The 99,065-nt window shown below is 71.4% G+C and carries 84 protein-coding genes and 3 pseudogenes; 29 read left to right on the forward strand and 58 right to left on the reverse strand.

The genetic code is table 11. The annotated features are described in order from the left end of the window. Window positions 1-11: 11 nt before the first annotated feature. Both A6A06_RS06840 and A6A06_RS06845 read left to right on the forward strand, forming a co-directional pair. The gene (locus A6A06_RS06840) at window positions 12-1,172 is read left to right on the forward strand and encodes a hypothetical protein (RefSeq protein ID WP_079193849.1); all 1,161 of its coding nucleotides are present in this window, start codon (window positions 12-14) and stop codon (window positions 1,170-1,172) included. A 23-nt stretch (window positions 1,173-1,195) separates the two neighbouring features. Beyond that, window positions 1,196-1,636 (forward strand): hypothetical protein, encoded by a 441-nt coding sequence (locus A6A06_RS06845; protein ID WP_073760087.1) that lies wholly within the window; start codon window positions 1,196-1,198, stop codon window positions 1,634-1,636. 205 nt (window positions 1,637-1,841) lie between these two features. Here the strand turns inward: A6A06_RS06845 and A6A06_RS06850 are convergent, their stop codons facing one another. Then, window positions 1,842-3,341: a hypothetical protein gene (locus A6A06_RS06850; protein ID WP_073760089.1), complete on the reverse strand. Its 1,500-nt coding sequence runs from the start codon at window positions 3,339-3,341 to the stop codon at window positions 1,842-1,844. A gap of 263 nt (window positions 3,342-3,604) precedes the next feature. On the opposite strand from A6A06_RS06850, the gene A6A06_RS06855 reads away from it, so the two are divergent. Then, a complete protein-coding gene (locus tag A6A06_RS06855) occupies window positions 3,605-5,470 on the forward strand; it encodes an endonuclease/exonuclease/phosphatase family protein (RefSeq protein WP_338015855.1) in 1,866 nt (621 codons plus the stop codon). A gap of 185 nt (window positions 5,471-5,655) precedes the next feature. Then, window positions 5,656-6,510 (forward strand): 4-hydroxy-tetrahydrodipicolinate synthase, encoded by an 855-nt coding sequence (gene dapA / locus A6A06_RS06860; RefSeq protein WP_242440613.1) that lies wholly within the window; start codon window positions 5,656-5,658, stop codon window positions 6,508-6,510. On the opposite strand, the gene A6A06_RS06865 is transcribed toward dapA, so the two are convergent. From A6A06_RS06865 to A6A06_RS06885, 6 genes are all read right to left on the reverse strand, one after another. Next, window positions 6,467-7,291 carry an EI24 domain-containing protein gene (locus A6A06_RS06865; RefSeq protein ID WP_073760093.1) on the reverse strand — a complete coding sequence of 275 codons (825 nt, stop codon included), beginning with the start codon at window positions 7,289-7,291 and terminating at the stop codon, window positions 6,467-6,469. The genes dapA and A6A06_RS06865 overlap by 44 nt on opposite strands. A gap of 112 nt (window positions 7,292-7,403) precedes the next feature. Beyond that, window positions 7,404-8,117 carry a hypothetical protein gene (locus A6A06_RS06870; protein ID WP_073760095.1) on the reverse strand — a complete coding sequence of 238 codons (714 nt, stop codon included), beginning with the start codon at window positions 8,115-8,117 and terminating at the stop codon, window positions 7,404-7,406. Then, window positions 8,114-8,269: a hypothetical protein gene (locus A6A06_RS41480; RefSeq protein WP_199930733.1), complete on the reverse strand. Its 156-nt coding sequence runs from the start codon at window positions 8,267-8,269 to the stop codon at window positions 8,114-8,116. The genes A6A06_RS06870 and A6A06_RS41480 overlap by 4 nt, the downstream gene beginning before the upstream one ends. Window positions 8,270-8,528: 259 nt before the next feature. Beyond that, window positions 8,529-9,518, reverse strand: coding sequence for a 2,3,4,5-tetrahydropyridine-2,6-dicarboxylate N-succinyltransferase (dapD, locus tag A6A06_RS06875; protein WP_073760097.1), 990 nt, complete (start codon window positions 9,516-9,518; stop codon window positions 8,529-8,531). A 271-nt stretch (window positions 9,519-9,789) separates the two neighbouring features. Continuing rightward, window positions 9,790-10,329, reverse strand: a complete 540-nt coding sequence (locus A6A06_RS06880; protein ID WP_073760099.1) for a TetR/AcrR family transcriptional regulator — start codon at window positions 10,327-10,329, stop codon at window positions 9,790-9,792. Beyond that, complete coding sequence (locus A6A06_RS06885; protein ID WP_073760101.1) at window positions 10,329-10,649, reverse strand: DMT family transporter; 321 nt, start codon at window positions 10,647-10,649, stop codon at window positions 10,329-10,331. The genes A6A06_RS06880 and A6A06_RS06885 overlap by 1 nt, the downstream gene beginning before the upstream one ends. A 107-nt stretch (window positions 10,650-10,756) precedes the next feature. On the opposite strand from A6A06_RS06885, the gene A6A06_RS06890 reads away from it, so the two are divergent. Beyond that, the gene (locus tag A6A06_RS06890) at window positions 10,757-11,563 is read left to right on the forward strand and encodes an SDR family oxidoreductase (RefSeq protein WP_073760103.1); all 807 of its coding nucleotides are present in this window, start codon (window positions 10,757-10,759) and stop codon (window positions 11,561-11,563) included. Between the two features lie 2 nt (window positions 11,564-11,565). Here A6A06_RS06890 and A6A06_RS06895 read toward each other — a convergent pair whose 3' ends face one another. Further along, complete coding sequence (locus A6A06_RS06895) at window positions 11,566-12,894, reverse strand: tetratricopeptide repeat protein (RefSeq protein ID WP_242440607.1); 1,329 nt, start codon at window positions 12,892-12,894, stop codon at window positions 11,566-11,568. Window positions 12,895-13,005: 111 nt separating this feature from the next. Here A6A06_RS06895 and A6A06_RS06900 point away from each other — a divergent pair, with 111 nt between their 5' ends. From A6A06_RS06900 to A6A06_RS06915, 4 genes are all read left to right on the forward strand, one after another. Continuing rightward, window positions 13,006-13,206 (forward strand): hypothetical protein, encoded by a 201-nt coding sequence (locus A6A06_RS06900; protein WP_073760105.1) that lies wholly within the window; start codon window positions 13,006-13,008, stop codon window positions 13,204-13,206. Between the two features lie 88 nt (window positions 13,207-13,294). Beyond that, window positions 13,295-13,738 (forward strand): glycine-rich domain-containing protein, encoded by a 444-nt coding sequence (locus tag A6A06_RS06905; RefSeq protein WP_073760139.1) that lies wholly within the window; start codon window positions 13,295-13,297, stop codon window positions 13,736-13,738. A gap of 173 nt (window positions 13,739-13,911) precedes the next feature. Beyond that, on the forward strand, window positions 13,912-14,667 hold the full coding sequence (locus tag A6A06_RS06910; protein WP_242440608.1) for a protein kinase: 756 nt from the start codon (window positions 13,912-13,914) through the stop codon (window positions 14,665-14,667). 41 nt (window positions 14,668-14,708) lie between these two features. Beyond that, window positions 14,709-14,933, forward strand: a complete 225-nt coding sequence (locus tag A6A06_RS06915; RefSeq protein WP_073760143.1) for a hypothetical protein — start codon at window positions 14,709-14,711, stop codon at window positions 14,931-14,933. Between the two features lie 87 nt (window positions 14,934-15,020). Here the strand turns inward: A6A06_RS06915 and A6A06_RS06920 are convergent, their stop codons facing one another. Genes A6A06_RS06920 through A6A06_RS06955 form a run of 8 tightly spaced genes read right to left on the reverse strand, consistent with a single transcriptional unit; the run spans window position 15,021 to window position 21,687 of the window. Beyond that, window positions 15,021-15,353 (reverse strand): metal-sulfur cluster assembly factor, encoded by a 333-nt coding sequence (locus A6A06_RS06920; protein ID WP_073760145.1) that lies wholly within the window; start codon window positions 15,351-15,353, stop codon window positions 15,021-15,023. Beyond that, window positions 15,350-15,808 carry a Fe-S cluster assembly sulfur transfer protein SufU gene (gene sufU / locus A6A06_RS06925; protein ID WP_003983960.1) on the reverse strand — a complete coding sequence of 153 codons (459 nt, stop codon included), beginning with the start codon at window positions 15,806-15,808 and terminating at the stop codon, window positions 15,350-15,352. The genes A6A06_RS06920 and sufU overlap by 4 nt, the downstream gene beginning before the upstream one ends. Before the next feature lie 20 nt (window positions 15,809-15,828). After that, window positions 15,829-17,085, reverse strand: coding sequence for a cysteine desulfurase (locus A6A06_RS06930; RefSeq protein WP_073760147.1), 1,257 nt, complete (start codon window positions 17,083-17,085; stop codon window positions 15,829-15,831). Continuing rightward, on the reverse strand, window positions 17,082-17,846 hold the full coding sequence (gene sufC / locus A6A06_RS06935; RefSeq protein WP_073760149.1) for a Fe-S cluster assembly ATPase SufC: 765 nt from the start codon (window positions 17,844-17,846) through the stop codon (window positions 17,082-17,084). The genes A6A06_RS06930 and sufC overlap by 4 nt, the downstream gene beginning before the upstream one ends. 6 nt (window positions 17,847-17,852) lie before the next feature. Continuing rightward, on the reverse strand, window positions 17,853-18,188 hold the full coding sequence (locus tag A6A06_RS06940; protein ID WP_073760151.1) for a non-heme iron oxygenase ferredoxin subunit: 336 nt from the start codon (window positions 18,186-18,188) through the stop codon (window positions 17,853-17,855). Beyond that, window positions 18,185-19,369, reverse strand: a complete 1,185-nt coding sequence (gene sufD / locus A6A06_RS06945) for a Fe-S cluster assembly protein SufD (protein WP_073760152.1) — start codon at window positions 19,367-19,369, stop codon at window positions 18,185-18,187. Before sufD ends, A6A06_RS06940 begins: the two co-directional genes overlap by 4 nt. A gap of 54 nt (window positions 19,370-19,423) precedes the next feature. Beyond that, entirely contained in the window at window positions 19,424-20,845 is a 1,422-nt protein-coding gene (sufB, locus tag A6A06_RS06950; protein WP_073760154.1) for a Fe-S cluster assembly protein SufB, read from the reverse strand. After that, the gene (locus A6A06_RS06955) at window positions 20,842-21,687 is read right to left on the reverse strand and encodes a helix-turn-helix transcriptional regulator (protein WP_073760156.1); all 846 of its coding nucleotides are present in this window, start codon (window positions 21,685-21,687) and stop codon (window positions 20,842-20,844) included. The genes sufB and A6A06_RS06955 overlap by 4 nt, the downstream gene beginning before the upstream one ends. A gap of 305 nt (window positions 21,688-21,992) precedes the next feature. On the opposite strand from A6A06_RS06955, the gene A6A06_RS06960 reads away from it, so the two are divergent. The 3 genes from A6A06_RS06960 to A6A06_RS06975 all read left to right on the forward strand — a co-directional run bounded on the left by A6A06_RS06960 (window position 21,993) and on the right by A6A06_RS06975 (window position 24,972). Beyond that, complete coding sequence (locus tag A6A06_RS06960) at window positions 21,993-22,955, forward strand: ABC transporter ATP-binding protein (protein ID WP_073760158.1); 963 nt, start codon at window positions 21,993-21,995, stop codon at window positions 22,953-22,955. Beyond that, window positions 22,952-23,758 carry an ABC transporter permease gene (locus A6A06_RS06965; RefSeq protein ID WP_073760160.1) on the forward strand — a complete coding sequence of 269 codons (807 nt, stop codon included), beginning with the start codon at window positions 22,952-22,954 and terminating at the stop codon, window positions 23,756-23,758. The genes A6A06_RS06960 and A6A06_RS06965 overlap by 4 nt, the downstream gene beginning before the upstream one ends. 173 nt (window positions 23,759-23,931) lie before the next feature. Next, a complete protein-coding gene (locus A6A06_RS06975; protein ID WP_073760162.1) occupies window positions 23,932-24,972 on the forward strand; it encodes a COX15/CtaA family protein in 1,041 nt (346 codons plus the stop codon). On the opposite strand, the gene A6A06_RS06980 is transcribed toward A6A06_RS06975, so the two are convergent. The 3 genes from A6A06_RS06980 to A6A06_RS06990 form a co-directional block, all read right to left on the reverse strand. Next, complete coding sequence (locus A6A06_RS06980; RefSeq protein ID WP_073760165.1) at window positions 24,936-25,991, reverse strand: amidohydrolase; 1,056 nt, start codon at window positions 25,989-25,991, stop codon at window positions 24,936-24,938. The two genes, A6A06_RS06975 and A6A06_RS06980, sit on opposite strands and share 37 nt — an antisense overlap. A 203-nt stretch (window positions 25,992-26,194) precedes the next feature. Then, on the reverse strand, window positions 26,195-26,566 hold the full coding sequence (locus tag A6A06_RS06985; RefSeq protein WP_073760167.1) for a hypothetical protein: 372 nt from the start codon (window positions 26,564-26,566) through the stop codon (window positions 26,195-26,197). A gap of 110 nt (window positions 26,567-26,676) precedes the next feature. Further along, window positions 26,677-27,627, reverse strand: a complete 951-nt coding sequence (locus A6A06_RS06990; protein ID WP_073760169.1) for a heme o synthase — start codon at window positions 27,625-27,627, stop codon at window positions 26,677-26,679. Between the two features lie 520 nt (window positions 27,628-28,147). Between A6A06_RS06990 and tkt the strand changes: the two genes are divergently transcribed. The 5 genes from tkt to pgl are packed head-to-tail and all read left to right on the forward strand — an operon-like array spanning window position 28,148 to window position 34,804. Further along, a complete protein-coding gene (gene tkt / locus A6A06_RS06995; protein WP_073760170.1) occupies window positions 28,148-30,226 on the forward strand; it encodes a transketolase in 2,079 nt (692 codons plus the stop codon). Window positions 30,227-30,261: 35 nt separating this feature from the next. Beyond that, window positions 30,262-31,380, forward strand: a complete 1,119-nt coding sequence (gene tal, locus A6A06_RS07000; protein ID WP_073760171.1) for a transaldolase — start codon at window positions 30,262-30,264, stop codon at window positions 31,378-31,380. Between the two features lie 6 nt (window positions 31,381-31,386). Continuing rightward, on the forward strand, window positions 31,387-32,910 hold the full coding sequence (zwf, locus tag A6A06_RS07005) for a glucose-6-phosphate dehydrogenase (protein ID WP_073760172.1): 1,524 nt from the start codon (window positions 31,387-31,389) through the stop codon (window positions 32,908-32,910). Next, window positions 32,907-34,025 (forward strand): glucose-6-phosphate dehydrogenase assembly protein OpcA, encoded by a 1,119-nt coding sequence (opcA, locus tag A6A06_RS07010; RefSeq protein ID WP_073760173.1) that lies wholly within the window; start codon window positions 32,907-32,909, stop codon window positions 34,023-34,025. Before zwf ends, opcA begins: the two co-directional genes overlap by 4 nt. After that, window positions 34,022-34,804, forward strand: a complete 783-nt coding sequence (gene pgl, locus A6A06_RS07015) for a 6-phosphogluconolactonase (RefSeq protein ID WP_073760174.1) — start codon at window positions 34,022-34,024, stop codon at window positions 34,802-34,804. Before opcA ends, pgl begins: the two co-directional genes overlap by 4 nt. A gap of 867 nt (window positions 34,805-35,671) precedes the next feature. On the opposite strand, the gene A6A06_RS07020 is transcribed toward pgl, so the two are convergent. From A6A06_RS07020 to A6A06_RS07095, 16 genes and pseudogenes are all read right to left on the reverse strand, one after another. Next, window positions 35,672-35,932: a hypothetical protein gene (locus A6A06_RS07020; protein ID WP_073760175.1), complete on the reverse strand. Its 261-nt coding sequence runs from the start codon at window positions 35,930-35,932 to the stop codon at window positions 35,672-35,674. Next, complete coding sequence (gene pgi / locus A6A06_RS07025) at window positions 35,932-37,584, reverse strand: glucose-6-phosphate isomerase (protein WP_073760257.1); 1,653 nt, start codon at window positions 37,582-37,584, stop codon at window positions 35,932-35,934. The genes A6A06_RS07020 and pgi overlap by 1 nt, the downstream gene beginning before the upstream one ends. A gap of 216 nt (window positions 37,585-37,800) precedes the next feature. Then, window positions 37,801-38,136 carry an RNA polymerase-binding protein RbpA gene (locus A6A06_RS07030; protein WP_003986538.1) on the reverse strand — a complete coding sequence of 112 codons (336 nt, stop codon included), beginning with the start codon at window positions 38,134-38,136 and terminating at the stop codon, window positions 37,801-37,803. A gap of 158 nt (window positions 38,137-38,294) precedes the next feature. Then, on the reverse strand, window positions 38,295-38,531 hold the full coding sequence (secG, locus tag A6A06_RS07035) for a preprotein translocase subunit SecG (RefSeq protein ID WP_003986537.1): 237 nt from the start codon (window positions 38,529-38,531) through the stop codon (window positions 38,295-38,297). 133 nt (window positions 38,532-38,664) lie between these two features. After that, window positions 38,665-39,441, reverse strand: coding sequence for a triose-phosphate isomerase (gene tpiA / locus A6A06_RS42565; protein ID WP_073760176.1), 777 nt, complete (start codon window positions 39,439-39,441; stop codon window positions 38,665-38,667). Between the two features lie 6 nt (window positions 39,442-39,447). Further along, window positions 39,448-40,659, reverse strand: a complete 1,212-nt coding sequence (locus tag A6A06_RS42570) for a phosphoglycerate kinase (RefSeq protein WP_073760177.1) — start codon at window positions 40,657-40,659, stop codon at window positions 39,448-39,450. Window positions 40,660-40,773: 114 nt separating this feature from the next. Further along, complete coding sequence (gene gap, locus A6A06_RS07050) at window positions 40,774-41,778, reverse strand: type I glyceraldehyde-3-phosphate dehydrogenase (protein WP_073760178.1); 1,005 nt, start codon at window positions 41,776-41,778, stop codon at window positions 40,774-40,776. Window positions 41,779-41,948: 170 nt separating this feature from the next. Further along, window positions 41,949-44,906, reverse strand: a complete 2,958-nt coding sequence (locus A6A06_RS07055; RefSeq protein WP_073760179.1) for a M14 family metallopeptidase — start codon at window positions 44,904-44,906, stop codon at window positions 41,949-41,951. Between the two features lie 154 nt (window positions 44,907-45,060). Further along, window positions 45,061-45,504 (reverse strand): hypothetical protein, encoded by a 444-nt coding sequence (locus A6A06_RS42575; protein ID WP_073760180.1) that lies wholly within the window; start codon window positions 45,502-45,504, stop codon window positions 45,061-45,063. Between the two features lie 130 nt (window positions 45,505-45,634). Then, window positions 45,635-45,772 (reverse strand): annotated as a pseudogene (locus tag A6A06_RS43875) (GNAT family N-acetyltransferase); the annotation flags it as partial. Between the two features lie 1,119 nt (window positions 45,773-46,891). Further along, window positions 46,892-47,881, reverse strand: a complete 990-nt coding sequence (gene whiA / locus A6A06_RS07070; RefSeq protein ID WP_003987139.1) for a DNA-binding protein WhiA — start codon at window positions 47,879-47,881, stop codon at window positions 46,892-46,894. After that, window positions 47,872-48,936, reverse strand: a complete 1,065-nt coding sequence (locus tag A6A06_RS07075; RefSeq protein ID WP_073760181.1) for a gluconeogenesis factor YvcK family protein — start codon at window positions 48,934-48,936, stop codon at window positions 47,872-47,874. Before A6A06_RS07075 ends, whiA begins: the two co-directional genes overlap by 10 nt. Then, a complete protein-coding gene (gene rapZ, locus A6A06_RS07080) occupies window positions 48,933-49,838 on the reverse strand; it encodes an RNase adapter RapZ (protein WP_073760259.1) in 906 nt (301 codons plus the stop codon). Before rapZ ends, A6A06_RS07075 begins: the two co-directional genes overlap by 4 nt. Window positions 49,839-49,921: 83 nt before the next feature. Next, the gene (uvrC, locus tag A6A06_RS07085) at window positions 49,922-52,099 is read right to left on the reverse strand and encodes an excinuclease ABC subunit UvrC (RefSeq protein WP_073760182.1); all 2,178 of its coding nucleotides are present in this window, start codon (window positions 52,097-52,099) and stop codon (window positions 49,922-49,924) included. Between the two features lie 187 nt (window positions 52,100-52,286). Next, window positions 52,287-53,195: a hypothetical protein gene (locus tag A6A06_RS07090; protein ID WP_073760183.1), complete on the reverse strand. Its 909-nt coding sequence runs from the start codon at window positions 53,193-53,195 to the stop codon at window positions 52,287-52,289. A 4-nt stretch (window positions 53,196-53,199) separates the two neighbouring features. Next, the gene (locus tag A6A06_RS07095; RefSeq protein ID WP_073760261.1) at window positions 53,200-53,850 is read right to left on the reverse strand and encodes a papain-like cysteine protease family protein; all 651 of its coding nucleotides are present in this window, start codon (window positions 53,848-53,850) and stop codon (window positions 53,200-53,202) included. Between the two features lie 403 nt (window positions 53,851-54,253). On the opposite strand from A6A06_RS07095, the gene A6A06_RS07100 reads away from it, so the two are divergent. Then, window positions 54,254-55,132, forward strand: a complete 879-nt coding sequence (locus tag A6A06_RS07100) for a hypothetical protein (RefSeq protein ID WP_242440616.1) — start codon at window positions 54,254-54,256, stop codon at window positions 55,130-55,132. Between the two features lie 56 nt (window positions 55,133-55,188). Here A6A06_RS07100 and A6A06_RS07105 read toward each other — a convergent pair whose 3' ends face one another. The 6 genes from A6A06_RS07105 to A6A06_RS07130 all read right to left on the reverse strand — a co-directional run bounded on the left by A6A06_RS07105 (window position 55,189) and on the right by A6A06_RS07130 (window position 60,491). Continuing rightward, window positions 55,189-55,575, reverse strand: coding sequence for an MTH1187 family thiamine-binding protein (locus tag A6A06_RS07105; protein WP_073760185.1), 387 nt, complete (start codon window positions 55,573-55,575; stop codon window positions 55,189-55,191). 48 nt (window positions 55,576-55,623) lie between these two features. Then, window positions 55,624-56,781, reverse strand: a complete 1,158-nt coding sequence (locus tag A6A06_RS07110) for an MAB_1171c family putative transporter (protein WP_073760186.1) — start codon at window positions 56,779-56,781, stop codon at window positions 55,624-55,626. Next, window positions 56,766-57,299 carry a hypothetical protein gene (locus A6A06_RS07115; RefSeq protein WP_073760187.1) on the reverse strand — a complete coding sequence of 178 codons (534 nt, stop codon included), beginning with the start codon at window positions 57,297-57,299 and terminating at the stop codon, window positions 56,766-56,768. Before A6A06_RS07115 ends, A6A06_RS07110 begins: the two co-directional genes overlap by 16 nt. Window positions 57,300-57,534: 235 nt before the next feature. Beyond that, window positions 57,535-57,945, reverse strand: a complete 411-nt coding sequence (locus A6A06_RS07120) for a Rieske (2Fe-2S) protein (RefSeq protein WP_073760188.1) — start codon at window positions 57,943-57,945, stop codon at window positions 57,535-57,537. 35 nt (window positions 57,946-57,980) lie between these two features. After that, entirely contained in the window at window positions 57,981-59,429 is a 1,449-nt protein-coding gene (locus A6A06_RS07125) for a sugar porter family MFS transporter (protein ID WP_073760189.1), read from the reverse strand. 6 nt (window positions 59,430-59,435) lie between these two features. Then, window positions 59,436-60,491, reverse strand: coding sequence for a zinc-dependent alcohol dehydrogenase family protein (locus A6A06_RS07130; protein ID WP_073760190.1), 1,056 nt, complete (start codon window positions 60,489-60,491; stop codon window positions 59,436-59,438). Between the two features lie 180 nt (window positions 60,492-60,671). Between A6A06_RS07130 and A6A06_RS07135 the strand changes: the two genes are divergently transcribed. Both A6A06_RS07135 and A6A06_RS07140 read left to right on the forward strand, forming a co-directional pair. Further along, window positions 60,672-61,679, forward strand: coding sequence for a LacI family DNA-binding transcriptional regulator (locus A6A06_RS07135; protein ID WP_073760191.1), 1,008 nt, complete (start codon window positions 60,672-60,674; stop codon window positions 61,677-61,679). A gap of 43 nt (window positions 61,680-61,722) precedes the next feature. Next, window positions 61,723-62,667, forward strand: a complete 945-nt coding sequence (locus A6A06_RS07140; RefSeq protein ID WP_073760192.1) for a carbohydrate kinase family protein — start codon at window positions 61,723-61,725, stop codon at window positions 62,665-62,667. A gap of 219 nt (window positions 62,668-62,886) precedes the next feature. Here A6A06_RS07140 and uvrA read toward each other — a convergent pair whose 3' ends face one another. Together uvrA and A6A06_RS07150 are read right to left on the reverse strand one after the other, a co-directional pair. Continuing rightward, entirely contained in the window at window positions 62,887-65,982 is a 3,096-nt protein-coding gene (gene uvrA, locus A6A06_RS07145; RefSeq protein WP_073760193.1) for an excinuclease ABC subunit UvrA, read from the reverse strand. A 555-nt stretch (window positions 65,983-66,537) separates the two neighbouring features. Further along, complete coding sequence (locus A6A06_RS07150; RefSeq protein WP_073760194.1) at window positions 66,538-67,239, reverse strand: TetR/AcrR family transcriptional regulator; 702 nt, start codon at window positions 67,237-67,239, stop codon at window positions 66,538-66,540. Between the two features lie 48 nt (window positions 67,240-67,287). Here A6A06_RS07150 and A6A06_RS07155 point away from each other — a divergent pair, with 48 nt between their 5' ends. The 3 genes from A6A06_RS07155 to A6A06_RS07165 all read left to right on the forward strand — a co-directional run bounded on the left by A6A06_RS07155 (window position 67,288) and on the right by A6A06_RS07165 (window position 70,826). Next, the gene (locus tag A6A06_RS07155; protein WP_274535871.1) at window positions 67,288-69,195 is read left to right on the forward strand and encodes an FAD-dependent oxidoreductase; all 1,908 of its coding nucleotides are present in this window, start codon (window positions 67,288-67,290) and stop codon (window positions 69,193-69,195) included. A gap of 194 nt (window positions 69,196-69,389) precedes the next feature. Next, entirely contained in the window at window positions 69,390-70,160 is a 771-nt protein-coding gene (locus tag A6A06_RS07160; RefSeq protein ID WP_073760195.1) for a maleylpyruvate isomerase family mycothiol-dependent enzyme, read from the forward strand. Window positions 70,161-70,169: 9 nt separating this feature from the next. Further along, window positions 70,170-70,826, forward strand: coding sequence for an MBL fold metallo-hydrolase (locus tag A6A06_RS07165; RefSeq protein WP_073760196.1), 657 nt, complete (start codon window positions 70,170-70,172; stop codon window positions 70,824-70,826). A 160-nt stretch (window positions 70,827-70,986) separates the two neighbouring features. On the opposite strand, the gene A6A06_RS07170 is transcribed toward A6A06_RS07165, so the two are convergent. The 5 genes from A6A06_RS07170 to uvrB all read right to left on the reverse strand — a co-directional run bounded on the left by A6A06_RS07170 (window position 70,987) and on the right by uvrB (window position 78,639). After that, on the reverse strand, window positions 70,987-71,445 hold the full coding sequence (locus A6A06_RS07170; RefSeq protein ID WP_073760197.1) for a lamin tail domain-containing protein: 459 nt from the start codon (window positions 71,443-71,445) through the stop codon (window positions 70,987-70,989). Window positions 71,446-71,713: 268 nt separating this feature from the next. Further along, window positions 71,714-72,736: a TerC family protein gene (locus A6A06_RS07175; protein ID WP_073760199.1), complete on the reverse strand. Its 1,023-nt coding sequence runs from the start codon at window positions 72,734-72,736 to the stop codon at window positions 71,714-71,716. A 426-nt stretch (window positions 72,737-73,162) separates the two neighbouring features. Next, window positions 73,163-75,382, reverse strand: a complete 2,220-nt coding sequence (locus tag A6A06_RS07180; protein ID WP_073760201.1) for a TerD family protein — start codon at window positions 75,380-75,382, stop codon at window positions 73,163-73,165. A gap of 57 nt (window positions 75,383-75,439) precedes the next feature. Beyond that, window positions 75,440-76,018 carry a TerD family protein gene (locus A6A06_RS07185; protein WP_073760203.1) on the reverse strand — a complete coding sequence of 193 codons (579 nt, stop codon included), beginning with the start codon at window positions 76,016-76,018 and terminating at the stop codon, window positions 75,440-75,442. A 485-nt stretch (window positions 76,019-76,503) separates the two neighbouring features. Further along, window positions 76,504-78,639 carry an excinuclease ABC subunit UvrB gene (uvrB, locus tag A6A06_RS07195; protein ID WP_073760207.1) on the reverse strand — a complete coding sequence of 712 codons (2,136 nt, stop codon included), beginning with the start codon at window positions 78,637-78,639 and terminating at the stop codon, window positions 76,504-76,506. Window positions 78,640-79,123: 484 nt separating this feature from the next. Here uvrB and A6A06_RS07200 point away from each other — a divergent pair, with 484 nt between their 5' ends. The 3 genes from A6A06_RS07200 (at window position 79,124) to A6A06_RS07210 (ending at window position 81,334) form a co-directional block, all read left to right on the forward strand. Further along, window positions 79,124-80,014: a glycerophosphodiester phosphodiesterase gene (locus A6A06_RS07200; RefSeq protein WP_073760209.1), complete on the forward strand. Its 891-nt coding sequence runs from the start codon at window positions 79,124-79,126 to the stop codon at window positions 80,012-80,014. Window positions 80,015-80,112: 98 nt separating this feature from the next. After that, on the forward strand, window positions 80,113-80,673 hold the full coding sequence (locus tag A6A06_RS07205) for a methylated-DNA--[protein]-cysteine S-methyltransferase (RefSeq protein WP_242440617.1): 561 nt from the start codon (window positions 80,113-80,115) through the stop codon (window positions 80,671-80,673). Between the two features lie 118 nt (window positions 80,674-80,791). Then, on the forward strand, window positions 80,792-81,334 hold the full coding sequence (locus A6A06_RS07210; protein ID WP_073760211.1) for a DUF1697 domain-containing protein: 543 nt from the start codon (window positions 80,792-80,794) through the stop codon (window positions 81,332-81,334). Between the two features lie 52 nt (window positions 81,335-81,386). Here A6A06_RS07210 and A6A06_RS07215 read toward each other — a convergent pair whose 3' ends face one another. Both A6A06_RS07215 and A6A06_RS07220 read right to left on the reverse strand, forming a co-directional pair. Continuing rightward, window positions 81,387-82,019: a DUF1349 domain-containing protein gene (locus A6A06_RS07215; protein WP_242440609.1), complete on the reverse strand. Its 633-nt coding sequence runs from the start codon at window positions 82,017-82,019 to the stop codon at window positions 81,387-81,389. 277 nt (window positions 82,020-82,296) lie between these two features. Beyond that, complete coding sequence (locus tag A6A06_RS07220) at window positions 82,297-82,935, reverse strand: uridine kinase (RefSeq protein ID WP_073760215.1); 639 nt, start codon at window positions 82,933-82,935, stop codon at window positions 82,297-82,299. A gap of 542 nt (window positions 82,936-83,477) precedes the next feature. Between A6A06_RS07220 and A6A06_RS07225 the strand changes: the two genes are divergently transcribed. Beyond that, the gene (locus A6A06_RS07225) at window positions 83,478-84,893 is read left to right on the forward strand and encodes a hypothetical protein (RefSeq protein WP_338015859.1); all 1,416 of its coding nucleotides are present in this window, start codon (window positions 83,478-83,480) and stop codon (window positions 84,891-84,893) included. Here A6A06_RS07225 and A6A06_RS07230 read toward each other — a convergent pair. From A6A06_RS07230 to A6A06_RS07250, 5 genes are all read right to left on the reverse strand, one after another. Then, window positions 84,877-87,402: a tetratricopeptide repeat protein gene (locus A6A06_RS07230; protein ID WP_199930735.1), complete on the reverse strand. Its 2,526-nt coding sequence runs from the start codon at window positions 87,400-87,402 to the stop codon at window positions 84,877-84,879. The genes A6A06_RS07225 and A6A06_RS07230 overlap by 17 nt on opposite strands. A gap of 139 nt (window positions 87,403-87,541) precedes the next feature. Beyond that, window positions 87,542-88,009 carry a hypothetical protein gene (locus tag A6A06_RS07235; RefSeq protein WP_073760219.1) on the reverse strand — a complete coding sequence of 156 codons (468 nt, stop codon included), beginning with the start codon at window positions 88,007-88,009 and terminating at the stop codon, window positions 87,542-87,544. 180 nt (window positions 88,010-88,189) lie between these two features. Beyond that, window positions 88,190-90,229, reverse strand: coding sequence for a helicase-associated domain-containing protein (locus A6A06_RS07240; RefSeq protein WP_079193850.1), 2,040 nt, complete (start codon window positions 90,227-90,229; stop codon window positions 88,190-88,192). A gap of 14 nt (window positions 90,230-90,243) precedes the next feature. Beyond that, window positions 90,244-91,926 (reverse strand): SWIM zinc finger family protein, encoded by a 1,683-nt coding sequence (locus A6A06_RS07245; protein WP_079193851.1) that lies wholly within the window; start codon window positions 91,924-91,926, stop codon window positions 90,244-90,246. Next, window positions 91,923-94,802, reverse strand: a complete 2,880-nt coding sequence (locus A6A06_RS07250; protein WP_338015860.1) for a DEAD/DEAH box helicase — start codon at window positions 94,800-94,802, stop codon at window positions 91,923-91,925. Before A6A06_RS07250 ends, A6A06_RS07245 begins: the two co-directional genes overlap by 4 nt. 664 nt (window positions 94,803-95,466) lie before the next feature. Between A6A06_RS07250 and A6A06_RS07255 the strand changes: the two genes are divergently transcribed. Together A6A06_RS07255 and A6A06_RS43695 are read left to right on the forward strand one after the other, a co-directional pair. Continuing rightward, window positions 95,467-97,005, forward strand: coding sequence for a UvrD-helicase domain-containing protein (locus A6A06_RS07255; RefSeq protein ID WP_073760225.1), 1,539 nt, complete (start codon window positions 95,467-95,469; stop codon window positions 97,003-97,005). 235 nt (window positions 97,006-97,240) lie between these two features. Next, window positions 97,241-97,663, forward strand: coding sequence for a DUF6343 family protein (locus A6A06_RS43695; protein WP_338015861.1), 423 nt, complete (start codon window positions 97,241-97,243; stop codon window positions 97,661-97,663). Window positions 97,664-97,745: 82 nt separating this feature from the next. Here the strand turns inward: A6A06_RS43695 and A6A06_RS07265 are convergent, their stop codons facing one another. From A6A06_RS07265 to A6A06_RS41490, 3 genes and pseudogenes are all read right to left on the reverse strand, one after another. Next, window positions 97,746-98,129: a tetratricopeptide repeat protein gene (locus A6A06_RS07265; protein ID WP_073760269.1), complete on the reverse strand. Its 384-nt coding sequence runs from the start codon at window positions 98,127-98,129 to the stop codon at window positions 97,746-97,748. A 320-nt stretch (window positions 98,130-98,449) separates the two neighbouring features. Beyond that, window positions 98,450-98,780: pseudogene (locus A6A06_RS07270) on the reverse strand (cupin domain-containing protein); the annotation flags it as partial. A gap of 134 nt (window positions 98,781-98,914) precedes the next feature. Next, window positions 98,915-99,065 (reverse strand): annotated as a pseudogene (locus A6A06_RS41490) (bifunctional DNA primase/polymerase); the annotation flags it as partial.

The raw sequence follows: 99,065 nt of genomic DNA on the forward strand, positions 1-99,065 counted from the left end.
GGTGGTCTGGTGTGAACCAGCCCGAGATGATGCGCGGACCCACCGGCGGTCAGGTCAGTGACACCTCCCGCCAACAGGCACTTTCCGACTTCATGCACCCGCAGAACCCGACCGCGAACGTCGTCGGCTTCGGGCACGGCGTGAAGTGGACCAACGGCGAGCCCACGGGCGAGGAAGCCGTCCTGGTCTTCGTCACGCAGAAGCTGCCGGAGTCGATGCTCCCCGAACGGGACGTGATCCCGCGGGAGATGGACGACGGTACCCCGACCGACGTCCTGGCCGTGGGCCACATCTCCGCGCAGGCCCAGCAGCGCGTACCGGGCGGGCAGAGCCGGTCGATGATGGGGCAGGAGCAGAGCCTCGGCGGCAACGGCGGCCGGATGAGCGCGCTCGCCCAGCCGCTGCTCGAAGAGCTGAGCCAGCTCGGCAGCGCCCTGGAGCCGCAACTCCTCAAGCGCCGGATGCGCCCCTGCCCGGCCGGCTTCTCCGTCGGCAACGTGCAGGTCACCGCGGGCACGCTGGGCAGCGTGGTGTACGACTTCCTGCCCGGCGCGCAGACCAACCCGCCGGCGCCCGGCCTCGGCGTACCCGGCAAGTTCTACATCCTGAGCAACAACCACGTCCTGGCGGACTCCAACCGGGCGCCGCTGGGCAGCTCCGTGCTGCAGCCGGGCAAGTTCGACGGCGGTACGGACCCCGCGGACCGGATCGGCACGCTGGACCGCTTCATCTCGATCCAGTTCGCTCCGCAGATCCCGCTGACCCAGCACAACAACGTGGTGGACGCGGCGCTGGCGAAGGTCGAGTTCGAGGACGCCACCCGGCAGCAGTACTTCAGCGGCGCGCCGCGCGCGTGGCGCCGCAAGTCGGCGGTGGCGGTGGGCGACCTGGTCAAGAAGACCGGCCGGACCACCAACATCAGCTTCGGGCGGATCGTCTCCACCGACGCGACGGTCGACGTCAACTACGGCACGGCCGGCACGGCGCGCTTCAAGGACCAGATCATGACCACGAACATCTCGGCGGGCGGCGACTCCGGTTCGCTGGTCACCTCGCTGGACAACGTCGCGGTCGGTCTGCTCTTCGCGGGCTCCTCGACGGTCACCATCGTCAACCACATCGAGACCGTCCGCACGCTGCTGCGCGTCGAGGTCGCCGAGCAGCTGGCCTGACCCACCGAGCCTGAGGGAGAGCCATGACAAGCGCAGCGCAGAAGAAGAAGGGGCCGGGCCACGAGCACCAGTTCGTCAATGCCCAGGGCTCCGAGGTCAAGACCCGTGACGAGGCGTTCGCCGTACAGCGCGACGTCTCCGCCGAGGCCCTTCAGGTCACCCAGAAGATGGCGCTGCACAACCAGGCGCTCACCTTCGACATGGAGGTCAACTACAACCCGAACACCAACGTGATCACGGGCGGCCGGATCACCTCCGGCATCTGCGGCGCCCCGTGGGACATCACCGGCGGCTCGATCGGCTCCTCGCTGCGGATCGACGCCAAGCGTCCGGGGACCGGCGGCAACTGCGCCACGACGGTCACCATCATCGGCCAGTTCCAGGTCCCGCTGTCCTACCGCGGCACCTACGGGTTCAACGGCCAGTCCACGTCGTTCAACCACACGACGCAGCTGGTGTGCTGACGGCGCACCGCCGCGGAACACGCCGGCGGGCGGCGGGAGCACCGAAGTGCTCCGGCCGCCCGCCGGTCACGTGGAGCGGGGACGTCCGGTGCGCGAGCCCGCACGCCCGGCGTGCGAGCGCGCGCGTCCAGTACGCACGTACGGACACCCGGCGCCCATGTACGGACACCCGGCGCGCACGCCCGCGCGTCCCCTACGCGAGCGCTCAGCTCCCCTGCCGCGACCGCGCCTTGAAGGCGGCCTTACGGGCCTCCTTCGCGGCCTTCTTGTCCGGGTGGAGGCGGCCCATGGCCTCCAGTACGTCGGCGGCCGCCGGGTGGTCCACCCGCCAGGCCGCGTCGAAGAAGCCGTTGTGCTGGCCGACCACGCCCTCGACGAGGCCGCGCAGCTCGGCCGCGCTCTCCTCGTCGGCCTCGGCGGCGCCGAGCTGCGCGGCGATGGTGTCCACGGTCAGCCAGAAGATCATGTCCTGGGTCGGCTCGGGGATGTCGGCGGCGCCGTGCTCGGCGAGCCACACCCGGGCCAGACCGCCCAGCTCCCGGTCGTCGAGCACCTCGCGCAGCGCGGGCTCGGCCTCCGGCCCGGCCAGCGACAGCGTCTGCTGGCAGGCCAGCCGGCGCAGCGGACCGCTCTCGTCGTTGCCGCGGGCGGCGGAGAGCAGGTCACGGGCGGCGTCGGCGGGCGCGCGGGCGGCGAGCCACTGCTCGGACTCGGCCTGTGCCAGGGGCTCCGGGTAGCCGGGCAGGGCGTCCAGGAGGACGTCGGCGCCCTTGTCGGTGAGGTCGCCGACGGCCGGGGCGTCGACGCCCGCGTCCAGCATCCGGGTGCGTACGGCGTAGATGCCCAGCGGGGTGAGGCGGACCATCCCGTAGCGGGAGACGTCCTCGTCCTTCAGGGGCTCGGCGGCCCGGACCGTCGCGCCGTCCTCGTCCAGCTCCTCGATGAGCGCCTCGTCCACCGGCTGGTAGGCGACCAGTCCGATCGGCTCCAGCACCCGGAACTGGTCGTCGAGCCGCATCATCGCCTCGGAGACCTCTTCGAGGATGTCGTCGGTCGGCTCGTCCATGTCGTCCGGCACGATCATGGAGGCGGCGAGCGCGGGCAGCGGCACGGCCTGCCCGGGGTCGTCGTTCAGGGCGGTGAGCAGGTAGAGGTTGCCGAGGATGCCGTCCAGCAGCTCGGCCTCCTCCTCCGGGTTCCAGTCGATCGCGTCCAGGTCCAGTTCGCCGCCCTCGGCGATCTGGTCGGCGATGTCGGAGAGGTCGGGCGCCACGGCGTCGGCCAGTACGGTCTCCATGCCGCCGAGCCAGATGTCGAGGATGTCCTGCGGGCTGCCGGAGGTCAGCAGCGGCAGCTCCTCGCCGGGGGCGGCGGTGCCGGCCTGGGCGTCGTCGGGCCGGTCGGCGCCCTCTTCGGCGGTCTCCTCGCTCTCGTCGATCTCCACCAGGCCGGTGTCGACCGCGAGCTGCCAGGCCTCGGCGACGTACGCGTCGGCGTCCTCGTCCCCGGCCAGGCCGAGGTGCTCGACGGCGGTGGCCACCTGCTCCTGGAGGAGCTCGCCGCCGACTCCGACGGGGACGCCGGGCTCGGCCCAGCGGGCCAGCTGCGCGGCCCGTGCGAAGAGCGGTGCGCTCAGCGCGTCCCGCGCCAGCTCCGCGTCGGAGTGCAGCCGCACCGGCGGCAGGGTCGGGCGGTCTGCGGACATCTCGGGTTCAGCTCCTCGTGCGGACTACGGCTCGTGCGAAGGCCCAGCGTAGACGGAATTCCGTGCATCTCGGGCGGTTCACCTTGGTTTCCGTTCCCGTACACCCGGCGAGCCTTGACAACTGCCGTGACCACACAAGAGATTGACGCGCGTAGAGACTGCCGGACCGTTTCCGCTCCGCTGCGCTCGCGCCTTCTCCGACGCTGTTCCCCACCCTCTTGACGCTGTTCCCCACCCCCTCGCCCGCCTTCCGGAGGCCCGCCGTGTCCGCGCACATACCGCCGCACGCACCGATCCGTACGCCCCGCCGCCGCGCGCTGCGCAGGTCCGCCACGCTGACCGCGGTGGTCGCCGCCGCGCTGACCGGCGGGCTGCTCGCCGTACCGCAGACCGCCTCGGCCGCGGTCACCCGTATCCACGACATCCAGGGCACGACCCGCGTCTCGCCGTTCGCGGGCAAACAGGTCGCCGACGTGCCCGGCACGGTCACGGCGGTACGGGCCTTCGGCGCGGCCCGCGGCTTCTGGGTGCAGGACCCGCAGCCGGACCGCGACCCGGCCACCAGCGAGGCGGTCTTCGTCTTCACCGGCAAGCAGACGCCGAAGGTCGCCGTCGGCGATTCCGTACGGGTCTCCGGCACGGTCAGCGAGTACTACCCGGGCGGCGAGCGGGCCGGACTGCAGTCCGTCACCGAGATCACCGACGCCGCCTGGACCGTGGCGTCCTCCGGCAACCCGCTCCCGGCCGCCTTCAAGCTCAATGCCGCGAGCGTGCCGGACCGGTACGCCCCGTCGGCGGGCGGCAAGAGCATCGAGGGCCTGCCGCTGCGCCCCCGCTCGTACGCCCTGGACCGCTACGAGTCGCTGGAGGGCATGCGGGCCTCGCTCACGGACGCCTCCGTCGTCGGCCCGACCACCACGCACAACGAGCTGTGGGCGACCGCCGAGCCCCGCCACGGCCGCACCGTGCGCGGCGGCGCGCTCTACGGCTCGTACCAGGACCCCAACCCCGGCCGCGTCAAGATCACGTCGCTCGTCCCCTTCGCCCAGCGGCCCTTCCCGGTCGCCGACACCGGCGACCGGCTGACCGGCACCACCGCGGGCCCGCTGGACTACGACAACTTCGGCGGGTACGGAATCGCCGCCACCGAACTGGGCACGCTCGACGACCGCGGCCCGGCCCGCGAGACCACCCGCGAGCAGACCGCCGACGAGCTGGCCGTGGCCACGTACAACGTCGAGAACCTCTCCCCGAAGACGCCGCCCGCCAAGTTCGCCCGGCTGGCCGAGGCGCTGGTGAAGAACCTGGCCTCGCCGGACATCGTGGCGCTGGAGGAGGTGCAGGACGACAACGGCCCCACCGACGACGGAACCGTTTCCGCGGCCGCGACGCTCCAGCGGCTCACCGACGCCGTCAAGGCGGCCGGCGGCCCCTCCTACGCGTGGCGGCAGATCGACCCGGCGAACAACCAGGACGGCGGCCAGCCCGGCGGCAACATCCGGACCGCGTTCCTCTACAACCCGGCCCGGGTCTCGTTCACGGACGTCGCCGGAGGTGACGCCACCACCCCGGTCAAGGTGACCGGCTCCCCCGGAAAGCCGCGCCTCTCCGCCTCGCCGGGCCGCATCGACCCCGGAAACGCCGCCTGGGCCAACAGCCGCAAGCCGCTGGCCGGCCAGTTCTGCTTCCGGGGCCGCCCGGTCTTCGTCGTCGCCAACCACTTCAACTCCAAGGGCGGCGACCAGGGCCTCGACAGCCGCTTCCAGCCCCCGGCCCGTACGTCGGAGACCCAGCGCGTCCAGCAGGCCGAGGCGGTACGCGGCTTCGTCGAGGACGTGCTCGCCAAGGACCCGAAGGCCGACATCGTGGTGGCCGGCGACCTCAACGACTTCCAGTTCTCCCCCGCCCTGAAGACCCTCACCCGCGGCGGCGTCCTCACCGACCTCGTCGACCGCCTGCCGCGCGGCGAGCGGTACGGCTACGTCTACCAGGGCAACTCGCAGGTGCTGGACCACATGCTCACCAGCCGCCACCTGCGTCGCACCGATTACGACATCGTCCACATCAACGCGGAGTACGCCGACCAGTCGAGCGACCACGACCCGCAGGTGCTACGCCTGAAGCCGTAGGAATCCACCGAAAGCCGTAGCACTGCTTACCATTCGCCAGAGCACAACTAAGTAGACCTGAAGACTGCGGTAGGGCCAGACTCCGCTCCATGAGCCCTTTCGACGCTCCGAGCGCTGCCGGCCCACCGCCCTTCGGCGCTCCGGGCACTGCCGGCCCACCGCCCTTCGGCCGCACCGCCGCCGCCATGATCACTCCGTTCCGCGCCGACGGCCGCCTGGACCTCGACGGCGCCCGGCGCCTCGCCGTCCACCTCGTCGGCGAGGGCTGCGACGGACTCGTCCTCAGCGGCACCACCGGCGAGTCGCCCACGACCACCGATGCCGAGAAGGAGGCCCTGCTCCGGACCGTCGTCGAGGCGGTCGGCGACCGTGCGCGGATCACCGCCGGGGTCGGCACGAGCGACACCCGGCACACCGTCGAACTGGCCCGCACCGCCGAACAAGCGGGCGCCCACGGCCTGCTCGTCGCCGCCCCCGCCTACTCCCGCCCCGGCCAGGAGGCCGTCGCCCACCACCTGCGGACGGTCGCCGACGCCACCGGCCTGCCGGTCATGCTCTACGACATCCCCGGACGCACCGGAACCGGCACCGCGCTGACCGCGGACACCTTGCTGCGGCTCGCGGAACACCCGCGCGTCCAGGGCGTCAAGGACTGCGCGTACGACCTCATGAAGACCGCGAAGGTGCTGGCCGCGACCGGCCTCGCCTACTACGCGGGCTGCGACGAGCAGACCCTCCCGCTGCGGGCCATGGGCGCCGTCGGCTGCGTGAGCACGGTGGCCAACGCCGCGCCCCGGGACATACGGGCCGTCCTCGACGCGTACGACGCGGGCGACCCGGCGGAGGCCACCCGCCGCTACCTCCGCCTCGTACCGCTCGTCGAAGCGATGACGGGCACCGAGCACCCCGGCACGGTCACCGCCAAGGCGCTGCTGAACGCGCTCGGGCTGCCCGCCGGGCCGGTCCGCGCGCCGCTGCTGGCGGCGGGGCCGGAGGTCACCAGCGAGCTGGCGACGGCCCTGAAGACGGCGCAGCAGTAACCCCGCCCGTCTCTCCCGTACCTTCCTCCTCCACCGCTTCCTCGCCCTCCCCTGTGAGATCGCGGACGAGCAGCGTCGCACCGGCCACCGCGCCCGGCATCAGGAACACGGCCACGAACGGCACCAGGAACAGCAGCACCAGCGGGGTGCCGAACCCGACGGCGAGCGCCTTGCGGCCGCGCAGCATCCGCAGCCGCTCCCGCACGGGAATGCCGCGCCGCTGCATCGCCACCGAGGTCAGCTCCACCGTGAGGAAGAAGCCCGACACGCAGAAGCCGATGGCGGGCACCACGGTCTGCCCGACGACCGGGATGAAGCCCAGGGCGAAGAAGAGCAGACCGAAACCGGCGGCGCGCAGCAGGACGTGCACACTGTCCCGGAGCGAGATCCACAGCTCCCGCCACAGCGGCAGGCCGGGGCCCGGCGGGCAGTCGCCCTCGGACTCCTCGACCCCCTCCGACAGCGACTCGTAGAACGGGTCGCCGATCAGCAGCGTGACGGCGGTGAAGGTCAGTACGGACAGCAGCAGCCCGCCCGCGAAGAGCAGGGCGACGAACAGCCCCCGCAGCAGGCCCTGCCAGGGCGATCCCCAGCCGTCGGCGAAAGGCGTCGCCCAGGACGCCAGATCACCCGCGAAGAACGCCAGCGCGACCAGCGCCCCCGCGTACAGCACGAGGGCGATGAGCGCGGGAATCATCCCGAACCCCCACCACCGGCCGTGCCGGGCAACCCAGCGCTGCCCCTTCCCCAGGTACCCCGTTCCCGCCACAAGATCGCGCATGCGCGTCAGCCTAATCGGCGCCCAGCACGCCTCCGTCTCCGTACGGTACGGATACGGATACGGCTACGGCTACGGCTACGGCTACGAAGCCTCGCCCCACCGGCGCATATGGTTACGAGCCCTTGCCCCCACCGGTGAACCGCGCCAGCTGACGCTGCAACCAGTCGAGGCGGGCCTGCATGAGCGTGGCTTCGGCGACCAGCTCCGGAACGGTACGGACTCCGGACACCACCCGCTCCGCGACGTCCTCCTCTTCCGCCTCCGGCTCGCCGCCTGCGACGATGCGCAGCGGCCCGCCCCCACGCCGTACGAACTCCGCGAAGGACACCGCCGTCCAGGGCGCGAACGCCGTACGCGCACGCCGGGCCGCGCACTCCGCGCAGACCGCCGTCAGCACCCGCCAGCCCGTACGCCCCCAGCCCGCGTCCGCGAACGCGCACGGCATCCGGCCGCACGTACACGCGCCGACCCTGGCCACCCTCACCCGCTGCCGCGCGTAGCGCATCCCCCGCTCGAAGCGGATGTACGCACCGAGAACGGTGACCTCCAGCAGCACCGCTCTCCGATGCTCACTCGCACACGCCAGCGCCAGCGCCTGGTCGAACGTGTGCAGGCAGTAGAAACCGCAGTCGCAGCGCAAAGCCGGACACGGGTGGCGCCTGCCGTACACACAGCGGGCCTCGTCGACGAACCCGTACGGCAGCGCGCCGCCGAGCGAGACCCCGGCGAACCCGGTCCGGCTCCCGTCGTGCGAGATCACGGGATGCGCGAGCTTGAACCCCAGGGGCGGCGTGGCGGGGCGCTCCTCCGGCAGCCGCAGCCTCATCGGCCGGCCGGCACCGGTTCCTGCTCCGGTACGGCGACGGCCGCCGCCTCGTCAGGAAGCGCCGCCTCCACGGCCGTCTCCACGACCGTCTCCTCGGCGCACTCCACGCTCTCCTCCGCGACACCGACAGCGAGCGCTTTACCCAGCCTCATGACGCCTCCCGGCACGGATCGGTCCGTCGTCCTGGTCTCCTCGGGCTCCCTTGGGCTCCTTGGACCCTCTCGGACTCCCTTGGGCTTCCTTGGGCTTCCTTGGGCTCCCCCGGGCTCCTTTGGACACCATCCCGCCATGGTGCCCACGAAACCCCCGCTTGCCACCGTCCGATACCGGCCACAGCGCCCGCCGCACACGACTGCGGCCCGGCGGGAGCTCCCACCGGGCCGCAGTACGTGCCGTGTGCGGCGCGCGTACTCAGTTGTGGCTGTGCAGCACGTCGTTCAGGCCGCCCCAGTTGGCCTTGTTCGGGCGGGCCTCGACGGTGCCGGTGGTGGAGTTGCGGCGGAAGAGGATGTTGTCGGCGCCGGAGAGTTCGGCGGCCTTGACGATCTGGCCGTCGGGCATGGTGACGCGGGTGCCCGCGGTCACGTAAAGGCCGGCCTCGACCACGCACTCGTCGCCCAGCGCGATGCCGATGCCGGACTCCGCGCCGAGCAGGCAGCGCTCGCCGATCGAGATGATCTGCTTGCCGCCGCCGGACAAGGTGCCCATCGTGGAGGCGCCGCCGCCGATGTCCGAACCGTCGCCGATGACGACGCCCGCGGAGATACGGCCCTCGACCATCGAGGTGCCGAGGGTGCCCGCGTTGAAGTTGACGAAGCCCTCGTGCATGACAGTGGTGCCGGCGGCGAGGTGCGCGCCGAGCCGTACACGGTCCGCGTCGGCGATCCGTACGCCCGCCGGGGTGACGTAGTCCGTCATCCGCGGGAACTTGTCGACGCTGGTGACCTGGAGATGCAGACCCTCGGCGCGGGCGTTCAGGCGCGCGGTCTCCACCTGGTCGACGGGCACCGGGCCCAGCGAGGTCCAGGCGACGTTGGCCAGCAGGCCGAACATGCCCTCCAGGCTCTGGCCGTGCGGCTTGACCAGCCGGTGGCTGAGCAGGTGCAGGCGCAGGTACACGTCGTGCGCGTCCAGCGGCTTGTCGTCCAGCGAGGAGATGACCGTACGGACGGCCACGACCTCGACACCACGGCGCGGGTCGGGACCCACCGCCTTCGGCGCGGCCTCGCCGAGCAGCTCGACGGCACGCTCGTCGGACAGCCGCTCGGTCCCGGCGGGGCCGGGGCCGGCCACCAGCTCCGGCGCGGGGAACCAGGTGTCGAGGACGGTGCCGTCGGTGGTGACGGTGGCGAGCCCGGCGGCGACGGCGCCGGTGGTACGGGGAGTAGCAGCATCGGTCATGCCGAAAACCTAACCGGAGGGGGGCCATGGAGGCGAACCGGTCCCGGGCGCCGGGACGCGGCGCGCGGACGGGGGTACGCGCATCGGCCACGCCGCGCCGTACGGGGGTGGCCGGTACGCGTCGCACCCCTCGCGGGCGCTGTCGCCGTCGTACCTCTCGCGGGCACAATCGCCGACCTCGCGACCTCGCGCCCCGACGCCCCGACGCCCCGACGCCCCGAACGATTACGCGCGCAGGTCGCCGAGGCGGCCTCAGGTCCCCGAGGCCGCCTCAGCCGATCACCCGTGCGAGCGCATCCCGTACCTCCGCGCGGCCGAACGTCCGCCCCGTCAGCAGATGTTGCAACATCAGCCCGTCGATCAGCCCGACCAGGGCCCGCGCGGTGCCCACATCGCCGGTCCGCCGTTCGAACAGCTCGACCATGGCGTCGAGGCACTCGGCCGCCAGCGGACGTACCACCTCGTGCCGCAGCGCCGCCAGATACAGCTCGTACTCCAGCTCCACCCGCGACCGGTCACCGGCCAGCGAATCCGCCACCAGCCGCGTCAGCTCGTCGGCGAGCGGAGCCGAGGGGTCCACGCCCCGCTCCCACTCCTCGATCCCGGCCAGCCACGTCGCGTTGGACTGCCGCAACGCCGCCACCAGCAGGTCGTCCAGCGAGGCGAAGTGGTACGTGGTCGACCCCAGCGGTACGTCCGCCTCGGCGGCCACCGCCCGGTGACTGAGCCCGGCGATGCCGCGCTCGCCCACCACCCGGATCGCCGCGTCGGTGATCCGCTGCCGCCGGTCCGGATCGTAGCGGCGCGGCATCAGTGCGCACCCCCCAGATTCAGCACCACGACCCCCGCGATCACCAGCAGCAACCCGACGATCCGCGCGGCACTCGCCGCCTCCCCCAGGAACACCATCCCGATCGCGGCGACCACCGCCGTCCCGGCCCCGGCCCAGATCGCGTACGCCGTGCCGACGTCCATCGTCTTCAGCGTCTTCGCGAGCAGCGTGAACGCGACGATGTACCCCAGCACGGTCCCCAGCGAGGGCCACAGCTTGCTGAAGCCGTCGCTGTACTTCATCGCGGTCGTCGCGAGGATCTCGGAAACAATCGCTCCGGCGAGCGTCAGGTACACCATATGTACGAGCGTACACAACGTTGCGTACGACCGTACGCATCGCGGCGCGCGGGCGGCCACGCGAAATCGATTGACGGTCCGGTGCCGTTCGTGAACGATTCCGGACCGTGACGACGAGTACCGACCATGACGAACGCTCCCGTGAACAAGGCCCTCCGGCCGACCGTCCGCTCGCCTTGATCACCGGCGTGGGGCGCACCGTCGGTATCGGTGCGGGCATCGCCCGCCGGCTGGCCGCTTCGGGCTGGAACATCGCCTTCACCTACTGGAGCCCCTACGACGATCGCATGAGCTGGGGCAGAGAGCCCGGCGCACCCGAAGTGATCAGCCAAGCCCTCGTGGAACAAGGTGCATCCGCCTTCGCGATCGAGGCGGATCTCGCCGACCCCGACACCTCGGCACGCGTCTTCGACGAGGTCGAGCAGCGGATGGGCGGTATCACCGCGCTGGTGATGTGCCACTGCGAGTCCGTCGATTCCGGGTTGCTGGAGACCACCGTCGAAAGTTTCGACCGGCACTTCGCCGTCAACGCGCGCGCCACCTGGCTGCTCATCCGCGAGTTCGGACGCCGCTTCGCCGCGGAACGGGGAACCGGCCGGATCATCAGCCTCACCAGTGATGACACGGTCGGCAACCTGCCCTACGGGGCAAGCAAGGGAGCCCTGGACCGCATCACCCTGGCCGCCGCCCACGAACTCGCCCACCTCGGCGTGACCGCCAACGCGATCAACCCGGGCCCGGTCGACACCGGCTGGATGCCCGAAGAACTCCGGGACCACTGCACCCGCAACAGCCCGCTAGGCCGACTCGGCACTCCACAGGACACCGCACACCTGGTGGACTTCCTGTGCTCCAGAAAGGGCGAGTGGATCAACGGCCAACTATTGATGAGCAACGGCGGCCTCAGCGAGTGACACTACGCCGTAATGGCCCGTCGCGCCCGGTCGTACAGGTCACGAGCAGTGGAGTTCCTCAGGTACGGGTGCAGCAGCGTCGGCACTCGCTTCATTCGCTCGTCAGCGCGTCCGGATTTCACCATGGGGTATTCATCCAGCGCCAAACTCCACGTTTGGCAAGCTGCCTCCAAGTGACCGACTTGCAACTGACGCTCGGCGAGCAATCCGCGGCGGTGAACGCGGTCACGCCTGTAGACACTCAGGCGCTCCCGGTCCGATTCCTGCAACGCTTCAACTGCCCCGCGAAAGTCGCCCAGTTCGAAGCGAACTTGACTGACGTGGTAATGAAGAGACGCGGGATCATACGAGCCCAACGCCTTCCCTCGCGATTCGGCCCGGTCCATCGCCACTTCCGCTTCGTCTATATACCGAAGGGCGTTCACCCGGTCCCCCGTCTGCGCGGCAGCGTGCGCCTGCTGCCCCGCCAAGAAGGCCCGCATCCGCGGCCCCGCCTGAGGTGACGCGGCGGCAGCGGCGTCGGCGAGCCTCATGGCTTGGGTTCCATGTCCGAGATCGACCGCTTGCACGCTCATGCCCCGGAGCGTGGTGCAGTACGTCAAGTGGTCGTTTGCCGCTCCCGCGAGTTCCAGCGCCTTGAGGTAGTACTGCTGCGCCAGGTGATGCTCCCCTTCGTCCACGGCCATGTATCCGGTGAGGTAACACAAGTCGGACGCAGCGGAACGCATAGCGGCACGAACATCTTCCGGGCCGTCCGCGTGCAGAGCAGGGGCAACCGTGTTGATCAGAAAAGACGCCGCCATGGGGCGGGCATAGCGTCCGCCGAACTCGTCGTCCAGGTCACTGACACGTTCCGTCATGGCCGTGACCATCTGCACGTCATTCATGCCGATTCGCGCGGTCTTCCCAGTCTGCAAGCCTTCGGCCCTGGCAACAACGTCAGGCCAGCCAGGAACTGTCAACGCGACAGAGAACAACCCAGCCCCGAGCACACCACGCCGCGACGGATCCACGTCCATCCTCCCCAGCTCGATCAGCCTCTCCACCGTACCTACCGGCTCGGACACTTGATCGGCTGGAGCGGAAAACCCCGCCTGTGTATGGGTGATCGGACGATTCAGCCGACGGGAGAACGTCTCAAGGATGAGGCGGCGTACGCGCTCGCGCGGCATGGTCCCGCCAAGCCAGTGGTGCACGGCACTGCCGTTGTACCGCAGGGGCGTACCCCCCTCGGTGCCCACTCGGTTCACAGCTCGCGCGCACTGGTCAAGGGTCCAACCGCTCTCCGTGAACAGCCTGTGCAACTCGGTGTTCGGTGTCCGTCCGGCCATGCCCGACTCCCGGTTTAAAGGCTTTAAACACGTGCCCCCGCGCCAACGGTACCGCCGTTGCGCGTACGGGAGTTGGCTGGTCAAGCAAGCGTCACGCAGGAGGGGCAGGCGATGACTGAGTACACCGGCATCAGCACGGGCGCGGACACCCCCGTACGGGGGACCCCGTCACGGCGACGTGCCGCTCGTCAGTCGCGAGAGCCGACCGTTGGCGAGTTGGTCGGGGACACCGCCGGGGACCATTTCGGCGAGTACTGCGACGTGTTGGGCGGCCGGCGGTTGCTGCGGCCCGCCGATGGCGAACGCGAGTGAGGTCCAACCCCGCGCGATCACAGCCGTAGGGCGGCATTCGAGCGGTGCACGAAACAGGCTTCACCCCCCAAGTAGAGGAGCACAGCGCATGACAACGATGGCGACCGAACAACGGACCGGCCGCGAACTGATCGACAAGGATCTGTTCGACCGCCTGGCGCACTTCGTCGTGGTACACAACGGCGAGTCGCGGGACCAGGCCGAGAAGATCATCGATCAGGCGGTCGCGTTCGTGGCATCCGTCGGCGGTACCGACATCCCCCTGGTTCCCTCGGACGACGTGGACAAGGGGCTGCACGCGTTCATCCTGCACACCAGGGAGTACGCGAAATTCTGCGAGCAGCGTGGCGGGCGGTTCCTGCACCACTCTCCGGCAGGGCCCGGCCCGCTCAGCCGCTCGTTCGCCGCTGTATCGGCGAGTGCGCATGCCGTGAAGGCGGCCGGGTTCCTGGTCCATGAGGATCTGTGGACCGTAAACGGGTTGTCCGCCGGTCAGTGCGACTCGGACGACGGACGTCCCTACGCCGTGTAGCGCAACCTGCCAGGCAACGAGCCGGCCCCTTCGTGGGGGTCGGCTCACCCAGCGAAAGGAACACCACCGTGGAACCCCCGGCCCCCTGCCCTTTACCGCGTGGTGTAGCACACGCACTCGAACCGGTCGGTACCCGACTGGTGGTCAACCGCCGCGGGTCCACTGTCTGGGACGTGCGTACCGAAGCGGAGCGGTACGCCGTGAAAGTCGGGCGCCCCGTTCCCCCGTCGGACGATCACCCCGGACATGACTGGACCGGGATCGCACCCGCCCGTGAAGCTGTGATCTTGCAGCACCTGCAATCGTCTGCGGTCTACGGCACATGGGAGTACGGCACGTGGAACGCCCAACCGTGGCACGCGGGGACCGACCTGCACGAGTTGTGGAAACCCCAGCGCAATGGAGAGACCGGAATCCCGCTCGACCTGCGTTCCGCTCTCGCGTGCGCGACGAAACTCGCCGCGCTGCATGACAGCGGGTGGGTTCACGGGGACATCCAGCCGGCTCATTTCATCATCGGGCCCGATGGCGCTGCCGCGATTATCGACCTCGCCCTGGCACAAGGCGGTTTACTGCCGCACGAGTTGGAGTTCCCCTATCCCGGATGCCTCGTCCACTACGAGAGCCCGGAAATTTCCCGCAGCATTCTGGACAGCCGCACCGCCGTCCCCACAACGGCATCCGACGTATACGGGTTCGGTGCGTCGCTGTTCATCAGCATCACAGGATGGAGGCACGTTGAGTATCCGGATGATGCTCCGCGCACAGTGCAGCGAAAGGCAATCGCCACCAAGCCACACCGACCGGTCAAGATTCCGGGCATCTTCGGCAAGCTTGTTGACGCCATGCTGAGTCCCGTACCAGAGGACCGGCCGACCAGCCATGAGGTCTGCTCGATAATCGCGTGTGCCGTTGACGCCACAGACTGACGAAAAGCTTCGCCCACACCCCCCACGGAGGCACCACCCCCATGACCACCCGCTTCGAAAACCTCTCCCCCGCCGAAACCGCCCGCGAAATCATGTGTGACCTCGGTGAGGCCGCGCGTGCCGTCGGTGTGCAGTTCCCCAGTTTGCGGCTGGATCCGCACCCGGTTGCGGGGCTCGGTGCGCCCGCTCATCTCATCGAGACCGGGCGGATCAATCTCACCACCGCGATGCAGATGACCGAGGTGTTCCGCGCGGCGCGCCCGTAAAGCCCCGTAGGCAACGGAAAATGGCTGTGCCCGCCGAGGAGGACCCGGCGGGCACAGCCTGAACAGATCAGATCAGGTAAAGACCGGTCAGACGTTGAACCCCAGTGCCCGGAGCTGCTCACGTCCGTCGTCGGTGATCTTGTCGGGGCCCCACGGGGGCATCCAGACCCAGTTGATCTTCAGTTCGTTGACGATGCCGTCCGTGGCGGACTTCGCCTGGTCCTCGATGACGTCGGTCAGCGGGCAGGCCGCCGAGGTGAGCGTCATGTCGATGGTGGCGATGTTGGCGTCGTCCACGTGGATGCCGTAGATCAGGCCCAGGTTGACGACATCGATGCCCAGCTCGGGGTCGACGACGTCGTACAGGGCCTCGCGAACCTCTTCCTCCGAGGCCGGCTTCGTGGTCACTGCGTCGGTCATGCGGTCTTCGCCTCCTCGGACAAAGCCTTGGCCGTGGCGTCCTTCCAGGCCATCCAGCTCAGCAGCGCGCACTTCACGCGTGCCGGGTACTTCGAGACGCCGGCGAACGCCACCGCGTCCTCCAGCACCTCCTCCATCGCGTCGTCCGGCTCCAGCTGGCCGCGGGACTGCATCAGCTCCAGGAAGGTCTCCTGGATCTTCTGCGCCTCGCCCAGCTCCTTGCCGACCAGCAGGTCGTTGAGCACGGACGCGCTGGCCTGGCTGATGGAGCAGCCCTGGCCCTCGTACGACACGTCTTCCACGGTCGCACCGTTGAGCCGTACGCGCAGGGTGATCTCGTCACCGCAGGTCGGGTTGACGTGGTGCACCTCTGCGTCGCCGTCCCGAAGACCGCGCCCGTGCGGGTGCTTGTAGTGGTCCAGGATGACGTCCTGGTACATGGAATCCAGCTTCACGGCTCAGTCAGTCCTCGTCCTCATCCGAAGAAGTTGCGGACGTGCTCCAGCCCCTCGACGAGGGCGTCGACCTCGGCCGGAGTGGAGTACAGGTAGAAAGACGCTCGCGTGGTCGCGGGAATTCCGTACCGCAGGCAGACCGGCCGCGCGCAGTGGTGGCCGACCCGGACCGCGATGCCCTGCTCGTCGAGCACCTGCCCCACGTCGTGCGGGTGGATGTCACCGAGCGTGAAGGAGATCGTCGCGCCGCGGTCCTCGGCCGTGGACGGGCCGATGATGCGCAGGTCCGGGACCTCCAGCAGCCGCTTGACGGCGTACTCGGTGATCGCGTGCTCGTGCGCGGCGATGTTCTCCATGCCGATCGAGGTGAGGTAGTCCACGGCCGCGCCGAGGCCGACGGCCTGCGCGATCGGGGGCGTGCCCGCCTCGAACTTGTGGGGGGCCGGGGCGTAGGTCGAGGAGTGCATGGACACTGTCTCGATCATTTCGCCGCCGCCCAGGAACGGCGGGAGGTCCTCCAGCAGCTCCTGGCGGCCCCACAGGACGCCGATGCCGGTCGGGCCGCACATCTTGTGGCCGGTGAAGGCCACGAAGTCGGCCTGCAGCGCCTGCACGTCCAGCACCATGTGCGGGGCGGCCTGCGAGGCGTCGATGCAGACCAGCGCGCCGACCTCCTGGGCGCGGCGGATGATCGCCTCGACCGGGTTGACGGTGCCCAGCAGGTTGGAGACCAGCGTGAACGAGACGATCTTCGTGCGGTCGGTGATGACCTCGTCGATCGTGTCCAGGTCGAGCCGGCCGTCGTCGGTCAGCCCGAACCACTTCAGCTTCGCGCCGGTGCGCTGCGAGAGCAGCTGCCACGGCACGATGTTGGAGTGGTGCTCCATCTCCGTGATGACGATCTCGGTCTCGTGGTCGACCCGGTACGGCTCGTCCGCCCAGCCGAGCATGTTCGCCACGAGGTTGAGCGACTCCGAGGCGTTCTTGGTGAAGATCACCTCATCGCGGCTCGGCGCGTTGATGAAGGCGGCGACCTTGTCACGCGCGCCTTCGTACAGCGCCGTGGCCTCCTCGGCGAGCACATGCACGCCGCGGTGGACGTTGGCGTTGTAGCGCTCGTAGTACCCATTCAGCGCGTCGAGCACCTGGCGGGGCTTCTGAGAGGTCGCCGCGTTGTCCAGATACACGACCCGCTTCCCGTCGTGGATCTGTCGGTCCAGGATGGGGAAGTCCTTGCGGATCGCCTCTGTGTCGAGGAGGCCCGGCAGCTTTGTCACGCGGTTGCGCCACCCTTCACGTACTCCTCGTAGCCCTCGGCCTCCAGCTTGTCCGCGAGCTCCGGGCCGCCGGACTCGGCGATCCGGCCGTTGGCGAAGACATGCACCTGGTCGGGCTTGATGTACCGCAGAATCCGGGTGTAGTGGGTGATCAGCAGGGTGCCCACGTCACCGCCCTCGCGGACGCGGTTGACGCCCTCGGAGACGACGCGCAGCGCGTCGACGTCCAGGCCGGAGTCGGTCTCGTCGAGGATCGCGATCTTCGGCTTGAGGAGCTCCAGCTGGAGGATCTCGTGGCGCTTCTTCTCACCGCCGGAGAAGCCCTCGTTGACGTTGCGCTCGGCGAAGGCGGGGTCCATGGACAGGCGCTGCATGGCCTCCTTGACCTCCTTGACCCACGTACGCAGCTTGGGGGCCTCGCCGCGGATGGCGGTGGCCGAGGTGCGCAGGAAGTTGGAGACCGAGACGCCGGGGACCTCGACCGGGTACTGCATGGCGAGGAAGACGCCGGCGCGGGCGCGCTCGTCGACGGACATCTCCAGGACGTCCTCGCCGTCGAGGGTGACGGTGCCGCCGGTGATCGTGTACTTGGGGTGACCCGCCAGCGAGTAGGCGAGGGTGGACTTGCCGGAGCCGTTGGGGCCCATGATGGCGTGCGTCTCGCCCTGCTTCACGGTCAGGTCGACGCCCTTCAGGATCTCGCGCGAGCCGTTCTCGGCTTCGACGGAGACGTGCAGGTCGTGGATCTCAAGCGTTGCCATGGGGACTCAGGACTCCTGGGTGACGGAGACGAGCACGGAAGCGTCCGGGCCCTCTCCTTCGATCTTTACGGGGTATACGGGAACGGGCTGCGTGGCGGGGAGGCCGGACGGCTTGCCGGTGCGCAGGTCGAAGCTGGAGCCGTGCAGCCAGCACTCGATCGAGCAGTCGTCCACCTCGCCCTCGGACAGCGAGACGTTCGCGTGCGAGCAGATGTCGTTGATCGCGAACACCTCCCCCTCGGTGCGGACGAGGGAGACCGGCACACCGTCGATCTCGACGCGCTTGGGGCTGTCCGCCTCCAGCTCGCCCAGCCCGCAGACACGTACATAGGCCGGGCTCATGCCACGGACGCTTCCAGCTCGGCCTCGATCTTGGCGATCAGGCGCTCTTCCACGTCCGGCAGACCGATCTGCTGGACGAGTTCGGTGAAGAAGCCGCGGACGACCAGGCGGCGGGCCTCGTCGGCCGGGATGCCGCGCGCCATCAGGTAGAACAGCTGCTCGTCGTCGAAGCGGCCGGTCGCCGAGGCGTGGCCGGCGCCGACGATCTCGCCGGTCTCGATCTCCAGGTTGGGCACCGAGTCCACCCGCGCGCCGTCGGTCAGCACCAGGTTGCGGTTGAGCTCGTAGGTGTCCGTGCCGGTGGCGGCGGCCCGGATGAGCACGTCGCCGATCCAGACGGCGTGTGCGTCCTGGCCCTGGAGGGCGCCCTTGTAGACGACGTTGGAGCGGCAGTTGGCCGCCTCGTGGTCGACGAAGAGGCGGTGCTCCTGGTGCTGGCCGTTGTCGGTGAAGTACAGGCCGTAGAACTCGGCCTCGCCGCCGGGGGCCGCGTACGTGACCCGCGGGTGCAGCCGGACCAGGTCGCCGCCGAAGGTGACGACCACGGACTTGAAGCCGGCGTCGCGGCCGACCAGCGCGTTGTGCTGGGCGACGTGGACGGCGGTGTCGTCCCAGTCCTGCACCGAGACGACGGTCAGCTTGGCGCCGTCGCCGATGAGGTAGTCGACGTTGGCGGCGAGCGTGGCGCCGCCGGTGTGGTCCATGACGACGACGGCCTCGGCGAACGCGCCCAGCTCGACGACCTGGTGGCCGTAGGCCGTGCCGCCCTCGCCGTGCACGGAGATCCGGATCGGCTCGGTGAGCACCGTCTCCTTGGGCACCGAGATGACGGACGCCTTCTCGAAGGAGCTGTACGCCTGGGCGGCGATCCGGTCGACGGGCTTGCCGGCCTTGCCGACGCGGGGGTCGGCGCGGTCGACGAGCTCGTGGGTGACGCCCTCGGGCGCCTTGATGTCGATCTTCAGGTCGGCGCCGGACGCGACGGCGGTGCCGTCGTGCAGGCCCTTCAGGCGCGCGAGGGGCGTGAAGCGCCACTCCTCCTCGCGGCCGTGCGGAACCGGGAAGTCCGCCACGTCGTAGGACGGCGGCGCGCTCATCCGGGTGGCGACGGTGGACTCGGCGGCCACCGCGATCGAGCCGGTGGTCGTGGACCCCGCCGGGATTGTCTGAGCCTCAGCCATGGCTGTCGTCGTGCTCTCTTCCTCGTGAGAATTCAGTCGCTGCGTGCGGCGGCGTCAGCCGACCGCGCCTTCCATCTGCAGCTCGATCAGCCGGTTCAGCTCCAGCGCGTACTCCATGGGCAGCTCGCGGGCGATCGGCTCGACGAAGCCGCGCACGATCATCGCCATCGCCTCGTCCTCGGACAGGCCGCGCGCCATCAGGTAGAAGAGCTGGTCGTCGCTGACCTTGGAGACGGTCGCCTCGTGGCCCATGGTGACGTCGTCCTCGCGGACGTCGACGTACGGGTAGGTGTCCGAGCGGGAGATCGTGTCGACGAGCAGGGCGTCGCACAGCACGTTGGACTTGGAGCCCTCGGCGCCCTCGCCGATCTCGATCAGGCCGCGGTAGGACGTACGGCCGCCGGCCCGCGCCACCGACTTGGAGACGATGTTGGACGAGGTGCGCGGGGCCATGTGGACCATCTTGGCGCCCGCGTCCTGGTGCTGGCCCTCGCCCGCGAAGGCGATGGACAGGGTCTCGCCCTTGGCGTGCTCGCCCATCAGGTAGACGGCCGGGTACTTCATCGTCACCTTGGAGCCGATGTTGCCGTCGACCCACTCCATGGTCGCGCCCTCGTAGGCGACGGCGCGCTTGGTGACCAGGTTGTAGACGTTGTTCGACCAGTTCTGGATCGTCGTGTAGCGGCAGCGGCCGCCCTTCTTCACGATGATCTCGACGACCGCGGAGTGCAGCGAGTCGGACTTGTAGATCGGCGCCGTGCAGCCCTCGACGTAGTGGACGTAGGCGTCCTCGTCGACGATGATCAGCGTCCGCTCGAACTGGCCCATGTTCTCGGTGTTGATCCGGAAGTAGGCCTGGAGCGGGATGTCGACGTGGACGCCCTTGGGCACGTAGATGAACGAGCCGCCGGACCACACCGCGCTGTTCAGCGAGGCGAACTTGTTGTCGCCGACCGGGATGACCGTGCCGAAGTACTCCTGGAAGAGCTCCGGGTGCTCCTTGAGCGCGGTGTCGGTGTCCAGGAAGAGGACGCCCTGCTGCTCCAGGTCCTCGCGGATCTGGTGGTAGACCACCTCGGACTCGTACTGCGCGGCGACACCCGCGACCAGCCGCTGCTTCTCCGCCTCGGGGATGCCCAGCTTGTCGTAGGTGTTCTTGATGTCCTCGGGCAGGTCCTCCCAGGAGGCGGCCTGCTGCTCCGTGGACCGGACGAAGTACTTGATGTTGTCGAAGTCGATGCCCGACAGGTCCGAGCCCCAGTTCGGCATGGGCTTCTTGCCGAAGAGCTTCAGGCCCTTGAGGCGGAGCTTGAGCATCCACTCGGGCTCGTTCTTCTTGCCCGAGATGTCGCGGACGACCTCCTCGGACAGGCCGCGCTTGGCGGAAGCGCCGGCCACGTCGGAGTCGGCCCAGCCGTATTCGTACGTGCCCAGGCCCTCAAGCTCAGGGTGAGCAGTCTCCGTGGGGAGAGTCATGCGGGGTTCCTCCCGGCCGTGCTTGCAGAAGCATTGGTGGTCTTGGTGGTGCTGTGGGCGGTCTTGCCGGCCTCGCGGCCCTTCGGGACGAAGGTCGTGCAGACACCGTCGCCGTGGGCGATGGTGGCAAGACGTTGCACGTGGGTCCCCAGCAGGCGGGAGAAGACCTCGGTCTCCGCCTCGCACAGCTGCGGGAACTGCTCGGCGACGTGGGCGACCGGGCAGTGGTGCTGGCAGAGCTGCTCACCTAGCTGATGACTGGGCGCGCTGCGCGCCGTAGCAGCGTACCCGTCCGCGGTCAACGCCTCGGCCAGGGCCTGTGTACGGCCTTCGGGCGACGCGGCCTCGACGGCTTCGCGGTACACCTCGGCGAGCGCGGCGAACCGGGCGCGGGCGAACGCCGCGACCGCGGCCCCGCCGAGCTCGCCGCCGCCGGCGCTCTCCGCGATCCAGCGCAGCGCGTCGGCGGCGAGCTGGTCGTAGGACTGGTCGAAGGCGTCCCGGCCGCAGTCGGTGAGCGCGAAGACCTTGGCCGGGCGGCCGCGGGTGCGCGCGCCGTAGACGCGCTTCTCGCGGGGCTCGACCACGTTCTCCGCGACGAGGGTGTCGAGGTGGCGGCGGACGGCCGCCTGGGTCAGCTCCAGCCTGAGGGCCAGCTCGGCCGCGGTGGACGGACCGTGGTCGAGGATGGAGCGCGCGACGCGGTTGCGCGTGCCCTGCTGCTCGTCGTGGTGCGGCGCGGCGCCGGTGGCGGACCGCGGCGCCCTCGCGGGCGCGGGGCGGTCCGGCCCGCCGGCCGGACGGGCCACGGTGCCTTCCTGGTCCTCGCTCGCGTATTTCACAACGCCATTGTTGCGTAATTCCTCAGGCCGAGACAACCCTCGACCGGATCACGGACAGGTGGCCTCGATCACTTAGGGTCACCTAATCGCGGTGGTCGCAGCACCTCGTACGGGGGTACTCGCACCCATTCTGACCTGCTGGTTCATCGATGCCGAACGCCTCCGACGGACCGCCGCGCACCCCCGGTCCGGAGCCCGGACGATCTACGCCCCGCACAGGGCACCCCGCTCCCCCACCCGAAGGACACCCGCGCCTTTTCGCCCCCGCTCCTGTGCACACCCCCGCGCTTCGTAGACTGCCGGTCATGCGCAGCGCCTCCTCCGGGGACACCCCCCGGACCCCCGGCCGTCCGCCTGCCGTCGAGGTCACCGGCCTGGTCAAGCGGTACGGGACCAAGACCGCGGTGGACGGCCTCGACCTCAGGGTCGAGGCGGGCTCGGTGACCGCCGTCCTCGGCCCCAACGGCGCCGGGAAGACCACCACCGTCGAGATCTGCGAGGGCTACCGCCGCCCCGACGCGGGCACCGTCCGCGTCCTGGGTCTGGACCCGGTCGCCGACGCCGCGACGCTACGCCCCCGTATCGGCGTGATGCTCCAGTCCGGCGGCGTCTACGCGGGCGCCCGTGCGGAGGAGATGCTGCGGCACACCGCGAGCCTGCACGCCCACCCCGTCGACGTGGACCTGCTCATCGACCGGCTGGGCCTGGGCAGCTGCGGCCGCACGAACTACCGGCGGCTGTCCGGCGGGCAGCAGCAGCGGCTCGCGCTGGCCATGGCCGTCGTGGGCCGCCCCGAGCTGGTCTTCCTGGACGAGCCGACGGCCGGCCTGGACCCGCAGGCCCGGCACGCCACCTGGGACCTCGTACGGGAACTGCGCGCCGACGGCGTCAGCACCGTACTGACCACCCACTTCATGGACGAGGCCGAACAGCTCGCCGACGACGTCGCGATCATCGACGGCGGCCGGGTCGTCGCCCAGGGCAGCCCGGAGGAGCTGTGCAAGGGCGGCGCCGAGAACACCCTGCGCTTCACCGGCCGGCCCGGACTCGACCTGGGAGCGCTGCTCAAGGCGCTGCCCGCGGACAGCGCCGCGGCCGAGCTGACGCCCGGCACGTACCGCGTGTCCGGCAAGATCGACCCGCAGTTGCTGGCAACCGTCGCCTCCTGGTGCGCGCAGCACGGCGTGCTGCCGGACGCCATGGCCGTCGAGCGGCACACCCTGGAGGACGTCTTCCTCGAACTGACCGGCAAGGAGCTGCGTTCATGACCGCCACCGGCACGACGGACTGGGGCGGCGCGGCCGGCGCCACCGGCACCTTCGCTCCCCGGCCGGGCGCGGCGCCGCTGTCCCGGATGATCCGCGCCCAGGCCCTCCTCGAAACGAAGATGCTGCTGCGCAACGGTGAGCAGCTGCTGCTGACCGTCGTCATCCCGACGCTGCTGCTGGTGCTGTTCTCCGCCGTCGACATCGTCGACACGGGCGCGGGCAAGGCGGTCGACTTCCTCACGCCGGGCATCCTGGCCCTGGCCGTGATGTCCACCGCCTTCACCGGGCAGGCCATCGCCACCGGCTTCGAGCGCCGTTACGGGGTCCTCAAGCGGCTCGCCGCCTCCCCGCTGCCCCGCTGGGCGCTGATGACGGCCAAGACGTGCTCGGTGCTGGTGACCGAGATCCTCCAGATCGTGCTACTGACGGTGATCGCGTTCGTGCTGGGCTGGTCCCCGCACGGCAACCCGCTGTCGGTGGTGCTGCTGCTGGTGCTGGGCACGGCGGCGTTCTCCGGCCTCGGTCTGCTGATGGCGGGCACCCTCAAGGCGGAGGCGACGCTCGCGGCGGCCAATCTCGTCTTCCTGCTGCTGCTGGTGGGCGGCGGCGTGATCGTTCCGCTGGACAAGTTCCCGGACGCGGCGCAGTCGGTGCTCGGGCTGCTGCCGATCTCCGCGCTCTCGGACGGTCTGCGGGACGTCCTCCAGCACGGCGCGGGGGTTCCCTGGGGCGACCTGGGCATCCTGGCCGTGTGGTCGGTGCTGGGGCTGGGCGCGGCGGCGAAGTTCTTCCGCTGGGAGTAGTTCTTCCGCCAGGAGTGGTTCTTCCGCCGGGAGTGGTTCTTCTGCCGGGAGCGGATCTTCTGCCGGGAGTAGTTCTTCCGCCGGGAATGGCGTGACCTGCGGGTACGGAATGGCCCGCGCGTTGCGCACCCCCCTCGTGAAACTTTGCACAAGCCGCCGCCTACGATGGCTGCGTGCCGAACACGTGGAACCCCTTTGAGCTGATCGCGCGCCGCTGGCAGCCCAGCGCCGCCTTCGTACGGCGGGCCGCGCTGGCCACCGTCGTGATGTCCGTCGTCATCGTCGTGACGGGCGGCGCCGTCCGGCTCACCCAGTCCGGGCTGGGCTGCTCGACCTGGCCCAAGTGCACCCCGGACAGCCTGACGCCGACCGCCGCGATGGGCATCAACGGCCTCATCGAGTTCGGCAACCGCCTGCTGACGTACGTGCTGTGCGCGTTCATCGGCGTGTTCATCATCGCGGCCCGCGCCCGCGCGCCCCGGCGCCGCTCGCTCACCCGGCTCGGCTGGGCGATGTTCTGGATCGTCATGGGCAACGCGGTCTGGGGCGGCATCGTCGTCCTGACCGGCCTGAACCCGTACCTGGTCGCCGCGCACTTCCTCCTCACCACCGCCCTGCTCACGGTCTCCGTGCTGGCCTGGCGGCGGGCCGCGGAGGGCGACGAGGCGCCGCGGGACCTGGTCTCCCGGCCGGTGCGCCAGCTCGCCGGGCTGCTGGTCCTGGCGACCGGCGCCCTCACCGTCCTCGGTACGGTCGTCACCGGCGCCGGACCGCACGCGGGCGACGCCAAGGAGGTCCACCGCATCCCGGTGGACTGGCGCGAGATCACCCAGCTGCACGTCGACTTCGTCTACATCGTCGTCGGCCTGTCCGTGGCCCTGTGGTTCACGCTGCGCGCCGTCAAGGCTCCGGCCGCGCCGCGCCGCATGATGCTGGAGCTGTTCGGCTGCATCGCGCTCCAGGGCGTGATCGGTTACACCCAGTACTTCGCGGGCCTGCCGGAGATCGTCGTCGGCCTGCACATGCTGGTCTCGACGCTGGTGTGGATCTGCGTGCTGCGGATTCACCTGGCGCTGCGCGACCGGGGTCCCGTACCGGACGGTGAGCTCGGCTCCCCCACTGCCGACGGTGGGCCCGCGGCGGCAGCGAGCCCTGAGGTGCCCGCTCCCGCCGAGCCTCAGCCGGCCGCCGGCACCTCCGCCTCCAGCCGGTAGACGCGGCGCGCGGTCCCGGACGCGACCATGGCGGCGATCCGCCCCGCGTCCTCCCGCGCGCACATGCCCTCCTCCGCCCACTCCCGTACGACCCGTTCCACGGCCCGTACGAAGAAGCGCGCACCCGTCACGTACAGCTCGGGCAGCGCCCGCGCCCCCGTGGAGAACAGCAGCTTGCCGAACGGGGCCTGCACAAGCGTCTCCTCGGGGCGCGGCCCGGCGTCCGCGTAAACGTGCGGGTGGACCGCGGCCAGCTGCGCCGCCCTGCGGTGGTGCGGCGACTGCGGCAGCAGCACCAGGTCCGTACCGATACCGGCGGTCGCCGCAAGGAAGCCCTCCAGCGGCCGCGGATCGGGCCCGTGCAGCTGTACGGGTACGCCGGTGGCGACCGCGCTCCACAGCAGGTACCGCAGCAGCGACGGCTCGGCCAGCCGCTCCCCCGGCCTGCGGCCCCGCAGCCACCGGTCGGCAGCGCGCCGCACCTCACCTGCCTCGGGCGCCCGGCCCTCGCAGAAGGCGGCGCCGGAGGCGAAGGCGGTCGCGCCCTGGGCTGCCGCGTAGATCGCTTCGGCCGTGTAGCCGATGAAGGAGTCGACGCTGCCGGAGGTGTCCGCGATCTGTTCGGCGAGCGGTTCGAGCCGTATGACCTCGTGGGCACGGGCCCCGGCGGCGGCAGCCAGCTCACCGGCCGAGGTCAGGTCGCTGGGTGCGCCGGTCTCCAGCAGGAACGTGCCGATGCCGGCGCCGCGCAGCAGCAGGCGGCCGGCGTGGAAGGCGCCCAGCTCCCGTCGGCGGGCGAGGTAGCGGGCGGGCGGGCAGTGCGCCTCCAGGCCCAGGAGCGGCGGGCACCAGCGGCGTACGCCGAGGCCGGTCCAGCTGTCGAAGAAGGTGGTGCCGACGGGCGCCGGGCCGTGGCCGCCGGAGGCGGCGGCCAGGAGCGCCTCGAAGGCGCCCAGCCCGAGGTCCCCGTGGAGCGCGCCGTGGCTGTGCTGGTCCACGAGCGGTGGCAGGTGGTCCATCCGCCCCTCCTCGCCGAAGCCGACGACGCCCGTGGCGCCGAAAAAGCCGAAAAGCCGAAAAAGCCCACCCGGCGCGGCGTGGAGCCGCCCCTGATGGGCTCAACGGACGACGCGGTCGTCAGGTAGCGGTCCCGGCCGGGCCGCGACGCCGTTCGACGCGGTCCGCACGGGCGGAACCGGCGGTCCGGCGCCCGGCCGCGGGTTCAGGTGTTGGAGGGACCGCCCACCTGGATGCCCGCCATCCGCGACCACTCGTACGGACCGGTGCGCACCTTGGCCGCCAGTTCGCCGTCGAACGCGTCGTGCAGGGTGACGCCGGCCCGCCCGGCCGCGGCCCGCGCGATGTCCTGCGTACCGGCGACGAGGTTGCCCCACTCGCCGTCGGCGCCGACCAGCGCGATCCGGATGCTGCCGCGGGCGATGTGGGCGAGCTGGCCGTCGGCGCTGCCGCCGTGGGAGGCGGCGAAGGCCGCGATCTCCTTGGCCAGCCGAGCGGTCCGCCGCTCGGCCCGCTTGTCCGTCCGGCCCCCGTCGACCTGCTCGTCCGCCGCGTCCGCCTGCTGAGTGTCTGCCATGGACAGGATGCTACCCGCCGGTAATCAGCGGGGGAAGTGCCGGACGGAACGCCGAGGGCCCGCCACGAACGCGTCGTGGCGGGCCCTCGGGACACTCGGCGGAACGTGCCCTACCGCAGGAACGGGTCCACGGCGACGGCCACGAACAGCAGCGACACATAGGTGATCGACCAGTGGAAGAGCCGCATCTCCTTGAGCTTGGGCCCGGTGATCCCGGCCTTCGCGCGGGACTGGAGGGCGTGCGCCTCCTTCAGCCAGAAGGCGCCGCAGAGCACCGCCACCACCGTGTAGAACCAGCCGGTGTAGCCCAGCGGCTGGAGCAGCAGCGACACCAGGACCATCACCCAGCTGTACGCCACGATCTGGCGCGCCACGGCCTTGTTCCCCGCGACGACCGGCAGCATCGGCACGCCGACCCGCTCGTAGTCGTCCTTGGCCTTCATCGACAGCGGCCAGTAGTGCGGCGGCGTCCAGAAGAAGATGACGAGGAAGAGGATGGCCGAGGCCCAGGAGACGGTGTTGGTGACCGCGGACCAGCCGATGAAGACCGGCATGCAGCCCGCGATGCCGCCCCAGACGATGTTCTGCGCGGTACGCCGCTTGAGGATCATCGTGTAGACGATGACGTAGAACAGCAGGGCACCGAGCGACAGCGCCGCCGACAGCGGGTTGACCAGGAACCAGAACCAGGCCGTCGAACCGACCGCCAGTGCGGTCGCGAAGACCAGGCACTCGCGGGGCGAGACCATTCCGGTGACCAGCGGCCGCTGCGAGGTGCGGTCCATCAGGGCATCGATGTCGCGGTCGATGTACATGTTGTAGGCGGCGGCACCGCCCGCGGAGAGATAACCGCCGATACAGGTGGCCAGTACCAGCCACAGATCGGGGACGCCGCCGGCGGCCAGGAACATCACCGGGATCGTCGTCATCAGCAGCAGCTCGATGACGCGCGGCTTGGTCAGTGCCACGAAAGCCTTGACACGGGCCCCGAACGGACGGTGACCTGAACCCTGCGGGCCCTGGGCCAGGACACCCGCAGGACGGGATTCGACGGCCGTCACGCACACCCCTGGAAGTAACATCAGCGGCTTGCGCCGCGAAGATAAGGCCAGCAAGCATTCCCGGTTGTGAAAACCCGGTTAAGGCTTGCGCGTACCACGCCACTTTAGACGTTGGCCATACGACGGCCTTCGCGGGGGTGGGGTCGTGTTGAGGCGGCGCCGGGGCCGCCGGGGCCGTACCCCCCACCGGTTCCCGCGCGCGCCGCGCGGGGATTCCGGCCCGTCGCCCACGCGCCGCCGTCCGCTGCGCCCCGCGCGTCTTGGTGCACGCTTCGCCCGCCGTTCACGCCGTTCAGGAGGCGGATGCGGGCACCGCCCGGCAGTCTTGAGTGGTGGCCGTCTCGTCCGGGGCAGGAATGCCCGGAGTCCGGATTTGGTTGCCTAAGGCGTCGAGTTTCACCAGGACGAGCCGTCGACGCTCCGTCGAAAAGATGGCCGTAGATGCAGGGGTAGGCTCGACAACGCCCGGCGGACATACCGTCCCCGGCATTCGACATGTGGAGAGGAGCCCTGACTCAGGGTGAGCACCAAGCCGACCACCACAGATTTCGAGTGGACCGATCAGGACCAGCGGGCCGTCGACACCGTTCGCGTCCTGGCCATGGATTCCGTGCAGAAGGTCGGTAACGGCCATCCTGGTACCGCCATGAGCCTCGCGCCGGCCGCCTACGTTCTCTTCCAGAAGCTGATGCGGCACGACCCCGCCGACGCGAAGTGGACCGGCCGCGACCGGTTCGTGCTGTCCGCCGGCCACTCCAGCCTGACCCTCTACATCCAGCTCTACCTGGCCGGCTACGGCCTGGAGCTGGACGACCTGAAGTCCTTCCGCACCTGGGGCTCCAAGACCCCGGGCCACCCGGAGTACGGCCACACGGTCGGCGTGGAGACCACCACAGGACCGCTCGGCCAGGGCGTCGCCAACGGCGTGGGCATGGCCATGGCCGCCCGCTACGAGCGCGGCCTGTTCGACCCCGAGGCCGCCCCCGGCACCTCGCCGTTCGACCACACCGTCTGGGTCATCGCCGGTGACGGCTGCCTCCAGGAGGGTGTCTCCGGCGAGGCGTCCTCGCTCGCGGGCCACCAGAAGCTCGGCAACCTCGTACTGCTGTGGGACGACAACCACATCTCCATCGAGGGCGACACCGAGACCGCGGTCTCCGAGGACACCCTCAAGCGCTACGAGTCCTACGGCTGGCACGTCCAGCGCGTCGAGCAGCTGCCCAGCGGCGACCTCGACCCGGTGGGCCTGGCCGAGGCCCTGAAGGCGGCGCAGGCCGAGACCGAGCGCCCCTCCTTCATCGCGGCCCGCTCGATCATCGCCTGGCCCGCCCCGAACGCCCAGAACACCGAGGCCGCGCACGGCTCCGCGCTGGGCGACGAAGAGGTCGCGGCCACCAAGAAGGTGCTGGGCTTCGACCCGGAGAAGTCCTTCGAGGTCTCCGACGAGGTGCTCGCGCACACCCGCGCCGCCTGGGAGCGCGGCCGCCAGGAGCACGCGACGTGGGACAAGTCCTTCGCCGCCTGGCGCTCCGCCAACCCGGAGCGCGCCGCCCAGTTCGACCGCATCCAGGCGGGCGAGCTGCCGGACGGCTGGGAGAAGGCGCTGCCCGCCTTCGAGACCGGCAAGGGCGTCGCCACCCGCGCGGCCTCCGGCAAGGTCCTCCAGGCGCTGGGCGCGGTCGTGCCCGAGCTGTGGGGCGGCTCCGCCGACCTCGCCGGCTCGAACAACACCACGATCGACAAGAACTCGTCGTTCCTGCCCGAGGGCAACCCGCTGCCCGAGGCGAACCCGTACGGCCGCACGGTGCACTACGGCATCCGTGAGCACGCCATGGGCTCGACCATGAACGGCATCGCGCTGCACGGCAACACCCGCATCTACGGCGGCACCTTCCTGGTGTTCTCCGACTACATGCGCCCCGCCGTCCGGCTCGCCGCGCTCATGCAGCTGCCGGTGACGTACGTGTGGACGCACGACTCCATCGGTCTCGGCGAGGACGGCCCGACCCACCAGCCGGTCGAGCACCTGTCCGCGCTGCGCGCCATCCCGGGCCTGAACATCGTGCGCCCGGCCGACGCCAACGAGACCGCCACCGCCTGGTCCGAGATCCTGCGCCGCCACCAGAGCAAGCCCGCGCCGCACGGCCTCGCACTGACCCGCCAGGGCGTACCGACGTACGAGGCGAACCCGGCCGCGGCCAAGGGCGGCTACGTGCTGTTCGAGGCCGAGGGCGGCGAACCGCAGGTCATCCTGATCGGCACCGGCTCCGAGGTGCAGCTCGCCGTCGAGGCGCGCGAAGCGCTCCAGGCCGAGGGCATCCCGACGCGCGTCGTCTCGATGCCGTCGGTCGAGTGGTTCGAGGAGCAGGACCAGGGGTACCGCGACAGCGTGCTGCTGCCGACGGTCAAGGCCCGGGTCGCGGTCGAGGCCGGCATCGGTCTGACCTGGCACCGCTACGTGGGCACGCAGGGCCGCATCGTCTCGCTGGAGCACTTCGGTGCCTCGGCGGACGCCAAGGTCCTCTTCCACGAGTTCGGCTTCACCGCCGACGCGGTCGCCACGGCGGCCCGGGAATCCCTCGCAGCGGCCACGCGCTGACGCCCGTACACCACCCAGTAGGAGATGCAAACCCCATGACAGACGCACTCAAGCGCCTCTCCGACGAAGGCGTCGCGATCTGGCTGGACGACCTGTCCCGCAAGCGGATCACGTCCGGCAACCTGGCCGAGCTGATCGACCAGCAGCACGTCGTCGGTGTCACCACCAACCCGTCGATCTTCCAGAAGGCCATCTCGCAGGGCGACGGGTACGACACCCAGCTCACCGACCTCGCGGCCCGCAAGGTGACCGTCGAGGAAGCCATCCGGATGATCACCACGGCGGACGTCCGGGACGCGGCCGACATCCTGCGTCCGGTCTTCGACGCCACCGACGGCCAGGACGGCCGGGTCTCCATCGAGGTCGACCCGCGCCTGGCCCACAACACCCGCGCCACCGTCGCCGAGGCCAAGCAGCTGGCCTGGCTGGTGGACCGCCCCAACGCGCTGATCAAGATCCCGGCCACCAAGGCGGGTCTGCCGGCGATCACCGAGACGATCGCCCGCGGCATCAGCGTCAACGTCACGCTGATCTTCTCGCTGGAGCGCTACCGCGAGGTGATGGCCGCGTACCTGGAGGGTCTGGAGAAGGCCAAGGCCGCGGGCCTGGACCTGTCCAAGATCCACTCGGTGGCGTCCTTCTTCGTGTCCCGCGTGGACACCGAGACCGACAAGCGCCTGGACGCGATCGGCACCGACGAGGCCAAGGCCCTCAAGAGCAAGGCCGCCGTCGCCAACGCGCGCCTCGCCTACCAGGCGTACGAGGAGGTCTTCTCCTCGGACCGCTGGGCCGCGCTGGACAAGGCGCACGCCAACAAGCAGCGTCCGCTGTGGGCCTCGACCGGCGTGAAGGACCCGTCGCTCAAGGACACCATGTACGTCGAGGAACTGGTCGCGCCGAACACGGTCAACACCATGCCCGAGGCCACCCTGGAGGCCACCGCCGACCACGGCACGATCTCCGGTGACAAGGTGCGCGGCACCTACGAGCAGGCCCAGGCCGACCTCGACGCGCTGGAGAAGCTCGGCATTTCGTACGACGACGTCGTGCAGGTGCTGGAGGACGAGGGCGTCGAGAAGTTCGAGGCGTCCTGGAACGACCTGCTCAAGTCCACTGAGGCGGAGCTCAAGCGCCTCGCTCCTTCGGAGGGCTGACCCACCTTGTCCAGCAGCAATCCGCTGCGTGACACTGCAGACCGACGGCTCCCGCGTATCGCGGGGCCGTCGGGCCTGGTCATCTTCGGTGTCACGGGCGATTTGTCCCGTAAAAAGCTGATGCCTGCCGTCTACGACCTGGCCAACCGCGGGCTGCTGCCGCCGGGCTTCTCCCTCATCGGCTTCGCCCGCCGCGAATGGGAGCACCAGGACTTCGCACAGGAGGTGTACGAGGCCGTCAAGCAGCACTCCCGTACGCCGTTCCGCGAGGAGGTCTGGCAGCAGCTCGTCCAGGGCTGCCGGTTCGTCCAGGGAAACTTCGACGACGACGAGGCCTTCGAGACCCTCAAGGACACCATCGAGGAACTCGACAAGGCCCAGGGCACCGGCGGCAACTTCGCCTTCTACCTGTCCGTGCCCCCCAAGTTCTTCCCCAAGGTCGTCCAGCAGCTCAAGAAGCACGGACTGGCCGACCAGAGCCAGCACTCCTGGCGCCGCGCGGTCATCGAGAAGCCCTTCGGCCACGACCTGGAGAGCGCCCAGGAGCTCAACCGGATCGTCCACGAGGTCTTCCCGCCGGAAGAGGTCTTCCGGATCGACCACTACCTCGGCAAGGAGACGGTCCAGAACATCCTGGCGCTGCGCTTCGCCAACACCCTGTTCGAGCCGCTCTGGAACCGGTCCTACGTCGACCACATCCAGATCACCATGGCCGAGGACATCGGCATCGGCGGCCGCGCCGGCTACTACGACGGCATCGGCGCCGCCCGTGACGTCATCCAGAACCACCTGCTCCAGCTGCTCGCGCTGACCGCCATGGAGGAGCCCGCCTCCTTCGACGCGGACGCGCTCGTCGCCGAGAAGACCAAGGTGCTGGGCGCCGTACGGCTCCCCGCCGACCTGGGCAAGGAGACGGTGCGCGCCCAGTACGCGGCCGGCTGGCAGGGCGGCGAGAAGGTCGTCGGCTACCTGGAGGAAGAGGGCATCGACCCCAACTCCCGGACCGACACCTACGCGGCGATCAAGCTGGAGGTGGACAACCGCCGCTGGGCCGGCGTCCCCTTCTACCTGCGCACCGGCAAGCGCCTCGGCCGCCGCGTCACGGAGATCGCGGTCGTCTTCCAGCGCGCGCCGCACTCCCCCTTCGACCACACCGCCACCGAAGAGCTGGGGCACAACGCCCTGGTGATCCGCGTCCAGCCGGACGAGGGCGTCACCATGCGGTTCGGCTCGAAGGTGCCCGGCACCTCCATGGAGGTGCGGGACGTCTCGATGGACTTCGCGTACGGCGAGTCCTTCACCGAGTCCAGCCCGGAGGCGTACGAGCGCCTGATCCTGGACGTGCTGCTCGGCGACGCCAACCTCTTCCCGCGCGTCGAGGAGGTCGAGCAGTCCTGGCGGATTCTCGACCCGATCGAGGAGTACTGGGACCGGCACGGCAAGCCCGCGCAGTACCCGGCCGGGACCTGGGGACCGGACGAGGCGGACGAAATGCTCGCACGAGACGGACGGAGCTGGCGTCGGCCATGAAGATCGATCTGACGGAAACCACGGCCAGCAAGGTCAACAAGGCGCTGGTCCAGGGCCGTCGTACCATCGGCACCCCGGCCATCGGCATGGTGCTCACCCTCGTCATCGTCACCGACGAGGAGAACGCCTACGACGCCCTGAAGGCCGCCAACGAGGCGTCCCGCGAACACCCCTCGCGCACCCTCGTCGTCATCAAGCGCGTCAGCCGGTCGCCCCGCGACCGCGCCAAGGCACGCCTGGACGCCGAGGTCCGCGTGGGCGCGGACGCCGGTACCGGTGAGACGGTCGTACTGCGGCTCTACGGCGAGGCCATCAACCACGCCCAGTCCGTGGTGCTGCCGCTGCTGCTGCCGGACGCCCCGGTCGTCGTGTGGTGGCCGGTCAACGCCCCGCTGGACGCGGCGCGCGACCCGCTCGGCGCACTCGCCCAGCGGCGCGTCACCGACATGTACACCGCCGAGAACCCGATCCGGGAACTCGCCGAGCGCGCCGAGGCGTACTCGCCCGGCGACACGGACCTGTCCTGGACCCGCATCACCCCCTGGCGCTCGATGCTGGCGGCGGCGCTGGACCAGCTGCCGTGCAAGGTCGCCGAGGTCGAGGTCGAGGGCGAGGAGTTCAACCCCAGCGTCGAACTCCTCGGCATGTGGCTCGCGGACCGGCTGGGCGTACCCGTCCGGCGGCTCCTCTCGGCCGGCCCCGGCCTGACGGCCGTCCGGATGGAGACGGACTGCGGCCCGGTCGCGCTGGACCGCGCGGACGGCTCGCTGGCCACGCTCTCCATGCAGGGCCAGCCGGACCGCAACGTGGCGCTCAAGCGGCGCGAGACCTCCGAACTGCTGGCGGAGGAGCTGCGCCGGCTCGACCCGGACGACACGTACGCCTCCACGCTGAAGTACGGCGTCGACCGGCTCGGCGAACCGCAGCGGACGCAGACGCCGCTGGCGGCGAAGGCGGCCGAGTCGTCCGACGAGCCTGCCGCTGACGCGGCGGGAGCGACGGAGACGGCGGAGGCCACGTCCGACGAGTCCGCGGACAAGACCGAAGGCAAGGCCAAGGCCCCGGCCAAGAAGTCCGCCTCCAAGAAGGCGGCCTCCAAGGCGGCCTCCGAGTGAGCGCGCCGCAGGTCGTCGTCCACCGCGACAAGGAACTGATGGCCAAGGCCGCCGCGGCCCGGCTGATCACGAAGATCGTGGACGCCCAGGCCGCCCGCGGCTCCGCCTCCGTCGTCCTGACGGGCGGCCGCAACGGCAACGGGCTGCTCGCGGCCCTCGCCGAGGCGCCCGCCCGGGACGCGGTGGACTGGTCGCGCCTCGACCTGTGGTGGGGCGACGAGCGGTTCCTGCCGGACGGCGACCCGGAGCGCAACTACACGCAGGCCCGTGCGGCCCTGCTGGACAGCGTTCCGGTGGACCCCGCCCGGGTGCACGCGATGGCTCCGTCCAACGGCCCGTACGGCAGCGACGCGGACGCCGCGGCGGAAGCGTACGCGGTCGAACTGGCCGCCGCGGCGGGCCCCGAGGACCACGGCCCCGTCCCGTCCTTCGACGTCCTCCTCCTGGGCGTCGGCCCGGACACCCACGTCGCGTCGCTCTTCCCCGAGCTGCCCGCCGTACGGGAGACGGAACGCCCGGTCGTCGCCGTACACGGCGCGCCCAAGCCCCCGCCCACCCGCATCTCGCTGACCCTGCCCGCGATCCGCGCGGCACGGGAGGTCTGGCTGCTCGCGGCGGGCGAGGACAAGGCGAAGGCCGCGGCGATGGCGCTCTCCGGCGCCGGAGAGGTCCAGGCCCCGGCCGCGGGCGCGCACGGCCGCAGCCGCACGCTGTGGCTCCTGGACGAGGCGGCAGCTTCACAGTTGCCGCGCGGACTGTACCCGCCGGCTTCGGCCTGAGGTCAACGTACGACGGCCCCGTTCCCTCGTGGGAGCGGGGCCGTCGTCATGCTGTCCGGCGGGTTTCGCCGCCCGGTATCAGGCCGGGCGCCGTGGCCGACTCGTTCCCGGCGGCGGGTGGCGCACCCCCGTACCCGGGCACGGGAACGGCCCTACGGACTTCGTCCTACGGTCCGCCCCCTCCCGCCGTACGGCGACGTTCTACCGGTGGGGGCAGGTGTCCCCCCACCCCCGTACGTGTCAGCCGAACACGTACGGGAGGGTCCGGAACCGTAGGACGAAGTCCGTAGGGGCCGGGCCCGCACCACTGCCGTGCTGCCCGCAGTCCAACGGAGTTTCGGAGCCCGACGGCGGGCCGGACTCCGTGGCCGACTGGCTCCCACGCGCCGGGCGACGCCCGCCAGGGACCGGACACGGGAACGGTCCTCCAGACTCCGTCCTACGGCCCGCCCCCTCCCGCCGTACGGCGACGTTCTACCGGTGGGGGCAGGCGCCCCCCACCCCCGTACGCGTCAGCCTGACACGTACGGGAGGGTCCGGAACCGTAGGACGAAGTCCGTAGGGGCCGGTCCCGCACTACTCTCGGCCTGCCCGCAGTCCGACGGAGTTTCGGCGCCCGACGGCGGGCCGGACTCCGTGGCCGACTGGCTCCCACGTGCCGGGCGGCGCCCGCCAAGGACCGGGCACGGGAACGGTCCTCCGGACTCCGTCCTGCGGCCCGCCCCCTCCCGCCGTACGGCGACGTTCTACCGGTGGGGGCAGGCGTCCCCCCACCCCCGTACGTGTCAGCCGAACACGTACGGGAGGGTCCGGAACCGTAGGACGAAGTCCGTAGGGGCCGGGCCCGTTCCAGCCGTGCTCAGCCGGTCACGGCCGTCGTTCCTGTTCCTGGCGCACCATCGCGTTGGCGAGGTGGGCGGGGTCCTGGAGGTCGCCCACCGCTACGCCCACGACCTCCGTGTCGTGGGTGTCGTAGGCGCCCAGGACGTGCTCCTTGTCGCCCTGGACAACCTCCAGGTGACGGGTCGCCACCTCGCGCTGTTCGGTCTCCGGGCGGGCCTGGAGCCACGCCCGGTTCTCCGGGGTCAGCAGGTCCAGGAACGCCGGCACCACCTCGTCCGCCGCCATCAGCGGCCCCGCATCGCGCGGTACGTGGCGACCAGGGACCGCGTCGAGGCGTCCAGGCCCTCGACCTCCGAGCCCGCGGTGAGCGCGGGCTCGACCCGCTTCGCGAGGACCTTGCCGAGTTCGACGCCCCACTGGTCGAAGGAGTCGATGTTCCAGATGGCGCCCTGGACGAACACCTTGTGCTCGTAGAGCGCGATCAGCTGGCCCAGCACGGACGGCGTCAGTTCCTCGGCGAGGATCGTGGTGGTGGGGCGGTTGCCCTGGAAGGTCTTGTGCGGGACCAGTTCCTCGGCCACGCCCTCGGCGCGGACCTCGTCGGGGGTCTTGCCGAAGGCCAGCGCCTGGCCCTGGGCGAAGAGGTTGGCCATCAGGAGGTCGTGCTGGGCCACCAGGCCGGAGTGGAGATCCTCGACGGGCTTGGCGAAGCCGATGAGGTCGGCGGGGATGAGCTTCGTGCCCTGGTGGAGGAGCTGGTAGTAGGCGTGCTGGCCGTTGGTGCCGGGGGTGCCCCACACGACGGGCCCGGTCTGCCAGCGCACCGGGTTGCCCTCGCGGTCCACGGACTTGCCGTTGGACTCCATGTCGAGCTGCTGGAGGTACGCGGTGAACTTGGAGAGGTAGTGGCTGTACGGCAGGACCGCGTGCGACTGCGCGTCCCAGAAGTTGCCGTACCAGACGCCGAGCAGGCCGAGCAGGAGCGGGACGTTCTCCTCGGCGGGCGCGCAGCGGAAGTGCTCGTCGACGAGGTGGAAGCCGGCCAGCATCTCGCGGAACCGCTCCGCCCCGATCGCGATCATGAGCGAGAGGCCGATCGCGGAGTCGTAGGAGTAGCGGCCGCCGACCCAGTCCCAGAACTCGAACATGTTGTCGGTGTCGATGCCGAAGTCCGCGACCTTCTCGGCGTTGGTCGACAGGGCGACGAAATGCTTGGCCACCGCGTCCTCGCCAGCCCGCAGGCCGGTGAGCAGCCAGTTGCGGGCGGAGGTGGCGTTGGTGATCGTCTCGATGGTGGTGAAGGTCTTCGAGGCGACGATGAAGAGCGTCTCCGCGGGGTCGAGGTCGCGGACGGCCTCGTGCAGGTCGGCGCCGTCCACGTTGGAGACGAAGCGGAACTGCATGTCGCGGTGGGAGTAGGCGCGCAGCGCCTCGTACGCCATGGCCGGGCCCAGGTCCGAGCCGCCGATGCCGATGTTGACGACCGTCTTGATGCGCTTGCCGGTGTGGCCCTTCCACTCGCCCGAACGCACCCGGTCGGTGAAGATCTGCATCTTGCGCAGTACGGCGTGCACGGCGGGCGCGACGTTCTCGCCGTCGACGGTGATCGTGGCGGACTCGGGGGCGCGCAGCGCGGTGTGCAGCACGGCCCGGTTCTCGGTGACGTTGATCTTGTCGCCGCGGAACATCGCGTCCCGCAGGGCGGCGACACCCCGGGCCTCGGCGAGCTCGCGCAGCAGGCGCAGCGTCTCGTCGGTGACCAGGTGCTTGGAGTAGTCCAGGTGCAGGTCGCCGACCTTGAGGGTGTAGCGTCCGGCGCGGTCCGGATCCTGGTCGAACAGCTCGCGCAGGTGCACCTCCCCCAACTGCTCCCGGTGCTTGTTCAGCGCGGTCCACTCAGGCGTCTGGTCGAGCCTGTTGCGGCCTTCTGCGTTCATCTCGGACATCAGCCTTCTTCTTCTCGTACCGGCCCCGCCGTCTCCCAACCTAATTGATCAGGGCGCGGGATGAGGTGTCCCCCCGCTGTCGGCCGCCCCGGCGAACCGTTTCGGCACCTCCCGCCGGTACCCGGCCGACAGGCCGGATACGCGGACGGCCCGGCCGGAAGGGCGTTTCCCCTCCGGCCGGGCCGGTCGACGTGTGTGTGCTGTCCGTCAGATCTCTCCGCGGAGCTTGGCGAGGGCCTCGGCGAGAATCGCCTCGCCGTCGGCGTCGCTCCTGCGCTCCCGGACGTACGCGAGGTGCGTCTTGTACGGTTCGGTGCGCGGCGGGTCCGGCGGGTTGTCCCGGTCCTTGCCTGCCGGGAAGCCGCAGCGCGGGCAGTCCCAGGTGTCAGGAATCTGCGCGTCGCCGGCGAAGCTGGGCTGAGTCTCGTGCCCGTTCGAGCACCAGAAGGAGATGCGGATGCGCGGTGCGGACTCGCCCCGCTCCGCCTCCCCCATCGGCCCCGCCCCGACCCGACTTCCTCGGATCGCGTTGCCACTTGCCACGGTTGTAACTCCCTGCGTAATGGTGCTGCGAAGCATCGAACAGCAGTCGCGCTGCGAGCGCCCCAGTCTACGTAAGGCCCAACGCGCGTCCAGTGACAGGAGTTACACCCCTCACCGAGGACGCCGCCTTCATGATAGGCCGCGTCCCCGACGTCGTGTCAGCTGTCCAGCTTCATCAGAACGCCGAGCACGACGATGCAGGCGAACCAGAGCAGAGCGATCACGATGGTGATGCGGTCCAGGTTGCGCTCCGCGACGGAGGAACCGCCGACCGAGGACTGCATACCTCCGCCGAACATGTCGGACAGGCCGCCGCCCTTCCCCTTGTGCATGAGCACCAGCATCATCAGCAGCAGGCTGAAGACGATGAGGGCTACCGAGAACCCGATGACCACGGCTGGACCAACTCTCTAGGACTGACGGACGGGACGTACCGAAGAAGATCGAATGGTACGGGGCCGGGCGGCGCGCATGACGCCGGACCCGGCCCCGACAGGGTACGACGGGCCGGGCCCGTCGTCATAGCCGCTACTGGTCGCGGAAGCGGACGATCTTGACGAACTCGTCCACGTCCAGTGCCGCGCCGCCGATCAGGGCGCCGTCGACGTCCGGCTGCGCCATGATCGCGGCGACGTTGCCGGACTTGACCGAGCCGCCGTACTGGATGCGGACCTTGTCGGCCAGCTCCTGGCTGTACAGCTCGGCGAGACGGCCGCGGATCGCGCCGCAGACCTCCTGCGCGTCCTCGGGCGTGGCGACCTCGCCGGTGCCGATGGCCCACACGGGCTCGTAGGCGATGACGATGGTCTCGGCCTGCTCGGCCGGGATGCCGTCGAGGCCGCCGTCGACCTGGGCGAGGGTGTGCGCGACCTGGTTGCCGGCCTTGCGGACGTCCAGGCCCTCGCCGACGCACAGGATCGGGGTGATGCCGTGCTCGAAGGCGGCCTTGACCTTGGCGTTGCAGATCTCTTCGTTCTCGCCGTGGTACTGGCGGCGCTCGCTGTGCCCGACGGCCACGTAGCTGCACTTGAGCTTGGCCAGCATGGCGCCCGAGATCTCGCCGGTGTACGCACCGGAGTCGTGCGCCGACAGGTCCTGGGCGCCGTACTTGATCTTGAGCTTGTCGCCGTCGACCAGCGTCTGCACCGAGCGCAGGTCGGTGAAGGGCGGCAGGACCGCGACCTCGGTGGCCTCGTAGTCCTTGTCGGCGAGCGCGAAGGCGAGCTTCTGGACGTGCGCGATGGCCTCAAGGTGGTTGAGGTTCATCTTCCAGTTGCCCGCCATCAGCGGGGTACGGTCAGTCACGGTTCTTCAGTCCTCCAGAGCGGCAAGGCCGGGGAGCGTCTTGCCTTCGAGGTATTCGAGGCTGGCGCCGCCACCGGTCGAGATGTGGCCGAAAGCGTTCTCGTCGAAGCCGAGCGAGCGCACCGCGGCGGCCGAGTCGCCGCCGCCGACGACGGTGAAGCCGTCGCAGTTCAGCAGGGCCCGCGCGATGGCGGTGGTGCCACCGGCGTAGTCCGGGTGCTCGGCGACGCCTACGGGTCCGTTCCAGAAGACGGTCTCGGCGTCGGCGATCTTCGAAGCGAACAGCTCGCGGGTCTTCGGGCCGATGTCCAGGCCCTCCTTGTCGGAGGGGATCTGGTCGGCGTCGACCGTGACGAAGTCGGCCGGGGCCTTCGTCTTCAGGTCGGGGAAGTCGGCCGAGGCCAGGATGTCGACCGGCAGCACCAGCTCGACGCCGTTCTTCTCGGCGCGCTCCATGTACTCGGTCACGGTCGGGATCTGGTCCTCCTGGAGGAGGGAGATGCCGACCTCGTAGCCCTTGGCCTTGAGGAAGGTGTACGCCATGCCGCCGCCGATCAGCAGCCGGTCGGCCTTGCCGAGGAGCTGGTCGATGACGGCCAGCTTGTCGGAGACCTTGGCGCCGCCGAGCACGACCACGTACGGGCGCTTGACGTCCTCGGTGAGCTTCTTCAGGACGGTGACCTCGGCGGCGATCAGGTCGCCGGCGGCGTGCGGCAGGCGGGCCGGGAGGTCGTAGACGGAGGCGTGCTTGCGGTGCACGGCGCCGAATCCGTCACCGACGTACACGTCCGCGAGGGCCGCGAGCTGGTCCGCGAAGGCCGCGCGCTCGGCATCGTCCTTGCTGGTCTCGCCCGGGTTGAAACGCAGGTTCTCCAGGACGGCGACCTCGCCCTCCTTGAGCCCGTCGACGACGGAGCGGGCCGACTCGCCGACCGTGTCGGTGGCGAAGGCGACGTCGCGGCCGATCAGCTCACCGAGCCGCTCGGCGGCGGCGCGCAGCGAGAAGGCCGGGTCCGGGGCGCCCTTGGGGCGGCCCAGGTGGGAGGCGACGATCACCTTGGCGCCGAGCTGGGCCAGCTTGGCGATCGTCGGCTGGACGGCGCGGATCCGGCCGTCGTCGGTGATGGTGGTGCCGTCCAGCGGCACATTGAGGTCCGCGCGGACGAAGACCCGCTTGCCGGACAGCCCTTCCTGGGCGAGATCGTCGATCGTCTTCATGCGAAGTGACTCCGTTGCGTAGGTCGGTCATGGGACGGGGCCCGTACGGCGCTTCGGTGCGCCCTACGAGCCCCTTCCGCACATCTACGTGCCCTGGCCTTGGTCAGGCAGGTGTCAGAGCTGGCCGCCGACGAAGGTGGTCAGGTCCACCAGGCGGTTGGAGTAGCCCCACTCGTTGTCGTACCAGCCGATGACCTTGACGCTCTTGCCCTGCGCCATGGTCAGGGAGGAGTCGAAGGTGCAGGAGGCCGGCCAGTTGACGATGTCCGAGGAGACGATCGGGTCCTCGGTGTACTCCAGGATGCCCTTGAGCTGGCCCTCGGCCGCCTTCTGGAACGCGGCGTTGATCTCGTCCTTGGTGACCTCGCGCTCCAGCTCGATGACCAGGTCGGTCACGGAGCCGGTGGGGACCGGGACGCGCATGGCGATGCCGTCCAGCTTGCCCTCGAGCTGCGGGAGGACCAGCGCGGTGGCCTTGGCGGCACCGGTCGTGGTCGGGATGATGTTCTCCGCGGCGGCGCGGGCGCGGCGCAGGTCCGAGTGCGGGAAGTCCAGGATGCGCTGGTCGTTGGTGTACGCGTGCACCGTGGTCATCAGGCCCTTGACGATGCCGAAGTTCTCGTCGAGAACCTTGGCCATCGGCGCCACACAGTTGGTGGTGCAGGAGGCGTTGGAGATGACGTGGTGGCTGGCCGCGTCGTACTTGTCCTGGTTGACGCCCATCACGATCGTGATGTCCTCGCCCTTGGCGGGCGCGGAGATCAGGACCTTCTTGGCGCCGGCCTGGATGTGCTTCTCGGCGTCGGCCTTCTTGGTGAAGATGCCGGTCGACTCGATGACGATGTCGGCGCCCAGCTCGCCCCAGGGCAGCTTCGCCGGGTCGCGCTCGGCCATCGTCTTGAAGGTCTGCTTGCCGACCGTGATGGTGTCGTCGGTGTGGCTGACGTCCTGCTTCAGGCGACCCAGGATGGTGTCGTACTTCAGCAGGTGAACCAGGGTGGCGTTGTCGGTCAGGTCGTTGACACCGACGATCTCGATGTCCGCACCCTGCTCCAGGAGCGCGCGGAAGTAGTTGCGACCAATGCGGCCGAATCCGTTGATGCCTACGCGGATCGTCACGAACCGATCTCCTCGTTGGTGCGCCGGTTCAGTACCGGCGAGCTGTATGGGATGTCCCCGACCGCCTCCGACCCTACCCCCAATACGAGACGTACGTGACATTGACAGGGGCGGCCCGGGCCCACTCTGGGGCCACGGGCCGCCCTGTTCGCCGAGAGAGTACGGCGTGGTCAGCCGTCGAGCGCCTTGAGCGCCGCGCCGGTCAGTTCCGCCCGTTCCGCGGCGGTCTGTACGTGCTCCAGGCCGAAGCCCAGCAGAACGGTGTTCCGGGTGGTCACCGCGGCGGCGGCCCGGAACAGCTCCTTGGAGCGGGACCAGTCACCCGTGGCGGGCGGGCTGCCGGCCGGCGGCCCGGGGACGGTCCAGGGCCCGAGGGAGGTCTCGAAGCCCACCAGCGGCTCGCCGCCGCTGCTGGTGGCGAGCCTGGTGTTGTCGACGAAGACGCCCCGGCCGCCGGTGCTGGGGTCGGTGATGTAGGAGAGCGCCAGCTCGACGCGCTGCCCGGCGTAGGCGGCGAGGTCGACGGCGACCGGCCGCCAGCCCTCCGAGGCGCCCGTGAAGCGGTTCCACGCGCCGGTGGTGCCGGTGTTGCGGCACTCGCTGCCGGTGCGGGTCAGGTAGTGCTGGAGGAAGGGGTGCGCGGCCAGGTAGTAGCCGGCTCCGCACTCGGCGGGTACGTCGGTGCCGGTGCCGCCGTTCGCGTCCGGCAGCGTCGTCCAGTCGTCCCTGCCGACGGTGTGCGCCTCGACGACGGCGTTGTCGTAGCCCGCCTCGGTGTCGTGGCTGAGCATGAACTGGAGGGCGGGCTTGTCGGCCGCGGTCACGCCGGTCAGGTCCACGGTCCGGGACAGCCGCATATAGGAGGTGTCGCGGTGCTGTGCGGCGGCGAACCAGTCGCCCTCGTACGGCTGGAACGGCGTCCGCACGCCCGGGTACGTACCGGCCGCTGCGCTGGTGAACTGGGGGAACGTCGCAGGCGGCAGCTCATCCGAGATCACCGAGTGGGCACCCGCGGAGTCCAGCGGGTTGCCCGGCGCGTCACCCAGTTTCACGTCCGCTCCGGCCAGCTTGCCGTCGCCCTTGAACGCGGGCGGCGACTTCACGGGGACGCGGCTGCCGGCGCCCAGGTAGTACTGGCTGAAGTCGTCGGTCACGGCACGGCCGACCACGGCGCTGCCGCCCGCCTGCTCACCGGCGGTGAGCAGTTTGCCGCCCTCGTTGAGGTAGTCGCGTACGGCCAGCAGGGTGGCGCCGCCCGGCCGGCCGGCCCCCGTGTACCAGACGACGTTCTCGAAGTGGCTCAGGACGCCGAGCGCGTCCGGGGTGCCCTGCCGGGCGACGTCCCAGACCGCCGCGCGGTGGCCGTTGGCGGCGAGGGCCTCGGTGTAGGCGGCGGTGTGCCGCGCGGGGGTGGTGCCGCCCTCCTCGGCGAGGACGAGGGTGTCGGCGCGCGGCCGTTCGGCGACGGTGTAGGTGAAAGGTTCACTCTTGGTGGCCTTGCCGTCGCGTGTACGGCCGGAGAACCACACCTCGACCTTGTCCCCCGGACCTGCGCCTTCTACGGAGGCCCGGTACTGGTCGAAGTGGAGGTTGTCCTCGCCGCCGTAGGTCTCGCCGCCCTTCCAGGCTTCGAGCTCCTCGGTGTGCCGGCGGCCGCCGTCGATGCGGTAGTTGAGTTCCTTGTCGCGTACGGACCTGCGCGCGGTGACGGCGACTTCCTGATTCTCGCCGCGGGCGTAGGAGGTGGCGAAGGCGTGCGGGGTGAAGTCGGGCGCCTTCATGTCCACGGACGAGACGGGCTGGTCCGGGTGCTGGGCGCTCTCGGCGACGGAGAGCGCGAAGGGGATGTTCTTCGCGAACTCCGCCTGGATGAGCTTCTCGGAGTCGGGGAAGTTGAAGACGGACTGGCAGTCGGCCGCGTTCCACTCGTCGTTCGGGTCGGCGTTGGAGGCCGTCTGGCAGGTGGACATCTCCGGGGTGAACATCGGGATGCCGTTGACGTTGGACGCGTGGCCGTCGGCCTCGCCGTTGGTGATGTACAGCTCGGAGGAGACCTGCGGGCGGTAGCCGGGGATCGCGGGCTTCTCCGGGGTGCCGGCCAGGGCCCGGTAGAGGACGTCGTCGGGGGTGGGGGTGGCCACCTGCCAGCCGACGCCGTAGAGGATCAGCTCGGCGGCGGAGTGGTAGTTGATGGCGTACCGGAAGCCGATGCGCTTCTCGAAGGCGTCCAGCGCCTTGGTCTCCGGCTCGGAGGCGGCGGCCGGGCCGCGGTAGGTCTCGCCCGCGGGGTTCGGGGAGGAACCCTCGTTGTCGTAGCCCCACTTGTAGGAGAAGTTGCGGTTGAGGTCGACGCCGTCGCCCGGTGCGGTCTTGCCGTCGCCGTTGTTGTCGCGCAGGTTCTTGCGCCACAGGCGGTTCTGCGGGCTCTCGAAGGTGTAGTCGTAGCCGTCCGGGTTGGCGGAGAGCACGAACCACAGCTCGGTGGTGTCGAGGATCTTGGTCAGGCGCGGGTCCTTGCCGTACCCCGCCAGGTAGTACTGCATCAGCCGACGGGTCATCTCGGGAGTGATCCACTCCCGCGCGTGCTGGTTGGACAGGTACAGCGCCGCGGGTTTGGCGCCGTCCTTGGCCGTGTCGGCGTTCTTGGTGAGCTTCAGGGCCAAGATGTCGCGGCCCTTGACGGTCTTTCCGATACTGACGACCTTCGCCAGCTTCCGGTGGAACCGGGCGGTGTCGATCATCTCCTTCATCAGGCCGTTGACACCCGTGTACGGGCGGAAGACCCCGTCACCCTGGGCCTTGAGCTTGCGCCGCGTCTCTGGAGAAACGATCCTGCGCGTCAGTTCCACGCCCTGGCGGCGCAGACCGGCGGCCTGCCCGGCGGAGAGGTACACCTCGACCTGCGCCTTACCGGTCCGCGGCACCTGCGCGGTCAGCTCGTGACCGTCCACCCCTGCCTTGAGCAGCAGCGGCACCTGCGCCTTGGTGACCTCGGCGGTCCAGACCGCGATGGCGTCTCCGACGCCTTGCCCGCCCTCCCCCGCCTGCGCCTGCGCGGCGGGCACCGCCACCACCCCTCCCAGCAGCAACGATGCTGCCGCGAGTAAGGATCTCGCCTTGCGTCTCATGAGCCCCCCTTGCCGTCTTCCATCTCGTGAATGGACGTTCGACAGACTGGTGACGCTGCATGATCATGTCAATACGGAGGGTGTCGAAATGCAGGTGTGGCCGAGAAACCCCCCACGGCGCCGCGCGGCGGTGAACCACCGGTGCCCGCGCGGTTCACAGGAAATGGCCGTCGGCCAGGTGCGGCGCCGGAACGGGCATGCCGCGGACGGCCAGATAACCCTCCTGGCCGATGATGAGCCCGGCGGCGAGGCCGATGTCGACAGCCCACTCGTTGGGGGTGGTGATGCAGTTGACGAGCGTGTCTCCGTACGACGCGGCCGGCGCCTCCCACAGCAGCCGCCGCGCCGTGCCGGTACGCCGGGCGGCCAGCAGCACCGCCCGCCCCCGCTCGTCCAGGTAGACGTACCCCGGCGCGGTCCGGTCCCGCGACACGACCAGCCGGTGGGTGCCGAGCAGACGGCCGTGGTCGGGGCCGCGTCCGGCGCCCCGCAGGTCCCGGTCCAGGCGGTCCATCCACCCGACGTCGTCCGGGCGGCCCTCCCGGAGGCCGTCGACCGCGGGCAGGGCGGACCGGTCGACGGTCCCGGTCGTGCGCATCTGCGGGTGGAGCGAGAAGCCGGCGTGGCGCCGGGGTGGACGCTGGAGGAGAAGAGGCCGGGCCCCCGTCGGCGTGCGCCGGAACGGCGTCCAGCAGGCGCTTGCCGATGCCCCGCCGCTGGTGGCCGGGCAGCACGCCGTACGTGGCGAGGTACCACAGCGACTCGCGGTTCTGCGAGACGGCGAAGCCCACGACGTGGTCCGGGCCCGCGTCCGGGTCCGCCGCGACCCAGCAGCCGCCCGGGTCCGTGCTCAGGTAGTAGCGCATCTGGTCGATCCACCGCCGTGCAGCAGCGGAGGACTCCGTCGGGCTGCGGGCAGGTCGGGAGTGGTGCGGGACCGGCCCCTACGGACTTCGTCCTACGGTTCCGGACCCTCCCGTACGCGTTCGGCTGACACGTACGAAGGTGGGGGGACGCCTGCCCCCACCGGCCGTCGATCGCCGTACGACGGGAGGGAGCGGGCCGCAGGACGAAGTCCGGAGGACCGGGCCCGTGCCTGGTCCTTGGCGTGCGCCGCCCGGCATGTGGGAGCCAGTCGGCCACGGAGTCCGGCCCGCCGTCGGGCGCCGAAAGTGCGTCGGGCTGCGGGCAGGCCGGGAGTGGTGCGGGACCGGGGCCCCTACGGACTTCGTCCTACGGTTCCGGACCCTCCCGTACGCGTTCGGCTGACACGTACGAAGGTGGGGGACACCTGCCCCCACCGGCCGTCGATCGCCGTACGACGGGAGGGAGCGGGCCGCAGGACGAAGTCCGGAGGACCGGGCCCGTGCCTGGTCCTTGGCGTGCGCCGCCCGGCATGTGGGAGCCAGTCGGCCACGGAGTCCGGCCCGCCGTCGGGCGCCGAAAGTGCGTCGGGCTGCGGGCAGGCCGGGAGTGGTGCGGGACCGGGGCCCCTACGGACTTCGTCCTACGGTTCCGGACCCTCCCGTACGCGTTCGGCTGACACGTACGGGGGTGGGGGACACCTGCCCCCACCGGCCGTCGATCGCCGTACAGCGGGAGGGGGCGGGCCGCAGGACGGAGTCCGGAGGACCGGGCCCGTGCCCGGTCCCTGGCGGGCGCCGCCCGGCACGTGGGAGCCAGTCGGCCACGGAGTCCGGCCCGCCGTCGGGCTCCGAAACTCCGTCGGACTGCGGGCAGCACGGCAGTGGTGCGGGACCGGCCCCTACGGACTTCGTCCTACGGTTCCGGACCCTCCCGTACGCGTTCGGCTTCCGCGGCGTGGGTGGGGGGACACCTGCCCCCACCGGCCGTCGATCGCCGTACGACGGGAGGGAGCGGGCCGCAGGACGGAGTCCGGAGGACTGGGCCCGTGCCCGGCTGCGGGGGCGTCGCCCGGTACGGGCAGCGCGTGGGCCGGTAACGGTCGTCGAAACTCCGCGGCGTCAGCCGACCATGCCGTCTGCCATTTCCTCCGACAGGTTGGACTCCGTGCCGGGGATGCCCAGGTCCTGGGCGCGCTTGTCCGCCATGGCCAGGAGGCGGCGGATGCGGCCCGCGACGGCGTCCTTGGTGAGGGGCGGGTCGGCGAGAGCGCCCAGTTCCTCCAGGGATGCCTGCTTGTGGTCCATGCGCAGGCGTCCGGCCGCCGCCAGGTGTTCGGGAACCTCTTCGCCGAGGATCTCCAGGGCGCGCTGAACCCGGGCACCCGCCGCGACAGCGGCTCGCGCCGAGCGGCGCAGGTTGGCATCGTCGAAGTTGGCGAGGCGGTTGGCCGTGGCGCGGACCTCGCGGCGCATCCGCCGCTCCTCCCAGGCCAGTACGGACTCGTGGGCACCCAGGCGCGTCAACAGCGCGCCAATCGCGTCACCGTCACGGACGACGACGCGGTCCACGCCGCGCACCTCGCGGGCCTTGGCGCCGATGCCGAGCCGTCGGGCGGCGCCGACCAGGGCGAGGGCTGCCTCGGGCCCGGGGCAGGTGACCTCCAGGGAGGAGGAGCGGCCGGGTTCGGTGAGCGAGCCGTGGGCGAGAAACGCTCCGCGCCAGGCCGCCTCGGCGTCGCAGGTGGCCCCCGAGACCACCTGCGGGGGCAGGCCCCGGATGGGGCGGCCGCGGCCGTCGACCAGGCCGGTCTGGCGGGCGAGCTGGTCGCCGCCGGCGACGACCCGTACGACGTAGCGGCTGCCGCGCCGCAGTCCGCCGGGGGCCATCACCACCAGGTCGGAGGAGTGGCCGAAGATCTCCAGGATGTCCTTGCGCAGCCGTCGGGCGGCGATGCCCGTGTCCAGCTCCGCCTCGATCACGATGCGTCCGCTGACCAGGTGCAGACCACCCGCGAACCGCAGGATCGACGAGACCTCCGACTTCCGGCAGCAGGTCCGGGTGACGGGGAGCCGGGAGATTTCGTCCTTCACCGCTGCCGTCATCGCCATGGGCCGATCCTTCCATGCATCCGAAAAATACGGTCGTACGCGGCGGCCAGCAGCTCCGGGTCGTGCCGGGCGGCACCCTTGTGGGTCTCCGCCGTGCCGCAGAAGCTGCCGGGCGCGGCGACCGTCGCCAGCTCGACCTCGCTGCCGACGAGCTGCTTGGCAGCGACGGTCAGGCTTTCGATGTCGGGCACGGCGGCCCGGTCGGCCAGCACCACGTCGAAGGCGAGTTTAGGGGCGTGTCGGGCCAAAACCTCCAAATGACGCTGCGGGGAAAAGCCATCGGTTTCGCCCGGCTGCGGTGCAAGGTTCAGTGAGAGGACCTTGCGGGCCTTGGTCTCCTCCAGTGCCTCGCGCAGCTCGGGCACGAGCAGGTGCGGGATGACGGAGGAGAACCAGGAGCCGGGGCCGAGCACCACCCAGTCCGCGTCGCGGACCGCGGCGACGACCTCGGGTACGGCGGGCGGGTCCTCCGGGACGACGTGCACGGACTGCACCTCGCCGGGGGTCAGCGCGACCGTGGCCTGGCCGCGGACCGTGGAGATCTCGTCCGGCCGGGTCTCGTCGTGCCCCTTGACCAGGGCCTGGAGCTCCAGGGGGACGGCGGACATGGGCAGCACCCGGCCGTGTGCGCCGAGCAGCTTGCCGACCAGGTCAAGGGCCTTGACGTGGTCGCCGAGCTGTTCCCACAGGGCGACGATGAGGAGGTTGCCGACGGCGTGGTCGTGCAGGTCGCCTTCGCTGGTGAAACGGTGCTGGATCACCCGGGACCAGGTCTGGCCCCAGTCGTCGTCCCCGCACAGCGCGGCCAGCGCCTTGCGCAGGTCGCCGGGCGGCAGGACGCCCAGCTCGTCGCGGAGCCGCCCGCTGGAGCCGCCGTCGTCGGCGACCGTGACCACGGCGGTCAGGTCGCCGGTGATGCGGCGCAGCGCGGCCAGCGAGGCGGACAGGCCCATGCCGCCGCCGAGCGCCACGACCTTGGGCGTGGCGCCCTTGCCGGAGCGGCTGCCCGGGACCAGCTTGCGGACCCGGCGCAGCCGCAGGGGACGGGCGGTCATTCGCGCCCCATGTCCCGGTGGACGACGACGGTCTCGACGCCTTCGGAGACCAGGCGGTGGGCCAGCTTCTCGGACATGGCGACGCTGCGGTGCTTGCCGCCCGTACAGCCGACGGCGATGGTCACGTACCGCTTGCCTTCGCGGCGGTAGCCCTCGGCGACGATGCGCAGCAGCTCCGCGTAGCCGTCCAGGAACTCCTTGGCGCCGGGCTGGCCGAAGACGTAGCCGGAGACCTCGTCGTTGAGGCCGGTGTAGGGGCGCAGCTCCGGGACCCAGTGCGGGTTCGGGATGAAGCGGCAGTCGATGACCATGTCGGCGTCGACCGGCAGGCCGTACTTGAAGCCGAAGGACATGACCGTGGCCCGCAGCTCGGGCACCTCTTCGCCGGCGAACTGGGCGTCCATCTTGGCGCGCAGTTCGTGGACGTTCAGGCTGGAGGTGTCGATGACCAGGTCGGCGTCGCCGCGCAGCTCGCGCAGCAGGTCGCGCTCGGCGGCGATGCCGTCCACGATGCGCCCGTCGCCCTGGAGGGGGTGCGGGCGGCGTACCGACTCGAAGCGGCGCACCAGGGCCTCGTCGGAGGACTCCAGGAAGACGATGCGGCGCTTGACGCTCTGCGCGTCGAGGGTGGCCAGGGATTCCTTGAGGTTGTCGAAGAAGCGCCGGCCGCGGACGTCCACGACGACGGCGATCCGCGCCACGTTGCCCTGCGAGCGGGCGCCCAGTTCGACCATGGGCGGGATCAGCTCGGGCGGGATGTTGTCGACGACGAACCAGCCGAGGTCCTCCAGGCATTTGGCGGCCGTGCTGCGACCGGCCCCGGACATCCCGGAGATGATCACCAGCTCGGGGATGGCGGCGCTCTCGCCCGCGTCGGCATCGCGCATCGTGCCCGTACTCACCTGTGCACCGTCTCTCTCGGTCGCGCGGGAGCGCTGTGTGTCCTGGGCTTCCCGCATGTCGTGCTTGTCCTGCTCTGTGCTGCTCATCGTTCCTGCCCCCGTTCTGATGACAACGCGGCCGGCGGGGTCGCGTCATCCTCAATGATCTCTCCTGTGGCGGTGTTCACCGCCGGGGCGGCCGGGGCCGCTCCGGCCAGGGCCGCCGCGATCGTCTCGGCCGTCTTGCGGCCGATGCCCGGCACCTCGCAGATGTCCTCGACGCGCGCGGCCCGCAGCCGCTTGAGCGAGCCGAAGTGCTTCAGCAGTGCCTGACGGCGACTCTCGCCGAGGCCGGGGACGCTGTCCAGCGGCCCGGCCTTGAGGCGCTTGCCGCGCTTGTTGCGCTGGTAGGCGATGGCAAAGCGGTGGGCTTCGTCACGGACGCGCTGGAGGAGGTAGAGGCCTTCGCTGCTGCGGGGCAGCACCACGGGGTCGTCCTCGTCCGGCACCCAGACCTCTTCGAGGCGCTTGGCCAGTCCGCAGACGGCCACGTCGTCGATGCCCAGCTCGGACAGGGCCCGCTGGGCGGCGGCGACCTGCGGCTGGCCGCCGTCGACGACGACCAGCTGGGGCGGGTACGCGAAGCGCTTGGGCCGGCCGTCGTCGTCGGTGGGGCCGGTGACCAGGGGCTCGTCCTCGTCGGTGGTCCCGAGGGCCGCGGGAGTGCCCGTCCCGGCCGTCGCGGGCGCGCCCTGGCCGACGGCTGTGGGCGCGTGCTCGCCGGTGGCCGTGGGCGCGTCCTCGCCGGTGGGCCCGGCGGACGGCTCGGTGGGCCCGGCGAGCGACCCCGTGGGCGTCTCCTCCTCCCACTCCCCCGTCTGCTGCTTCTCCTGGAGGTAGCGCCGGAAGCGGCGCCCGATGACCTCGTGCATGGCCCGGACGTCGTCCTGGCCCTCGAAGGTCTTGATCTGGAAGCGGCGGTACTCGCTCTTGCGGGCCAGGCCGTCCTCGAAGACGACCATCGAGGCCACCACGTCGTCGCCCTGGAGGTGGGAGATGTCGAAGCACTCGATGCGCAGCGGCACCGAGTCCAGGCCGAGGGCCTGGGCGATCTCCTCCAGGGCGCGGGAGCGGGTGGTCAGGTCGGAGGCCCGCTTGGTCTTGTGCAGGGCCAGGGCCTGCTGGGCGTTGCGCTGGACGGTGGCCATCAGGTCCTTTTTGTCGCCGCGCTGCGGGATGCGCAGCGAGACGTTGGAGCCGCGGCGTTCGGTGAGCCACTGCTGGACCGGCTCGACCGGGTCCGGCAGGGCCGGGACCAGCACCTCCTTGGGGACGGCGTCGCCGCTCTCCTCGCCGTACAGCTGCTGGAGGGCGTGCTCGACGAGGGCGGCGGTGTCCACGTTCTCGACCTTGTCGGTGACCCAGCCGCGCTGGCCGCGCACCCGGCCGCCGCGGACGTGGAAGATCTGGACGGCCGCTTCGAGCTCGTCCTCGGCGAGCGCGATCAGGTCGGCGTCGGTGGCGTCGGCGAGCACCACGGCGCTCTTCTCCATCGCTCTGCGGAGCGCGTCCACGTCGTCGCGCAGGCGGGCCGCCCGCTCGTACTCCATCTCCTCGGCCGCCTCCTGCATGGCCTTCTCCAGGCGGCGGATGTAGGCGCCGGTGCGGCCGGCCATGAAGTCGCAGAACTCCTCGGCCAGTTCGCGGTGCTCTTCGGCGGAGACGCGGTCGACGCAGGGGGCCGAGCACTTGCCGATGTAGCCGAGCAGGCAGGGGCGGCCGATCTGGGCGGAGCGCTTGAAGACCCCTGCGGAGCAGGTCCGTACAGGGAAGACGCGCAGCATCAGGTCGACGGTCTCGCGGATGGCCCAGGCCTGGCCGTACGGGCCGAAGTAGCGCACGCCCTTCTTCTTGGCGCCGCGCATGACTCTGACCCGGGGGTATTCCTCGTTGAGGGTGACGGCCAGGTACGGATAGCTCTTGTCGTCGCGGTACTTGACGTTGAACCGCGGGTCGTACTCCTTGATCCAGGTGTATTCGAGCTGGAGGGCCTCGACCTCGGTGCTGACGACCGTCCACTCGACGGAGGCCGCGGTGGTGACCATCGTGCGCGTACGGGGATGGAGGTTGGCCAGGTCCTGGAAGTAGCTGGACAGGCGCTGGCGCAGGCTCTTGGCCTTGCCGACGTAGATGACGCGGCGGTACTCGTCACGGAATCTGTAGACCCCGGGCGAGTCGGGGATCTGTCCCGGCTTGGGTCGGTAACTGCTGGGGTCTGCCATGCCGCCCACCCTACTTGGGGGCGGTGACAGCGGGCGGACCGTGGGCGGCGGCGGGTGCGCACACCGGTGGCGCGGGGTGGGCGGACGCGCCACCGGCGGCCGGTGCGGGCGCCGGGGCACCGGCCCGGACGGGGGGGTCCGTCCGGGCCGGTGGGGGTATCGGCGGCGGTGGCGGTCCGTGCGGGGCTCAGCGGTTGTGGCGCCTGCGCAGGGCCGCGGTGCCGGAGAGGCCCAGGGCGAGCAGAGCGGCGGTGCCCGCGACGGCCGAGGCGGCGGTCACCGGGCCGCTGCTGTCGCCCGCCGAGGCGCCGGACGTGGTTCCGGCCGCGACGGGCTGCCCGTGCGTGCCCGCCCCGGCGGCCCCGCCGTCCTCACCGGCCGCCTGCGGGCCGTAGCCGCCCGCGGCGCCGCGCCGGTCGTACGCGGAGCCGGGCAGCTTGTCGCCGTACGCCTTCGCCACGCGCTTCTGGTACGCGGCGACGGTGGTGCCGCCCGCGCCGATCGCCTTGCGCGCTTCGGCGTCCAGCGGCCGGACGCGGTCGCCGCGCTGCTCGTACCACGCGTTGATCTGCGGTTCCTGGAAGACCGTGCCGCCGTGGCCCGCGGCGCTGTAGCGGGCCTCGTCGTCGCCGGTCGCGATGTTGACGACCTTCCAGGCGCCGCCGGTCTCGGCGGTCCACACGGACGCTTTCTGCCCGTCGGCGGAGACCGCCGTGCTGGCCAGGAATTCCAGCTGGGAGACGGGGGCACCGGCCTTGCCGCGTACGAAGTCGGCGGAGAGCACGTAGACGGGGACGGTCCGTCCTTCGATCCGCGGCTGCGCCTTCGCCAGGGCGACCGCGCCGTCGCGGGCGAAGAAGCGGGAGAGCGTTCCGAGGGTGTCCGGCGCGTTGGCCGCCGTGCGGGCGGCGGTGACGGCCGACGCGGCGGGCGCGGCCGGCGGTGCGGGGGTGGCGGCCAGCGCGGCCTGCGGCGCGAGGCCGAGGAGAGCGGCGGTGAGCGCGCCGGTGGCGGCGGCCCGTATGGCGGCGCGGCGCGCCGGGGTGCCGCGTCCGGCGGCGGTGGCGGATACGGCCGGAGCTCTGTGCTCGGTCATGGCCTCAGGCTCCGATCCGGTAGAGGGAGTGGGTCCAGGAGAAGGAGTCGCCGTTGACGTAGTAGTTGTAGTCGCCCCAGTTGTAGCGGGTGTTGGAGCCCCACGGGTCACCCCAGTACACCCAGTTGTTCGCGGTGTCGAAACCGTAGATGACGTGCATGTGCCCGCCGCCCGAGGACCACTGGATGCGGGTCTCCACGGGGCGTCCCGCGCTGATCTCGCTCTGGACGGTGCCGTAGCGCAGGTAGCCCGTGACGTAGGAGCCCCGGTTGATGCCGGCCCAGTCGAGGGCGGTCTGCACGTTGCCGAGTGTGGCCTGGTTGTTGGGGCAGGCGCTGTTCTGCGAGCGGTTGAAGGCCGCGTTGCAGAACTGGTTCTGGCTGTACTTCCTGCCGTAGAAGGTGGCGATGGTGTTGCCGGAGGCGGCCCAGCACCAGTTGGTCTTCTCCTGGGCCTGCATGGAGATGTTGAGGCGGTTGGCGGCGAGCACGCCCTGTGGGGTGGGCGCGGCGGGTGCTGCCTGGGCCGCGGTGCCGGTGGGGGCGGGCGCGGCGGTGGCGGGTGTTGCGGGTACGGCGGTCAGTGCGGCGGCCGACAGTGCCGCGGCCGACAGCCATCTGCGGCGGGAGCCGCGTGTGCGTGGTGCGCAGGTCATGGCGTTCCTCTCCCGTATGAGGGGGGTGGGGACGGAGAAACGCATCCGGATGCTGGTCAGGAGCATCGGGTGTTGTCCGGAGCAGGTCAACACGCTTCAATGCGGGATGACATGGGGGTGTGGACGTCCGGTGCCGGGTGTGAACGGCCCGTGCCCGGCGTACTGCAGCGGACAGGCAGGGGCAGCGCACGGTGTGAAGTCCGGTTGTGAACGTTCACCGCGCGCGCCGGAGGGTTGGGCGATGACACAGCACATGACACATCAGGCACCACATACACCTCATGAACATCAGGAAGCGCACGAAAAAACTCCGTACCAGACACCCCGGGCGCACCCGGAAAACGCCCCGGTTTCCTCCCAATTGGCCGAACTGACGCAGGTCCTGCGGACCGGCCCGTTCCACATGGCCCTGCGGGCTGCCCTGGCCGCGCGCGGCCTCGCCCTGCACCGCGTCCAGCACAAGCTGGCACAGCGCGGCATCAAGGTCGGCGTGACGAGCCTCAGTTACTGGCAGCAAGGGGCGCGGCGGCCTCAGCGGCCCGAATCGCTGCGCGCCGTACGGGCCCTGGAGGAGGTCCTCGACCTGCCCGCACGCTCCCTGCACCGGCTGCTGGTCCCGGAGGGCACCCCCCGGGCCGAAGCGAAGGAGCGCCCGGCCGCCCGCTCCTACCGCTCGCTCTTCGACCCCTCCGACGCCCTGCACGGGCTCCTCGCCGAGCTGGAGGCGCCCGCGGACGGCGGTCTGCACACGGTCGGCCATCACGAATGGGTGCACATCGGGGCCGGCCGCGAACTCAGCGGGCGCAGCTCCCTCCAGGTCGTACGGGCCCACCGGGACGGCGTGGACCGCTACATCGCCATACACCAGGGCGACGCGGGCTGCGACACGTCACGGGTGACCGTCACGGCCGGGGAGAACTGCCGCCTGGGGCGGGTACGACGGCACCCGGCCACCGCGATGGTGGTCGCCGAGCTGCTCTTCGACGTCCGGCTGCGCAGGGGCGACACCCACGTCTTCGGCCACGCCTTCGAGGACGGCAGCGGCGGCCAGAGCGCGGAGTACGTACGCGGTTTCCGCTTCGCAGGCGGCCAGTACGTCCTCCAGGTGCGCTTCGACGAGGCGGCGCTGCCGGTGCGCTGCCGCCGTTTCACCCGGACCAAGGCGGGCGCGCCCCGCGCGGGGCAGCAGGAGCTGACGCTGAGCGGGCAGCACCGGACCGTACACCTGGTGGAGCAGGGCGTACGGCCCGGCATCGTGGGGATCGGCTGGGACTGGGGGTGATCCGGGCGGCGGCCGCCCGGGGCCTCCGGGCGGCGGCGGCCGTCCCCCGGGGCCCGCTAGGCGGTGGGCCCCGCCCCGGTGGCCGGGACGCCCGACGCGTCGGCGTCCGTGGCCGCCGCGCTGCCGTCCAGGGCCCCGGCGGCGGCCGCGTTGTCCGCGACGCGCCGCTCCAGCATCGAGATCTTCCCGTCGAGCGGCCGGTCCATCCCGGGCCACACGTCGGCCTTGATGCTGACCTGGACGCGCGGCACCCGGGCGGCGACGGCCTCGGTCGCGCGCTTGACGACGTCCATGACCTCGTCCCAGTCCCCCTCGATCATCGTGTACATGGAGTCCGAGCGGCTCGGCAGCCCGGACTCCCGGATGATTTTGATCGCGTCGGCGACGTACGCCGCGCCGTTCTCCTCCACGCCCATGGGCGTCAGGGCGAAGGCAATGAGCACGGTCTTCCTCTCCTCGTACGGAATACGGCGGGCCGCGGCGCGGCACCGTCACCCGGTGCCGACGTGAGCCGCCCGGTATGCGCGTACCACGGGAGACCGGTAGGCATCCGCGATCCGCAGCAGATGACGGACCTCTTCTCCGAGGTCACCCGCGCCCGGACCCGCGAGATTGGCCGTCTGCGCCTGCGGCGCCTCCCCCGCGCGCCGGGCGTGCAGGGCGGCGGCCAGCCAGCAGGCCGTGACGTGCGCGTCGGCCAGGTGCTCCGGGACGTCCTGCTCGTCCACGTGCCGGCGGACCCCGTCGAGTGTGTCGGAGGTGACATAGTCCCGCAGCACGATCATCGCGTCGCGGATCTCGATGACCCGCCGGTACAGGCGCAGCTGGAGCGGCAGCACCGCGTTGGGCAGCCGGCTGCCCGCCCCCAGGACCACGTCGGGCGTGACCGCCGTCAGCTCCCGCCACAGGACGGCCAGCCCCCGGTAGGAGGCGCGGTCCCGCCACAGCTGCCGGATGCCGGCCAGTACGGGCAGTGCCACGCCTGCCGCGATGAACAGCGCCTCGACGCCGGTGACCGGCGAGAACAGCGGGCCGAAGACCGGCGAACGGGTCTGGAGGTAGGCCAGTTTGAGCACCCACAGCAGGGACGCCAGCAGGATGCCGGTGCCGAACAGGCGCAGCCCGTACCGCAGCAGCCGGGGCGCGCCGGTCCGGCCCTGGGACCAGCAGACGAACCCGCAGGTGGTGTCGGCCGTCAGATGGAAGGCGAAGAAGACGTACCAGTAGGCGTCCGGCACGCTCGGGATGTCCGGCGAGGGGGTGATCTGGTTGCGCGCGTGCGGCGGCCCGGCCAGGTCGAGCGCGACGAGCGCCAGCATGACGGCCAGGGCGGCGCCGAACACCAGGACGGTACGGCGCTGCCGCCCCGCCGCCTGGAAGATGAACCACAGCACGGCGGCGGCGTCGACGATGCTGAACAGGTGCGTGGACAGGTCGACCCAGTGGGCGCCCGGCACGAGGCGGGCCAGGACGGCGGTGACCGGTTCCAGGTGCATCGACATGGCCAGCGCGATCATCACGATCGCGAACCACAGGGGCCGCTGCACCCGGTCCTTGAGGCCCTGCGGCGCTCGCGCGATCACCACGGCCCACAGGGCGACGATGCCGGCGTTCTCCAGCCAGGCGAGGTCCGTCAGCCAGGTGAGCACGGTGCCCCCGGGTCGCGGGTGTCGCGCAGGCCCATGCCGGACGCCAGGCCGCCGAGCGTGCCGGACAGCAGCGTCGGCGCGGGCACCCGTCCCGCACCCTCCAGGATCAGGCTGGCGATCATCTCCGCTTCCTGTTCCTGCCGGTCGGAGTAGCGGGTGCGGCCCAGCGCCCGCCGGATGGACGCCGGGTCCTCGATGTCGATGTACCGGAAGAGCGCCGGGTCCTCGACGGCCATGCGGTGGTCGCACACCAGGTGGCCGACCTCGTGGAGGATGATGTGCTCCTGGTGGAGCGGGCTGGTCTGCGCGTCGTAGAAGACGTAGTCGCCCTCCTCGGTCGCCAGCCACATGCCCGTCGGCATGCCCAGCCCGGTCGGGGTGGGCAGGGTCATCAGCCGTAACGGGCGGTCCCGGTCCGTGGCGAGCCGGGCGCACAGTTCCTGGGCGGAGAACGGCTCGGGCAGCGGTATCTCGTCGATCACGCGCCGGCAGCGGCGGCGCACTCGCCTCCAGTGCATCGCGGGAGATACTCCATGGCTTGTGGGTACAGGAGGGCAGACGACCCGGTAGCGACGCCCGGTCATGCTGCCGGCCGGTGACACGGGGAATCCAGCACGCCGACACCCCCTCGTGCGCCATCCGTGCGACGTGTCGTGCGATCGTAGATCTTCACCCGGCCCCCTGTCAGGCCCCCGCCCGCGAGCAGTCCGTTTCCAGCCAGCCACGCTGCGTGATGGTTTACGGTGCCCACGCTCAGCCGGCGATCAGCTTGCCGCCCTCGGACTTGACGGGGACCTCCGGCAGCGGCTTGGTGGCCGGCCCCTGGATGACCTTGCCGTTGGTGACGTCGAACCGGCTGCCGTGGCAGGGGCAGTTGCCCTGGTTCCGCTCGACCTTGTCCAGTACGCAGCCCGCGTGGGTGCACTTGGCGCTGAAGCACTTGAACTGGCCCTTTTCGGGCTGCGAGACGACGAGGCGGTTCTCGCGGTAGAGCTTGGCGCCGCCGACCGGTACCTCGGTGGCGGCGCCCAGGGCGACGGGCTCGGCGGGTGTCGCGGACGCTTCGCCCGCGTCGCCGCCGGAGCAGGCGGCGACGCCGAAGCCCGCCGCGCCGACGAGCGCGACCCCTCGCAGCACGGTTCGGCGGGCGGGGGGCTGGCTCATGTCGTACTCCCAGGAACGGGGTCAGGGGCGCGGCGTCACGGTGCGGCGTCGGCTCCTGACGATACCGGTACTGATCCGTCCGGTTCCGGCTGCCCCGACCGGCCCTGTCCGTGGTCCCCTGGCTGCCCCGGGCGGCCCTTGAGCAGGTCGCGTTCGATCTCCTCCAGGCTGCGGCCCTTGGTCTCCGGCAGCAGCTTCCGTACGAAGACGAAGGCGGCGAACGTGGTCACGGCGAAGAACAGGAAGTTGACGCCCGCGCCCCAGGCACGCAGCAGGGTCGGGAAGACCAGCGAGACGACCATGTTGAACAGCCAGTTGAACATCACGCACAGGCTCACGGCGGCGGCCCGGATCCGCATCGGGAACAGCTCCGGCAGCATCACCCACTGCACCGGCCCCCAGGACATGGCGAAGGACGCGATGTACAGGGCGATGCCGAAGAGGGTGAGGACGGACAGCGCCGCCCCGTACCCGAGGCCGGACAGGTTGGTGGCGGCCAGGACGAGCATGGCCGTGCACATGCCGAGCGCGCCGTACAGGAGCAGCGGCTTGCGTCCCTTGCGGTCGATGAGCCGCATGGCGGGCAGCGTCATCAGCATGTTCAGCAGGCCTATGCCGACGTTGGCGAGGATCGCGCCGTCGGAGCCGAAGCCGATGTCGGTGAGCAGCGTCGGCGCGTAGTAGATGATCGTGTTGATGCCGACGAAGTTCTGGAAGAAGACCAGCAGCATCCCGACGAGGAGGACCGGCCGCAGCCGCGGCGCCGTGAGGTCCTTGAGGGTCAGCGAGCGGCTCTCGGCCCGTTCGACGCGCTCGGTCTCCTCGATCTCGGCCAGTTCGGCGTCGGCCGCGCCGCCCGTACCGCGCAGCCGCGTCAGCACGTGCCGCGCCTCGTCGTTGCGTCCCTTGCCGACCAGCCAGCGGGGGCTCTCGGGCTGGGTGATGATGCCGAGCGCCAGGATCGCGGCGGGCACCACGCCCAGGCCGATCATCCAGCGCCACGCCTCGGCGCCGGCGAGCAGGTAGTCGGTGACGTACGCGAGGAAGATGCCGACCGTGACCAGCAGTTGCATCAGCGAGGTCAGCCCGCCGCGCAGGTGCTTGGGCGCCAGCTCCGTCAGGTACAGCGGTACGACGACGGACGCGATGCCCACGCCGGTGCCGATGACGAAGCGGAAGGCGATCAGCGTCCAGGGGCCGGTGGCCAGGGAGGCGCCGAGGGTGCCGAGGATGAAGACGGCGGAGGCGGCGAGGATCAGGCGGCGCCGGCCCCAGGAGTCGGACAGCCGTCCCGACAGGCCCGCGCCAAGCATCGCGCCGACCAGCAGGCCGGAGACGACCATGCCCTCCAGGAGCGGGGTGAGCGCGATGTCGTTCTTGATGAAGAGCATGGCGCCGGAGATGACGCCGGTGTCATAGCCCCACAGGATGCCGCCGAGGGCGCCGAAGACCCAGATCAGGGCGTTCTTGATGCGTGCGGGCACGGCCCGTCACCCCTTTCGCGCGGACTGCGGGCCCGCCGTACGGGAGCCCTGCCGCGGCGTCCGGGAGCCCTGCTGCGGCGCGATGTGGATCTTGCGGCCGGTGCCGGCCCGGAAGCGGGCCACCGCCTCGTCGAAGTCCTCCAGCCCGAAGACGTCGCTGACCAGCGGGTCGAGGTCGAGTCCCGCTGCCAGCACGTCGATGGCGGGCTGGAAGCTGTTGTGCACGGCCATCGAGCCGATGATGTCGATCTCGTGGTGGTAGACGAGGTACGGGGAGAACTTCGCGGAGCGGGCCGGGTCGGTGACGCCGAACTGGAGGAACGTACCGCCCTTGCGGACCCGGCCGAGGCCGTCCTCGATGGCCGGAACGGCACCGGTCGCGTCGATGACCACCTCGAAACCGGGCGTGCGGCCCAGCTGGTCGGCGCCGGTGACGGCGGCGTCCAGGCCGAAGCTCTCGGCGAAGGCCAGCCGGTCCTTGTTGAGGTCCACGACGGACACGGAGGCGGCGCCCGCGGTGCGGACCAGCGCGGCCATCATCAGGCCCATCGTGCCCGCGCCGTAGATGAGGTAGTGCTCGCCGGGACGGCGGGGCAGCCGGTTCAGGCCGTGCACCGCGCAGGACAGCGGCTCGATCAGGCCCGCCGCCGCCTCGGAGAAGGACGCCGGGACGAGGTGGCAGCAGCGCGCGGGGACGGCGACCAGCTCGGCGAAACCACCCGCCTGGGTGACACCGATCGCCTGATAGTCCTCGCAGAGGTTGGCGCGGCCGATGCGGCAGTAGTGGCAGGCGCCGCACGGCATGTTCGGGTTGACCGCGACGCGGTCGCCGACGGCGGGGCTGCTGACGCCCTCGCCCACGGCCACCACCTCGCCGGTCAGCTCGTGCCCCGGGGTCAGCGGGTAGGGCACGGCGGGCAGCTCTCCGCCGAGGATGTGCATGTCGGTGCCGCACAGCCCGCAGGAGGAGACGCGCACGACGACTTCCGCGGGTTCCGGCCGGGGATCGGGAACTTCGGTCAGGGCGGTACGGCCCGGCTCGGTGACCACGACAGCGCGCATCGGCGCCTCCTCACGTCTTCGTGCGGTGTTGCGGGTGTTACGGGATGGGGCGGCGTGAACGTAACCCGGGGGTAAACGTTTGCGCAAGCGTTTACGTCTAGGCTGTGATGGACTACGTACCGGCAGCCGGACGACCTCCTGCCGGCGAAACAGGGCGACGGACTCGGGGAGACGGACCGGATGACGACGATGGTCGACGTGGCACGGCAGGCGGGGGTCTCCGTGGCCACGGTCTCGCACGTGCTCAACGAGACCCGGCCGGTACGCCCCGACACCCGCGCCGCCGTCCTCAAGGCCATCGACGAACTGGGCTACACCCACAACACGCTGGCCCGCTCCCTGGTCACCTCGCGCACCCGCTCCATAGGCCTCGCGGTCTCCGCGATCAGCAACCCGTACTTCACCGAGATCCTCCAGGGCGTCGAGGCCGGCGCCCTGGAGGCCGGCTACAGCCTGCTGATCGCCGATCCGCACGACGACCCCGCACACGAGCAGAAAGTCGTCCGGCTGCTGCACGAACGCCGGGTGGACGGCATGATCGTCGCGCCGTCCGCCGAACCGGCGGGCATGGCCGGCTACCTGACCCGGCGCCGGGTGCCGGCCGTCTTCCTCGACCGGCTCGTCGGCGACGCGTACGACCAGGTCTGCGCCGAGAACACCGCCCCCGTACGCCAACTCGTCGAACACCTCGCCGACCTGGGCCACACCCGCATCGGGCTGGTGGCCGGGCTGCCCGGACTGAGCACCACCACCGAGCGCGTCCAGGGCTACCGCGAGGGCCTGCGCGCCCGCGGCCTGCCCTTCGCCCCCGAACTCCTGGCGGGCGGCAACTCCGAGGCCGAGGGCGCCCAGGACGCCACCCGGCACCTGCTCGCCGCCCCCGAACCGCCCACCGCGATCATCACCGCCAACAACGCGATGACGATCGGCACCCTGCGCGCACTGCGCGACCTGGGCCTCGACGTCCCCCGCGACATCGCGCTGGCCTGCTTCGACGACTTCTCCTGGGCCGACCTCTTCGCCCCGCGCCTGACGGCGATCTCCCAGCCCAGCAAGGAGATCGGGGCCGCCGCGGTCCGGCTGCTCCTGGAGCGGCTGGAGGAACCGGACCGCCCGCCGCGCACCCTGCGGCTGCCCTGCACCTATGTGCACCGCGACTCCTGCGGCTGCACCGGCGCCGGACGCTGACCCGCCCGCCCCTCTCCCCTCCCCCAGAAAGGCCAGGACTCTCGTGATCGTCGTCGCCGGCGAGGCCCTGATCGACCTCGTGCCCAGCTCGCAATCGCCCTCCGGGGACGGGCCGTTGCCCGCGCTGCTGCCGCGCCGGGGCGGCGGCCCGTACAACACCGCCCTCGCCCTCGGACGGCTCGGCTCGCCCGCCGCGTTCTGCTCGCGCGTGTCCACCGACACGTTCGGGGAGGAACTGCTGCGCGGGCTGCGGGCGGACGGCGTGGACACCTCGCTCGTCCAGCGCGGCGCCGAACCCACCACCCTGGCCGTCGCGGACATCAGCCCGGACGGCTCGGCCGGCTACGGCTTCTACGCCGACGGCACCGCCGACCGGCTGTTCACCCTGCCGTCCGGACTGCCCGCCGGAGCACGGGCGTTCTCGTTCGGCACCTGCTCGCTGGTGCTGGAGCCGGGTGCGAGCGCGTACGAGTCCCTGATGCGCCGGGCCGCGCAGGCGGGCGTCTTCACGGCGCTCGACCCCAACATCCGCGCCGGACTGATCGCGGACCCGGACGCCTACCGGGCCCGCTTCCGCTCCTGGCTGCCGCACATCGCGCTGCTGAAGCTCTCCGAGGAGGACGCGGACTGGCTGGCGGGCTCCCAGGGCACCGCGGCCGCGGTGAAGGAATGGCTGACGGCCGGGCCCGCGGCAGTCGTGCTCACGCGCGGCGGCGACGGGCTGTCCGTACTGACGCCGGGCGGGGTGGAGATCACGGCGCCCGGCGAGCGGGTCGAGGTCGCCGACACGATCGGCGCGGGCGACACGGTCAACGCGGCGCTGCTGCACCGCCTCGACGCGCACGGCGCCCTGTCCCCCGGCGCGGTCGCCGCCCTGTCCCCCGCGGCCTGGCGGGACACCCTGGGCTTCGCGGCCCGCGCGGCGGCGGTGACCTGCTCACGACCGGGCGCGGAGCCGCCGTATGCGGCAGAGCTGGCGGGGGTCTGAGCGTATGGGGCGGAGCTGACGGGGGTCTGAGCGTATGGGGCGGAGCTGACGGGGCCTGACCGTACGCGGTGGAGCTGACGGGGGCCTGAACCGAACGCGGCGGAGCTGATAGGGCCTGGCCGTACGCGGCGGAGCTGACGGGGACCTGGCCGTACGCGAACGGGCCGCCACCCACTTCTCCTAGTGGGTGGCGGCCCGTTCGGTGGAACGGTGCGGCCGTCAGGCCTTGCGGGCCCGCGTCGCCTTCTTCGCAGCCGTCGGCTTCGCGGCCGTCTTCACGGCCGCCTTCTTGGCCGCCGCGGGCTTGGCGGCGGTCTTCTGGGCCGTCGTCCTGGCAGCGGTCGCCTTGGTGGCCGTCTTGGTGGCCGTCTTCGCCGAGACGGTCTTCTTGGCCGGGGCCTTCGTCGCGGCGACCGTCTTACGGGCCGCGCGCTTCTTCGCCCCGCCGGTCGTGGCCGGCCCCGCGTCGCTGACCCGGTCGCCCAGGATGTCGCGCAGGAACTTGCCCGTGTGGCTGGCGGGGATGGCCGCGACCTGCTCCGGCGTGCCCTCGGCGACGACCAGACCGCCGCCGTTGCCGCCCTCGGGACCCATGTCCACGACCCAGTCGGCGGTCTTGATCACGTCGAGGTTGTGCTCGATGACGATGACCGAGTTGCCCTTGTCGACCAGGCCGGACAGCACCTTGATCAGCTTGCTGATGTCGTCGAAGTGCAGACCGGTGGTCGGCTCGTCCAGGACGTAGACCGTACGGCCCGTGGAACGCTTCTGCAGCTCGGAGGCGAGCTTGACGCGCTGCGCCTCACCACCGGAGAGCGTCGGCGCGGACTGCCCGAGCCGGACGTAGCCCAGCCCGACCTCGTCGAGCGTCTTCAGGTGCCGGGCGATGGTCGGCACGGCCTCGAAGAAGCTCAGCGCCTCCTCGATCGGCATGTCCAGCACCTCGGCGATGGACTTGCCCTTGTAGTGGACCTCCAGGGTCTCCCGGTTGTAGCGCGCGCCGTGGCAGACCTCGCACGGCACGTACACGTCCGGCAGGAAGTTCATCTCGATCTTGATCGTGCCGTCGCCCGCGCAGTTCTCGCAGCGGCCGCCCTTGACGTTGAAGGAGAAGCGCCCGGGGAGGTAGCCGCGGACCTTGGCCTCCATCGTCTCCGCGAACAGCTTGCGGACGTTGTCGAAGACGCCGGTGTACGTCGCGGGGTTGGAGCGCGGCGTACGGCCGATGGGCGACTGGTCGACGTGTACGACCTTGTCCACCAGGTCGTCGCCCTCGACGCGCACATGGCGGCCGGGCACCGACTTGGCGCCGTTCAGCTCGCGCGCCAGGTGGGTGTAGAGGATGTCGTTGACGAGCGTGGACTTGCCGGAGCCGGAGACGCCGGTGACCGCGGTGAGCACACCGAGCGGGAAGGAGACGTCGATGTCGCGGAGGTTGTTCTCCTTCGCGCCGTGCACCGTCAGCTGCCGCTTCGGGTCGGCGGGGCGCCGCACCTCGGGCGTCACGATGGCCTTCTTGCCGGACAGGTACTGCCCGGTGACCGACTCCTTGTTCGTCAGGAGTTCCTTCATGGGGCCGCTGTGCACGACCTTGCCGCCGTGCTCGCCGGCGCCCGGACCGATGTCCACGACCCAGTCGGCGACCTTGATCGTGTCCTCGTCGTGCTCGACGACGATGAGGGTGTTGCCCATGTCGCGCAGGCGCACCAGCGTCTCGATGAGGCGGTGGTTGTCGCGCTGGTGCAGGCCGATGGACGGCTCGTCGAGCACATACAGCACGCCGACCAGGCCGGAGCCGATCTGGGTGGCGAGCCGGATGCGCTGGGCCTCGCCGCCGGAGAGGGTGCCCGCCGCGCGGTTGAGCGAGAGGTAGTCCAGGCCAACGTCGACGAGGAACTTCAGCCGCTCGTTGACCTCCTTGAGGACCCGCTCGGCGATCTTCTTCTCGCGGGCGTCGAGCTTCATCTCGCGCAGGAAGTCGGCGCAGTCGCTGATCGACATGGCCGAGACCTCGGCGATGGAGTGGCCCTTGACCGTGACCGCGAGGACGATCGGCTTCAGGCGCGTGCCCTCACAGGTGGGGCAGGGCACCTCGCGCATGTAGCCCTCGAAGCGCTCGCGGCTGCTGTCGCTCTCCGCCTCCTGGTGGCGCCGCTTGACGAACGGCACGGCGCCCTCGAACGCGGTGGTGTACGAGCGCTCGCGGCCGTACCGGTTGCGGTAGCGCACGTCGATCTGGGTGCGGTGGCCGTTCAGGACGGCCTTCTTGGCGCGCTGCGGCAGCCCGGCCCAGGGGATGTCCGTACGGAATCCGAGGGCGTCGGCGAGCGCGCCGACCAGGCGGCCGAAGTACTCCTTGGTGTGGCCGTGCGACCAGGGGTGGACGGCGCCCTCGTCGAGGGACTTCTCCTCGTCCGGGATGATCAGATCCGGGTCGACCTCCATGCGCGTACCGATGCCGGTGCAGTCGGGGCAGGCGCCGAAGGGCGAGTTGAAGGAGAAGGAGCGGGGCTCCAGCTCCTCGAACGACAGGTCGTCGCGCGGGCAGTACAGGTGCTCCGAATACATCCGCTCGCGCTGCGGGTCGTCCTCGTCGAGGTCGACGAAGTCGAGGATGACCATGCCGCCGGACAGGCCGAGCGCGGTCTCGACGGAGTCGGTCAGCCGCCGCTTGGCGCTGTCCTTGACGGTGAGGCGGTCGACGACCACCTCGATCGTGTGCTTCTCCTGCTTCTTCAGCTTCGGCGGGTCGGAGAGCTGGATCGTCTCCCCGTCGACGCGGGCGCGGCTGTAACCCTTGGTCTGCAGGTCGGAGAAGAGGTCGACGAACTCGCCCTTGCGCTCACGCGCCAGCGGGGCCAGCACCTGGAAGCGGCTGCCCTCGGGCAGCTCCAGGACCTTGTCCACGATGGCCTGCGGCGACTGCCGGGCGATCGGGTCGCCGCACTCCGGGCAGTGCGGCTTGCCGATACGGGCGAACAGCAGGCGGAGGTAGTCGTAGACCTCGGTGATCGTGCCGACCGTGGAGCGCGGGTTGCGCGAGGTCGACTTCTGGTCGATCGAGACCGCGGGGGACAGGCCCTCGATGAAGTCCACATCGGGCTTGTCCATCTGCCCGAGGAACTGCCGGGCATAGGAGGAGAGCGACTCGACATAGCGGCGCTGCCCCTCGGCGAAGATCGTGTCGAAGGCGAGCGAGGACTTGCCCGACCCGGAGAGCCCCGTGAAGACGATGAGGGAATCCCGGGGGAGGTCGAGCGAGACGTTGCGGAGGTTGTGCTCGCGAGCGCCACGGACGATGAGACGGTCGGCCACGCCGGTCGGCACCTTTCTGGAGAGGGGCGGGAGGCCGCGGCTCAGCCTGCACGGGCCCGGTCGACGGCGGCGGGGCGGCCCGGTCGTCCGGGCGCCGAGCCGGTGGGCACGGAAGCTGAGCGGAGCCCCTGCCCCAGGGTATGGGGGCCGCCGCGGCGATGTCTTATTGATGCCACACACGAGCCTATAGCACGCGCATTCGAATTACCGGGTCCGTCGCACTGCTTCACCCGAACGTGTGGTCGCTGATCTCAACACGCGGCAGCCCGCGTCTCTTCCTCGCGATCATCGACAGACCGCTCTCCCCTTCACCCACGCCTCCCGGACGCCTCCGGTTCCCCCGCGTACCGGGGCCGCCAGGGCGCCATCCGGCGGAACGGCAAAGGTGTCCGAAGTCACGGGTGAAGTGGCTGGTGTTCGATTTCCCGGGCGCCTCACCGGGCTGTCCGTCCGGTGTTCAGGCTCTTCTCCAGGCCCTCCGTCCGGCGCTCAGGCGCTTCTCCGGACTGTCCGTCCGGCGCCCAGGCCTCGCGCGCCGGTGGCTCCGTCCGGCGCTCAGGCCTCGCGCGCCGGTGGCTCCGTCCGTACTACCCGCGACAGTACGTCGAACGTGTGCCGCAGCAGCTCCCCCTCCGCCGCGGCGATCTCCTCGACGGGAACACCCGCGAGCTGCTTCCGGATGACCGCCGCGTACACGGAGCGGTACGCGGCCACGGTCAGGGCCGCGGCCAGCCTCGGCCCGTACTCGTCCGGCCCGGCACCCTCGGCCTCCGCGAACAGTCCGGCGAGCGTGGCCTCGAACTCCTCCACGACCTCGCGCCCGCGGGCCAGCAGCGCCGGCGACTCCGCCAGCACCCGCCACCAGTAGCTGTCCCACGGCCCCACCCCGGCGAGCGGGTGCCGCTGCTCCAGCAGGTCGAGCGTGAGGCGGTGCAGCGCCTCCAGTGGCGAGCACCCCTCACCCCGCTCCCGTACGGCGCGCGTCGCCAGTTCCACGGCTTCGGGAACCCGGTCGAGGAAGAGGTCTTCCTTGCGGGGGAAGTAGTTGAAGACCGTCATCGTCGAGACCTCGGCCGCGCGGGCGACCTCGGCGACGGTGACGTGCTCGAAGCCTCGCTCGACGAACAGCCGGGTCGCCTCGCCGGAGATCCGTTCGCGGGTCCGGATCTTCTTGAGCTCGCGCAGCGAGAGCCCGCCAACGTCCGCGGTCCCCCGTTTGCCGCCGGTCCGCCCGCTCTTCTCCGCACCGTCACCCATGACCAAAATTTTAGCCGAAACAAATTTTTAGTCACTACACTTCTTCGCATGGACATGGAGACAACCGACCGCACGGACACGCGTCCGGACGTGGTGATCGCGGGCGCCGGGCCCGTAGGACTGATGCTCGCCTGCGAACTCGCCCTGCGCCGGGTGCGCGTCGTCGTGCTGGAGCGCCTGACCGCGCCGGACGAGACGATCAAGGCAGGGGCCATCAACACGCCCAGTGCGGAGGCGTTCTACCGGCGCGGGCTGCTGCCCGCGCTCGCCGAGGTGCAGAAGGAGGCGATCGGCCGGTTCAGCTCCTTCGTGCGGCAGCGGCAGGCGGCGGGGGCGACGGCCGTACGCGCGGTGCCGAAGTTCGCCGGTCACTTCGCGGGCATCATGCTGCGCGCCGACCTCCTGGACGAGTCCGACCCCGACTTCCACGGCGCCGGACCGGCCGGCGACGTCGGGCTGGTGCCGCAGCTGACACTGGAACGGCTGCTCGCCGAACGCGCCGCCGAACTCGGGGTCGTCGTACGCCGTGGCGTGGAGGTGACCGGCTTCGACGCGGCCGAGGACGGCGTGACGGTGCGGCTGCGGCCGGTCGCGGAGGACGGGGACGGGGACGGGACGGCTGGGAGCGGGGACGGGGCGGCCGGGAGCGGGGACGGGGCGGCCGGGGGCCCGGCCCCGGAGACGGTCCGGGCCGGCTGGCTGGTGGGCTGCGACGGCGGGCGCAGTACGGTCCGCAGGCTCGCGGGGTTCCCCTTCCCCGGCACCGACCCGGAGATCACCGGCCACCAGGCGATGGTGGAGCTGACCGGGTCCGAGAAGCTCGGCGCGGGCTGGAACGAGACGGATACCGGGATCTACGCCCACGGCCCGCTGCCCGGCCGCATCCTCACCGTCGAGTTCGACGGCCCTCCGGAGGACCGCGACGCCCCCATCACCCTGGAGGAGTTGCAGACCAGCCTGCGCAGCGTCTCGGGGACCGACGTCACGATCACCAAGGTGCTCACCGCCACCCGCTTCACCGACAATGCCCGCCAGGTCCCCGACTACCGCTCCGGGCGCGTCCTGCTGGCCGGCGACGCGGCGCACGTGCATTCGCCGTTCGGCGGCCAGGGACTGAACCTGGGCATCGGGGACGCGGTGAACCTGGGCTGGAAGCTGGCCGCCACGATCCACGGCCACGCGCCGGAAGGGCTGCTGGACACGTACACCACCGAGCGGCACCCGATCGGCGCGTGGGTGCTGGAGTGGACCCGCGCCCAGATCGCGGTGATGCGGCCGGACCCGCACGCCCGTGCGCTGCGCGAGGTGGTCCGCGACCTGACGCGTACCGTCACCGGCACCACCTACTTCACCAAGAAGATCTCCGGCGTGTGGCAGGGCTACGACCTGCCCGGCGACCACCCGCTGACCGGCCGCAGCGCCCCCGACCTCGAACTGGCCGACGGCACCCGGCTCGCCGCCCACCTCCAGGACGGGCGGGGGCTGCTGCTCGTCCTCTCCGATGCCCCGGAGGCGGCCTGGCAGGCCGCGGAGCACGCCGCCGGGTACGAGGGGCGGGTGCGCGTGGTGACGGGCCGCTGCCCGGGGCGTCCGGAGCTGGCCGGGCTGCTGGTACGGCCGGACGGGATCACGGCTTGGGCCTCCGGTACGGACGTACGGCGGGACGCTGAGGGGGCGGCTGAGGGGGCGACTGAGAAGGCGGCGGAGAGGGCGGCTGAGGAGGCCGCCCGTACGGCCCGGAACGGGGAGGCCGCGGTCGCGTCGTGGCAGAGCGGTGAGGCGGTCGGGGCGGTCGGGACGGCGGACGGGGATACCGTCCGTGTCCGTACGGGCGGCGCGGCGACCGCCACGCGAACGGCAGCGGCAGCGTCCGCGACCTGCACGGCGGACGAATCGGCCGCTCTCGGCGACGCGTTGCGGCGGTGGTTCGGCGCTCCTGATGGGGAGGCTGGGTAGTCGGGGGGGCCGAGGGGGACGGGCGGACGGCCGGGTAGCGGTTTCGGCCCCGGCAGGTTCCGCCCCCACGGCCTCGTCCGGCCCGCCTCCACCGGGCCGGACGGGGCCGTTCCACGCCGCCGGCGCCACCCGCGTACGCCCGGATCTGTGCAGGCCGACTCCCGCAGACGCCACCGCGGCGCTAGCTTCGGACCATGACCGACAACGTGCCCGACTCCGTGCCGGGTTTTGCACAGGACACCGCCTCCGTCCGTGAGGCAACCGACCGACTGCTCGTCGATGTGGGCAAGTTGGACGACGAGGCGATCGGAGAACCGTCACTGCTGCCCGACTGGACCCGCGGCCACCTGCTCGCCCACGTCGCACGCAACGCCGATGCCCTCGTCAACCTGCTGACCTGGGCGCGTACCGGCGTCCGCACCCCGATGTACGCGAGCGCCGAGGCCCGGGACGCCGACATCGCCGAGGGCGCCGACCGGCCGCTCGCCGTGCACCTGGACGACCTGCGGACCAGCGCCGAGCGCTTCGACGCGGCAGCGGCGGCCGTGCCGCCCGCCCGCCGCCAGTACGAGCTGGAGATGCGCAACGGCGTCCTCGAACGCGCCGCCCGGCTGCCGTTCCGCCGGCTGGCCGAGGTCGAGCTGCACCGTATCGACCTGGGAGTCGGCTACGGCATCGAGCAGCTGCCGACGGCCTTCGTCGACGCCGAACTGGCGTTCATGACGGGGAAGAAGTTCGCGGGGCACGTCGACGTACCGGCCCTGGAACTGCGCACCCCCGACGGACGGCGGTGGCGGACCGGCCGTACGGAGCACACCGGTGTGGTCACGGAGCGCACGGGAGACGTCCCGTACCTGGTGGTGTCCGGCTCCCCCAACGAACTGGTCGGCTGGCTCACCGGACGGGCCAAGGGCACCGGACTCGACACCCGGGGCGGCCCCCTTCCGGGCCTCCCCCCGCTTTAGGGTGGACCCATGAGCTACACGGGAGCAGTGAAGGTCGGCGGACCGGCCGACGTACACGAGCTGGCCGACCTGATGATTTCCAAGGTCGCGGTCGGCCCGATGGACAACAACGCCTATCTGCTGCGCTGCCGCGCCACCGGCGAGCAGTTGTTGATCGACGCCGCCGCCGAGCCGGCCACCCTTGTCAACCTGATCGGCGACAGCGGCATCGCCTCCGTGGTGACCACCCATCAGCACGGTGACCACTGGGGCGCGCTGCGCGAGGTCGTGGACGCGACGGGCGCCCGTACGTACGCGGGCCGGTACGACGCCGAAGGCATCCCCGTACCGACCGACGTGCCCGTCGAGGACGGCGACACCATCGCCGTCGGCGAGGTCCGGCTGACCGCCCGCCACCTGGCGGGACACACCCCGGGCAGCATCGCCCTGATCTACGACGACCCGCACGGGCACCCGCACGTCTTCACCGGCGACTGCCTCTTCCCCGGCGGCATCGGCAACACCTGGGACGACCCGGAGCGGTTCACCAGCCTCCTCGACGACATCTCGGCCAAGCTCTTCGGCGCGCTGCCCGACGAGACCTGGGTCTACCCGGGGCACGGCTCGGACACCACGCTCGGCGCGGAGCGCCCGCACCTCGCCGAGTGGCGCGAACGCGGCTGGTGACGGACGGGCGGACGGGCAGGGACGCGTAGGCCGGTGCGGACGGGCAGAGATGCTTGGACCGGTCCGCACCGGCAGGGACGCGTAGGCCGCCCGCACCGGCAGAGACGCTTGGGCCGGTGCGGGCGGCCGGTCCGTGCCCGGCCGCCCGGCGGGTGGTCCGTCAGCAGGTGACGTAGGACCGGCGCGCGTTGTTGTAGCCGCAGCTGTCGACGCGCGCGCCGGACGGCTTCTTGAGGGTCGCGGTGTCCTTGGTGTTGTTCCACACGTAGGCACGGCGGTTCTGGTAGCGGTGGGCGGCGGTGTCGCGCCCGCGGCCGGTGTGCACCGTCACGGTCTTCCCGGCTCCCAGGCTGTACGTACCGAAGGTGTACGTGTGGCGGGAGGTGTCGGTCAGCTTCCAGCCCTTGAGGCTGACGGCGCGCGAGGTGGAGTTCTTGATCTGCACCCACTCGGCGTTGAGGCTGGCGTTGGAGCGGTTGTCGCTGCCGGGGCTGTTGTAGTAGATCTTCGACAGGTGCACGGATCCGGCCGCGGACGCGGGTGCTGCCGTGACGAGCCCTCCGGCCGCCGTGGCTATCGCGAGTGCGGCAGCGGCGGCCGCCTTGTTGTGATGACGCATGGTCCCCCCTCGGGACAGTGCGCGCCGACGGGCCGAGGCCGGTGGGGCGTCGGTCTCCCTACGGGCGCGCGACCAACGATGCGCGCACTGTACGGGCTTGTGGCGCACCGCGGACATATGTGACGTACGCATATGCCCTGCGACTGGCCTACGTCTGCCCGGCGCATGCGGGCGAGGCCCTGCGGTACACCCGCGGGACCTCGCTCAACGCCTTGCGGCGGATCGGCCATCCGCCCGGCCGGCCGGTCAGGCGTCTCCGGACAACTCGTCAGGCGTCTATCGCATCCTTGGCATCTTCGGCACCTTCGGCTTCCCTCTTGGCTGCGGCGTCCGCCGCCTCCGCCCTGGCCTGCTTCTTCGAGGCCCGCAGGCTCGTGATTGTCGTGACGACGAGGACGGCGCAGATGACGCCCAGCGAGACCGGGATACTGATCTCCGGAACGCTCACGCCCGACTCGTGCAGGGCATGCAGCACCAGCTTCACACCGATGAATCCGAGGATGATCGACAGGCCGTAGGAGAGGTGCACCAGCTTCTTCAGCAGACCGCCGATGAGGAAGTACAGCTGCCGCAGACCCATCAGGGCGAACGCGTTGGCGGTGAAGACGATGTACGGGTCCTGGGTGAGGCCGAAGATCGCGGGGATCGAGTCCAGCGCGAACAGCACGTCGGTGGTGCCGATCGCCAGCATGACGATCAGCATCGGCGTCATCAGACGCCGGCCGTTCTCGACGATGAACAGCTTGGTGCCGTGGTACTGGTCGGTCGACGGGAACCGCTTTTCGACCAGCTTCAGGAAGCGGTTCTCCTCGAACTCCTCGTCCTGCTCCCCGGAACGTGCCTCCTGGATGAGCTTCCAGGCCGTCCAGATGAGGAACGCGCCGAAGATGTAGAAGACCCACGAGAAGTTGGCGATGATCGCGGCGCCCGCGCCGATGAACCCGGCGCGCAGCACCAGGGCTATCAGCACACCGACCATCAGCACCCGCTGCTGGTAGATGGCCGGCACCGCGAACTTCGCCATGATCAGGACGAAGACGAAGAGGTTGTCGACGCTCAGCGACTTCTCGGTGATGAAGCCCGCGAAGAACTCGCCGGCCGGCTGCCCGCCGCCGAAGAGCAGCAGGCCGAGGCCGAAGAGCCCGGCGAGGGCGATCCAGACGGCGGTCCAGACGCCGGCCTCCTTGACGGAGACCTCGTGCGGTTTGCGGCCGCCGATGAAGAAATCGGCGGTGATCAGGGCGCACAGACCGACGATGGTCAGCACCCACAGGGTCAGGGAAACGTCCACTGCTCCTCCGGCAGAGTCGTACGGCACTAACAGCGTCGTCGCTGCCGGAGGTCTCTTCCACCCGAGAGCGCTGATGCGCGCTCCCCGCGATGGGCCGACGCCCCGGGATCTCGTCAGTGGTGCGATCCGTGATGACGGGTACGTCGCGAGGGAATACTCCCCTCCGCACCATGAGAGTAAAGGAAAGGCAATGAATAGTAAAGGGGTGGGTAAATCAGCTGGTCAGGGCCCTGGGGTTTGGGGCTGGGAGCTTGGGGTTGGGTTTAGGGCTTGGGGGCTTGGGGTTGGCTTGAGGGCTTGGGACTGCGGGCTTGGAGCCTTGGGGCGGGTCTCGAGGCGGGCGCCCCCGAGAAGCGCCCCGGGGCAAGCGCGAGGGGCGGGCAGGCGACCGGTGATGTGGTCGTCTGCCCGCCCCTGGCGGACGGCTCAGCTCTCGCGGGACCGGGTGTGCCCCTGCGACCGGCGGGCTTCGGCCAGATCGCCCAGGACCTGGCGCAGCACCTGGCTGCCGTCCGGTACACGCGACGGCTCGTACGTCCAGGCGTGACCGACCCAGGGGTCGGCGAGATGGGCGTCCGGCACCGGCGTGATCCGCAGCAGGGAACGCCACAGCGGGTCCAGCACCGGCCCGTACGCCCGTGCCTCGGCCCGGTCGGCGACCATGAGCAGATGCACGCCCACCGACGGGCCCTCGTCCGCCAGATAGCGGAGCTGGTTGACGGCGCGGTCGTCGAAGCCGTGCGGGAAGTCGTGGACGATCAGCAGTTGCTCGGCGGTGTCCAGATCCGGCGGCAGGGCCTCCGCCGCCCGGTTGCGGACGGCCATCTGTACGAGGTCCACGCGCCGGGTCAGTTCGCCGAGCACCGCGGTGACGCCCTGCGCGCCGGCGGCCGGGGGTTCGCGAAGCGCGCCCGTCTCCAGCAGCGGGGCCAGCGCGGGCGCCGCGGCACCGGCCGGGTCGATGACCTGGACGGTGAGCTCGCCGGCCGGATGGGCGGCCAGCAGGCGGGCGGCGAGCGTGACGGCCGTGTCCATCGCCCGGCGCCGTACCTCGGCCGCGTCGAGCGGCTCGCCGTCATCCGGACCGCCGCCGTCGGGACCGTCACCGTCGGGACCGCCGCCGAGGTCGTCGAGGCCGAAGGCGCTCGCGAACGCGTCGTCGGGGGACCCCGTCCGGCCGAACGTCTCCGGCTGTCCGCTGTCGATCCACAGACCGCGGTCCATCGGCAGCCGTACGAGCATGGGAATGCGCAGGTCAGGGCACTCCGGCAGGCGCAGGTCACCGAGCCGCACCGCCGTCGGGTACTCCTCCGGGGGCCGGTAGCCCTGCCAGACGGGGCTGCTCCAGGAGGCGAAGGCCGGGGGCAGGGCGGGCTCGACGACCTCGGCCTCGGCGGTGAGCTGGGCGAGGTCCCGGTCGAGCACCTCGCGGGCCTGGGCCGCCAGACGGGCGTGCTTGTCGTGCGCGGCGGCCCGCGCGGCGTCGGCGGCCGGCCCGACGCGGTTGCGGGGGTCGGCGTTGACGGCGTCCAGCTCCTTCGCCAGGCGGGACTGGGCGAAGTCCATGGCGCTGCGGTAGGCGGCGACCGTCCGCGCCAGGTCTTCGAACATCCCCCAGACCTGGTTGTAGAGCCGCTCGTCGAGGGTCCGGCCGGCGGCGTCACCGGCGACCGGGCCGGGAGGCCGGGTCTCGGAGGGCATTGCCTCGCCGCCGGGTGTTGCCTCGCCGCCGGGCGAGGGCACGGCCGGGGTGGGGACGTCCTGGCGGGGGTGCGGGGCGGCGGAGGGGGGCTGCGGGGCGGCGGAGCGGCGCTTCGGGTGCCGGTAGTCGATGGCTGCGCGGTCCGTATCCGTACGTGCCTTGTGGCCGTGGGCGGCCTCGTGGCCCGATCCTGCCTCGTGGCCCGATCCTGCCTCGTGACCGGGGGCGGCCGTCGTGGTGGGGCCGGTGGTCGGGGTGGGGTCAGCGGCCGGGATGGGGTCAGCGGCCGGGATGGGGTCAGCGGCCGGGATGGGGTCAGCGGCCGGGGTGCGTTCGGCCATCCCGGTGCGGTCGGCTGTCGCGGTCGGCTCCGACGCCGGTACCGAGCGCGCGTGGCCGCTGCGTACCGCTTGCTGGATCTCCGAGGCCAGTGCGGCGGCCTGCGGCAGCCCCTGGTCCTGGAGCAGCGCCGCGAGCCCGCCCGCGTACCCCTGTCCTACGGCCCGGACCTTCCAGGCGCCCTGCCTGCGGTACAGCTCCACGGCCACGACAGCGGATTCGGCGCCGAGGTCGGTGAGCGTGAAGGTGGCGATCTCCGTACCGTCGAGGCCCGTGACCGCGACGAACGGTGCCGCCGCCGTGCCGAAGGCCGTCGGCCCGCCGATGCCGACGGGCAGCGCGAGCAGCACGCCGGCCCGGTGCACCGCGGCGGGCAGGGCGTCCAGGTCCATCGCGATCCGGTGCTCGCCGGCCGCCTGCCGGGGCACCTCGACGCCGTTGCGGCGCGGCGCTCCCGGGTGGGCGACCGCCTCGATGCCCGCGAGGTTGCCCTCTTCGTCGGCGAGCGTCACCCCCGCGACGACGGGTCCGCCCGCCGCGATCCTGATCTCCAAACGGGTCCGGTCCAGTGGATGGTTCTGCCCGCGGACAAGCTCGGCCGTCATCGTCGTTCCCCCGAAGTGTCGTGCGCCCCGTGCTCGCCGACGGGGCCTGGTGCGTGCTTACAGGTACGGCAGTATCCCCGGGACCACGTCCTTGAACGTACGGCCGTTGGAGGGTTCGCCGATCGCGGTCATCTGCCAGCCGGTGCCGGAGCGGTGCACCTTGCTCATGATCTGCGCGGTGTAGTCACCGCCGCCGGTGAGGGTGTAGCGGGCCAGTTCCTGGCCGGTGGTCTCGTCGACCAGGCGGCAGAAGGCGTCCTGCACCTCGGCGAAGGTCTGGCCGGTGAAGGAGTTCACGGTGAAGACGATCTGGTCGATGTGCACCGGCACCCGCGACAGGTCGACGAGGATCGCCTCGTCGTCCCCGCCCTGCCCCGCGCCGCCCACCACGTTGTCGCCGGTGTGCCGCACCGAACCGTCGTCGCTGACGAGGTGCTGGAAGAAGACGACGTCCATCGGCTGCTTGTCGGCGAACAGCACCGCCGAGGCGTCGAGGTCGATCTCCCTGGTCCGCGATCCGAACAGGCCGCGGCGGGGCGCCGAACGCCAGCCCAGTCCCATCCGTACCGCGGTCAGCGTCCCCCCGTCGGACTTCGCCAGGCTGATGCCCTGCCCCTTGAACAAGTTGACCGACACGTGCCGTCCCCTCTCGCTCTGTTCTCCCCGTTGCCGCCTCCCCGACGGCCTTCCCCGACCTTATGCACGGCCCGCCCCCGGAACGCATCCGCCCCGCGCTTTGTGGCGCTCCTGCAACACAGCCGTACGCTCCGGCCGCCCACAGAAGCACCCAGCCGACGCAGGGCCCCCATCACCCCTCCGATGCCCCGCAGCACTCCGCACCCAGCCCCCCCCCCAGCCCGCACCCATGCCGGTGCCGACACCGACTCCGGCACGGACAGCAGCACCAACTCCGGCAACCGCTCCCATCCCGCGCCGACTCCAACCGGCACCGGCACCGGCACCAGCACCAGCACCAGCACCAGCACCAGCACCAGCACCAGCACCAGCACCAGCACCAGCACCAGCACCAGCACCAGCACCGAGGCTGCCCCTATGCGCAGCCCCCGCACAATCCCCTCCGCGCAGCCCCCTCAGCGCAATTCCCCCCCCGCACAATCCCCTCAGCGCAGTCCGGCCTCCTTCATCTGCCGCAGTTCCTTCTTGAGTTCGCCCACCTCGTCGCGCAGCCGGGCGGCCACCTCGAACTGCAGCTCGGCGGCGGCGGCCCGCATCCGGTCGGTCATCTCCTCGATGAGTTCGGCCAGTTCCGTGGCGGGCCGGTCGGTGGGCGTACCGCCACCGCCCTTCGCTGCCTTGCCCTTGGCCGCCTTCCCGCCCAGCGCGGGCACCGGCGCCTTGCCCTTGGCGTCCTTGCCCTCGGCCGTCTTGCGGTAGCCCGTGCCCAGCAGCTCCTGGGTGTCGATCTCTTCGCGCGCGAGCGTCGCGACGATGTCGCCGATCTTCTTGCGGAGCGGCTGCGGGTCGATGCCCTTCTCCTTGTTGTACGCGAGCTGCTTCTCCCGGCGGCGGTTGGTCTCGTCGATGGCCTTCCGCATCGCCGGGGTGATCTTGTCGGCGTACATGTGGACCTGGCCGGAGACGTTACGGGCGGCCCGGCCGATGGTCTGGATCAGGGACGTGCCCGACCGGAGGAAGCCCTCCTTGTCGGCGTCCAGGATCGCCACCAGCGACACCTCGGGCAGGTCGAGGCCCTCCCGCAGCAGGTTGATGCCGACCAGGACGTCGTACTCGCCGGCCCGCAGCTCCCGCAGCAGCTCCACCCGCCGCAGCGTGTCGACGTCGCTGTGCAGGTAGCGGACCTGGATGCCCAGCTCGACGAAGTAGTCGGTGAGGTCCTCGGCCATCTTCTTGGTCAGGGTGGTGACCAGGACCCGCTCGTCCTTCTCCGTACGCGTACGGATCTCGTGCACCAGGTCGTCGATCTGGCCCTCGGTGGACTTGACGATCACCTCGGGGTCGACCAGGCCCGTCGGGCGGATGATCTGCTCCACGTAGCCGTCGGAGCGCGAGAGCTCGTAGGAGCCGGGCGTCGCGGACAGATAGACCGTCTGGCCGACGCGCCCCAGGAACTCCTCCCACTTCAGCGGCCGGTTGTCGAGGGCGGACGGCAGCCGGAAGCCGTGCTCGACCAGGGTGCGCTTACGGGAGGCGTCGCCCTCGTACATCGCGCCGATCTGCGGCACGGTGACGTGCGACTCGTCGATGACCAGGAGGAAGTCGTCGGGGAAGTAGTCCAGGAGGGTGTTCGGCGCGGTGCCGGGGGCGCGGTCGTCCATGTGCATCGAGTAGTTCTCGATGCCGGAGCACGAGCCGACCTGGCGCATCATCTCGATGTCGTAGGTCGTGCGCATCCGCAGCCGCTGGGCCTCCAGGTGCTTGCCCTGCTTCTCCATCGTGGCGAGGCTCTCGGCCAGCTCCGCCTCGATGCCGGCGATGGCCTTCTCCATGCGCTCGGGACCCGCGACGTAGTGGCTGGCGGGGAAGACGTACAGCTGCTGGTCCTCGCTGATGACCTCGCCGGTCAGCGGGTGGAGCGTGGACAGCGCCTCGATCTCGTCACCGAACATCTCGATGCGGACGGCCAGCTCCTCGTAGACCGGGAAGATCTCGATGGTGTCGCCGCGGACGCGGAACGTGCCGCGGGTGAAGGCCATGTCGTTGCGGGTGTACTGGATGTCGACGAAGCGTCGGAGCATCTGGTCGCGGTCGATCTCGTCACCGACCTTGAGCGGCACCATGCGGTCCACGTACTCCTGGGGGGTGCCCAGGCCGTAGATGCAGGAGACCGAGGCGACCACGATCACGTCACGCCGCGTGAGCAGGGAGTTCGTCGCGGAGTGGCGCAGCCGCTCGACCTCCTCGTTGATCGAGGAGTCCTTCTCGATGTAGGTGTCCGACTGCGGGACGTACGCCTCGGGCTGGTAGTAGTCGTAGTAGGAGACGAAGTACTCGACGGCGTTGTTGGGCAGGAGCTCGCGGAATTCGTTGGCGAGCTGCGCCGCGAGGGTCTTGTTGGGCGCCATGACGAGGGTGGGCCGCTGCAGCTTCTCGATCATCCACGCGGTGGTCGCGGACTTGCCGGTACCGGTCGCGCCGAGCAGGACGACATCCTTCTCACCACCGCTGACGCGCTGCGCCAGCTCGGCGATGGCCGCCGGCTGGTCGCCGTTGGGCTGATAGGGGCTGACGACCTCGAAGGGCGCCACCGTGCGTTCGATCTTGGAAACGGGCCGCATGGAACCAACCGTACGACTCCCCACTGACAACCGGCCGGAAAACGCTCCGACCAGCGATTCCGTCGGCGGGATCGGCGGAGTCGGCGGGGTGCGGCGGGCGCAAGCCCAGAACCGGCCAGCGGGGCCGGCGGGCCGATTCCCCGGCCGGTGGGCGTGGAGGCCGGGCCTCCACGCCCCGCGCCGGGTCCGGCACGTGCGTACGTTGCGTGCCTTTTGACGAGGTCACGGGACCGGAACGGTCAAACACGGACCACAGAACACTTCTCGTTCAATTTCTGTCCATCAGACGCCTGTCTTCCGGTACACCCCAACTGCGACCCTCTGCGCGTCCCACCCCGAATCCATCTCGTTCCCCGCAGGGGTTCCGGCTCCGCCACCGGCCGCACCGAGGCCGGGACGGCGGCCGCGTACCCCGCTCCGGACCGGCCCGCCGCGGGCCCGGCCCCGGCGCACGTTCGCCTCCACGCCGTCACTAGGAGTCCGTATGCGTATCCGTCCTGTCGCCACTGTTGCCTCGGTCGCCGGTGTGCTCGTGGGCCTCGCCGCGTCCATGCTCCCCGCCGGCGTCGCCCAGGCCGCCGACAGCAACCGCAGAGTGGAGACCATCGCCCACCGGGGTGCCTCCGCCTACGCCCCCGAGAACACCCTCGCAGCCGTCGACGCGGCGGCCGACCGCGGAATCGCGTGGGTGGAGAACGATGTCCAGCGCACCAAGGACGGCGAGCTGGTCATCGTGCACGACACCTCGCTCGCCCGGACGACCGACGTCGAGCAGGTCTTCCCCGGCCGTGCGCCCTGGAACGTCGCCGACTTCACGCTCAAGGAGATCGAGCAGCTGGACGCGGGCAGCTGGTTCAGCCCGAAGTTCGCCGGCGAGCGCGTGCCGACGCTGGAGGACTACATGGACGCGGTCGAGGACAACGGCCAGAAGCTGCTGATGGAGATCAAGGCGCCCGAGCTCTACCCCGGCATCGAGCGGCAGATCCTCAAGGAGCTGCGTGAGGACGGCTGGCTGGACCGCCACCACGTCAAGCACCGGCTGATCGTGCAGAGCTTCAGCGCCGACTCGGTGAAGAAGGTCCACGGTCTGCGCTCCGACATCAAGACGGGCTTCCTCGGTACGCCCGCCGTCGCCGAACTGCCCAAGTACGCGGCCTTCGCCGACCAGATCAACCCCCAGTACAAGTCGATCGACGCCGGGTACGTCGCCGCCGTGCACAAGGTCAAGGGCGCGCACGGCAAGCCGCTGGAGGTCTTCACCTGGACCATCGACGACGCCGCCAGTGCGGTCAAGGCCGCCGAGCAGGGCGTCAACGGCATCATCAGCAACAAGCCGGACGTCGTCCGCGACGCCCTGGAGGGCTCCGGCCGCTAGCACCGAGACAGTCGAAAGCGCACCGGCAGCCTCGCGGCAATGCCCCTGGAATGCAGGTCAGGGGCATTGTCAGTGGTGGGTCATAGGCTGCTGCCGTGATGAACGCAGAGCGTGATCAGCAGGCCGGGCGGACCATCCGCTGGGCCTGGCGTGTGCTGGACACCCCCATCGGACCGCTGCTGCTCGCGGCGACACACGACGGGCTGGCCCTGGTCGGTTTCCACGCCGACGAGCGGACCACCCGCCGGACGCTGAGCCGTCTCCGGCAGGCGTTCGGCCAGGAACCTCTCCCCGAGATACCCCACCTGGCCACGGCGGCCGACGAGCTGGCCCGGTATTTCGACGGCGGGCTGCGGGCCTTCACCGTCCCCCTGGACTGGTCCCTGTCCGCGGGCTTCAACGAGCGGGTGCTGCGCGAGCTGGCCGCCCACGTCGCGTACGGCACGGTGGTCGGCTACCAGGATCTGGCCGACCGGGTCGGGGAGCCGGGCGCCGCCCGCGCGGTGGGCGCGGCCATGGGCTCGAATCCGCTCCCGGTCGTCGTGCCCTGCCACCGGGTGGTCGCCAGCGACGGCGGCATCGGCGGTTTCGGTGGCGGCCTGGAGACCAAGCGCCAGTTGCTGGCTCTGGAGGGCGTCCTCCCGCAGCCCCTCTTCTGAACCTTCTCCGAACCTTCCAAGACCTCCGAGACCTCCGAGACCTCCGAGTCCTTCGACGGCCGACGCTCTCGCTGTCGGTACGCGCCCCGCCCCTCCGAAGAAACGGCACGCATCAGTCATGTCCCGCCAGATCGCTCTGCTCCGCGGCATCAACGTCGGAGGCCACAAGAAGTTCCCCATGGCGCGGCAGCGCGAGCTGTTCGCGTCACTGGGCCACACGGACGTGACGGTCCTCCTGCAGACCGGCAACATCGTCTTCGCCGACCCGGGCACGCCGCCCGAGGAGACCGCGCGCCGCATCGAGGCCCGGATCGCCGACGACCTGGGCTTCCCCGTCCCCGTGATGGTCCGGACCCGCGACGAGTTGGCCGCCGCCGTCGCGGCCAACCCCTTCCCGCAGGCCGCGACCGAGCCGAAGACCCTGCATGTGACGTTCCTGTCCGCCGTCCCCGGCGACGTGTCCCCACTGGAGGCGCTGGACCCCGACGCGTACGCCCCGGACCGGTTCCGGCTGATCGGCCGCGAGCTGTATCTGTGGTGCCCGGACGGAATCGGCCGCTCCAAACTCGCCGAAGCGGTCTCCCGCGCCCGGCTCGGTGTGACGGCCACGGCCCGCAACTGGAACACGGTCACCAAGCTGCTGGCCCTGGCGGACGCCTGACGCGGCACGGGTGGGGGCCCGGCGAGGGGTTTCCCGAGGCGGCCTGCCGGGGTCAGTGGAGAGACGTGTCGGCCGGACCTGCCGCGAAGCGCGTGAACCGTACCTTCAGGCCCGCCCGCCGCGGCGAGCAGCAGAAGGGCCCCGCGAACGCTTTCGCATCCGGATCGAGCGGCGCCAGCCGCAGCATGCGCCACGGCTCCTGCTCGCGCCGCGCCCGTACGGTCAGCGCGTCGCCGCTGCGGCTCACACGGACCGTGACCTCGCGCCCGGCCCAGGCCGGTACGGGCGCCAGCGACCAGTCGGACCACTCGCGGGTGACCACCGCGCCCAGCTGCGGCGCTCCGTCGCTCATCTCCACCCCGGCCTTGACCCAGGTACGGGCGTCCACCCGCACCATCGCCCCGGCCTGGTCGTACAGCTCGTCGAAAGCGGCGATGAAGGACACCTCGACGGCCGAGTCCGCGGGGAAGGCCGTCAGCAGCGCGTGGCCGGTGTCCCGGACGAAGCCGTAACCGGTCCGCCGCCAGAAGTCGCTCCCCGCGGCGGCCGTGACGACCAGCGGCCCGCCGGCCGGTGCCCCTGGCTCGCGCACCGCTTGCGGCGGTGGGTTCAGCCACTGCGCCGTGCTCGTGTCCCAGCCGATGTCCTCCATGCGCAGCGCCCCTCCCGGCTTCCCGCACGTCATGGTCAGCGCCTCACGCTAACCGGCGTGGGCCTTGGCTGTGACGGATTGTCAGTGGTGGGTCGTACGGTTTTCAGGAGGGGCGGCCACGGCGGCGGTCCGGGGAGGAGGCAGGGGTGTCACTCGTTCCCTTGGGCACGGCCCGACCCGGCGCGCCCGTGGACACGGCTGACCTGGGCGGTGGCGGCCGTGACCGGGGGCCAACGGCCGTGACCGGGGGCCGACGGCCGTGACAGGGGGCGACGGCCGTGACAGGGGGCCGACGGCCGTGACCGGGCGGTCAGCGGAGTCCGCTCCAGGCCGGGCGGTGCGGGTCGTCCGCCTTCACGACGACGTCGGCGGCCTCCTCCGGCCGTACCTCGTCCTCGTACCGCGCGAAGGCGGGCAGCGTCCACTGCTCGTCCGGCGGAGTGCGGCGGGCCAGCGCCGCGGACGACAGCTTCAGATGGACCGACAGGTCGAAGGGGAACCAGTGCCCGAAGAGCAGCGGACCGTGCAGCAGCAGTACGCCGCCGGGCGGCAGTTCCGCATACGGGCTGCGTGTCGCCCGGTCCGTCCGGGGGTCCCACAGATCCGGCAGCACCCGTCCCGTACCGCCCGGATCGAGCGGCGTGAGCACCTCCCGCCAGAGCGCCTGCCGGTCGAACCATTCGTCGTAGTAGGCGTCGGGGTCTTCCTTCCCGTACTCCAGGCGGAGGGAGGCGGGGCGCAGGAAGCCGTCGGCCGCGACGGCGTGTACGGGCCTGCCGCGCAGCCGCAGCGCCTCGGCGAGCCGCCCGGTGACGTCCGCCGGCCGGGCGGCCGGCGCTCCGTCGACGGCGACGCGCAGCCACGGGCCGCCGTCCGCCGCCGCCGTCGCGCCGATGTGCTCGGCGAGCGCGTCGGCGAGCCGGTCCCAGGTGATCGCTTCGAGCCGCACTCCTTCATTCTGCCGGGCCCGACGGGCGGACGGGCGCACGGGTTAGGGTGGCCGGTCGAGCCAGGGGTGAGAGGAGAGGCGTGTGGGGGAAGCGGTCGCGGCCGGGCAGCGATGGCTGCGGGTTCCGGTCGGTCCGGAGGCCTCACAGTGGTCGACCCGGGCCGGAGCAGCGCGCGTCCTGTTCGTGGTGCACAACGTCACCTCCGCCACCCGGCTTCTGGACGTGCTCCCCCTGTTCGACGCCGACCCGCGCGTCCAGTGCCTGGCCACCTGTACGGGCTCCTCGCCCTACCTGCACGGCGTTCCGGAACTGCTGGCGGACGCCGGGCTACCCGTCCTGCCCTGGGAGCAGGCCGTGGAGACTCCGGTCGACCTCGCGGTCAGCGCCAGTTACGGCGGCGAACTGCACCGGATCAAAGGGAAGTTGGCCGTCCTGTCACACGGCATTGGCTACAATAAGAGGCTGCCGACACCGGACACCGGACACCGGACACCGGACACCGGACACCGGACACCGGGGGCCCGGGCTGGTGCGGGATGCTGTGCGGGCACCGGTTTTCGGGCTCTCCCCGGAGTGGCTGCTGCGGGACGGCGAGCCCGTCGCGACGGCGACCGTACTGTCCCACCCCGAGCAGCTCGTACGCCTCCGCCATGCCTGCCCGCCCGCTGCCCGTACCGCCGTACTCGCCGGTGACCCCTGCTTCGACCGCCTGCTGACCGCGCTCCCCCACCGCGACAGCTTCCGCCGCGCGCTCGGCGTGTCCGCCGGCCAGCGTCTCGTGGTCGTCAACTCCACCTGGGGACCGCGTTCGCTGTTCGGCGACAGCAACGACGTCCTCCCCTGGCTCCTGGAATGCCTCGCCCGCGAACCGCCCGTCGACACCTACCGCCGCTGCGTCGTCCTGCATCCGAACATCTGGCACGGCCACGGCCCCGGTCAGGTGCGCGCGTGGCTGCGGCACGCCGAGCAGGCCGGGCTGACCGTCGTACCTCCGCTCGGCCCATGGCGGCAGGTCCTGGCCGCCGCCGACGCCGTCATAGGTGACCACGGCAGCGTGACGTACTACGCGGCCGCCATCGGTACGCCCGTCCTGCTCGGCGCGTTCCCGGAAGAGGATCTCGACCCGGCGTCGCCCGTCGCCGAGCTGGGCCGTACGGCTCCCCGGCTACGCCCGTACGAACCGCTGCTCCCCCAGCTCGACAAGCTGCTCGCCGGCCACCACCCGGACCGGTATGCCCAGCTCACCGCCCTGGCCAGTTCCTCCCCAGGCGCCTCGGCCGCCTTGCTCCGGCGCGCCTTCTACGGCCTCATGGGCCTCGCCGAGCCCGGCCCTCCGGCCTACCTGCCACGTCTACCCGACCCCGCGTACGGAAAGCCGCCCTCCGCCGCCCCGTCTGCCGCCCCGAATGCCGCTCCGAATGCCGCTCCGCTCCTGGTGCCCCTTCAGGTCCTGACGCACCTGCGCGACCGCCGCCCCGCCGCGCTCCCGGAGATCACCGTCACCCGCCATGCGGACGGCCCCGGCACGGTCGCGTACCAAGCCCCGGGCCCGGAACACACCGCGTCCCAGACCGCCGGCGCTCACACTGCCGTCCACGAGAACGTCCCCGACGCGACCCGGCTGCTCCTCGCCGACGTGGTGCTCCACGATTCCCGGCCGGAACCCGGGGCGTGGGCGCAGGCGGCCATGCACCGCCACCGGCACTGCGCCATGGCCGCGTGTGTCACCGGGCCGGACACCTGCCTCGTACGCATACCGGACGGCCGTCTCGTCACCCTCACCGCTGCGCCCGGCGCGGACGGCCACCGCGACCTGTGCGATCCGGCCGTCTACGCCTCGGCTCTCTACGCCTGGTACGAGCGCGGCAAGCCCGTCGAAGAACTGGCCGACGGCCTGGTCGTGGTGACGGGCGACGCCGAACACCACCTCCAGGTAACGGTCACTCCTCCCCGCTGACCTCTTCGGACGCGCCCTCACCTCCCCCTGTCCCGCAGCCGCCCACATCGGCTCCCTCCAGGGCAGTGCCCTCCCCGGCGGTCCTCCCCCGGGTGGCTTCCACCCGGTCGAGCCGTGCCCGTACAGCGCCGGTCCTCGGCGATCCCGTCCTCTCGTGGAAGCCGAGCGCTGCCCGCAGATACCGGATCTCGCCCGCCGTGTCCCCGGCCTGACCGGCCCGGTCGGCGCACAGCTCCGCCAGATCCGCCTGCTGGACGACCGAGCCTTCCGCCGCCATGACCGATGCGGCCCGGTCGAGCGGCTCGTCGGCCTCGGCGGCACGCCCCGCGTCGAGCAGTGTCCGCCCGAGACTCATCAGCACCCGGGCCTCGTTGTAGGGGTCGGGCAGTGCCCGCACGAGGTCCCGTGCGTGCCGCAGCTGTCCGATCGCCTCCTCGTGGCGGCCCATGCCCTGGAGCGACCGCCCGAGGTGATGTTCGAGGAGGGCCAGTGCGCGCGGGTCACCGACCTGCTGTGCCAGGTTTCTGGCCGCCCGGAAGCACTCGGCGGCATCGCCCCACCGTTCCTGCTTCAGATGCAGCAGCCCCAGGGACTCCACCGCCGTCGCCTCGCCCCGTATGTGCCCGGCGCGCCGGTCGGCGGCGGCCGCCCCCTCGAACTGCGCCTGCGCCTGCGCGTACTCCGCCAGCCCCAGGTGCGCGAAGCCGAGCTGGGCGCGCATCCGCCCTTCGGCTTCAGGGGATTCTTCCGCGCAGCGGGCGGCGGCCTCGACGCCGAGCCGGTGGGTGGACACCCATTGCTGGTGGTAGCCGAGCCGTAGGTGCAGCCCCCACATGGCCTCGCACAACTGCCACGTCAGGTCGTCGAGTCCGTGGTCCGCCGCGGCCCGTACGGCCTCGGCCAGGTTTTCCCGCTCGCCCCGCAGCCAGGCCAGCGCGCTGAGGCCGTTCTCGTAGGCGGCGGGACGGCCCGCCAGCCGCGTGTACGCGGGCCCCAGGTGCCAGCGGCCCGGCAGCACGCACGCGTCCGCCGAGGCTGCGGCGCGCAGATACCAGAGCAGCGTCCGGCGGACTGCCGCCGCGGCCCCGGCGATGCCGTCCTGTGCCAGCACGCGCCGTTCCGCGTACTGCCGCCACAGGTCGTGAAACCGGTAGCGCGCTTGGCCGGAGGTGTCGGTCCGGTCTGAGGCGTCGGCCTGGCCGGAGACGTCGGTCCGGCCGTCGGGCCCGGCCTGCGTCGCCCCTTCCGCTCCCGGCCCGGCTTGCGCCACCCCTTCCTCTCCGGACCCGGCTCGCGCCGTCTCTTCCCCTCCGGTCGCGTCCTCCAGCAGCCGCGCGTCGGCCAGTTCGGCGAGCAGGGCGCTCGCCGCGTCCTCGGGTATGCCTGCCGCGGCTGCGGCGGCGCCCGGCGTCACATGTCGCCACGGCCGCAGGCTCGCCAGCCGGAACAGTCGGGCCGCGGCCTCCGAGAGGTGCCCATACGAGGCATCCATCGCGCTTCGCATCGACTCGTCCGCCCCTCCGGCCGACGCGTCAGCCGGCACGCCGCTGCCATGCGGCTCACGCGCCGCCTCGCCGGACGGCCGCCCGGCGCCCGCGGCCAGGGCGCTTTCCCCGGCACCCGCAGCCCCCTCAGCCCCCTCAGCCCCATCGGCCCCGTCATCTCCGCGTGCGCTGTCGCCCTGGCCGCTCATGGCCATCTCGCGCTCCAGCAGTTCCCAGTCCGGCTGTTGCGCACCGGCGGCGCGTGCCCCGATGGCACACAGCGCGAGAGGCATTCCGCCGCACCGCCGTGCCACCGCCTCGACTCCCGGGCCCGTACCGCCCAGACGGGCGAGCAGCCCCACCGCGTCGGGCGTGCGCAGCGGTCCGAGGCGTATGGCGTGCGCGCCGTACTCGATCACCAGGCGGCCCAGGTCCGTCCGGCTGGTCACGATCGTCAGGGAGGCCGGGGACGCGGCCAGCAACGGCCTCACCTGAGCGGCCGAATGCGCGTCGTCCAGCACCGTGAGGATGCGCCGCCCCGCCGTCACGCTGCGGAACGTACTCTCCAGCGCGTCGGGCTCGGCCGGTATCCAGTCCCGGTGGACACCGAGGTCGCGCAGGAAGCGCGACAGCACCGTCGGCGGCCCGGCGGCCGTCGCGGCGGACGCCCCGCGCAGGTCCGTGTACAGCTCGCCCTGTCCGAAGCGCCCCCGCAGCGCGGCGGCCAGGCGCAGGGCGGTGGCCGTCTTGCCCACGCCGCCCGGACCCCACAGGACCACCACGAGAGGCGCCCCGGCGTCGCCCGTGCCTTCGGCGCCGACGATTGGCAGCGCCTCGTCCAGTAAGCGCGTCACCTCGGCCAGTACGGAGTCGCGGTCGACGAAATGGCGGGTGCCCGGTGGCAGCGTACGGGGCACCGGCGCGCCCGGCACGATCGCCGGCGCGGTCTCCTGGATGGTCAGCGTGCCGATGCTCCGGGCCTGTACGGCGGCCCCGTACACCGTGCCGCTGATGTCGTTGCGCACCCCGACGACCACCCGCCCGGCCGATCCGGACCCAGCCGGTTCGGAGCCAGCCGGTTGGGCCCAAGTCGGTTCCGGAGCGTCCGATTCCGGAGCGGCCGGTTCAGGGGCGGGGAAAGGGCCTGGCCCGCCGGGCCCCGGGTCAGCCACGAGCGGAGCCCTCCCCGGCCCCAGTCCCGGTCCCGCCGCCCAGGTTCAGCCCGGAGACCACTCCGGCCTGGATGACCGTCCCGTGCTGCACCCCGCCGCTGATGGTGTTGTGCACCTCTCCCACTTCGGTTCCGGCGCCCTCGTCCGGCCGCAGCTCCGCCAGCAGCCGCCGCAGTTCCTCCGCTGCGGCCGGGTCGTCGCGCAGCGCCCGCCGCAGCCGTACCCGCCATTCGGCCGCCACGTCGGCCGCGCCGTCGTCGTCACCGCTGCGCTGCGATGCCACCAGTTCCGTACGTGACAACTCCAGCTCCCCTTCGAGAGCCTCTTCCTCGCCACCGTCCCGGCGCCGTGAGAGGAACGCCGCCACCCGCTGCCGCGCCTGTGTCCATCCCTCGGTCACCATCTGCTGCACCAGCGCCGTCGCCCCCGCCGTCGCGAGTGCTGCCAACTCCGCGTCCATCGGCCCCCCTTGCTCCTGCCCTACGAGATGTAACGGATGTGCGTCGCTGTCACGTCAAGGGAAAACTTGCCCCTCGAAGGGGGAACTTTCCCTCACGATCCCCTTCCGCCCACCGCTCCGACTTCCTGTTCTCCTACGCTACTTGACCTCACTGACAGTCACCGTCCTTCGTTCCGCCGGTCACCCCGCGAGGAGTCGCCGGGCCAGGTCCAGAGGGGTGGTGGCGGTGCCGGACGGGCCGGTGCGGGTGCGGTGGCCGGGGCGGCGTTCGACGGATGCGGTACCGGATTCGGATTCGAGTGCGGGGGCGTAACCGGCACCGCGGAGGGCTTCGAGCGTTGCGGCGGGCGGTTGGGCACTGGCGAGGACGGTGGGGGCGAGGACGCGCAGACCGAGGGGGCGGAGGGTGCGGTGGGCGGCGAGTTCGCGGATCAGGGCCTCGTCGTCGGAGCGGATGCAGCAGGCGGTGGGCAGTACACGCATCCGGCCATGGGAACGGGCGGCGTCCTGGACGAGATAGGTCAGGGGCTGCGGAAGGGGGCCGGCCGCCGACACCTCGGCGAGGGCGGCGATCAGGCCGTCTGCTCCATGGCCTGCGTCGAGGGCGCGGCGTACGGATGCGGGGGTGAACCGCCAGGTCACGGCGTGGCCTTCGGATTCGCGGTCGGCGGCCGCGGACAGCAGACCGGCGAGGGCAGCTGACGGGGGCCCCGGTACGACGGCCGTCAGGTCCGCCTGGAAGTGGGCCTGCTGGACGGGCGGCGGGAGAAGGTCGCGCAGGGCGGCACCGAGGGCATCGGGGCTCGCCGGGGTCGCGGAGAACAGGGCGTGACCCAGGGAGGTCAGGCTGCCGTGTGCGGTGAGCGCGAGGAAGGCCGACTCGTCGAGGATGTGGGCGGCGCGGTCCTCGGCCAGCGGCTCGCCGACGACGGCCAGAGGGCGGTGCCAGGCTGCGGCTTCGAGGAGAGCGGGCAGGTCGGGGCGGTGTGGTGACGCCTCGGCCCCGCGGAAGGGGGACCGCTCGGCCCCACGGGACGTGAAGGACGTGCCGACCGGAAGCCGGGAGGGCGCCGCGTCGGCCGACGCGGTGGCCAACGCCTTGAGCAGGGCGTGGCGCAGGGCCGGAGCGTGCCGGTCTTCGCCGCGCACCAGGGCGGTGGGGGTTTCGCCGAAGGGGGTGTACGTGGGGATGGCCCAGAGGGCGGCCCAGGCGGTGAGGACGGGGACCAGCCGCTCACCGGGAGTTTGAGCCAGCCAGGCGTCGTACGCCTCGGTGGGCACGGCCGTGATGCCTGCGGGGGTACGGGTCAGCGCGATGAGGCCGGCGGCGAGGACGAGGTCGAGCAGAAGGCGGGTGCGGGCCTCGGTCGTGTCCGCCGCCTTGGCCAGCCTCTTGATCTCCCGAAGGGCCAGGCCACCGGACTTGCGGAGGGCCGCGGGCTGGGCGGCGAGCGCGGCGAGCAGCCGGTCCAGGGCGGCAGCGAGAGCGGACGCGGCAGCCTGGGACTCGCCCCTGAGAACGGCGGCGGCGGAGGCGGCAACTTCGGGAGCTGGGGGTTCCGGTGCGGCGGATCCGGGTGCAGCGGGTCCGGATCCGTCGGTTTCAGGTGCTGCGGATTCCGGTCTGCCGGATTCGGATGTGCCGGATTCCGGTGTGCCGGATTCGGGTGTTCTCGGTGCGGGGAAGCGCGGGGCTACGGGGGTGAAGGCTCCCAGGTCGTGGGCGGCCAGCAGTTGTGGTGTGCGGGGCGGGACCACGATGGCGCCGTCCTCGGTGGGGGCGGCGAGTCCGTCTGCGTAGAGGAGGTTCAGGGCGGCGGTGACGGCGTCGCGGGCGGGGCCGGGGATGGCGGCGCCGAGTGCCTGGTAGGCGTCGTCCGCCGGGACCGGTTCGGTGGCCAGGTCCGGGAACGACAGCCGGTGTGCCATCAGCGACTGGTAGTCGGCTCCGGCGGCGGGGGCCGCGGGTGCGGGGGCGGCGCCGCGGGCCAGTTCCTGGCTGATGCGGGCGGTGGCGGCGAGGAGGTGGAGGCGGGGGTGGTCGAGGTGGAGGACGGTGTGGTGGAGGGTTTCGTACGACCACAGGGCACCGGCCAGCTCGCGCAGCCTGGTGGGCGCGGGCCTGCGGGACAGCGGTTCCGCGTGGCGGGTGAGCAGGGCGGCCAGCTCTTCGGGGGCGCGCTGTGCGAGAGAACGGGTGAGTGTGTCGAGACCTTCCACGGCCCCGAGGTTAGTCACTGGCCGAGCAGCGTGGTGAGGGCCCCTACGGGGTCGGCGTCGGCGCGGCCGGTGGGCCACCAGTCGTCGGTGCCGGGGTCGGACTCGTACGGGTACCAGCGGTTGTCGTGGCCGAAGCGGAGCTGAATGCCGCGGACGGGGTCGGTGAGGTGGTTGTACCGGGGTCTGAGGGCGGGGAGGCCGGCGGCGATGAGGGCGCTGCGTGCGCGGTCGTAGTCGCCGGCCGGTGGGTTCCAGGTGGCGTCGAGCAGGGTCAGCCCTTCGAGGCCGCCCTGACGCCAGGCGGCGACGGCGCGTGCCACGTCCGTCACGGTGCGGCCGGTCGCCGCGGCGAGGTCGCGGTAGAGGGCGCGGGTGGTGGAGGTCAGGCCGGCGGTGGGGTGGGCGGTGGCGGCCAGCCGTATACCGTCCTGCCAGGCCGTGAGAGCGGGGAACGGGGACAGTCCGTAGGCGTGCGGAACGTCCGTCCCGGAGCCATCGGTCGGCGGCGGTGGGGTGCGAGGGTCGCCGACCCGTGGCTCCGAGGCGGTGGCCTGTATGGCGCTCAGGTAGGCGTGCGCTCGGGCCGTGGCATCCGTGGCGAGGAATTCGAGGGAGCCTGCGTCGAGCGGAAGGTCCTCGGCGTCCGGGAGGGCATGGGCGTGCCCGGGGTGGGCCGGGAGGGGCAGGGGTGGCGGGAGAGGCGGCAGGAGTCGGTCGGCCAGTGCTTCACGGGCCGGTACGCCGCTGGGCGAGCGGGGCTTCCCGGCGGGGGCCGACGGCGCGGACACCGGCGCGTACTTCACCCCCGCGCCCGCGCCCGCGCCCTCGCCCTCCGGCGCTTCCCCCTCCGGCGTCTCGGAACTCCGCGAGGCGTTGGCTGCCTTCGTCGTCCTTGCCGCGGCAGCCGCCGCTCGGGCGTCAGCGCGCGGGCCGCTGCGGACGTCGGGCGCCGGCCCGGCAACCGTGCCCGGCGGCGCGAGCCGGGCGCTGCGGGTTTCGCGGGCGGTGAGCGTCGCGTTGCGGCGTGACAGCTCGTCGAGGAGTTCGTGTTCGCCGCGGCCCCGCATGAGGAGCAGTACGAACGGGTCGGCGTCCAGCAGCCGCGCCACCTGGAAGCAGACGGCGGCGGCGTGCTTGCAGGGGTTGCCGTGGTCGGGGCAGGAGCAGCGCGGTACGAGGTCGCCCGGGCCGGGCAGCAGCCGTACGCCCGCGTCGGCGACGGCCCGGGGCAGTTTCTTGGCCAGGAGGGCGGTGAGCTGGGCCGGCTCGGCGGCGACCGAGTCCAGGAACGCGTTCCACTCGTCGGCGGCGAGTTGCTGGAGGCGGATCACCACGTTGTACGGGCGCGGCCTGCTGCCCCGTACGGAGGCGGCGATGCGCCCGGGGGTGATGTTGATCGTGTCGACGTTGCCGTCGCGCGCGTACGTACGGCCGCGGGCGAGACGGGCGCTGTCGAGGGCCGTGGTCTCCAGTGCGTCCAGCCAGGCGCTCCCCCACCACGACTCGGCGAACAGTCCCCGGGCGCCGGAACGCTGCGGCAGCGGCGGGAACGTACGGGAACGGTCGGAGCGGTCCATGGTCCCGGGGCGGTCCTGCCCGGCGCCGCGGGCGGGGCGGGCGGCCGGGGACGCGGCCGTACCGGGTGCCGGGAAGCGGTCGGCACCGTCTCCGGGGAAGGGGCGGGGGCGGCGGCTCATGCGGCCCTCCTCAAGGAGACGAGGTCGGCGAGCTGGGCGTCGGTCAGTTCGGTGAGGGCGGTCTCGCCTCCGGAGAGGACCGCGTCCGCGAGGGCCCGCTTGGCGGTGAGCAGTTCCGCGATATTGTCCTCGACCGTTCCCTCGGCGATGAGCCGGTGGACCTGGACGGGCTGGGTCTGCCCGATGCGGTAGGCCCGGTCGGTGGCCTGTTCCTCGACCGCCGGGTTCCACCACCGGTCGTAGTGGATCACGTGGCCGGCCCGGGTGAGGTTGAGTCCGGTGCCTGCGGCCTTCAGGGAGAGCAGGAAGACCGGCGTGCGGCCCGACTGGAAACGGTCGACCATCTCCTCGCGGACCTGCACGGGCGTGCCGCCGTGCAGGAGGGCGTTGCCGATACCGCGCGCGGTCAGGTGCTTCTCCAGCAGCCGCGCCATCTCCACGTACTGCGTGAAGATCAGTGTCGCGCCGCCTTCCGCGAGGATCGTGTCGAGGAGTTCGTCCAGCAGTTCCAGCTTCCCCGAACGGGCCGCCAGGCCGGGAGCGGCCTCCTTCAGATACTGCGCGGGGTGGTTGCAGATCTGTTTGAGGGCGGTCAGCAGCTTCATCACGAGGCCGCGGCGGGCGATGCCCTCGGCCGCTTCGATACGGGCCAGGGTCTCGCGGACGACCGCCTCGTACAGCGCGGCCTGTTCGCGGCCCAGCGCCACCGGGTGGTCCGTCTCCGTCTTGGGCGGAAGTTCGGGGGCGATGCCGGGGTCGGACTTCTTGCGGCGCAGGATGAACGGGCGGACCAGCCGGGCGAGGCGTTCGGCTGCTTCCGGGTCCTCGCCCCCTTCGACCTCACGCGCGTACAGGGCGCGGAAGGTCTTCAGGGAGCCGAGGAGGCCGGGGGTGGTCCAGTCGAGGAGGGTCCACAACTCGGACAGATTGTTCTCGACGGGGGTGCCGGTGAGGGCGATACGGGCCGGGGCCTTGATGCCGCGCAGGGCCTTGCCGGTGGAGGACCGCGGGTTCTTCACGTGCTGCGCCTCGTCCGCGACGACCCAGGCCCAGGGGCGGGCGGCCAGTGTGGCGGCGCTCGAACGCATCGTGCCGTATGTGGTCAGGACGAAACCGCCGTCCACGTCGTCCAGGCTGCGGCCGGTGCCGTGGAAGCGGCGTACGGGGACGCCGGGGGCGAAGCGCTCGATCTCGCGCTGCCAGTTGCCGAGGAGGGAGGCCGGGCAGACCACGAGGACGGGGGCGGCGGGCCGCTGGTGGAGGTGGAGGGCGATGACCGTGATGGTCTTGCCGAGGCCCATGTCGTCGGCGAGGCAGCCGCCGAGCCCGAGGGTCGTCATACGGTCCAGCCAGGCCAGGCCGCGGAGCTGGTAGTCGCGCAGGGTCGCGTGCAGCCCGGCGGGCTGGGGCGGGACGGGCGCTTCCTGGGTCAGGCGGGAACGCAGGGCGGCGAGGGCGCCCAGAGGCACCACCTCGACCTCCTCGCCGTCCACCTCGGTGGTGCCGTTCAGCGTCGCGGCCAGGGCGTCGACCGGGTCCAGATAGCCCAGTTCACGTTTGCGGGCCTTGCGGACGAGCGCCGGATCGACCAGCACCCATTGGTCGCGCAGCCGCACCACGGGCCGGTGGGCCTCCGCGAGGGTGTCCATCTCCGCTTCGGAGAGCGGCAGGCCGTCAAGAGCCACCTGCCAGCGGAACTGGAGCAGCTTCTCGGTGTCGAAGAAACCGAATCCGTCGGCCGCGGAGCCGGGGGCCTGGCGGATCACAGCGGCCGCTGTCAGCCCGCGGGCCAGCTCCTTCGGCCAGTGCACGGCGATTCCGGCGGCGGCCAGGCGGGGCGCCGCGTCGCCGAGCAGCTCGTACAGCTCCTCTTCGGCCAGCGGGAGGACGTCGGGAACCGGCCGCTCCAGGAAGCGGGACAACGGGGGCCAGACCCGGGCGGCGCGGCGCAGGGCGAGCAGGGTGTCGACGCGGGCGCGCGGGCCGAAGTGATCGGGGCCTTCGCCCTCCCACAGCCGGCCGGCGTCGGTGACGAGGGTGGGGTCGGTGAGGCTGTGCACCTGAAGGACGGCTGCCGCGGCACTGCGTTCTTCCGTTGCGGCAGGGGCCGATGCGGGCACGTCGTCGGAGGTGGCCCCGTCCCTCCCGTCCTCGGGCTCCTCCCGCATGTCGAAGAGCCCGTGGGCGGCCAGGTCGAGCCTCAGCGACAGCCGCACTCCGGCATCCACCCCGGCTGCCACTTCCGCGGCCCAGTCCCGCGCCCCGGGCAGGTACTGCGGCGCTGTCGCCGCGAAGGGGGCGCCCGCCAGGTGCGCCGCCGCGGGCGTACGGGGCAGCGCGTCCGCCACGGCGTCCAGGAGGGCCCTGACCAGCAGCGCCGGATCGTGGACCTGCAAGGGACTGCTGTCGGGCAGCGGAACGGCGTACGCCTCGGGCGGCATGGCGGCGGCAACCGCCCGCAGGTGTGCGGCGTCCTCGGGCTCCAGTGGTCCGGCGCGCCAGGCGTCGATGTCCCGGGCGGTCAGTCCGGGCAGGAGCCGGCCGCGCGCGGCCAGGTTCAGGGCGTGGAGGACGGCGGCTCCCCAGCAGGCCGCTGCGGGGTGAGCGGACGGGTCGTGCCGGGCACGGGCCAGCAGCGGCAACGCCTCGGTGAGGGGGAGCAGCACCGCGGGGACCGTACGTCTGCGGGCACCGTTGCCGTGCCTGCGCGCAACCGTCAGCTCGGACTCTTCCGCCACGGCGGCCGAGCCCGTCGAGCCGGTCGCTGCCGCCGCGCCTGCTATTGCCGCCGCATCTGCCATTGCCGCCGCGTCTGCCGTGGCCGCCGCACCGACCGCTTCCGGCTCGCCCGCCCCCTCCTCGGCAGGCTCCCCCATCCCCACTCCCGCGCCCACGTCCACGCTCGCGCTCGCTGAGCTACCTGCCCCGGTCGCGGAAACGCTCGGGAGAGGGCCATCGTCCGGGCGCCAGAACGCGAACCGGCCTGCCCGGGGCGGCTCGGCGGGCAGGAAGATCACGGCGCAGCGCGCGAACACGGAATCGTCCGCGCCCTCCCGCTCTCCCCGCCGCGCACGGCCCGCAACGCTCCCGGCGGACGGCGGGCCGGCCGCGGGCGGCCACTGCCCCGCCGCCGTCCCTCTGCTCTCCGCCATGCCGCTGCCTTTCCCTCGCGTACTTCGCGCCTGTCCCGTCCCCGCCCACGGCCCCGCTCCGCCCGGCCGCCACCCACCTCTCGACTGCCCCTCACCCCGACCTGCGAGTTTACGGTCGTCCACGCCCACCCCTCCTTTCCGATGCCGGCCGGTGACGGTGACGGTCCGGAGCCGGACCCGCGCCGATGGCACCGCGGCCGGGCCTCGGAACTGCTCGGCTGCGTCAGATCGATGGAAGCAGACAGCACTGACAACGCCCTGCCCGACGAGGCCCGGACCGAAGTTATCCACAGGCCGCGAGAGAAATCCCACGCCCGGCTCGCGATCGACTACCGTGAATTCCGTCGTCACACACAGTGACGAAGAATCCACGCTGTGAGGAGCAGACATGCACCGTCCGACCGTCGGCGTGAGCCGACCGACAGCCGAGCAGACCGCCGCCGCGGATGCCTTCCGCGCGGGCGACCATCTCGTGATCCAGGCCGGAGCGGGCACGGGCAAAACCACGACGCTCGCGATGCTCGCCCACTGCCCGCCCCCTCGCGGGCGCCCGCCGTGCAGGCAAGGCCGCTACATCGCTTTCAACAGAACGATCGCGCGGGACGCTTCCCGGCGCTTCCCCGACCACGTCACGTGCAGTACCGCACACGCCCTCGCGTACGCGTCCGTCGGAAGGGAGTATCAGACCCGGCTGAACGCACCGCGGCAGGCGGGCTGGCGCATCGGCGCCGCCCTGGGGATCGACACGGGGATGACCGTCCGCATCGGCGCACGCCTGATCGGCAACAGGGCGCTGTCGTACTCGGCCTTGCGCACCGTGACCCGGTTCTGCCAGTCCGCCGATCCGGATCTCACGGCTCAGCATGTGCCACGGCTGCGCGGAGCGGAGGCGGACGGGCTGCACGAGCAGCTGTCGGATGTCGTCCTGCCCTTCGCCCGCAAGGCCTGGGCGGACCTCCAGCACCCCGAGCGGGGCAGCGTGCGCTTCGAGCACGATCACTACCTGAAGATGTGGGCGCTGAACCAGCCGAAGATCACGGCGGACTTCCTCCTCCTGGACGAGGCCCAGGACACCAACCCCGTGGTCGAGCAGGTCTTCGCCGCCCAGCGCGGACATGCCCAACTGGTCATGGTCGGGGACTCCGCGCAGGCCATCTACGGATGGCGCGGAGCACGCGACGTGATGAGCGACTTCGACGGCAGACAGCTGATCCTCTCCCGTTCCTTCCGTTTCGGCTCGGAGCTGGCCGCGGAGGCCAACCGTTGGCTGGGCATCATCGGCGCCCCGATCCGGCTCGACGGCGCACCGTGGCTGGCCACCGAGCTGGGGAGGGCCCCGCGGCCGGACGCGGTCCTGTGCCGGACCAACGTCGGAGCGATGGTGGAGGTGATACGGCAGCTCGAACAAAGCCGCCGGGTGGCGTTAGCGGGGGGCGGCGGGGCGCTGACCGCGCTGGCGCAGTCCGCGCACGACCTCAGATCGGGGCGCCGCCCGTCCCATCCCGAGCTGATGCTCTTCGAGTCCTGGGAAGAGCTGCGGGAGTACGCGGAGTACGACCCCTCCGGACGGGATCTGCTGCCGCTGGTCGAACTCGTCGACGAGCACGGCACGGAGGCCTTGCTGCAGGCGCTGGGCCGCTTGTCGGAGGAGGAAACAGCCGAGGTCACGGTCTCGACGGCGCACCGGGCCAAGGGGCGGGAGTGGCCGACGGTCCGGATCGCGGACGACTTCACGGGCCCCGACGATCTCGACGAACGGGATACGGACGGTGAGCCCCTCCCCGGGCCGATCGACCTCGCGGAAGCACGCCTGGCGTACGTGGCCGTCACGCGGGCCCGGACCCGGCTCGACATCGGCGGCCTGGCATGGCTCAACAGCCACCCGGCCGGCGACCCCAGTCCGGGACTGCCGCGGGGGGCACCGTGAGCGCGACGCATCGGAGGTGCCGGGCCAGGAGACGGTCGCATGAAGGCCCGGTAGCGCTTCGCTGGGCGGGGGGCTCGCCCACATGACGCGGCCCACCGATCGGGAGGACCCTGGAAAGGAGAGCCGCGACGCATGTGCATGTGACCGACATCAACGGCCACCATCCGACGCCGCGCGAGCGCGTGGCGGCGAGCGCGTGGCGGCGAGCGATGCGTGGTGAATGGGGAGTGGTGCGATGCGCACCGGTAACGAACCTCTTCAGGCTCGCAGTTCATTGAGGATGCGCCGTGGGCTGGCGCTGTGGGGGATGTTCTGGGCTGCGGCAGGCACGGTGGCCTTCGTGCTGGCGGGCAGGCCGGGATGGGCGGCAGCGTGCGCAGTAGTGACCGCACTCGCGGCGACGGACCTGGCGGTGGTGATCCGGCACATCCGTCAGGGTGCGCACTACCAACCGGGAAAGGACATACCGCCGTACGAACCCGACCACGGCTCAGCCATCGGGCCGCCACACCGCAGTCGGGCTGATCTCAGCTGGGGCAGCCGCGGGCCGAGGGGGCATGGCATAGCCGACAGCGGCCGCGACCACCCCGGCGCGGGCGGGAGCAAGGACGACAGCGGGGAAGGAGGTGGTCCCGAACGGAGAGATGACGACCGCTGACGGGCGGCGGGCGGCGGGCGGCGGGCGGCGGGCGGCGGGCGGCGGGCGGCGGGCGGAAGACGACCGTCTCAGGCGGGGCGGGTCATGGCTCTTCGGAGCTTGCCGGGGGTTCGAAGCGGGCGGCTTCGATGAAGTCGGGGCGGGGGTCCAGGGCCGCGGCCAGGCGGAAGTGGCGCAGGGCTTCGTCCGTACGGTTGGCGCGCTGAAGGGTGCGGGCCAGGGCGAAGTGGGCGAAGGCGTTGTCCGGTTCGCGTTCCAGGACGATCTGGAATTCCAGTTCGGCAGGACGGAGTTGAGCTGAGAAGAAGAAGGCGCGGGCGCGCAGCAGGCGGGCCGCGGTGTTCTCCGGGTGGGCAGCGATGACCGGGTCCAGGAGTTGCACGGCGCCGCGTGGGTCGCGGGCCGCCAGCAACTGCTCGGCGGCCCGGAAGTTGATGACGTTCGTCTCGGGGCTGCGTTCGGCCACGGCGGTCTCCTCTTCCGTACCACGGACCATCAGCCGCACGTAACTTGCCGCCTCAGTACGGGCAAGCACATGCGTCACCCGCTCTGCGGGCGTTACGTGCGGCACAACAAACGCGTCGCTCGTCGCATTCCCACCTGAAGGCAGTCCGCAACCCCAGGTCAAGTGTTCGCCCGGTCCCCTGGGGGGACTCGGTGACGGGGTGGCTCGGTGGCAGGGTGGCTCGGTGGCGGGATGGCTTGGTGGCGAGGTGGGCGCCGTGCGGGGCACTTGCCGACGGTACGGGGGGCGCGGCTCGGTGACCGTCGCGGGCTGCGTCGCGGGCTGATGTGGTGCGCCTTGCGCAACGTCTCGTGCATGGTCCAGCGCGTACGGTCGCCTTCGCGCGGTAGGCAGGCGTCGCCCGGGTCGATTTCCAAGACCTGCCCGTTCTCGACCTCGACTTCGATCGTCGCTCGGCCGCTGACGAGCACGAAGAGTTCGTTCGCCTCGGTGTCCGTGACCACGCCCGGGGTGATCTGCCAGGTTCCCCGTATCTGCTTGCCGTTCCGGCGACTCCCGCAGAACCTTGCCGGTCACCACCGGTCCGCCGGAGACGGTTTGCGCAGGGTGCAGCGGCTCGGGGGCCAGGTCCGAGTCGGGTACGCCGGGGATGTTGACGGCGAAGGAGCCGGTGGAAGAGCCGACGGAGGGTGATCCGACGACGGCTGAGGAAGGGGGGAGAGGCGGCGGAGACGAAGGAGCCGGTGGAGGAACCGGTGGAGGGGCCTACGGAGGCGTCAGGCGCAGGGGCGAGGTGGGGGTGGGGGGGGCGGGGCGGGGGCGGGGGACCGGGGGACGCCGGAGGCCGGGCGGTAGCGGCCGCGGGAGGTGCGGGAGCCGGGGCCGACCAGGTAGCCGCCGGCGCCGCGGATGTCGATGCCCGGGGCCAGGCGGCCC

Source organism: Streptomyces sp. CB02923, assembly GCF_001905005.1.
In the GTDB taxonomy this organism is placed as follows: Bacteria; Actinomycetota; Actinomycetes; order Streptomycetales; family Streptomycetaceae; genus Streptomyces.

What these genes read in the sequence shown, in the direction of transcription:
- A6A06_RS06845 (WP_073760087.1), top strand. Translation starts at nt 1,196, where the DNA reads ATGACAAGCGCAGCGCAGAAGAAGAAGGGGCCGGGCCACGAGCACCAG.
- A6A06_RS06850 (WP_073760089.1), bottom strand. Translation starts at nt 3,341, where the DNA reads ATGTCCGCAGACCGCCCGACCCTGCCGCCGGTGCGGCTGCACTCCGAC.
- dapA (WP_242440613.1), top strand. Translation starts at nt 5,656, where the DNA reads ATGATCACTCCGTTCCGCGCCGACGGCCGCCTGGACCTCGACGGCGCC.
- A6A06_RS06865 (WP_073760093.1), bottom strand. Translation starts at nt 7,291, where the DNA reads ATGCGCGATCTTGTGGCGGGAACGGGGTACCTGGGGAAGGGGCAGCGC.
- A6A06_RS06870 (WP_073760095.1), bottom strand. Translation starts at nt 8,117, where the DNA reads ATGAGGCTGCGGCTGCCGGAGGAGCGCCCCGCCACGCCGCCCCTGGGG.
- A6A06_RS41480 (WP_199930733.1), bottom strand. Translation starts at nt 8,269, where the DNA reads ATGAGGCTGGGTAAAGCGCTCGCTGTCGGTGTCGCGGAGGAGAGCGTG.
- dapD (WP_073760097.1), bottom strand. Translation starts at nt 9,518, where the DNA reads ATGACCGATGCTGCTACTCCCCGTACCACCGGCGCCGTCGCCGCCGGG.
- A6A06_RS06880 (WP_073760099.1), bottom strand. Translation starts at nt 10,329, where the DNA reads ATGCCGCGCCGCTACGATCCGGACCGGCGGCAGCGGATCACCGACGCG.
- A6A06_RS06885 (WP_073760101.1), bottom strand. Translation starts at nt 10,649, where the DNA reads ATGGTGTACCTGACGCTCGCCGGAGCGATTGTTTCCGAGATCCTCGCG.
- A6A06_RS06895 (WP_242440607.1), bottom strand. Translation starts at nt 12,894, where the DNA reads ATGGCCGGACGGACACCGAACACCGAGTTGCACAGGCTGTTCACGGAG.
- A6A06_RS06900 (WP_073760105.1), top strand. Translation starts at nt 13,006, where the DNA reads ATGACTGAGTACACCGGCATCAGCACGGGCGCGGACACCCCCGTACGG.
- A6A06_RS06905 (WP_073760139.1), top strand. Translation starts at nt 13,295, where the DNA reads ATGACAACGATGGCGACCGAACAACGGACCGGCCGCGAACTGATCGAC.
- A6A06_RS06915 (WP_073760143.1), top strand. Translation starts at nt 14,709, where the DNA reads ATGACCACCCGCTTCGAAAACCTCTCCCCCGCCGAAACCGCCCGCGAA.
- A6A06_RS06920 (WP_073760145.1), bottom strand. Translation starts at nt 15,353, where the DNA reads ATGACCGACGCAGTGACCACGAAGCCGGCCTCGGAGGAAGAGGTTCGC.
- sufC (WP_073760149.1), bottom strand. Translation starts at nt 17,846, where the DNA reads ATGGCAACGCTTGAGATCCACGACCTGCACGTCTCCGTCGAAGCCGAG.
- A6A06_RS06940 (WP_073760151.1), bottom strand. Translation starts at nt 18,188, where the DNA reads ATGAGCCCGGCCTATGTACGTGTCTGCGGGCTGGGCGAGCTGGAGGCG.
- sufD (WP_073760152.1), bottom strand. Translation starts at nt 19,369, where the DNA reads ATGGCTGAGGCTCAGACAATCCCGGCGGGGTCCACGACCACCGGCTCG.
- sufB (WP_073760154.1), bottom strand. Translation starts at nt 20,845, where the DNA reads ATGACTCTCCCCACGGAGACTGCTCACCCTGAGCTTGAGGGCCTGGGC.
- A6A06_RS06960 (WP_073760158.1), top strand. Translation starts at nt 21,993, where the DNA reads ATGCGCAGCGCCTCCTCCGGGGACACCCCCCGGACCCCCGGCCGTCCG.
- A6A06_RS06965 (WP_073760160.1), top strand. Translation starts at nt 22,952, where the DNA reads ATGACCGCCACCGGCACGACGGACTGGGGCGGCGCGGCCGGCGCCACC.
- A6A06_RS06980 (WP_073760165.1), bottom strand. Translation starts at nt 25,991, where the DNA reads ATGGACCACCTGCCACCGCTCGTGGACCAGCACAGCCACGGCGCGCTC.
- A6A06_RS06985 (WP_073760167.1), bottom strand. Translation starts at nt 26,566, where the DNA reads ATGGCAGACACTCAGCAGGCGGACGCGGCGGACGAGCAGGTCGACGGG.
- tal (WP_073760171.1), top strand. Translation starts at nt 30,262, where the DNA reads ATGACAGACGCACTCAAGCGCCTCTCCGACGAAGGCGTCGCGATCTGG.
- opcA (WP_073760173.1), top strand. Translation starts at nt 32,907, where the DNA reads ATGAAGATCGATCTGACGGAAACCACGGCCAGCAAGGTCAACAAGGCG.
- A6A06_RS07020 (WP_073760175.1), bottom strand. Translation starts at nt 35,932, where the DNA reads ATGGCGGCGGACGAGGTGGTGCCGGCGTTCCTGGACCTGCTGACCCCG.
- pgi (WP_073760257.1), bottom strand. Translation starts at nt 37,584, where the DNA reads ATGAACGCAGAAGGCCGCAACAGGCTCGACCAGACGCCTGAGTGGACC.
- A6A06_RS42570 (WP_073760177.1), bottom strand. Translation starts at nt 40,659, where the DNA reads ATGAAGACGATCGACGATCTCGCCCAGGAAGGGCTGTCCGGCAAGCGG.
- A6A06_RS07055 (WP_073760179.1), bottom strand. Translation starts at nt 44,906, where the DNA reads ATGAGACGCAAGGCGAGATCCTTACTCGCGGCAGCATCGTTGCTGCTG.
- A6A06_RS42575 (WP_073760180.1), bottom strand. Translation starts at nt 45,504, where the DNA reads ATGCGCACGACCGGGACCGTCGACCGGTCCGCCCTGCCCGCGGTCGAC.
- whiA (WP_003987139.1), bottom strand. Translation starts at nt 47,881, where the DNA reads ATGGCGATGACGGCAGCGGTGAAGGACGAAATCTCCCGGCTCCCCGTC.
- A6A06_RS07075 (WP_073760181.1), bottom strand. Translation starts at nt 48,936, where the DNA reads ATGACCGCCCGTCCCCTGCGGCTGCGCCGGGTCCGCAAGCTGGTCCCG.
- uvrC (WP_073760182.1), bottom strand. Translation starts at nt 52,099, where the DNA reads ATGGCAGACCCCAGCAGTTACCGACCCAAGCCGGGACAGATCCCCGAC.
- A6A06_RS07090 (WP_073760183.1), bottom strand. Translation starts at nt 53,195, where the DNA reads ATGACCGAGCACAGAGCTCCGGCCGTATCCGCCACCGCCGCCGGACGC.
- A6A06_RS07095 (WP_073760261.1), bottom strand. Translation starts at nt 53,850, where the DNA reads ATGACCTGCGCACCACGCACACGCGGCTCCCGCCGCAGATGGCTGTCG.
- A6A06_RS07100 (WP_242440616.1), top strand. Translation starts at nt 54,254, where the DNA reads ATGGCCCTGCGGGCTGCCCTGGCCGCGCGCGGCCTCGCCCTGCACCGC.
- A6A06_RS07115 (WP_073760187.1), bottom strand. Translation starts at nt 57,299, where the DNA reads ATGCACTGGAGGCGAGTGCGCCGCCGCTGCCGGCGCGTGATCGACGAG.
- A6A06_RS07120 (WP_073760188.1), bottom strand. Translation starts at nt 57,945, where the DNA reads ATGAGCCAGCCCCCCGCCCGCCGAACCGTGCTGCGAGGGGTCGCGCTC.
- A6A06_RS07130 (WP_073760190.1), bottom strand. Translation starts at nt 60,491, where the DNA reads ATGCGCGCTGTCGTGGTCACCGAGCCGGGCCGTACCGCCCTGACCGAA.
- A6A06_RS07135 (WP_073760191.1), top strand. Translation starts at nt 60,672, where the DNA reads ATGACGACGATGGTCGACGTGGCACGGCAGGCGGGGGTCTCCGTGGCC.
- A6A06_RS07150 (WP_073760194.1), bottom strand. Translation starts at nt 67,239, where the DNA reads ATGGGTGACGGTGCGGAGAAGAGCGGGCGGACCGGCGGCAAACGGGGG.
- A6A06_RS07155 (WP_274535871.1), top strand. Translation starts at nt 67,288, where the DNA reads ATGGACATGGAGACAACCGACCGCACGGACACGCGTCCGGACGTGGTG.
- A6A06_RS07160 (WP_073760195.1), top strand. Translation starts at nt 69,390, where the DNA reads ATGACCGACAACGTGCCCGACTCCGTGCCGGGTTTTGCACAGGACACC.
- A6A06_RS07165 (WP_073760196.1), top strand. Translation starts at nt 70,170, where the DNA reads ATGAGCTACACGGGAGCAGTGAAGGTCGGCGGACCGGCCGACGTACAC.
- A6A06_RS07170 (WP_073760197.1), bottom strand. Translation starts at nt 71,445, where the DNA reads ATGCGTCATCACAACAAGGCGGCCGCCGCTGCCGCACTCGCGATAGCC.
- A6A06_RS07180 (WP_073760201.1), bottom strand. Translation starts at nt 75,382, where the DNA reads ATGACGGCCGAGCTTGTCCGCGGGCAGAACCATCCACTGGACCGGACC.
- uvrB (WP_073760207.1), bottom strand. Translation starts at nt 78,639, where the DNA reads ATGCGGCCCGTTTCCAAGATCGAACGCACGGTGGCGCCCTTCGAGGTC.
- A6A06_RS07200 (WP_073760209.1), top strand. Translation starts at nt 79,124, where the DNA reads ATGCGTATCCGTCCTGTCGCCACTGTTGCCTCGGTCGCCGGTGTGCTC.
- A6A06_RS07205 (WP_242440617.1), top strand. Translation starts at nt 80,113, where the DNA reads ATGAACGCAGAGCGTGATCAGCAGGCCGGGCGGACCATCCGCTGGGCC.
- A6A06_RS07210 (WP_073760211.1), top strand. Translation starts at nt 80,792, where the DNA reads ATGTCCCGCCAGATCGCTCTGCTCCGCGGCATCAACGTCGGAGGCCAC.
- A6A06_RS07215 (WP_242440609.1), bottom strand. Translation starts at nt 82,019, where the DNA reads ATGACGTGCGGGAAGCCGGGAGGGGCGCTGCGCATGGAGGACATCGGC.
- A6A06_RS07235 (WP_073760219.1), bottom strand. Translation starts at nt 88,009, where the DNA reads ATGGACGCGGAGTTGGCAGCACTCGCGACGGCGGGGGCGACGGCGCTG.
- A6A06_RS07245 (WP_079193851.1), bottom strand. Translation starts at nt 91,926, where the DNA reads ATGAGCCGCCGCCCCCGCCCCTTCCCCGGAGACGGTGCCGACCGCTTC.
- A6A06_RS07250 (WP_338015860.1), bottom strand. Translation starts at nt 94,802, where the DNA reads ATGGGGGAGCCTGCCGAGGAGGGGGCGGGCGAGCCGGAAGCGGTCGGT.
- A6A06_RS07255 (WP_073760225.1), top strand. Translation starts at nt 95,467, where the DNA reads ATGCACCGTCCGACCGTCGGCGTGAGCCGACCGACAGCCGAGCAGACC.
- A6A06_RS43695 (WP_338015861.1), top strand. Translation starts at nt 97,241, where the DNA reads ATGCGCACCGGTAACGAACCTCTTCAGGCTCGCAGTTCATTGAGGATG.